General features: G+C 43.8%; 89 protein-coding genes, 1 tRNA gene, 1 rRNA gene and 1 other RNA gene (1 of these 92 running past the window's edge). 91 read left to right on the top strand and 1 reads right to left on the bottom strand.

Annotated features, from left to right (window positions below; translation table 11 throughout):
* The first annotated feature begins 7 nt into the window (after positions 1-7).
* The 36 genes from rrf to AC0MXB_RS14460 all read left to right on the top strand — a co-directional run bounded on the left by rrf (position 8) and on the right by AC0MXB_RS14460 (position 36,158).
* A 5S ribosomal RNA gene (gene rrf, locus AC0MXB_RS14635) occupies positions 8-124 on the top strand.
* A gap of 3 nt (positions 125-127) precedes the next feature.
* A tRNA-Asn gene (locus tag AC0MXB_RS14630) sits at positions 128-203 on the top strand.
* 195 nt (positions 204-398) lie between these two features.
* Entirely contained in the window at positions 399-647 is a 249-nt protein-coding gene (locus AC0MXB_RS14625) for a (2Fe-2S) ferredoxin domain-containing protein (RefSeq protein WP_474040453.1), read from the top strand.
* Entirely contained in the window at positions 644-2,341 is a 1,698-nt protein-coding gene (locus AC0MXB_RS14620) for a [Fe-Fe] hydrogenase large subunit C-terminal domain-containing protein (RefSeq protein WP_474040452.1), read from the top strand. Before AC0MXB_RS14625 ends, AC0MXB_RS14620 begins: the two co-directional genes overlap by 4 nt.
* Positions 2,341-3,504, top strand: a complete 1,164-nt coding sequence (locus tag AC0MXB_RS14615) for a SpoIIE family protein phosphatase (RefSeq protein WP_474040451.1) — start codon at positions 2,341-2,343, stop codon at positions 3,502-3,504. Before AC0MXB_RS14620 ends, AC0MXB_RS14615 begins: the two co-directional genes overlap by 1 nt.
* A 30-nt stretch (positions 3,505-3,534) precedes the next feature.
* Positions 3,535-3,792, top strand: a complete 258-nt coding sequence (locus AC0MXB_RS14610; protein WP_474040450.1) for an NADH-quinone oxidoreductase subunit NuoE family protein — start codon at positions 3,535-3,537, stop codon at positions 3,790-3,792.
* Positions 3,793-3,805: 13 nt separating this feature from the next.
* Positions 3,806-5,302: a 4Fe-4S dicluster domain-containing protein gene (locus tag AC0MXB_RS14605; RefSeq protein ID WP_474040449.1), complete on the top strand. Its 1,497-nt coding sequence runs from the start codon at positions 3,806-3,808 to the stop codon at positions 5,300-5,302.
* Between the two features lie 219 nt (positions 5,303-5,521).
* On the top strand, positions 5,522-6,262 hold the full coding sequence (locus AC0MXB_RS14600) for a YebC/PmpR family DNA-binding transcriptional regulator (protein ID WP_474040448.1): 741 nt from the start codon (positions 5,522-5,524) through the stop codon (positions 6,260-6,262).
* An 87-nt stretch (positions 6,263-6,349) separates the two neighbouring features.
* Positions 6,350-6,922, top strand: coding sequence for a BofC C-terminal domain-containing protein (locus tag AC0MXB_RS14595; RefSeq protein ID WP_474040447.1), 573 nt, complete (start codon positions 6,350-6,352; stop codon positions 6,920-6,922).
* A gap of 105 nt (positions 6,923-7,027) precedes the next feature.
* Positions 7,028-7,525, top strand: a complete 498-nt coding sequence (gene ruvC, locus AC0MXB_RS14590; protein ID WP_474040446.1) for a crossover junction endodeoxyribonuclease RuvC — start codon at positions 7,028-7,030, stop codon at positions 7,523-7,525.
* Positions 7,522-8,118, top strand: a complete 597-nt coding sequence (gene ruvA, locus AC0MXB_RS14585; protein WP_474040445.1) for a Holliday junction branch migration protein RuvA — start codon at positions 7,522-7,524, stop codon at positions 8,116-8,118. Before ruvC ends, ruvA begins: the two co-directional genes overlap by 4 nt.
* 2 nt (positions 8,119-8,120) lie before the next feature.
* Entirely contained in the window at positions 8,121-9,143 is a 1,023-nt protein-coding gene (ruvB, locus tag AC0MXB_RS14580) for a Holliday junction branch migration DNA helicase RuvB (RefSeq protein ID WP_474040444.1), read from the top strand.
* Positions 9,144-9,156: 13 nt separating this feature from the next.
* A complete protein-coding gene (locus AC0MXB_RS14575; protein WP_474040443.1) occupies positions 9,157-9,720 on the top strand; it encodes an epoxyqueuosine reductase QueH in 564 nt (187 codons plus the stop codon).
* Complete coding sequence (locus AC0MXB_RS14570; protein WP_474040442.1) at positions 9,717-9,947, top strand: DUF2905 domain-containing protein; 231 nt, start codon at positions 9,717-9,719, stop codon at positions 9,945-9,947. Before AC0MXB_RS14575 ends, AC0MXB_RS14570 begins: the two co-directional genes overlap by 4 nt.
* A gap of 10 nt (positions 9,948-9,957) precedes the next feature.
* Positions 9,958-11,322, top strand: coding sequence for a SpoIID/LytB domain-containing protein (locus tag AC0MXB_RS14565; RefSeq protein WP_474040441.1), 1,365 nt, complete (start codon positions 9,958-9,960; stop codon positions 11,320-11,322).
* A 14-nt stretch (positions 11,323-11,336) separates the two neighbouring features.
* On the top strand, positions 11,337-12,356 hold the full coding sequence (queA, locus tag AC0MXB_RS14560) for a tRNA preQ1(34) S-adenosylmethionine ribosyltransferase-isomerase QueA (RefSeq protein WP_474040440.1): 1,020 nt from the start codon (positions 11,337-11,339) through the stop codon (positions 12,354-12,356).
* Positions 12,357-12,374: 18 nt separating this feature from the next.
* On the top strand, positions 12,375-13,487 hold the full coding sequence (tgt, locus tag AC0MXB_RS14555) for a tRNA guanosine(34) transglycosylase Tgt (RefSeq protein WP_474040439.1): 1,113 nt from the start codon (positions 12,375-12,377) through the stop codon (positions 13,485-13,487).
* Positions 13,488-13,549: 62 nt separating this feature from the next.
* On the top strand, positions 13,550-13,843 hold the full coding sequence (gene yajC, locus AC0MXB_RS14550; protein WP_474040438.1) for a preprotein translocase subunit YajC: 294 nt from the start codon (positions 13,550-13,552) through the stop codon (positions 13,841-13,843).
* A complete protein-coding gene (locus tag AC0MXB_RS14545; RefSeq protein WP_474040437.1) occupies positions 13,840-14,409 on the top strand; it encodes a 5-formyltetrahydrofolate cyclo-ligase in 570 nt (189 codons plus the stop codon). The genes yajC and AC0MXB_RS14545 overlap by 4 nt, the downstream gene beginning before the upstream one ends.
* A gap of 97 nt (positions 14,410-14,506) precedes the next feature.
* Complete coding sequence (locus AC0MXB_RS14540) at positions 14,507-15,211, top strand: PP2C family protein-serine/threonine phosphatase (RefSeq protein ID WP_474040436.1); 705 nt, start codon at positions 14,507-14,509, stop codon at positions 15,209-15,211.
* A 22-nt stretch (positions 15,212-15,233) separates the two neighbouring features.
* On the top strand, positions 15,234-15,584 hold the full coding sequence (locus AC0MXB_RS14535) for a hypothetical protein (RefSeq protein ID WP_474040435.1): 351 nt from the start codon (positions 15,234-15,236) through the stop codon (positions 15,582-15,584).
* 101 nt (positions 15,585-15,685) lie between these two features.
* The gene (gene secD, locus AC0MXB_RS14530; RefSeq protein WP_474040434.1) at positions 15,686-16,873 is read left to right on the top strand and encodes a protein translocase subunit SecD; all 1,188 of its coding nucleotides are present in this window, start codon (positions 15,686-15,688) and stop codon (positions 16,871-16,873) included.
* A gap of 11 nt (positions 16,874-16,884) precedes the next feature.
* Positions 16,885-17,790: a protein translocase subunit SecF gene (secF, locus tag AC0MXB_RS14525; RefSeq protein ID WP_474040433.1), complete on the top strand. Its 906-nt coding sequence runs from the start codon at positions 16,885-16,887 to the stop codon at positions 17,788-17,790.
* Between the two features lie 173 nt (positions 17,791-17,963).
* The gene (locus AC0MXB_RS14520) at positions 17,964-20,147 is read left to right on the top strand and encodes a bifunctional diguanylate cyclase/phosphodiesterase (protein WP_474040432.1); all 2,184 of its coding nucleotides are present in this window, start codon (positions 17,964-17,966) and stop codon (positions 20,145-20,147) included.
* Between the two features lie 148 nt (positions 20,148-20,295).
* Complete coding sequence (gene recJ / locus AC0MXB_RS14515; protein WP_474040431.1) at positions 20,296-23,898, top strand: single-stranded-DNA-specific exonuclease RecJ; 3,603 nt, start codon at positions 20,296-20,298, stop codon at positions 23,896-23,898.
* The gene (locus AC0MXB_RS14510; protein WP_474040430.1) at positions 23,888-24,400 is read left to right on the top strand and encodes an adenine phosphoribosyltransferase; all 513 of its coding nucleotides are present in this window, start codon (positions 23,888-23,890) and stop codon (positions 24,398-24,400) included. Before recJ ends, AC0MXB_RS14510 begins: the two co-directional genes overlap by 11 nt.
* 23 nt (positions 24,401-24,423) lie before the next feature.
* Positions 24,424-26,631, top strand: coding sequence for a RelA/SpoT family protein (locus tag AC0MXB_RS14505; protein WP_474040429.1), 2,208 nt, complete (start codon positions 24,424-24,426; stop codon positions 26,629-26,631).
* The gene (gene dtd / locus AC0MXB_RS14500) at positions 26,628-27,077 is read left to right on the top strand and encodes a D-aminoacyl-tRNA deacylase (protein WP_474040428.1); all 450 of its coding nucleotides are present in this window, start codon (positions 26,628-26,630) and stop codon (positions 27,075-27,077) included. The genes AC0MXB_RS14505 and dtd overlap by 4 nt, the downstream gene beginning before the upstream one ends.
* A 5-nt stretch (positions 27,078-27,082) precedes the next feature.
* Positions 27,083-27,712: an MBL fold metallo-hydrolase gene (locus tag AC0MXB_RS14495; protein ID WP_474040427.1), complete on the top strand. Its 630-nt coding sequence runs from the start codon at positions 27,083-27,085 to the stop codon at positions 27,710-27,712.
* A 12-nt stretch (positions 27,713-27,724) separates the two neighbouring features.
* Positions 27,725-28,756 carry an AI-2E family transporter gene (locus AC0MXB_RS14490; RefSeq protein ID WP_474040426.1) on the top strand — a complete coding sequence of 344 codons (1,032 nt, stop codon included), beginning with the start codon at positions 27,725-27,727 and terminating at the stop codon, positions 28,754-28,756.
* 4 nt (positions 28,757-28,760) lie between these two features.
* Positions 28,761-29,201 carry a Fur family transcriptional regulator gene (locus tag AC0MXB_RS14485; protein ID WP_474040425.1) on the top strand — a complete coding sequence of 147 codons (441 nt, stop codon included), beginning with the start codon at positions 28,761-28,763 and terminating at the stop codon, positions 29,199-29,201.
* Positions 29,198-30,712 (top strand): coproporphyrinogen dehydrogenase HemZ, encoded by a 1,515-nt coding sequence (hemZ, locus tag AC0MXB_RS14480; RefSeq protein ID WP_474040424.1) that lies wholly within the window; start codon positions 29,198-29,200, stop codon positions 30,710-30,712. The genes AC0MXB_RS14485 and hemZ overlap by 4 nt, the downstream gene beginning before the upstream one ends.
* Complete coding sequence (hisS, locus tag AC0MXB_RS14475; RefSeq protein ID WP_474040423.1) at positions 30,706-31,971, top strand: histidine--tRNA ligase; 1,266 nt, start codon at positions 30,706-30,708, stop codon at positions 31,969-31,971. The genes hemZ and hisS overlap by 7 nt, the downstream gene beginning before the upstream one ends.
* A gap of 2 nt (positions 31,972-31,973) precedes the next feature.
* Positions 31,974-33,776: an aspartate--tRNA ligase gene (gene aspS / locus AC0MXB_RS14470; RefSeq protein WP_474040421.1), complete on the top strand. Its 1,803-nt coding sequence runs from the start codon at positions 31,974-31,976 to the stop codon at positions 33,774-33,776.
* A 66-nt stretch (positions 33,777-33,842) separates the two neighbouring features.
* Positions 33,843-34,019: non-coding RNA, 6S RNA (ssrS, locus tag AC0MXB_RS14465), on the top strand.
* Between the two features lie 156 nt (positions 34,020-34,175).
* A complete protein-coding gene (locus tag AC0MXB_RS14460) occupies positions 34,176-36,158 on the top strand; it encodes a methyl-accepting chemotaxis protein (protein WP_474040420.1) in 1,983 nt (660 codons plus the stop codon).
* 114 nt (positions 36,159-36,272) lie between these two features.
* Here AC0MXB_RS14460 and AC0MXB_RS14455 read toward each other — a convergent pair whose 3' ends face one another.
* The gene (locus AC0MXB_RS14455) at positions 36,273-37,097 is read right to left on the bottom strand and encodes a nitroreductase family protein (RefSeq protein WP_474040419.1); all 825 of its coding nucleotides are present in this window, start codon (positions 37,095-37,097) and stop codon (positions 36,273-36,275) included.
* Positions 37,098-37,305: 208 nt separating this feature from the next.
* Between AC0MXB_RS14455 and AC0MXB_RS14450 the strand changes: the two genes are divergently transcribed.
* The 55 genes from AC0MXB_RS14450 to AC0MXB_RS14180 all read left to right on the top strand — a co-directional run.
* Positions 37,306-38,085, top strand: coding sequence for an ABC transporter permease (locus tag AC0MXB_RS14450; protein ID WP_474040417.1), 780 nt, complete (start codon positions 37,306-37,308; stop codon positions 38,083-38,085).
* Positions 38,072-38,806 (top strand): ABC transporter ATP-binding protein, encoded by a 735-nt coding sequence (locus AC0MXB_RS14445; protein ID WP_474040416.1) that lies wholly within the window; start codon positions 38,072-38,074, stop codon positions 38,804-38,806. The genes AC0MXB_RS14450 and AC0MXB_RS14445 overlap by 14 nt, the downstream gene beginning before the upstream one ends.
* Positions 38,807-38,846: 40 nt before the next feature.
* Entirely contained in the window at positions 38,847-39,812 is a 966-nt protein-coding gene (locus AC0MXB_RS14440; protein WP_474040414.1) for an NrtA/SsuA/CpmA family ABC transporter substrate-binding protein, read from the top strand.
* 34 nt (positions 39,813-39,846) lie between these two features.
* The gene (locus AC0MXB_RS14435) at positions 39,847-41,166 is read left to right on the top strand and encodes a replication-associated recombination protein A (protein WP_474040413.1); all 1,320 of its coding nucleotides are present in this window, start codon (positions 39,847-39,849) and stop codon (positions 41,164-41,166) included.
* 95 nt (positions 41,167-41,261) lie between these two features.
* Positions 41,262-41,708 carry an RrF2 family transcriptional regulator gene (locus AC0MXB_RS14430; protein ID WP_474040412.1) on the top strand — a complete coding sequence of 149 codons (447 nt, stop codon included), beginning with the start codon at positions 41,262-41,264 and terminating at the stop codon, positions 41,706-41,708.
* The gene (nifS, locus tag AC0MXB_RS14425; RefSeq protein ID WP_474040411.1) at positions 41,705-42,910 is read left to right on the top strand and encodes a cysteine desulfurase NifS; all 1,206 of its coding nucleotides are present in this window, start codon (positions 41,705-41,707) and stop codon (positions 42,908-42,910) included. Before AC0MXB_RS14430 ends, nifS begins: the two co-directional genes overlap by 4 nt.
* Positions 42,911-42,928: 18 nt before the next feature.
* On the top strand, positions 42,929-43,300 hold the full coding sequence (nifU, locus tag AC0MXB_RS14420; protein ID WP_474040410.1) for a Fe-S cluster assembly scaffold protein NifU: 372 nt from the start codon (positions 42,929-42,931) through the stop codon (positions 43,298-43,300).
* A gap of 8 nt (positions 43,301-43,308) precedes the next feature.
* Positions 43,309-44,412: a tRNA 2-thiouridine(34) synthase MnmA gene (gene mnmA / locus AC0MXB_RS14415; protein WP_474040409.1), complete on the top strand. Its 1,104-nt coding sequence runs from the start codon at positions 43,309-43,311 to the stop codon at positions 44,410-44,412.
* 83 nt (positions 44,413-44,495) lie between these two features.
* Entirely contained in the window at positions 44,496-44,660 is a 165-nt protein-coding gene (locus AC0MXB_RS14410; protein WP_474040408.1) for a hypothetical protein, read from the top strand.
* Between the two features lie 11 nt (positions 44,661-44,671).
* Positions 44,672-44,863, top strand: coding sequence for a hypothetical protein (locus AC0MXB_RS14405; RefSeq protein WP_474040407.1), 192 nt, complete (start codon positions 44,672-44,674; stop codon positions 44,861-44,863).
* Between the two features lie 63 nt (positions 44,864-44,926).
* Positions 44,927-45,901, top strand: coding sequence for an AI-2E family transporter (locus AC0MXB_RS14400; RefSeq protein ID WP_474040406.1), 975 nt, complete (start codon positions 44,927-44,929; stop codon positions 45,899-45,901).
* 100 nt (positions 45,902-46,001) lie between these two features.
* On the top strand, positions 46,002-48,620 hold the full coding sequence (gene alaS, locus AC0MXB_RS14395) for an alanine--tRNA ligase (RefSeq protein WP_474040405.1): 2,619 nt from the start codon (positions 46,002-46,004) through the stop codon (positions 48,618-48,620).
* Between the two features lie 138 nt (positions 48,621-48,758).
* On the top strand, positions 48,759-49,016 hold the full coding sequence (locus AC0MXB_RS14390) for an IreB family regulatory phosphoprotein (protein WP_474040404.1): 258 nt from the start codon (positions 48,759-48,761) through the stop codon (positions 49,014-49,016).
* Between the two features lie 26 nt (positions 49,017-49,042).
* Positions 49,043-49,459 carry a Holliday junction resolvase RuvX gene (gene ruvX, locus AC0MXB_RS14385; protein WP_474040403.1) on the top strand — a complete coding sequence of 139 codons (417 nt, stop codon included), beginning with the start codon at positions 49,043-49,045 and terminating at the stop codon, positions 49,457-49,459.
* A 69-nt stretch (positions 49,460-49,528) separates the two neighbouring features.
* Entirely contained in the window at positions 49,529-49,861 is a 333-nt protein-coding gene (locus AC0MXB_RS14380; protein ID WP_474040402.1) for a DUF1292 domain-containing protein, read from the top strand.
* 111 nt (positions 49,862-49,972) lie between these two features.
* Positions 49,973-51,061, top strand: coding sequence for an endolytic transglycosylase MltG (gene mltG, locus AC0MXB_RS14375; protein WP_474040401.1), 1,089 nt, complete (start codon positions 49,973-49,975; stop codon positions 51,059-51,061).
* Complete coding sequence (locus AC0MXB_RS14370; RefSeq protein ID WP_474040400.1) at positions 51,058-51,702, top strand: O-methyltransferase; 645 nt, start codon at positions 51,058-51,060, stop codon at positions 51,700-51,702. Before mltG ends, AC0MXB_RS14370 begins: the two co-directional genes overlap by 4 nt.
* Entirely contained in the window at positions 51,695-52,924 is a 1,230-nt protein-coding gene (locus tag AC0MXB_RS14365; RefSeq protein ID WP_474040399.1) for a peptidase U32 family protein, read from the top strand. The genes AC0MXB_RS14370 and AC0MXB_RS14365 overlap by 8 nt, the downstream gene beginning before the upstream one ends.
* Complete coding sequence (locus tag AC0MXB_RS14360) at positions 52,917-53,117, top strand: DUF4911 domain-containing protein (RefSeq protein WP_474040398.1); 201 nt, start codon at positions 52,917-52,919, stop codon at positions 53,115-53,117. The genes AC0MXB_RS14365 and AC0MXB_RS14360 overlap by 8 nt, the downstream gene beginning before the upstream one ends.
* 41 nt (positions 53,118-53,158) lie before the next feature.
* Entirely contained in the window at positions 53,159-54,784 is a 1,626-nt protein-coding gene (locus AC0MXB_RS14355) for a peptidoglycan D,D-transpeptidase FtsI family protein (RefSeq protein ID WP_474040397.1), read from the top strand.
* A 96-nt stretch (positions 54,785-54,880) separates the two neighbouring features.
* Positions 54,881-55,951, top strand: a complete 1,071-nt coding sequence (locus AC0MXB_RS14350; protein ID WP_474040396.1) for a M24 family metallopeptidase — start codon at positions 54,881-54,883, stop codon at positions 55,949-55,951.
* A gap of 10 nt (positions 55,952-55,961) precedes the next feature.
* Complete coding sequence (gene efp, locus AC0MXB_RS14345) at positions 55,962-56,516, top strand: elongation factor P (protein ID WP_474040395.1); 555 nt, start codon at positions 55,962-55,964, stop codon at positions 56,514-56,516.
* Positions 56,517-56,609: 93 nt separating this feature from the next.
* A complete protein-coding gene (locus tag AC0MXB_RS14340; RefSeq protein WP_474040394.1) occupies positions 56,610-56,912 on the top strand; it encodes a CD1247 N-terminal domain-containing protein in 303 nt (100 codons plus the stop codon).
* A 164-nt stretch (positions 56,913-57,076) separates the two neighbouring features.
* Positions 57,077-58,060 carry a stage III sporulation protein AA gene (gene spoIIIAA, locus AC0MXB_RS14335; RefSeq protein ID WP_474040393.1) on the top strand — a complete coding sequence of 328 codons (984 nt, stop codon included), beginning with the start codon at positions 57,077-57,079 and terminating at the stop codon, positions 58,058-58,060.
* Between the two features lie 12 nt (positions 58,061-58,072).
* Positions 58,073-58,594 carry a hypothetical protein gene (locus tag AC0MXB_RS14330; RefSeq protein ID WP_474040392.1) on the top strand — a complete coding sequence of 174 codons (522 nt, stop codon included), beginning with the start codon at positions 58,073-58,075 and terminating at the stop codon, positions 58,592-58,594.
* Between the two features lie 12 nt (positions 58,595-58,606).
* Positions 58,607-58,804 carry a stage III sporulation protein AC gene (gene spoIIIAC, locus AC0MXB_RS14325; RefSeq protein ID WP_474040391.1) on the top strand — a complete coding sequence of 66 codons (198 nt, stop codon included), beginning with the start codon at positions 58,607-58,609 and terminating at the stop codon, positions 58,802-58,804.
* Positions 58,805-58,815: 11 nt separating this feature from the next.
* Positions 58,816-59,202, top strand: coding sequence for a stage III sporulation protein AD (spoIIIAD, locus tag AC0MXB_RS14320; protein WP_474040390.1), 387 nt, complete (start codon positions 58,816-58,818; stop codon positions 59,200-59,202).
* A 6-nt stretch (positions 59,203-59,208) separates the two neighbouring features.
* Positions 59,209-60,381, top strand: a complete 1,173-nt coding sequence (gene spoIIIAE, locus AC0MXB_RS14315) for a stage III sporulation protein AE (RefSeq protein WP_474040389.1) — start codon at positions 59,209-59,211, stop codon at positions 60,379-60,381.
* Between the two features lie 12 nt (positions 60,382-60,393).
* Positions 60,394-60,948 (top strand): stage III sporulation protein AF, encoded by a 555-nt coding sequence (gene spoIIIAF / locus AC0MXB_RS14310; protein ID WP_474040388.1) that lies wholly within the window; start codon positions 60,394-60,396, stop codon positions 60,946-60,948.
* 24 nt (positions 60,949-60,972) lie between these two features.
* Positions 60,973-61,563, top strand: coding sequence for a hypothetical protein (locus AC0MXB_RS14305; protein ID WP_474040387.1), 591 nt, complete (start codon positions 60,973-60,975; stop codon positions 61,561-61,563).
* Positions 61,564-61,572: 9 nt separating this feature from the next.
* On the top strand, positions 61,573-62,097 hold the full coding sequence (locus AC0MXB_RS14300; RefSeq protein WP_474040386.1) for a SpoIIIAH-like family protein: 525 nt from the start codon (positions 61,573-61,575) through the stop codon (positions 62,095-62,097).
* Between the two features lie 174 nt (positions 62,098-62,271).
* A complete protein-coding gene (locus AC0MXB_RS14295) occupies positions 62,272-62,670 on the top strand; it encodes an Asp23/Gls24 family envelope stress response protein (RefSeq protein WP_474040385.1) in 399 nt (132 codons plus the stop codon).
* A 15-nt stretch (positions 62,671-62,685) separates the two neighbouring features.
* Positions 62,686-63,228 carry an alkaline shock response membrane anchor protein AmaP gene (gene amaP / locus AC0MXB_RS14290; protein WP_474040384.1) on the top strand — a complete coding sequence of 181 codons (543 nt, stop codon included), beginning with the start codon at positions 62,686-62,688 and terminating at the stop codon, positions 63,226-63,228.
* A gap of 11 nt (positions 63,229-63,239) precedes the next feature.
* Positions 63,240-63,467 carry a DUF2273 domain-containing protein gene (locus AC0MXB_RS14285; RefSeq protein ID WP_474040383.1) on the top strand — a complete coding sequence of 76 codons (228 nt, stop codon included), beginning with the start codon at positions 63,240-63,242 and terminating at the stop codon, positions 63,465-63,467.
* 15 nt (positions 63,468-63,482) lie between these two features.
* A complete protein-coding gene (nusB, locus tag AC0MXB_RS14280) occupies positions 63,483-63,893 on the top strand; it encodes a transcription antitermination factor NusB (RefSeq protein ID WP_474040382.1) in 411 nt (136 codons plus the stop codon).
* The gene (locus tag AC0MXB_RS14275; RefSeq protein ID WP_474040381.1) at positions 63,890-64,852 is read left to right on the top strand and encodes a Kae1-like domain-containing protein; all 963 of its coding nucleotides are present in this window, start codon (positions 63,890-63,892) and stop codon (positions 64,850-64,852) included. Before nusB ends, AC0MXB_RS14275 begins: the two co-directional genes overlap by 4 nt.
* Positions 64,853-64,895: 43 nt before the next feature.
* Complete coding sequence (locus AC0MXB_RS14270; protein ID WP_474040380.1) at positions 64,896-65,027, top strand: hypothetical protein; 132 nt, start codon at positions 64,896-64,898, stop codon at positions 65,025-65,027.
* Positions 65,028-65,179: 152 nt separating this feature from the next.
* On the top strand, positions 65,180-66,397 hold the full coding sequence (gene xseA / locus AC0MXB_RS14265) for an exodeoxyribonuclease VII large subunit (protein WP_474040379.1): 1,218 nt from the start codon (positions 65,180-65,182) through the stop codon (positions 66,395-66,397).
* Entirely contained in the window at positions 66,384-66,647 is a 264-nt protein-coding gene (gene xseB, locus AC0MXB_RS14260; RefSeq protein ID WP_474040378.1) for an exodeoxyribonuclease VII small subunit, read from the top strand. The genes xseA and xseB overlap by 14 nt, the downstream gene beginning before the upstream one ends.
* Positions 66,647-67,525: a polyprenyl synthetase family protein gene (locus tag AC0MXB_RS14255; protein ID WP_474040465.1), complete on the top strand. Its 879-nt coding sequence runs from the start codon at positions 66,647-66,649 to the stop codon at positions 67,523-67,525. Before xseB ends, AC0MXB_RS14255 begins: the two co-directional genes overlap by 1 nt.
* Before the next feature lie 13 nt (positions 67,526-67,538).
* Entirely contained in the window at positions 67,539-67,997 is a 459-nt protein-coding gene (locus tag AC0MXB_RS14250) for a divergent PAP2 family protein (RefSeq protein ID WP_474040377.1), read from the top strand.
* A 41-nt stretch (positions 67,998-68,038) separates the two neighbouring features.
* Entirely contained in the window at positions 68,039-69,925 is a 1,887-nt protein-coding gene (gene dxs, locus AC0MXB_RS14245) for a 1-deoxy-D-xylulose-5-phosphate synthase (protein ID WP_474040376.1), read from the top strand.
* Positions 69,925-70,764 (top strand): TlyA family RNA methyltransferase, encoded by an 840-nt coding sequence (locus AC0MXB_RS14240; RefSeq protein WP_474040375.1) that lies wholly within the window; start codon positions 69,925-69,927, stop codon positions 70,762-70,764. The genes dxs and AC0MXB_RS14240 overlap by 1 nt, the downstream gene beginning before the upstream one ends.
* On the top strand, positions 70,758-71,618 hold the full coding sequence (locus AC0MXB_RS14235; protein WP_474040374.1) for an NAD(+)/NADH kinase: 861 nt from the start codon (positions 70,758-70,760) through the stop codon (positions 71,616-71,618). The genes AC0MXB_RS14240 and AC0MXB_RS14235 overlap by 7 nt, the downstream gene beginning before the upstream one ends.
* The gene (mnmM, locus tag AC0MXB_RS14230) at positions 71,608-72,201 is read left to right on the top strand and encodes a tRNA 5-(aminomethyl)-2-thiouridylate-methyltransferase MnmM (protein ID WP_474040373.1); all 594 of its coding nucleotides are present in this window, start codon (positions 71,608-71,610) and stop codon (positions 72,199-72,201) included. Before AC0MXB_RS14235 ends, mnmM begins: the two co-directional genes overlap by 11 nt.
* Positions 72,173-72,628, top strand: coding sequence for an arginine repressor (gene argR / locus AC0MXB_RS14225; protein ID WP_474040372.1), 456 nt, complete (start codon positions 72,173-72,175; stop codon positions 72,626-72,628). The genes mnmM and argR overlap by 29 nt, the downstream gene beginning before the upstream one ends.
* A gap of 37 nt (positions 72,629-72,665) precedes the next feature.
* Complete coding sequence (recN, locus tag AC0MXB_RS14220) at positions 72,666-74,381, top strand: DNA repair protein RecN (protein ID WP_474040371.1); 1,716 nt, start codon at positions 72,666-72,668, stop codon at positions 74,379-74,381.
* Positions 74,382-74,486: 105 nt separating this feature from the next.
* Complete coding sequence (gene spoIVB / locus AC0MXB_RS14215; protein WP_474040370.1) at positions 74,487-75,983, top strand: SpoIVB peptidase; 1,497 nt, start codon at positions 74,487-74,489, stop codon at positions 75,981-75,983.
* Between the two features lie 19 nt (positions 75,984-76,002).
* On the top strand, positions 76,003-76,773 hold the full coding sequence (spo0A, locus tag AC0MXB_RS14210; RefSeq protein WP_474040369.1) for a sporulation transcription factor Spo0A: 771 nt from the start codon (positions 76,003-76,005) through the stop codon (positions 76,771-76,773).
* A gap of 87 nt (positions 76,774-76,860) precedes the next feature.
* Positions 76,861-77,394, top strand: coding sequence for an NUDIX domain-containing protein (locus tag AC0MXB_RS14205; RefSeq protein WP_474040368.1), 534 nt, complete (start codon positions 76,861-76,863; stop codon positions 77,392-77,394).
* The gene (locus AC0MXB_RS14200; protein WP_474040367.1) at positions 77,391-78,593 is read left to right on the top strand and encodes a TIGR00375 family protein; all 1,203 of its coding nucleotides are present in this window, start codon (positions 77,391-77,393) and stop codon (positions 78,591-78,593) included. Before AC0MXB_RS14205 ends, AC0MXB_RS14200 begins: the two co-directional genes overlap by 4 nt.
* A 70-nt stretch (positions 78,594-78,663) precedes the next feature.
* A complete protein-coding gene (gene spoIIM / locus AC0MXB_RS14195; protein WP_474040366.1) occupies positions 78,664-79,308 on the top strand; it encodes a stage II sporulation protein M in 645 nt (214 codons plus the stop codon).
* Between the two features lie 111 nt (positions 79,309-79,419).
* Entirely contained in the window at positions 79,420-79,617 is a 198-nt protein-coding gene (locus tag AC0MXB_RS14190) for a hypothetical protein (RefSeq protein ID WP_474040365.1), read from the top strand.
* Between the two features lie 120 nt (positions 79,618-79,737).
* The gene (xerD, locus tag AC0MXB_RS14185) at positions 79,738-80,628 is read left to right on the top strand and encodes a site-specific tyrosine recombinase XerD (protein ID WP_474040364.1); all 891 of its coding nucleotides are present in this window, start codon (positions 79,738-79,740) and stop codon (positions 80,626-80,628) included.
* A 17-nt stretch (positions 80,629-80,645) separates the two neighbouring features.
* A protein-coding gene (locus AC0MXB_RS14180; protein ID WP_474040363.1) for a phosphopentomutase crosses the window boundary here: on the top strand, positions 80,646-81,208 show its start. It continues 625 nt past the right edge of the window; only the first 563 of its 1,188 coding nucleotides appear in the window; its start codon is at positions 80,646-80,648; the stop codon falls past the right edge of the window.

Genomic DNA, 81,208 nt, shown 5'->3' with positions numbered 1-81,208 from the left:
CATAAGATTCAGTGACGATAGCTATGGGGTTCCACCTGTTCCCATCCCGAACACAGAAGTTAAGCCCATATACGTCGAAAGTACTTGGCTGGCGACGGCCTGGGAGGATAGATAGTTGCTGATTTATTCCTTGATAGCTCAGTTGGTAGAGCAATCGGCTGTTAACCGATCGGTCGTAGGTTCGAGTCCTACTCAAGGAGCCAAATTTCCAAGATCAACTGTGATACGCAGTTGATCTTTTTTTGTAAAATAAGTCTTACTTTTGTCCTTAAATACAAGACCTAAAATGCTAGGCTGACTTCTTAGAAATACTTGTTGCTTAAATTTTTCTTTTTATGTACAATAGGTATGAAAAGAAGCAAAGAGTGAAATTATTCACGTTTGCTGGAGGGAGTATTATGGTTCGAGTCGAGATTTGTATTGGCAGTGCCTGCCATTTAAGGGGAGCCAATAAAGTGCTGCAAGCCTTAAAGAACTTGATGGAGAAACATGGTATTGCACATGAAGTAGATGTGAGAGGACACTTTTGCGAAGGACGTTGTACGGAAGGCGTTATACTAAAGATTAACGGAGAATTAATTACTAATGTGAGACCTGATAAGGTACAGCAATTGTTTCATGAAAAGATTCTCGGAGGTGCAAAATGACTCTGATAACAACAGAGCAGGTCAATTGTCAGGATTGCCATCGGTGTGTTCGTTCTTGCCCGGTTAAAGCGATTGGAATTGAAAAGAGTCATGCAAAAGTTTGGGATGAACGATGTATTTCCTGTGGACGCTGTGTTGTAGAATGTCCACAACAAGCCAAACAGGTAGAAAATCAGGTTGATGCTATAAAAAAAGCGTTGTACAACGGTGAGTATATGGTTCTCTCCTTAGCACCTTCTTTTGTGGCTGCATTTCCTGAATACTCATTGGAACAGTTGCTCTTGCGCCTTCATGCTCTAGGGTTTAGTGTGATTGAGGAAGCTTCTATTGGGGCCGAAATTGTATCAAACCACTATAGTAAACTATTAGAAAAGGCTACAAAACCGGTTATTTCAGCTTGTTGTCCAGTGATTGTGAATATGATTACCCATTATCATCCTTCACTAGTAGACTGTCTGGCTCCGGTTGTTTCCCCTATGGTTGCCCATGGGCTGCTTTTACAACAAAAATATGGACCTAAGGCACAGATTGTCTTTGCAGGTCCCTGTATTGCTAAATTGGAGGAACAAAAGGAGAGTAAGGCCATTCACTATGCTCTTACGTTTGTCCAACTGAAAGAATGGCTTTCAGAAGTAAAAGCAGGTGCTTTATTTTCCGATAAACCAGTCGAGTTGAATGGGCTTGCTTACGAAAAGGCGCGTTATTTTCCTTTATCAGGCGGTATTTTAAAATCTTTCCTTACTCACGATGAAATGGATTTAGAAATCCTCTCGATAGATGGAGTGCAGCAGTGTAGTGAAGCTTTTAAAGCGATGGAGGCAGGCGAAATTGCGCCGCGCTTTGTCGAAGCGCTTGCCTGTCGCGGCGGTTGTATTAATGGTCCAGCCAGTGGTACTACCCTTAGTCTTGCTGCGCGAAAAGCACGGGTAGTTGAATATGCGAAAAAAGGATCTAGGCAGCATATTATTTATGAAGAACAGCTCTATGATTTTACAAGAAAGCATGAAGCAAGGCCGATTATTCAGAAAATGCCCGATTCTTATGAGATCAAGAAAATTTTGCAGCAAACAGGTAAATATTCGCGGCGTGATGAAAAAAACTGTGGCGCTTGTGGCTATAATTCCTGTCGTGATAAAGCGATTGCTGTGTATCAAGGAATGGCTGAAGTGGAAATGTGTGTGCCCTATATGCGAGCTAAGGCCGAGTCTTTCGCCAATATTATTGTAGACAATTCACTTCATGGCATTTTAGTCATGAATGAGAACTGTGTTTTACAACAATGGAATCCTGCGGCGGAAGAATTATTTGGCACCTTGATTCCTCTAGCCGTTGGGTTGAATCTTGCCACTGTGATGGATTGTAGTGCTTTCCAGGAAGCTTGGCATACGGCAAATAAGATCATGGCAAGACGGATTGAGTACGCTCATTTGGCTCTTGTAACGGAACAGATGATTTTACCTGTACCCAAACATGGTCTAATTATTGCTATCATCAGCGATGTTTCCGTAGCGGAACGAAAACAACAAGAATTGGCTGATTTACGAGAAGATACAGTACAAAAAGCAAGTGAGATTATTAAAAAACAGATGCATGTCGCCCAAGAAATTGCCGGACTGTTGGGCGAAACCACAGCAGAAACCAAGGGAGCTTTACTGGAGTTGATCGATGTGTTAAAAGCGAAGGGGGAAAGGTAATGCAGTCCCTTTATGCTGAAGTCGCTGTTCATCAGTTAGCGAAAGAAGGCGAAGAACTTTGCGGCGACCGCGTGGAGATTGTACGGACGCCAGACTCGACGATTATCGTTTTATCGGATGGATTGGGAAGTGGGGTCAAGGCTAATATTTTGGCAACGATGACCACAAAAATTGCTGCTTCCTTGTTAAAGCGGGGCATTGCGTTAGATGAAGTTGTCGATACCATAACGGAAACTTTACCTGTTTGTAAAGTCCGAAAAATTGCTTATTCTACGCTGCATATTATTGAGATTCACGCCAGCGGTGAGACGACGGTTATTGAATTTGACTCGCCACCGACTTTTTTGGTTCGTGGGCGCCATGTCTTACCTTTTCCTACTAAAGAAAGAAGCGTCGGGAATAAAACGATTAAGATAGGCCAGATGCTTTTGACGGAGACGGATGCACTTTTAGTCGTTAGCGATGGTGTTATCCATGCTGGTATTGGGGGACTATTAAGTCTTGGCTGGGGCTGGCAGGGCGTTTGCGACTATGTAAAAGAGCGATTGCAGGAAGATACAGTAGGCGAAGCGGAGCAGTTAACGGCAGAAAGAATCAGTCAATTTGTTATTGATGCCTGCGATGGTTACTATTTAGGTAAACCTGGCGATGATACGACTGTAGTTACAGCTAAGTTACGCTATCCTAGAGAGCTTGTTTTATTCACAGGACCGCCTGCCCGAGAACAGGATGATGAAAAGACGGTACAACGCTTTTTACGCCTGCCTGGCAAAAAAGTGATTTCTGGCGGGACAACGGCAAATATTTTTAGCCGCATTACTTGTCGTCCACTTTCTGTTGATCTTAATTACTATGATTCGGAAGTGCCACCAATTTGTTATATTTCAGATATTGATCTTGTGACAGAAGGTGTGTTAACCTTAAACAGGGTTGTAGAAAAGTTGGCAACAGGTCGTCGTCAGCGGGGAAAAGACGGAGCGACTTTACTTGCCAATCTGCTTTGGGAAGCTGATACAATTACGATTTTAGCAGGAAAAGCAGTAAATCCAGCCCACCAGAACCCGAACTTTCCCGGACATATTCATATTAAAAGTCAAGTTGTAGAAAAGTTAATTGAACAATTAAAAGCAATGGGAAAGCATGTGGTTGTGGAATGGTTGTAAAAGTATTTAATAAGGTAGGAGATGACAAGTATGGCCGATAATAATAAAGTATTGATAGAGATTTGTCTCGGGACTTCTTGCCACCTGTTAGGTGCCGAAGATGTATTGGATGCAGTAAAACGATTGCCCCCAGAAAAACAGGAAAAGATTCAATTGGAAGCTGTAACCTGCTTAAAGAATTGTGGCAAAGGGCCAAATGTAAAAGTCAATGGATTGCTTTTATCTGATGTTACGCCAGAAAAACTTCTTGGTGTAATTGAAGAACATATAAATAAATTAGGGGTCTAAGAGGAGGAGCAGAATGGCTCAAGTAACTGAAGTTGGAAAGATTAGAAGAAAGGTTTTTGCAGAAATTGCAAAATTAACCTATGAAGGAACTCTTTCCGAAAAGGTAGATGAAATTATTCAAACTGTAGTAACCGAAGATGGTCCGCGCTATCGTTGCTGTGTTCATAAAGAACGGGCTGTGTTGGCTGATCGTATAAAAATAGCTTTAAGTCAGCCTCAAGATGTGGATTTACATGAAGCGGCAAAACACGCTTTGGCCGGTGAAATGGCTGATCTGCCGATTGTGAATGTTATGCCAGAAGCTTGTGATGGCTGCCCCATAGATAAATTTATTGTTACTGACGCTTGTCGCAATTGCGTTGCTCATAACTGCATTAACAGCTGTCCTAAAAATGCGATTATGGTTGTGCAAAATAGAGCATACATTGACAAAACGAAGTGTGTTGAATGTGGTATGTGCAAACGCTCTTGCCAGTATGGTGCGATTATTGAAATCAGTCGTCCTTGCGAACGCGCTTGCGATATTAAGGCGATTAAAGCAGGACACGATCGGAAAGCGGTGATTGATTCCGAGAAATGTGTTAGTTGCGGTGCATGCAAAATAGCTTGTCCTTTTGGCGCTATTTCGGATCGTTCGATGATTGTTCAAGTGATTGAAAAAATGAAAACGCATAAGGTTGTAGCGATGCTTGCACCCGCTTTTATCGGCCAATTTGGTCCGAAAGTGCGGACCGGGCAAGTCATTGAAGCAATGAAGCAACTCGGCTTTGCTGAAGTTTATGAAGCATCCTTCGGCGCGGATATTGTAGCAATTGAAGAAACGAAAGAGTTTCTTGCTGTGAAAGATGAACAACCATTCCTAACGACATCATGCTGCCCTGCTTTTGCGGGAATGGTCAAAAAACATATGCCTGATATTGCGAGCAATGTTTCGACAACAGTATCGCCAATGGTTGCGACTGGTCGGGTAATTAAACATGCTGAACCTGATACCATGGTCGTCTTTGTGGGCCCTTGTATTGCGAAAAAGGGCGAAGGCCTTGCAAACAGCGAATATATTGATTTTGTTCTGACCTTTGAAGAAGCTGCGGCTATGATGGTTGGTAAAGGCATTAATGTAGCGGAAATGACTGATAGCGAGTACGTGTCGATGGCGTCGCGCGATGGCAATGTTTTTGCTCGGGCTGGCGGAGTTATGCAGGCTGTATTAGGAACTGTCGGTGAACTCGCGCCGGAAACGGAAGTAAAAGGACAGCGCAGTGAAGGTTTAGGCGAGTGCAAAATGACGCTCTTAAAAATGAAAACTGGCAAGCTAGAAGCGAATTTCTTTGAAGGAATGGCTTGTTTAGGCGGCTGCGTTGGCGGTCCAGGAACTTTAGCAGATCTTCGCGTAACGACTAAGTTAGTTGATAATTATGCGGCTACATCACCTTTAAAGGTTTCACCGGAAAATCAAAAAGCCGTTGATGAAATTGAAAAATCAATCAGTTTCCACCATCACCACGAGTAACTGTTCACTCTAGTATCTTTGCGGGGAGATTTGTCTATCAGGCAAGTCTCCCTTTTCTTTTAAGGGTAAATTGACAAAGCGGCGGGAAAACCTGTATACTATTTCTTAGACGTTCGAAAATGTGAACCGAGATAAATAAAGTGTAAGTAAATGATCAGGCGGCTTTAGATAGCACGTTTAAAGTTGCCTGCTTAACCATGTCTGAGAGGAGATTTATGCATGTCAGGACATTCTAAATGGGCTAATATTAAACACAAAAAGGGAAGAATGGATGCTCTTCGCGGCAAAGTCACGACGAAGATTAGTCGGGAGATTACCGTAGCAGTACGTATGGGTGGAGCTGATCCTACCGGAAATATGCGTTTAAAACTTGTACTGCAAAAGGCGAAAGCAAATAATATTCCGAAAGAAAATATTCAAAGAGCAATCCAAAAAGGGCAAGGCGGTTTAGATGGCGCCAATTATGAAGAAATCGTATATGAAGGCTATGGCCCTGGCGGCGTAGCTGTTATGATTGAGATTGTAACTGATAATCGGAACCGTACAGCGGCTGATATTCGTCACATTTTTTCCAAGAATGGCGGGAATCTAGGCGAAGGCGGCTGTGTTGCCTGGATGTTTAAGCAAAAAGGACTATTTGTAATTGATGCAGCTGGAAAAAGTGAAGAAGATTTAATGATGCTGGTACTTGACGCTGGTGCGGAAGATATAAAAACAGAAGACGAATCGTTTGAAATTATTACAACGCCAGAAGATTTTGAAGCCGTTCAAAAGGTTTTGGAAGAGAATCAAATTGAATGTGAAGCAGCGGAAATCGCCATGATTCCAGAAACGACAGTGGATTTGCCGGAAGACGACGCAACGAAAATGATGCGGTTGCTTGAAGTTCTGGAAGAACATGATGATGTGCAAAATGTATATTCAAACTTTAATATGCCTGATGATGAGGATGAAGAATAAAGTTTTGCCAGATTTTTTCAGTCTATGTATAAAACAGTAAAAATATGGTTATGACTAAGGCAACACAAAACAGAAGGAGTGTTTTTGATGTTGCCTTTTTTTCAGTCTCCTAAGCGAAGGTTCTATTTAGGCTTGAGTCTGCTTATTTTTAGTTTTATACTGGCTTTTTCTTTATATATATTTCCACTTTGGCAAAGAGAACAGCAAGATCTTTTCTTTTTGCAGACTGTAAAGCAAGACGGTAAGATCAAGGTTACGGAGAATACGGAGATTACTCAGACCATTCATTATACAAAATGCGGCGATGAGGAAGTATTTCGTACAACACCGACAGAAAATCTATTGGGAATGAATTATGAGCAAATTGCAAAGATGTATCCGAATTGGACTATTGAGCAATTTGACAGTGATAAAATTATGCTGAGCCTAACGGTAGATAGTTACTGCCGAGAACATGCCAACAATATGTTTATTGGCTTAAATGGGGAGTATGTCGCTGTTTTTTATGGAAAACCCGGCGATAAAGCGATTGTAAAAGAAACGACAAAGATTGCTGCAAGCTCTCTTATGCCGCAAGATGTTGCAGAACTGCAGCAAGGCATTGTTGTACAGACGCGGGAAGAATTGATGCGAACATTAGAAGGGCTTCAATCGCGCTGAGTCAATCGGCAGAAACGGGTTATGGCAACCCGTTTTTTTCTTTTGGAGGAGCTGTTAGCGGCTTTGTCGAATATATTTTCGCAGGAAAGGGGCGAATGGTAAGAAATGATTACACTTGGCATTGACCCCGGGACCGCTATTTGCGGCTATGGGATTATCGAAATGGTTGGAAATCGCTATAAGGCGATTGCTTATGGCGCAATCCAGACAAGCCCCAAACTAGAACAAGCAGAGCGATTGAAGATTATTTATCATGATTTACAGGAAATTATCCAGACCTACCAGCCTGAGTGTATGGGCGTGGAAATGCTCTTTTTTAATAAAAATGTGACAACGGCCATTACCGTAGGTCAGGCACGGGGCGTTGTTCTGTTAAGTGCGGCACAGCAGAATCTTTCTATTTGCGAATATACGCCGTTGCAAGTAAAACAATCTGTAGTAGGTTATGGCAAAGCGACGAAAGAACAAGTTATTTATATGACGCAAAAATTATTGAATCTGCCGAAAAAGCCACATCCTGATGATGTGGCCGATGCTTTGGCTATTGCGATTTGCACGGCTAATTGTCAAAGCAGCCGCGGCGTATGGGAGAAGCTGTTATGATCGGGTATTTGAAGGGACAGATTTCACATTTATTTACGGACTATTGTTTTATCGATGTGCAAGGGGTAGGGTATCGAGTTTTTATTCCCTTATCAACAAGGCAGAAGCTGTCGGTAGGACTTACCGCTACGCTGTTCACTTCGTTGCAAGTCAGGGAAGATGCTATGTTGCTCTACGGCTTTTTTACACAATCTGAGTATGATTTGTTTCTTCACTTGACGTCTGTTTCTGGTATTGGTCCCAAAGTGGCGCTTAGTGTTTTATCGGTGATGAAACCAGAGGAAGTTCAAGCTGCCATTAGCCAGAAAAATATAGCTTTGCTTACTAAAATTCCCGGAATCGGTAAAAAGACGGCAGAGCGGCTGATCCTAGAATTGAAAGATAAATTAGGCGCTTTAGAAACGGATGAAGAATTATTAGCTGCTGGCGATGAATTGACCGATCGTGATGCCTACAGCGAAGCGTTGGCAGCGTTGGCCGTTCTTGGTTATAGTCATAGTGAAAGTATGGCTGCCTTGAAAAAAATCGCGCCTAAAGGCCTCCCTGTAGGGGAAATGATTAAAGAAGCATTGAAGGAACTTTCCAGGAGGTAACTATGGAAGAACGTATGCTAGGCGGCGGTGAACAGGAAACTGATAAATGGCAATATAGTTTACGACCGCGTCGCTTGCAGGAATATATTGGACAAGAACAAGTAAAACAGAATTTAGAAATCTTTATACAGGCAGCGAAAACACGTCAGGAAGCGCTTGACCATGTATTGCTTTACGGTCCGCCGGGGCTTGGTAAAACGACACTGGCCAATATTATAGCCAATGAAATGGAAGTCAGCGTCAGAGTGACTTCCGGACCAGCTATTGAACGGCCTGGCGATCTTGCGGCGATTCTAACAAATCTTAGTGAAAATGATGTATTGTTTATTGATGAGATTCATCGTCTTTCCCACTCGGTCGAAGAAATACTCTATTCTGCTATGGAAGATTTTGCCCTTGATATTATCATTGGTAAAGGTCCTAGCGCTAGATCTATTCGTTTGGATTTACCGCCCTTTACCCTGGTAGGAGCTACGACAAGAGCGGGCGCTCTAGCTTCGCCGCTTCGCGATCGTTTCGGCGTAGTGTGCCGCCTTGAATACTATAAGGAAGCAGAACTGACTTATATTGTGGAAAGAGCTTCAGAAGTCCTGGGAATTGGTATAGACAAGCAAGGCGCCGTAGAAATTGCCCGTCGTTCGCGCGGCACGCCTCGTGTTGCCAATCGGCTGTTAAAGCGGGTAAGAGATTTTGCCCAAGTCACTGCTGATGGCGTGATTACCGTAGAAGTTGCTGACTTGGCGTTGCAGCGCTTGGAAGTCGATTCATTAGGTCTTGACAAAACGGACCGGAAAATGCTGCTCACGATTATTGAAAAATTTGGCGGCGGACCTGTAGGTCTTGACACGTTAGCTGCTTCGATTAGTGAAGAGACGGAAACGATTGAAGATGTTTACGAACCTTATTTGATGCAAATCGGTTTTTTAAATCGTACGCCGCGCGGACGAATTGTGACAGGCGCTGCTTATGAGCATCTGAAGATAGCGAGACCTACGGAAGATGCTAAGAAGATTAATTTATGGTAAGAGGTGACTGAGTTTGAAAGTACTGCTTCATATTTGCTGCGGTCCTTGCTCTATTTATCCGATACATTTTTTACGAGAGCTTGATGAGTTTATTACCGATCAGGCCGATGTAACAGGCTATTTTTATAATCCCAACATACATCCCTATAAAGAATTCAAACGGCGGCTTACTACAGCTCGCGAATATTTGCAGAAAATTAAGCTGAATTTTATCGTTGACGATACTTATGATTTGCCCTTATTTTTGACAGGCGCGCTTACGGCTGAACCAAGTCGTTGCCATTTCTGCTATGAAATGCGTCTTAGAAAAGCGGCACAAGTCGCGAAGGAAAAAGGGTTTGACGCCTTCACTACATCGCTTCTTGTGAGTCCATTTCAAAAGCACGAATTAATTAAAGAAATCGGTGAAAGAATTGCCGAAGAAGAAGGCCTTTTGTTTCACTATATTGACTTTCGACCTGGCTGGGATGAGGGGGTTGCTGAGAGTCTGGAGTTAGAGCTTTATCGTCAGCCATACTGCGGCTGCATTTTTAGCGAACAGGAGCGTTATCAAAAAAAGAAGAAGGTGAAAGCATGAGCGGCGCCGATTTTTCCTCTATTGGAAAAATGCTGATGGTGGCGGGCTTTGTCATGCTTGTGATTGGCGCTATTCTTACTTTTGGCGGAAAATTTTTGCCGCTGGGGCGTCTGCCTGGCGATATACTAATTCAAAAGGAAAATTCGAGTTTCTTTTTTCCCATTACTACATCAATTGTGCTAAGTATAGTATTGACGGTAATTTTAAATTTGCTGTCAAAAAGGTGAGGATGGTTCGATGAAGCAATATATTTTCTGTCTCGTCACGTTTGTTTTGCTTTTAGGCTGGATCTGTCCTCAGCAGGCTGTTGCAGCAAAAGGTACGGAAGAAAGTGAAATACCTGCAATTCGCGTGGGAATTTGGTCAAATCAACCTAACTTATTAGTCAATACAGATACGGATTTTAACATTATTGATGCCGATACGGCCCAACGATTAGGACGTTACGGCTCTGGGGACCGAGTTGCTATTGGTATCAAGGACGGGGTAATTACTCTAAATGGAGTCAAGGTCAAGGCAACTAGTTTGGCAATTACTGTCGATGAAGACGCCACGAAACATCCGATCGAAGTGAATCGTAAAAAATATCGCGGTACAATGGAGTTTCATCGAACCCATAATAAATCTGGTTTGACGGCAGTGAATACCTTGTCAGTGGAAGAGTATCTTTACGGTGTTGTTCCCAAAGAAATTTCACCGGAATGGAATCGCGAGGTTTTAAAAGCCCAAGCTGTTGCCGCAAGAACGTATGCCATGGCTAATATGCGTAAGTTTGCCAGTGATGGCTATGATGTTTGTCCGACAACAGAATGTCAAGTCTATGCCGGTTTAAATAGTGAAGCCGTTCAGACGAATCAAGCCGTTGATGAAACAGCCGGTCTCGTTCTTACGTATCAAGGAAACCCAATTTCGGCTGTTTTTCATTCGAGTTCCGGCGGACGTACGGAAGATAGTGAAGCCGTGTGGGGAACTGTTACGCCTTACTTAAAGAGTGTCATCGATTATGATCAAAAATCGCCGAATTATTCTTGGGAAAAGCGGTTTACGGCAGCACAAGTCGATACAGCCTTGAAACGGGGCGGTTGTCAAATTGGTCATATTCAAGCTTTTGAGTTGTCAATTTTGAAAGAGAAAGCGAAGAGTTCAGTTGGAGAAACCGCTGTTGATAGAGGTATATCAGGACGGTTGAAAGATTTACGATTGATCGGTTCAGCTGGTTCATTAGAGCTTAGCGGCAATAAGTTTCGTTCGCTGTTAAATTTGCCAAGCACGCTGTTTGATATTCAGATCATGGTAGCGAGTCCTGAAAAACTGGAATTTGATATTTCCGGCGATTATGGTTCGGCAACGAAAGAAGTTCCGGCGAAACTACCGATGTTTCCGCAACGAAAAAATCCTGGCGATGGCGAGAATATTCGTCGGCTGTTGAATGATCCGAAAGAAGTGATTGTAATTCGCGGCTACGGCTATGGTCATGGACTTGGCTTATCACAATGGGGGGCTAAAGCTATGGCCGATAAAGCCCCTGTAAGCGATTCTTTTTATTTTCGTCAAATCCTCAAGCATTACTATCAAGGGGTAGAGATTACTAAGTTTTATTAAAAGGAGACTTTTTCGTGCAGTTATCAGATTTTGATTACGATTTGCCGCTTGAATTGATTGCTCAGCATCCTGTGGAGCCGCGTGATGCATCGCGGCTTTTGGTATTAGACCGAGCGAAGCGCTCGTTAGAGCATAGTCAGTTTGCTGCTTTGCCGCAATATTTTAAATCAGGTGATGTTTTAGTATTTAATGATACGAAAGTTATGCCAGCAAGACTTATGGGTACTAAAGAAGCTACTGGCGCGCATATTGAAGTATTGCTGTTAAAGCGGTGTAGCGGTGATGAATGGGAAGTTCTAGTGAAACCTGGCAAAAAGGCAAAGCCTGGCACGAAGATTGTTTTTAGCGATGAGCTTTGCTGCGAAGTACTTGAAACCACCGATTTTGGCGGACGTATCGTTCGGTTTGAATATCAAGGAATTTTTGAAGAAATTCTTGATCGCTTAGGGGAAATGCCTCTTCCTCCTTATATTACGGAACGGCTGTCTGATAAAAACAGATATCAAACCGTATATGCCAAGCAGGAAGGTTCGGCTGCGGCGCCGACAGCGGGGCTTCATTTTACGCCCGCTTTGCTCCAACAGCTCCAACAGCAGGGCGTGGAATGCCTTTTTGTGACCCTCCATGTGGGGTTAGGGACATTTCGACCTGTTAATGTAACCGAAGTAACAGAACATAAAATGCATAGTGAATATTACTCAATTACTGAAGAGACTGCTGCTAAGCTGAACCAAGCGAAAGCAGCAGGGCGGCGCGTGTTTGCTGTAGGTACAACAGCTGTTCGTACCTTAGAAACAGCAGCTAAAGATAAAAGGATTACAGCAGGATCTGGCTGGACTGATATTTTTATTTATCCTGGTTATGAATATCAAATGATTGACGGTCTGATTACGAATTTTCATTTGCCAAAATCCACGTTGCTGATGCTTGTGAGTGCCTTAGCAGACCGGGATTTTATTATCGCAGCTTACAAGGAAGCTGTAAAAGAGCGGTATCGTTTTTTTAGCTTTGGCGATGCTATGCTGATTCTTTAAAAAGAGAGGAACAATGAAATGCCAGCAGTAACTTATGAGTTAATTAAAGAGTGCTCGAAGACCGGCGCTAGAGCGGGGAAAATTCATACGCCCCACGGAACTTTTGATACACCAATTTTTATGCCTGTCGGTACGCAGGCTACGGTAAAAAGCATGTCGCCGGAAGAACTGAAGGATATGGGCGCAGGGATTATTTTAAGCAACACCTATCATTTGTTTTTGCGTCCTGGTCACGACCTTGTTGCTGAGGCCGGCGGACTGCATAAGTTCATGAATTGGGATCGCGGTATTTTAACTGACAGTGGCGGTTTCCAGGTATTTAGTTTAGGCGCTTTACGTAAAATTACGGAAGAGGGCGTTCAATTTCGTTCGCATATTGATGGTTCCAAGCGCTTTTTGTCGCCAGAGGTAGCGACCGAAGTTCAGCAAGCCTTAGGTTCTGATATTATTATGGCTTTTGATGAATGTGTGCCTTATCCGGCAGATTTTGCTTATGCAAAAGCTTCCACTGAACGAACAACTCGCTGGGCGAAACGCTGTAAAGAAGCGCTCCACCGCGAGGATCAGTCTTTATTTGGTATTGTTCAAGGCGGTATGTATAAGGAGCTACGTAAACAAAGCGCCGAAGAATTAGTTGAACTTGATTTTCCCGGCTACGCTCTCGGTGGTCTCAGTGTAGGCGAACCAAAAAGTATGATGTATGAATTGCTTGAATATACAACGCCTTTTTTACCGAAGCATAAACCTCGCTATCTTATGGGCGTGGGAACGCCGGATTGTTTAGTAGAAGGCGTTATGTACGGAATAGATATGTTTGATTGCGTATTTCCAACTCGCGTCGCGCGAAATGGTACGGCTATGACTTGGACAGGGCGGCTTGTTGTAAAAAATGCGGAATATGCCCGCGACTTCCGCCCTATTGATGAACATTGCGGCTGTTATGCCTGCCGTAACTTCTCTCGTGCGTATATTCGCCATTTGTTAAAGACTGATGAGATTTTTGGGCTTCGCCTTACTACGACGCATAATCTTTATTTTTTAATTGACTTTATGCGGCAAATGCGTCAGGCAATTATTGAAGACCGTTTTGTTGCCTTTCGCGATCACTTTTGGCAGATTTATCAAGCCTAATAGAGGAGATTTTAAGACTTTGTGGAACCTTATTAAAGGAATTGATACGAAGAATAGGGGAGGTGGAACTTTTGTCAGAAGAAATTCAACAGATGGTGCTGCAATTTTGGCCCATTGTGCTGATGGTTGTTATTTTTTATTTTCTACTCTATCGTCCACAGCAGAAAGAACAAAAGAAGCGTGCTGAAATGCTTGATTCGTTGAAAAAAGGCGATCGCATTATTACCAGTGGCGGTTTATATGGCACGATTACCGGTTTTACTGATAAGAAAATTACAATCAAGATTGCTGAAAGAGTAGAAGTAGATATTACCCGTGCTGCCGTTGCTGGTATGCAAACAGACGAGAAAAAATGATGCTGGATAAACGTACGCTTCGTAAAAATTTATTGCAAATACGCAGAAATATTTCACCAGAGCAACGCATTTCTGTCAGTCAATCGATCCAACAGACTCTTTTGGAGTGGCCTGTTTTTCAGCAAGCTTCCGTTATTATGGCTTATATGGCCATGAAAGACGAGGTTTTGCTGAAAGGCGTGATTGACGCTGCTTGGCAGCAAGGCAAATGTGTGGCTGTTCCGAAAATGACAGCAGAATCTGGTGTAATGGAAGCAATTTCTATCCAGATGGATACAAAGTGGCAAAGCGCCGCTTTTCATATAGCCGAACCAGTGTCCGGCCGTTTGCTTGATCCGAAAGCAATTGATTTAATTTTGCTCTCTGGTGTAGCTTTTGACCGTAAGGGAAATAGACTGGGAATGGGCGGCGGTTATTATGACCGGTTTTTAAAACGCGCTGATAGAGCGGTGACTGTAGCTGTAACTTTTGACAGTCAGCTCGTTGCGACAATTCCGGTAGAATCATACGACCATTCCGTCGACTATATTGCAACTGAGACAGGACTTTTTTCTTGTAAACTTTAATGGACGGTGAAAGGCAAAATGTAGTATATACTATATTTTGCCTTTGTCTATCTGCGCAAAGCGAGGCAGGAAATGAGCCGATGAGGAGAGATTAGGCGTGGAAGTAAGGATTGGCGTTGCCAGAACCAATAAATATGCCAATAGCGAATGTGGCGACAGTGTCGAGACGGTAGAGCGGCCCCGCGGCGGCATTAGTGTGATTTTGGCTGATGGACAAGGAAGTGGCAAACCAGCTAAGATTACAAGCAGTTTAGTCGTGAATAAGGCGTCGTCACTCATAGCTGATGGTGCGCGCGATGGTGCTGTGGCCCGGTCTGTTCATGATTTTCTTTATGCAGTAAAAGATGGCAAGGTTTCGTCTACTTTAACGATTTTGTCAGCTGACTTAGAAAGTCAAACGGTTGTTTTTTGCCGCAATTCTAACTGCCCTGTTTTAGTTAAGGCCGACTATGGTATTGACGTGTATGATCAAGATATTCCTTCGATCGGCGTCCATAAACGGATGAAGCCGCTAGTGCATGAAATGCCCTTGTCTGTGGGAATGATTTTACTATCTTATAGTGACGGAATTCAGGCAGCTGGACGTAAGCGGGGGAAAACTTTTGATATTGGCTATATTTTGCGTTTGCTAGCGGATTGTGGCGCGCAAGATGTGGATTTTATTGCGCAAAATATTTTAGAGTATGCCTTGGATCTAGATGATTACCGACCTGGTGATGACATGACTGTAGCAGTTCTTGGCTTGTCAGATGAGGAATCAGGTCATTTGATTCGACGAATGAATATTGTCTACCCTTATTAACAACTATAGAGGAGTGAAAGCTATGCGAATTGCCGTGACAGGTGTGTGTGCTTCCGGTAAAACCACGCTAGTAAATTCCCTGAGAAATCATGCGGTAGAAGCTTATAATATTGCCCAGGAACATTCTAATATACAAACTTTGTGGCAAAAGAAAAATCCCGATATTTTGGTTATGCTTGATGCCACGCTTCCTTCAATTCGCCGTCGCCGCAAAGTTGCTTGGGGACAGGAACGACTCATTGTACAAAAGCAGCGTTTGGCCCATGCACGACAGCATGTTGATTTATTTATCCAGACCGATGCGTTAACGAAAGAAGGCGTGGCCAAGTTAGTGCTTATTTTCTTACAACACTTTAAACGAGTGAAGGCCTAAAAATTTCCAATGGTTGACAGGTACAGGACGGGAAAGATATAATTAATTTTATGCGATAACAGAATAGATTGGGGGAAACTTACTTGCGGTGGGGTCATTTTATGAAATTTTCAATTGCGTCTCTCGCTATTGTACTTGTGTTTGCCTTCTTTATTAAGCCTTTGGCTTTTTCGATTAAACAAGGCCTTGATTTACAGGGCGGGACGCATGTAGTTCTGGAGGCAGAGGACACACCAGAGGCGCAGGTTAATGAAGATGCCATGCAGCGTGTGGTAAAAATCATTGAGCGTCGTATTAATGAATTAGGTCTTACCGAACCGATTATTCAACGACAGGGAGAACGGCGCGTCATAGTAGAACTTCCTGGCGTTAAAGATCCGGAAAAAGCCATTGAACTTTTAGGCAAGACGGCTTTGATGGAGTTTCAAGATGAAAGCGGTACGACTGTGTTGACAGGAAAAGATTTAAAAGACGCTAAGGCTGAAATTGATCAGCAAAAGCGAAATCTTGTCGCTATTGAGTTTACTGATGAAGGAACAAAAGCCTTTGGTGACTTGACGGCAAAAAATGTGGGTAAGCATATTTCTATTTTATTAGATAAACAAGTGCTAACAAGCCCTGTTGTTAATGAACCGATTCCTGGCGGCAAGGCAATTATTACTGGTAACAGATCCATTGAAGAAGCGCAAAACCTGGCAATTTTGCTTCGTTCTGGTTCATTGCCTGTAAAAATGGATATTATGGAAGTACGGACAGTCGGTCCGACTTTAGGGCAGGATTCCAAAGATAAAAGTATTATTGCATTTGGGATTGGTATCGCTGCTATCGTTTTATTTATGATTCTTTTCTATCGTTTATCAGGTGTTGTAGCCAACATTGCCTTAATGATGTATGTCATTTTGCTGCTGTTTGGTCTTAAAATGCTCAATGCAACATTAACTTTGCCAGGTATTGCTGGTGTTATTCTGTCAATCGGCATGGCTGTTGATGCCAATGTATTGATTTTTGAACGGTTTAAAGAAGAAATCCGCGAAGGAAAAACACTAAGAACGGCCATGGATCTTGGGTTTCATCACGCCTTTGCGACGATTCTGGATTCTCACATGACGACACTTGTCTCCGCGATTGTGCTCTTTTTCTTTGGCACAGGAACTGTTAAAGGTTTTGCTGTTACCTTAGGGCTTGGCATTATTTTAAGCCTCTTTACAGCCGTTACGGCTTCACAGTTCTTACTGCGCTGGCTCATGAATGCCAATTTGATTAAAAATAGCAAAGTCTTTGGGGCGTAAGGGGTGAGAAGATGAAATTCAACATCATTGCAAAACGGTATTGGTGGTTTGCCTTATCGGCAATCATTATGATTCCAGGTATTATTTCCATGGCTTTGCAGGGCTTCAACCTAGGAATTGATTTCACTGGCGGAACTTTAATTGATGTGCGTTTTGCCAAACCGGTGACTGTGCAGGAAGTTCGCGATGCTTTGCAGGACTATCAACTGCAGCATAGTACGATTCAGCTTTCCTCTTCCGAGCAGGTAGAAGCGGCGCCGAATGTAATGATTCGTACGCATGTGCTTACTGATGAAGAGCGGCGCGATGTGCTCGCTGGCTTAGGCGAAAAAATCGGTCCCTATGAACTATTGCGTAGTGAAAAAGTAGGGGCAACGATTGGAGCAGAACTGATTCAACAGGCAATTTTAGCTTTGGTGATTGCTTCTGTGCTCATTATTGCCTATATTGCCTATCGGTTTGAATTTAAGTTTGCTGTATCAGCCGTTGCGGCCATGCTTCACGATATTTTGATTGTTTTAGGTGTTTTTTCTTTACTGCATAAAGAAGTCGATGCGTCTTTTGTCGCAGCGATTCTTACGATAGTTGGTTATTCGATTAATGATACGATTGTTATTTTTGACCGGATTCGGGAAAATTTGAAGACGCATCGTAAAAGTGAAAGTTTTCAAGATCTCGTCAATCGCAGTATCTGGCAATGTATGACTCGGTCTATTTACACTGTCGTAACAGTTCTTTTTGCTACTGCAGCTCTGTTTCTCTTCGGTGGCGAAAGTACCAAGAATTTTTCGTTGGCTCTGTTGATCGGCTTCTTAAGCGGTGCCTATTCATCGATCTTTAATGCTAGTCCGATCTGGGTTACCTGGAAAGAATATGCTGATAAAAAACGTTTAGCGGCCCGACAGGCTAAATCATAAATTTACAACGATTTTGCCTAAAACACTCTCTGACAATACAGCAGAGAGTGTTTTTTAATCCATTTGTCCTATTTTTGCCGAAAAAAATAAATTCTTCATTTTGTGGCAGGATTTAGAAAGTTTTTCGACAATATGTATTAGGAGGCAATTGCAGTAGAGGTGACAGAATAAAAATGGATAGGATGTTTTGTATAAAGCAGGCAGAGTGTTGTAGTCAGCCGCCTAGTATTTCGAATGAATTGAAGGCAAAGGCGTTGTTATATGCAAATCCTGATTTAATTATTCGTATAGATATAAAAGGCGTACTTTTAGAAATTATCGAGCCGAAAGGCTGGATCCCTTTTGATATAAAAAAATTAAGACAAAGTCGATCGATTCAAGAGTTTATGCCGCAGGAAACGGCTGAGGAAATTCTCACAGCAGCTCACAAGGCGATTCACAGTAACCAAATTGAGACTTTTGAATATGATATTTTAGTCGGGGATGCCCAAAGAAGTCGTGAGTGTCGTGTGGTACGGCTAAACGATGCAGAAGTTATGATTATTATCCGCGATATTACTGAACGGAAAAATATGGAGTCCATTTTACGGCATATTGTTGAGGGTGTTTCGCATGCCACAGGCATGGAGTTTTTTACTTCTTTAGCGAAATATATTGCAAGTTATTTTCATGTACAGGCTGTAATCGTAGGAGAATATGAAGTAGCAACAAAAAATCTACGAGTTTTGGCGCAAGTGCAAGAAGATGAGTTATTTTCTGAAAATTGCTGCTTTAGTATAATGGACTGTGTTCTTGGCGATGTTGTCAAAGGGCGCGATATACTTATAAAAGAGATTAACTCTGAGGAATATCCTTTAGATCCCTATTTGCGGCAGTTATCTGGCGGTTGTTTTGTCGGTATACCGCTCTGTGATTCTTGCCAGCAGGTCATTGGCATGATTGCTATTTTTGATTCTAAACCGCTGGAGCATCCAGATTTTGTGGCTAATTTGATTAAAATATTTGCGCTTAGGGCAGCTTCTGAATTGGAACGTCTTAAGACGGAGAAAAGTAATCAGGCGAAGTGGTTGCTTGATGAGTTAACTCAGCTTCCAAATAAGCGAGCGTTATTAACGGATATGGCGGGTTTACTCGTATCACCTAGTGCTCAAGCTGGCATTACGTCTTGCTTATTTATAAATCTGGATCGTTTTCGCCTGATTAACGATGTGCTCGGCCATGAAAAGGGTGATGCGTTAATTCAAGTTCTAGCTTGTCGCTTATCCCATTTAACAGATCGTCACGGCGGCTTGATAGCACGTTTTGGCAGTGATGAATTTGTCTTTATTTTAACTGGGAAATCTAATCGGGCGGAGATTGAAGATTATGCGGTGCGGTTATTGCAAGTTATTCGTGAGCCTATTCTAATGGATGGGGAAGAATATAGCGTAAGCGGTAGCGTCGGAATCAGTATTTACCCGCAAGATGGTGAAACAAGTCAGCAACTCTTGCAAAATGCCGATGTAGCTATGCATTTAGCGAAAAACAGCGGTCGCAATACTTATCAATTTTATCATGATACGCTCCATCAGGTTGTTTCGCATAAGCTTGGTTTAGAAAATCGGCTACGTCAGGCTTTACAGGAAAATCAGTTTATGCTTCAATATCAGCCGCAGTTCTCGATTGATACAGGAAAGATTGTCGGTATGGAAGCTTTGGTGCGTTGGCAAAGTCCTGATTACGGTCTAATTTCACCAGCGGAGTTTATTCCCTTAGCGGAAGAAACGGGCTTGATTGTACCTTTAGGCAAGTGGATTCTCTATGAAGCCTGCCGCCAGAATCGAATATGGCAAGATGCCGGTTATGATAAACTGCCTGTAGCTGTGAATATTTCACCAATTCAATTTCGTGATCCCAATTTTATTAACACAGTAAGAGATACTTTATTTCTTACGGGGCTTGAAGGCCGCTGGTTGGAAATTGAATTTACGGAAGGCCTGACAATGGATAAAAGTGAGCTCGTCTTATCTCATATGAAGGCGCTTCATAACATGGGCGTGGCCATGTCGATTGATGATTTTGGCACAGGCTACTCTTCGCTAAGCTATCTAAAATCTTTCCCAATTCAATCCTTAAAGATTGACCGTAGTTTTGTGGAAGGCATGACGTTAGATCAAAGTGACGCAGCCATTATTAACGCAATTATTGCTATGGGAAAAAGCTTAAATCTGTCGCTAGTTGCAGAAGGGATTGAGACAGAAGAACAGCTTGATCTGCTTAGAGGACAGCAGTGTCAAAAGGCGCAGGGGTTTTTATTTAGCAAACCCTTATCACCGCGAGACTTTGAAAAGTTTATTTTGCAAGGACTTTCCCAATAAGCAAACTGTACTTGTTAGACGCCGGAGTTTTTCTCCGGCGTCTTTTTAAAAGATTTTTTTTGTTAAAAGGATTCTATCGGTTTATTCGAGAATTATATTCATTTAGGCAAATTTTCATTTGAATATAGGAATAAGTGAAGGTTGTTTTATGGTAAAAGGGAAAAAAGTTTGGTGCTTAACTAGGACTGACGACGCTCTTTGCGATCGTTTAGCGCAAGAATTTAATATTACAAAAACAGTCAGCCGCCTGCTTGTCAGCCGCGGTTATCAGAGTGCTGATGAGATCAGGCGGTTTTTATTTGATAATGAGGCGCAGCTCTTTGATCCTTATCTGTTAAATGATATGGAAAAAGTCGTGATGCGTCTTTCTCATGCAAAGCAAATGAATGAGCCTGTTTGCATTTATGGTGACTATGATGTTGACGGAATTACGGCTGCATCATTGTTGTTAAAAGTGCTGCGTCAAAGCGGCCTAACGGCAGAAGTCTATATTCCTGACAGAAAAAGCGAAGGCTATGGTTTGCATAGTGAGGCCTTGCAACGAATTTATGAACAAGGCTATCGTCTGCTCATTACGGTTGATTGCGGCATTAGCGCACACCAGGAAGTGGCTGCTACTCCTGCTGATTTTGATATTGTGATTACAGATCACCATGAGCCTAGTGAAACATTGCCACCTGCGTTTGCGATACTAAATCCCAAACGACGTGATTCAACGTATCCAGAGAAGATTCTTTCGGGCGTTGGTGTGGTTTTTAAGCTTTGTCAGGCTTTGTGGCCGCGTCTGCTGCCGGAGAGAGAACCTAGTGAACTGTTTCGATATTGCGACTTAGTAGCTCTAGGAACGGTGGCTGACATTGTACCGCTCACTGGCGAGAATCGGATTTTAGTAAAACGGGGACTGCAGCAGATTCGTGAAGCGCCCTCTTTAGGGATACAGGCTCTTTTGGCAGTTAGCCAAACAAAAGGTGATATTGATGCAGGAACGATCGGATTCCGTCTAGCACCTCGCTTAAATGCTGGCGGACGAATGGCTCACGCCGCCCAGGGCGTTGTTTTGCTTACAAGTGAAATCGAAGCTGAGACGACGAAAATTGCCGCCGAGTTAGATGCCGAAAATCGTTATCGACAAGCAGTGGAAAAGGAAATTTTGATTGAGGCTGAAGCAATTATTGCGCGATGGGATATAGAACAGGAAAAAGTTCTTGTTGTTGCTGGTGAAGGCTGGCACCCTGGCGTGATCGGCATCGTAGCTTCTCGCCTCGTAGAGCGCTACTGGCGCCCTGTTATTGTGATTTCTTTGCAGGACGGCATTGGTAAAGGATCTTGCCGTAGTATTCCGTCCTTCAATATGTATGAGGCACTCCAGTCTCTGTCATCAGGGACCTTGATTCAGTTTGGCGGCCATCATCAAGCGGCTGGGCTTACTGTTTTGGCTGAACAAATTTCGACGTTACGAACTGAACTGCAAGACTATGCCAGTAAAACCTTAACACCGAAAGATTATGAGCCAATTTTGACACTGGATGTTGCCGTGGAACTAGCTCATATAGATGAAGCCTTTTTAGGACAATTAGCCTTACTAGCGCCTTATGGCGAAGGGAATAGACAGCCGCGCTTTCTTTGCAGAAACGTTAAAATAGAAGAGATTCGCGCAATGGGGAAAGCAAAAGACCATCTTCGTCTGGTTATTTCCCAGGAAAAAGTTTTTAAAACAGTCATCGCTTTTGGTTGTGGCGAGTGGGCCTCAATGCTTTCTTTAGGAGAAACGGTTGATTTAGCTTTTTACCCTGAATATAATGAGTTTAATGGCAAAATTTCGATTCAATTGAAAGCTTATGATATAAAAAGTGCGCCTAAGGATGAATTAGCGGCTTTATACTGCTGTGATCAAGAGGCGGACAAAGGCTGGTCTGGTTGTATTGATGCTGATTTTTTCTATACCAAAATAGTTGGCGTTACCTTTGAAAACCGGCAAGAGCGAATTCACTCGCTGCAAGAAGGCGAGGCGCTTGTTCTACTCAGAGAACCGACGAATCCGTATGATGCGAATGCCATTCAGGTACAGACGGAGCAAAAAGAGGTTCTAGGCTATTTGAATGCCGCTTTGGCCGCTGTTCTCGCTCCGTTCATGTCAGCCATTTCATACGAGGCACAGGTAGCTTCCATAAGTGGCAAAGACCAAAAAAATTGGGGAGTAAATATAGCGGTTTGGTCGAAACGATCAGGACAGTCGCTTCCAGCTTTAACGAAGCTTAAGCCCAAAGACATCGATGAAAGTATTAGGCAGTTGCTGTTAGGTGAACGTCACTATCGTCCTAGTCAGCAGCAAACACTTGATTTATTAAAGCAGGGACGTAGTTGTTTGACTATTATGGGGACAGGCCGAGGAAAATCGGCTATTTTTCAATCTTTTGCCGCTCAAATAGCGATGCGCCATAATCAGATGACAATTGTTTTGTATCCCTTGCGAGCACTAGTGAATGATCAGTTTCTTTTAACACAGGCCAAATTCAGTCAACTCGGGCTTACTGTATGTCGCGGAACTGGCGCTCTAGCCGCTCAAGAAAAAGCCGAACTGCTTAAGGCTTTGGACGATGGTCTCGTAGATGTTTTGTTAGCAACACCGGAGTTTGTGGCGGCTCATTTGACCTTATTGCAAAAACAAAAAGATAGAATTGCCTTTTTGGTTATTGATGAATGTCATCATATGGTGCTAAGCGGGAAAAAAATGCGTCCCGTTTATCAACGCATTGCCGAGTTACGCAATCGCTTAGGTAAGCCGCTAACGCTTGCAGTTACAGCTACGGCTGACGATACTGTCGCTAAAACAGTTTCGCAAGAGCTAGAACTTGAGGCTCAGGTGATTGACCCGGCGGTGCGAGAAAATTTACAGCTTTTAGATAGAAGAAGTTTCGGTGATAAACTATCCTATAGCAAAGCTATTGTGGGGACTGGTGAAAAAACTTTAATCTATGTGAATAGTCGCAGTCAAGCGCTTAATTTAGCGAATGATCTTAGACGCGCTTTTCCTTTACTCGAAGATCAAATTGGCTATTATCATGGCGGTATATCGCTCTTGTGGCGCAATAAAGTGGAAGAATGGTTTCGTGGCGATAAACTGACTACTGTTGTTGCGACAAGCGCTTTCGGCGAAGGAATTGATATTCCCGATATTCGTCATGTTATTTTATACCATGCGCCGTTTCATCTTACTGCATTTAATCAACAATGCGGTCGAGGCGGTCGCGACGGTAAGCTAGCTGAAATTCATTTGCTGTTTGGTGATAAAGATATTTCTTTGAATCGACTATTGTTGGAAGCTGAGGCGCCAAGCCGCAATATGGTTGCTTGGGTATATCAGGCATTGCGCCGTTTAGCCGACGAGAAAGGCGCTTTAAGTTCTTTAAATCAGGAAATTGCCGAGTATATCGAACATTTCTTTGGTCATAAAATAAACGATAATGCTGTCGGCGGCTCGATTAGGATTCTTGAGGAGCTTAGCTTACTGCAGCGTGAAAAAAAAGGCCGGACGCGGCTTCTTACTTTGGCGCCGACACCTGCCAACAAGCTTGACATTGGCCAATCGCCTTATTATAGTGAAGGGTTACGGGAAAAAGAACTCTTTGAACAATTTGCTGCCTATATTATGACTGAGCCGATCGAAACACTGTTAGGACGCATCAATCAGCCAATTTATCCAACTGATTATAAAAATGATAATAAAGGGGTTTTCGTGAATGAATTTTAAAGAAACAATCCGTGTAATTGAAAATTTTCCCGAGCCAGGAATTAGTTTTAAAGATATTACAACACTACTGCAAAAAGGGCCGGCTTTTCATGACGCCATTGCGACAATTGCTGAGCATTTTGCTAGTGAACAGATTGATCTTGTCGTTGGTCCGGAAGCCAGAGGCTTTGTGATTGGAGCGCCTGTAGCTTATGCCTTGAAGGCTGGATTTATACCAGTTCGTAAACCAGGTAAGCTGCCAGCACCGACTTTGAAATTTTCTTATGATCTTGAATATGGCAAAGATTGCTTGGAAATTCATCAAGATGCTGTACAAAAAGGTCAGAGAGTGATTATTATAGACGATCTTTTGGCGACAGGCGGTACAACCTTAGCTACAATTGATTTGATTGAGAAACTAGGTGGCATTGTCGTTGGAATTGGTTACTTAATTGAACTGCAAGAGCTTAAAGGACGAGAAAAATTAGGTAATTATCCAATATTTACTTTGATTCAATACTAATAAGCGAAGGGGGGCGCTGAGCCATGGGTGGAGATAAGAACACTCAAATTGACGAACTGTTAAAACAAATTTTAGCGAATCAGCCGGACTCACAAAAGCCCCTGATTGAAAAAGCCTTTCATGTGGCAGTGACAGCTCATACGGGGCAGAAGCGGGCTTCTGGCGAAGAATATATTATTCACCCCCTTGGCGTTGCTAAAATACTAGCGGAATTGCAAATTGATGCGGTTACAATCAGTGCCTCTTTGCTGCATGACGTAGTAGAAGATACAGCCATCACCTTAGCGGAAATTGAAAAGGATTTTGGCCGTGAAGTGGCTTTTCTTGTTGATGGTGTTACGAAGCTAAGCCGGATGGAGTATAAATCAAAAGAAGAGCAGCAACTTGAAAACTATCGCAAGATGTTTTTAGCCATGGCAAAAGATATACGGGTCGTGCTGATTAAGCTGGCTGACCGGCTTCATAATATGAGAACATTGAAACATGTGCCGCCAGAAAAACAGCAGCGAATTGCCAGTGAGACTATGGAGATTTTTGCTCCCTTGGCTCATCGACTAGGCATGTCGAATGTGAAATGGGAATTGGAAGATTTAGCTTTTCGTTATTTGGAAGAAGAAAAGTATTATGAGCTTGTCGAGAAAGTTAAGCAAAAACGGCAGGAACGGGAAGCTTTTATCAACGAAGCCGTTGAAATTTTAAAACAACGTCTTGACTCAGTGGGAATAAAAGGCGAGATTCAAGGAAGGCCAAAACATTTTTACAGTATCTATAAAAAAATGCAAAAAAGTCATAAAGATTTAAGCGAAATCTATGATTTGTCGGCTATCCGTATTCTCGTTGATACAGTAAAAGATTGTTATGGTGCACTGGGGATGGTGCACACACTTTGGAAGCCGCTGCCTAATCGCTTTAAAGATTATATTGCTATGCCGAAAAGCAATATGTATCAGTCGCTTCATACAACCGTTATTGGCGTTAAAGGACAGCCGCTGGAAATTCAAATTCGTACCGCCGAAATGCATCGTACCTCGGAATATGGTATTGCGGCTCATTGGCGTTATAAAGAAGGCGGTAAAAATGGCAGCAAGGATTTCGACCAGAAACTGTCCTGGTTGCGTCAGCTTTTAGAGTGGCAGCAAGAAATTCGCGATCCCCGTGAATTTGTGGAAACCTTGAAACTAGATGTTTTTGCTGATGAGGTTTTTGTTTTTACGCCTAAAGGTGATGTGGTTGATTTGCCAGCTGGATCTGTTCCGATTGATTTTGCCTATCGAATTCACACGGATGTAGGACATCGCTGTACTGGAGCGCGCGTAAATGGCAAAATTGTTCCGCTGGAATATACGTTAAGCAATGGGGATATTGTAGAGATCATTACGACGAAGCAGGGAAATGGTCCTAGCCGTGATTGGCTCAATATTGTCGGCGCTTCGGAAACGCGTAATAAAATTCGTCAGTGGTTTAAAAAAGAAAAACGCGAAGAAAATGTTGCTAAAGGTCGCGAGTTATTAGAAAAAGAAATTAAAAAATTAGGTTATGATGTGAAGGTTCTTGGCAAAAATGAACGAATTTTTGAAGTTGCCAAGAAAATGAATCTGGGAAGTGAAGATGAACTCTTAGCATCCTTGGGATATGGCGGTCATACGGTTCATGCGATTATGACCAAGCTTGTAGAAATTTATAAAAAAGAGCAAAAACAGTCCAGTCCGCCTGATATGAAACAAATGCTTGCTGAGCTCAAGCCAAAACGGCCGAAGAACAAAAGCAGTCACGGTGTGCTGGTTAAAGGCGAGTCTGGTCTTTTAGTAAGATTGGCTCGTTGCTGCAACCCTGTGCCTGGTGATGCAATAGTTGGTTTTATTACTCGCGGTCGCGGTGTTTCGGTTCATCGCGCCGACTGTATCAATATTTTGCATAATCGGGAAGAATATGAAAGAGTCATTGAAGTAGACTGGGATGTAAGTGGCGACCAAGTATATCCTGTGACGGTTGAGGTGACAGGATCGGATCGTCCCGGGTTGTTATCAGATATTATTATTCTATCAGCCGAAAACAAACTAAATATTAGTACAGTCAATGCCAGAGTACAAAATAATAAAGTGGCTGTAATTACTTTATCCTTTAATTTGAAAAATGTAAGTCAACTAGAATTAATTATGACCAAAATTCGTCGGGTGAAAGATGTTTATTCGGTGCATCGGCCTACCCAGGGGGCGGGAGGAAGCGCATGAGAGCGGTTGTACAACTTGTTGATCAAGCAAAAGTAGATGTAGCAGGCGAAACGGTTGGCCAAATTGCGCAAGGGTTGCTATTGTTTTTGGGCGTTACGGCTGACGATACGCCGGAAGATGCGCTTTATTTAACAGAAAAAGTATTGAATCTGCGTATTTTTCCTGACGAAGCAGGCAAGATGAATTTATCACTCCTGGATATAAGCGGTGAGCTCCTAGTCGTATCGCAGTTTACGCTTTACGGTGACTGTCGTAAAGGACGACGTCCTAGTTTTGATAAGGCGGCGGCGCCGCTCTTGGCGAATGAACTTTATGAGCATTTTATTTCTCTGTGCCGTGAACGAGGCGTAGTTGTTGCTACTGGCGTGTTTCAAGCTGAAATGCAGGTGAGTTTGCTCAATCATGGACCAGTTACGCTACTTCTGGATAGTAAAAAAACATTTTAAGAGAGGTGCTGGCGTTGAAAATTGTTAAATTAGAAGTAGGAAATCTTGGAACGAATTGTTTTATTGTCTATGATGAAACATCGCGGTTAGCGGCAGTCGTTGATCCCGGCGGTAGCGCTGATGAAATCTTACGGTTCATTGCGCGTGAATCACTGCAGGTAGAAAAGATTCTTTTGACTCATGGTCATGCCGATCATATTATGGCTGTCGACAAAGTGAAGGCAGCTACAGGTGCGAAGCTTTATGTTCATGAAGCCGATGCTCCCATGCTTGCTAGCGCTTCGCTGAATTTATCCGGCTTTATGGGGCAAGGTTTCACTGTGAGTGAACCTGATTTTTTCTTGCGAGATGGTGAAACGGTTTCGGTTGGATCTATTGTATTTCAGGTACTGCATACTCCTGGTCATACGCCAGGCGGTGTTTGTTTTGTGGCTGAGGAAATTGCCATTTGTGGTGATACGCTGTTTGCGGAATCAATCGGCCGAACTGATTTTCCCGGCGGATCCTATAAGCAGTTGATTGAAAGCATTAAAACGAAACTACTTTGTTTGCCGGATCAGTATAAAGTATTGCCTGGCCATGGGCCTGATACGACAATTGGTTGGGAGCGAGAAAGAAATCCATTTATTCAATAGGGAGGCCTTCGCATGTCTGTATCAAGGCTAGACCTAGTCCGCAGTTTATTTTTATTCGTTTTGCTTTATGTGTTTTATGAAGCGTCAGACGTACTGTGGCCGCTGTTGCTTGCCTTTGTATTTTCGTTTATTTTGAATCCCTTAGTAAATTTTCTTTGCCATAAAGTCTTCTTCGAGCGGTTTCTCTTGCCGCGGGCGGTGGCGGTAGTTATCGTTATGATTGCTGCTTTTACGCTGGTAGGCGGCGTTATGTCTGTCATTTTCCTACCGTTCGTTGATGAATTCAATAAGTTTATGGTGAATTTACCGACTATTGTTGATAAATTTCATATTCTATCGCTAGCGATTGGCGAAAAGGCTAACACGATTGAACTTCCTAGCAATATTCGTTCCATTTTGGATCAAGGTATGTCTAGTGTAACATCCTTTTCCATTGATTTTGTAAAACGGATGGCTATGGCCTTTTTTAGCGTGGCATCGCGGGCAATTGCTCTCGTTGTAACACCTGTTCTCATTTATTATTTTTTAAAAGATGGTCAAAAAATGAAAGAGGATTTCATTCAATTTTTTTCTTTGAGCCATCAAGCGAAGACGCGAGCAATTTTAGAAGAAATGGCTCTCACTATGAGCGCTTATTTACGGGGGCAGCTGTTGATTAGTCTCATTATGGGGCTGATGGTTTTTTGTGGGCTTTTTTTTCTAAAAGTTGATTATCCCATGGTGATTGCTTTGCTGGCTTTTCTTACGGAGACGGTTCCCATTATCGGACCGATTCTCGGAGCGATACCAGCTTTGGCGCTTGCTTATCTAACAGCGCCAGAACTAGCCGCCAAAGTTTTAGTGTTTTATATTATCGTCCATCAAATTGATAATCATATTATTGTGCCAAATATTATGGGTCACACGATTGCGCTGCATCCGGTAATTGTGATTATGAGCGTGATTATTGGCGGGCAAATGTTTGGAATTGTAGGAATGATGCTGGCTGTTCCTGTGGCCGCATTGCTTCGCGTATTTATTAAGCATTTACATATTGTGGGGTGAGGCCATGACAATGACAATGGCAGAAATCAAACAAAAATTATATGACAATCACAGCAAGTTAACACCGCAGCGCAAGATTATTCTACAGGCTTTTCTTGATCATCCTGAAGAACATTTAAGCGCCGAAGATGTGCATCAAATTGTGAAGCCTCAGGCAGCTGAACTGGGGGTTGCCACAGTTTATCGTACTTTAGAACTTCTTAGTGAGATTAAGGTATTAAAGAAAATGGAGTTTGGCGATGGGCGCAATCGTTATGAAATTCAAAAAGATGATGAGCCCCATCATCATCATCATTTGATCTGTCTTTCTTGCGGTAAAGTAAAAGAATTTGAAGATGATCTGCTGGAATCACTGGAAACAGCGATTGCGAGAAAAAGCAATTTTACGATTGTGGATCATCAATTGAAATTTTACGGCTATTGTCAGGAGTGTACTAAAAAGTGACAACTTATTTTCTGTCCGATTCTTCGCCGGGTGCTCAGGCAACGCAAGAGGTTATGGCGCTTTTCGGTTTCTACCCGGTTGAAGAAAGTGCAGCTGATCTAATCATTGCGCATCAAATCAAAGACGGAGTGATACCGGAAATTACTACAGTTCTTATTGGCTATAAAAACGGCGAGCGGCGGCAAGAATCTTGTCAGGAATCCGGCGAGATCGTAGGAAGCCGTAAGGGAGTAGAGCGAGCGATTCGTCTTTGTGTATATCGTCTGCTTACCAACTGGACAGGGCAAGATCCTTCTCCTTGGGGAATCTTGCGTGGTGTTCGGCCGACTAAAATTGTTCGTTTGCTTGCTAGTGCCGGTCATAATTTTGCTGAAATTCAAGCTATATTAGAACAACGTTTTCACGTACACAGCAGCGAAGCTGCTTTAGTTACAGAAATTGCTTTTCGGCAGCAGCCAATTCTTCAGGAAAATAATTCCCGTAAAATAAGCCTATACCTTGGAATTCCGTTCTGCCCGTCGCGTTGTTTTTATTGTTCTTTTCCTGGCAGCGTTCTGCCAGAATCGGCAAAAGTAAAAACTTTCCTGCAAGCGCTTCAGGCCGATATGGATGATGCAGCAGAAGTGATTGATCGGTATCAATTAGAAGTAGATACGATTTACCTCGGCGGCGGTACGCCGACGAGCCTTGCTGCAAGTGATTTAGGCGCTTTGCTTACGAGAATTTCTGATCGCTTCATGCAAAAAGACACGCGAGAATTTACGGTAGAAGCAGGACGTCCTGATTCACTTGATGCAGCGAAAATTGCCGCCATCGCTTGTACTAAGGTCACTCGTGTCAGTGTGAATCCGCAGACTATGCAGGAAAAAACTTTAAAACGGATTGGACGAAATCATACAGTTCAGGCTATAATAGACATATTCATGAAATTTCGTCAGACAAGCTGTCTGATCAATATGGATCTGATTGCCGGCTTGCCAGGTGAATCGGTTGCTGATATGGAAAATACGCTGGAACAAATCATGGCGCTTGCTCCGGATAATCTCACTGTACACACATTAGCAGTGAAGAAGGGCGCTTTGCTCAAAGAGCGCCTAGACGCAGATGAGCAGGCGGTGCGGGCAGCTCTGCCTGATGACACTGTAGTAAGAGCGCAAGTGGCAAAAGCCGCACAAACCGCGGCAAAGCTGGGCATGGTTCCTTATTATCTATATAGGCAGAAATATATGGCGGCGCAGCTTCATAACGTGGGCTATGCGAAAGAAAACGCCTTTTGTCGTTATAATATACAAATGATGGAGCAGCAGCAGACCATTATTGGAATTGGACCAGGCGCGGCGACGAAGGCGGTGGAAAGAGAAACTTTTCGCCTGAATAGTTTTTATCATCCCAAAGATGTGAGAACTTATGAGCAGTCTTTGCCTATGTATTTGACAAAGCGGCGGCAGCTGTTAGACGATTTATATGAGGGCAGGCTATTCGCTGGATCAAAGGGGGAACCATCATGTTGACAACAAGGCCGCGAGGCACCAATGACATTTTGCCAGGCACCAGTGCCAATTGGCAGTATGTAGAAGAAATAGCTAGAGCGATCTGTCATAGTTTTGGCTATAAGGAGCTGCGTACGCCGATTTTTGAACATACGGAGCTCTTTTTGCGGGGCATTGGTGAGACCACGGATGTTGTTTCGAAAGAAATGTATACTTTTATTGACAGGGGCGACAGAAGCATTACGCTGCGACCGGAAAATACGGCGGCGGCTGTGCGTTCTTATTTAGAAAACAAACTTTATGCGGAAACCGTACCAAGTAAACTTTTTTATATTGGTCCCATGTTTCGTTATGATCGACCGCAGGCCGGACGACTGCGGCAGTTTCATCAGTTTGGTATTGAGGCAATTGGCGCGGCAGGTCCGCTCGTTGATGCTGAAATTATTGCCTTGGCGGTACAATTTTTCCGTAGGCTAGGACTGGATGATCTGTCTTTGTATATTAATTCTGTAGGTTGCCCTGAGTGTCGTCCGCGTTACAAAGAAAAGCTGCAGGAATTTTTACGGGATAAAGTAGCTGATTTGTGTGAAGATTGCCAAAGTCGATTCGAACGCAATCCCTTGCGAATTTTAGATTGCAAAAACGCCAAATGCGCTGCTCTGTCGCAGGGAGCGCCAGAAGTGGCTGACTGTCTTTGCGACAGCTGCCATGATCATTTTGAGGGTTTAAAAGCGTTCTTAGATAGTGCTGGTATTGCTTATACTTTAAATCCGCGTTTAGTGCGGGGGCTTGATTATTACACGAAGACGGCGTTTGAAATTCAGTATGCTCCGCTTGGCGCACAGAGCGCAGTTTGCGGCGGCGGTCGTTATGACGGTCTTGTGGCAGAATGCGGCGGCGAATCGACGCCTGGTATTGGCTTAGCGATCGGTTTGGAACGTGTGCTGTTAGCTTTAGAAAAGCAGCAGCTTTTGCCAGGCCAAACTGAAAAAGTGGATGTCTATGTCGTTGCTTTAGGGACGGCGGCGCAGCAAAGCGCTTTTAAATTGGCTTTAGAATTGCGTGCTGCCGGTCTTTCTGTAGAAATTGATACGATGAATCGCAGTATGAAGGCGCAAATGAAGCAGGCTAATAAATTTGCTGCTTCCTATGTTGTAATTCTTGGTGAGGATGAATTAAAATCAGGCCAAGCTGTGCTTCGTAATATGCAGTCAAGCGAGCAAAAGCAAATTGCAATAAATGAAGCTTGTCAATTGATTCAAGCTGAGATGGAGGAATAAAAATGGATACATTACAGGGTTTAAAACGCAGTCATGCCTGTACGCAGGTCACGAAAGCTGATGAAGGCAAAGAAGTCGTATTATGCGGCTGGGTGTCGCGTCGCCGCGACCATGGCGGCTTGATTTTTGTAGATTTACGTGATCGTTCCGGCATTGTTCAGGTCGTTTTTTCGCCGGATCATAACCAAGAAGCTTTTACGAAAGCAGAAACGGTTCGTAATGAATATGTTCTTGCTGTGCGTGGCGTAGTTCGTTTGCGTGACGATGCTACAGTCAATACAAATTTGGCGACAGGTGCAGTCGAAGTGTATGGCGAGGAACTGCGTATTTTGAATGCTGCAGCTACACCGCCTTTTTATATTCAAGATCAAATCGATGTCGATGAAAATCTTCGTCTCAAATATCGCTATCTTGATTTGCGTCGTCCGGAAATGCAAAAAAATCTCATGCTCCGTCACCGTGTGACGAAAAGTATGCGCGATTTTTTTGATGCGAAAGATTTTGTGGAAATTGAAACTCCGATGCTGGCTAAAAGTACGCCTGAAGGCGCTCGTGATTATCTTGTGCCAAGTCGTGTTAATCCAGGAAAATTCTATGCGTTGCCACAGTCCCCTCAGACTTTCAAGCAACTTTTAATGGTTGCTGGTATGGAACGGTATTTTCAGATTGTCCGTTGTTTCCGCGACGAAGATCTTCGTGCCGACAGACAGCCTGAATTTACGCAGCTTGATATTGAAATGTCTTTTATTGATCGTGATGAAATTTTGGCAATTATGGAAGAAATGGTTGCAAAACTCTTTAAAGAAGCGATTGGCGCTGACGTTGCCTATCCTTTTGCCCGCTTGACCTATGAAGAGGCCATGAATCGTTATGGCAGCGATAAGCCTGATACACGCTTCGGCATGGAGCTTGTCGATCTGTCCGAAACGATCAAGGGATCTAATTTCAAGGTTTTTGAAAATATTTTGGCTGATGGCGGCCAAGTGAAAGCGATTACCGTAAAAGGCCATGCCGCAATCCCGCGTCGTGAACTCGACGGTCTCGTAGACTATGTAGCAATTTATGGCGCCAAGGGACTTGCTTGGATGTGCTGTAATGAAGACGGTATAAAATCACCAATTGCTAAGTTCTTCTCAGAAGAGATGCTTGCGGCCATTCAACAAACCGCTCAAGCTGAAACTGGCGATTTGATTCTTTTTGTAGCAGATAAACCGGCTGTTGTTGCGGCCGCTCTAGGCCAATTGCGTCTGGAAATGGCTCGCCGTCTTGACCTGATTGATCCGAATAAACTCAATTTCCTTTGGGTTGTTGATTTCCCGATGTTTGAATATGATGAAGAAGAAAAACGTTATGTAGCGATGCATCATCCATTCACTTCGCCGCGGGATGAAGATATTCAATATTTGACGACAGATCCTAGTAAAGTGAAAGCAAAAGCTTATGATATGGTTTTAAATGGCACGGAAATCGGCGGCGGCAGTATTCGTATTTATAACCGCGATTTACAAGAAAAAACCTTTGAAGCGATCGGCTTTACCAAAGAAGCTGCCTATGATAAATTCGGCTTCCTCCTTGACGCTTTCGAATATGGCACACCGCCCCATGGTGGTATTGCTTTTGGTTTGGATCGTCTTGTTATGATTATGGCCAAACGAGCTTCCATTCGTGATGTTATTGCTTTCCCCAAAACGCAAAGTGCCATTGATCCAATGACACAAGCGCCGTCAGAAGTTGCTGAAAAACAATTAAAAGAGCTTTCCATTCGTACGAGCGTACTGAAAAAGAAAGCTACGCCGCAGGAATAAACTTCCACGGCGGTAAGCTTGCAATTTGCTGTAGATTCTGATAATATTAAGACAATGTAACAATAAAGTTTCCTGCTGTGTGCGTTTGTTGCTGGTGTTTTGAGCCAACACAGTTACATTGGGAATTGCGCTCTTGCTGCAGCGTAGATGCCTTGCTTGCAAGGACCTATCAACCAGAAAGGCCTTTACCCACCTGCCTAGGGCAGGTTCAAAACATTGGTTATACGGCACAGCGGGGTAAAAAGCAACCTCTTTATGGTGATTTATCACCACAAAGAGGTTGCTTTTATTTGTCTTCGATTGACGTTATGTGGAAATTCATGTAAACTTAAGGTGAGTAATTAGAAAATTTGTATTTTACTGAATAGACCTAGCGATGGAGAAAAGAGGTAGAAGCGAATGTTGAAAATGAATAGTATTAAGGCTAAGCTTTCTCTAGTCATGTTGCTCATTATGATTGTCTCTCTTTGTACTTTAGGCGGAATTAATTATTGGAATGCCCGTAAGATCGTGATTGAAGATGCCGAAAGTAATTTACAGACTTTGGCTCTGAATTATTCGGACAAGCTGGGGTTCTGGGTGGAAAAACGTAAAGCTGAAATGACGATGCTGGCGAATAGCCCAATTCTTGTAGCAGGCAATAAAGAAGAAATTATTCGCTATATGCAAAGTGAAAGCAAGCGCAATCCTGCTTACTCCCGGTTTCTAGTAGCCGATCTAAATGGGAATACTTATTATAGCAATGGGGCTGTGGCCAATATTGGCGATCGGGATTATTTTAAACAGTCAAAGGCAGGAAAGACCGTAATTTCTGATCCTGTTGTTTCGAAAGTAGATGGTAAGCTAGTGGCTGTTGTCAGCACTCCGATTATGAAAAATGGTGCTGTTGTGGCTGTTATGGGCGGTACGCTTTCAATGGATGAAGTTTCAGCGATTATTACAGCGATTAAAGTAGGCGATTCCGGCTATGCCTACTTAAAGCAAAACGACGGATTTACTATAGCTCATCCTGATCCGAATACCATATTGAAAAATAATCCGTTGACAGAGGCTGGCACTGATCCATCCTTAAAAGCAATGACCGAAAAAATGGTGCGTGGAGAAACCGGGCTTGATCAATATGTTTATAAAGGCGAGAAAAAATATGTTGCTTATGCGCCTGTACCAGAAACAACTTGGAGTTTAGCTGTGAATGCTCCTGTCAGTGAGGTTACGGGAAAAGTTATTTCGCTCATGTGGACATCGCTGTTTATTGTTCTGCTTTGTTTAGTTATAGTAGCTGTTTTAGTTCATTTATTTGCTAAAAAAGTGGCAGCGCCGATTGAATCTTTAACTGGTTTTGCCCAATCCATTGCGCAAGGCGATTTGACAAAAAACGATTTAGCCGTACAGTCTGATGATGAAATTGGTCGGCTTGGTCTTTCTTTTCAGGCTATGGCGCAGAATCTGCGGCATTTGATCAAGCAGGTCAGTGGATCGGCCGAGCAAGTATCGCTTTCGGCGCAAGACTTAACTACGAGCTCAGAGCAGTCGGCCGCAGCCGTAAATCAAGTAGCAACGTCGATTTCCGATGTTGCACAAGGGGCGCAGCATCAGCTTATGGCAGTGGCTAAAGCAATGAATGCGGTTGAAAAAATGTCTGGTGGTATTGATGTTATCGCAAGTGATGCGGGAAATGTAGCCGAGGAAGCGTTGCGTACGGCCTCCATGGCTAAAGAAGGCAGCTCTTCTGCCGAAAAGGCTATCATGCAGATGAACAAAATCGAACAGATTGTGGCTGCGTTGGCAGAAGTCATTGATAAGTTGGGAAGTAACTCCAAAGTTATCGGTCAAATTGTTGATACGATTTCCGGGATAGCCGGACAAACGAACTTACTAGCGCTCAATGCCGCCATTGAAGCGGCTCGAGCTGGCGATCAAGGCCGCGGTTTTGCCGTAGTTGCCGAAGAAGTTAGAAAACTGGCTGAGCAGTCGCAAGAATCGGCGAAACAAATTGCCGATCTGATCGGCGAAATTCAGCTTGATACAGATAAAGCTGTTGTCGCTATGCAGCAAGGAAGCGGCGAGGTTCGATTAGGTGCTGATTTAGTTGGCGCAAGCGGATCTGTATTTCAAAATATTGCCGAACAAATTGACCAATCGGCGAAACAGGCCGCTTCCATTTCGGAAACGATACAGGCTATGGCCAGTGGGAGTCGTGAGATTGTCGCTTCCGTGAAGGAAATTGATGAACTTAGTAAACTGGCTTCAGGCCGCGCTCAAACTGTTTCAGCGACTACGGAGGAACAATCAGCGTTTATGGAAGAAATTGCTGCCGCCAGTCAAAAATTAGTGACCATGTCAGGCGATTTAGAAGAAGCGGTTCGGAAATTCCGAGTTTAAAAGATCTTAACAAGCAAAAATCCCTGGACATTTGGTCCGGGGATTTTTTTGTAGGGGATGGGCTGTGTTTTTAGCAAGAATGCTTCGTGTAGCCATTTTTTCTTTATGCAATTACTATTCTTGCCAAAAGGTTACGTCAAGGGGATTACGGTCCACAAGTCGTTTATAACTATATTGCGGATAGCCTGCCATAATGGCGCCTGTAACAACTACGCCTGCAGGCAGGTGCAAGAGTGAGAGCAGAGGGGGGGATTCGGCGCTAGCGCAGGCTTCGAAAAAGCCGGCCCAACAACTGCCCAAGCCAAGCGTTGGCGCATAAAGTTCGGCATAGGCGAGTGAGAAGTGCGTGTTGTCACGACCACGAGCTGCATGAACTTTTTTAGCCATTGCAACAATTAGACAAGGGGCATTGCGCAAAATGACATCTTGTTTTGTAGTGCGATACGTTTTTACGGTTCCTTTAAAGTAAGATGCCCAGGCTGTATTTGCCGCAATTTCCTCTTCCATCCAGGTGATAACTGCTTCTGTGATTTGTGCTAGAACTTCTTTTTTATCAATGACAAGATAGGAAACGCCTTGCGCATTACTACCTGTTGGCGCTAAGCGGGCGGCATCAAGCAGTTCTAATAGTTGGCTTCTATCAACTTTTTTTTCTTGGTAACAGCGGATTGAGCGGCGGCTGCGTAAAAATTGCTTGGCAGTGGCTGCTGCTACGCTATGCGATTTCTCAATAAACGGCTGTTTTTCTAGCGGTGCATGACGGTGGTTTAACGCGCTAGTTGGGCAGACGGCGCTGCAGTGCCCGCAGGCGATGCAACGCCTGCTCACAGCGTGAGGGCCGTCTTCTTTCGTAACGGCAATAACCGACGTGGGACAGACAGCAGCGCAGGCGCCGCAACGAATACACTTTTCCTGGTCAATCGTAAACAATTTTAACATGATAAAATCCTTTCTTTGCAATACGTCTATAAAGAATGAAATGAGTAATTGCGTTTAAGTGATTTTTAAATTATATTATTTGATTTTATCAAGGTCAATTTATTTTTGTCAACAGAGGCTTTGCTCAACACTTGACAAAAAAGGTGAGAATTTATACCCTAATAGGTGAGAATGATTCTAAATTAGCCATAAAAGGGGAATCTTAGTTATGGGAGGAAATTCACATTTTTTACGCGGCGCTTCTTTGCCTCTCAGCCTCTTCTTATTGTGGCTTGTTGGTGATCAGCTGGCTTGGTGGCCCCTGTATGTTGTTCCCTCGCCTCAGGCTGTAGGCTCTGCTTTTTTTTCTTTGTGGGCGAGCGGCGATCTAATGAAGCATATTACGGTTAGTTTTTTTCGGGTTTTTGCTGGTTTTATGTTGGCTTTTACGGGAGCTATTTCTTTAGCTGTCTTACTGGCTTTGAAACCAATCTGGCGTTCTTATACGACGGCTTTGCTCGAATTTATCCGCCATGTCCCGCCACTGGCGGCGCTGCCTATGCTAATTTTGTGGTTTGGTATTGGCGAAATGCCGAAAATTCTTATTGTGATCCTGGCTACCTTTTTTCCAATTTTTTTAAATACGCTACAAGGCTTTTTACAATGTGATCCTAAGCTGCAAGAAGTGGGGAGAACCTATCAATTCAATGAGTGGGAGTGCTTTTACCATATTACTTTGCCAGCGGCTTTGCCAGCGATTTTACTAGGAATGCAGTTAGGACTGGGGTATAGCTGGCGCGCTTTAATCGGGGCGGAACTCATTGCGGCCTCGTCGGGAATCGGCTATTTAATTTTGGATGCAGAACAACTGGCTAGACCGGACATTGTCGTGATCGGCATTGTGACAATCGGCTTGATTGGGTCACTCATTGACTGGATTTTCTTTTATATAACAAGAAAGCTGATACCCTGGGCGCAAGGAGGCGAAAGCGACTATGGCCGACGTTAGGGCGCAAAATTTAACGAAAAGGTATTGTCTGGGTGAAACTGATTTTTGGGCCTTGCAGGAGGTGTCTTTTTTTCTGCCTGATCACAGCTTTACTGTAATTGTTGGCGAGAGTGGTTGTGGTAAAACCACCTTGCTTCGCTTGCTAGGTGGCTTGGAGGCAGCCACAGCAGGCACGATTCAATTATCAGGACAGGTGGCGGAAGTCAGCCAGGAAAAAGTTGGTCTTGTTTTTCAAGAACCTCGTCTTATGCCTTGGCTTACAGTACGGCAAAATATGGCGTTTCCTTTGGTAAAACGCTTAGAAAAAAATTTAATTACAGCAAGAGTGAATCATTATTTGCAAAAACTAGGACTAGAACGTTTTGCTGAGTCGCTGCCACGGCAGCTTTCCGGCGGCATGGCGCAGCGCGTGGCCCTTGGCCGAACACTATGCTATGATCCTGATATTATTTTACTAGATGAACCATTTGGGGCCTTAGACTATTTTACGAGGCAACGGCTGCAGCAGGATATGGTAGAACTTTTTTTAGAACAGCCGAAGACTATTGTATTTGTAACACACGATGTAGCCGAAGCCGTTACATTAGGCCAGAAAATCCTTGTTATGGCCCAAGGAAAGATCAAAGCCGAGATCGCTGTTCCTTTGCCCTATCAGCGCGATCCGCGGGCGATGGCCTTTTTTGCGAAACAAAATGAAGTATTAGAAGCCTTGCAAGGCTAAATAATTACGCTATGTATTTTCTATTACAGGGGGAGTTATTATGAAACGAAATAAGTTATTTTTGGCTGTAAGCGTCTGCTTACTTTCTTTTTCTTTATTGCTTGGAGGCTGCGCTAGTAAACAGCCTCAGGCAGCAAAACCGGAAGCAATTCACATTACCTACGTTAAAGCGCCGTTGAATGTTCCGTCCATTGTGGAAAAGAAACTAGGTTTGTTTGAAAAGGAGTTTGGTAAAGATTCAATTAAAGTGGATTTTCCTGAAATTACGGTAGGACCAAAACAAATTGAGGCACTGGCGGCTGGCTCAGTTGATTTTGCCCATTGTCTTGGCGGTACAACGGCTTTGATGGCCGCGGCTAATGGCGTGGATTTAAAAATCATTGGTATTTATAGCCGCGCGCCTAAAGCGTTCGTAATCCTTGTAAAAGATCCTTCGATCCAAACGATCGCCGATTTAAAAGGGAAAAAGGTAGCTGGACCGAAGGGGACGGTGTTGCATCAGCTGCTGTTGACTGCTTTAGCGAAGGAAAATCTTACCGCTCAAGATGTTTCTTTTGTACCGCTTGATATTCCTGGCAGTGTAGCGGCTTTACTTGGCGGCAATGTCGATGTGGCGCTGGCAGCAGGACCTGATGTATTAAAAGCGCAGCAAGCGGGAGCGAGAATCCTGACCAATGGCGACGGACTAGTAGAAGCAACGATTGTTACGGCGGTACGCGGCGAGTTTTTACGGCAGCATCCTGATCTGGTAAAACGGTTTATGCAGATTCATAAAGAAAGTCTGGCCTACTTGAAAAGCTCTGAAGACAAAGCGCTCCAGCTAACCGCTGAGGAAACGGGCCTGTCGCTTACAGCAGTGCAGCAGATGTATCCTTGGTATGACTTTGATCCATCCGTTAAAGCTTCCGACATAACGGAGCTGGAAAAAACGCAGGATTTTTTAATGAAAAATGGGATGATGACGAAGAAGGTAAATCTTGCTGATTTGATTGTCAGCGTAGAATAACCGAGGAGTAAACGGAAAGGCAGGGGGATTGTCGATGGATTTATTTGAGGCAAGCCACAGCGCCAGTTTAACGGCACCTTTGGCCGAGCGAATGCGGCCGCGGGATTTTGCCGAGTTTTTTGGGCAAGGCGATATCATTGGGCAAGGCAAGTTTTTGCGGCGGATGATTGAAAATGACAAAATGACATCGCTGATTTTATTCGGACCGCCAGGAACAGGCAAGACAACACTAGCTCGTTTGATTGCAAAAAAAACCGAAGCTTATTTTGAAAGCATGAATGCCGTTGCCTCTGGCGTTGCCGATTTAAGAAAGCTTGTGGAGCAAGCGAAAGATCGGCAAAAATACTATGGACAGGCAACCGTGTTGTTTATTGATGAAATTCATCGTTTTAATAAAAGTCAGCAAGATGCTTTGCTCCCCTATGTGGAGAACGGTACGGTTACACTGATTGGCGCGACAACCGAAAATCCTTACTTTGAAATTAATTCGCCCTTGTTATCGCGTACCCGCATCGTTAGACTTCAGTCGTTAGGTCAATCGGATATTATACAGATTTTAAAAGCGGCGCTACATGACAGCGAGCGGGGGATTGGCGCTTTAGCGCTCCAGTCTGATGAAGCAACGCTAGCGGCTTTAGCTGATTTTGCCGCAGGTGACGCTAGAGTTGCCCTAAATCTATTAGAACAGGCGTCAATGCTGCTGGAAGATAGCGCACAAAATACGATTACGTTAGATGTACTTGCTGCTGCCGCTGGCGTCCCTATGCAGCGCTATGATAAGAAAGGCGATTATCACTATGATGTAATTTCGGCCTTCATAAAAAGCATTCGCGGCAGCGATGTTGATGCGGCCCTGCATTATCTTGCCAGGATGCTTGAAAGCGGCGAAGATGTAAAGTTTATTGCTAGGCGGATTGTCATTGCTGCATCAGAAGATGTTGGTAACGCCGACCCGCAAGCCTTAATTTTGGCCATGTCCTGCGCCAGCGCCGTACAGTTTGTCGGTTTGCCTGAAGCCAGAATTATCTTATCACAGGCTGTCTGTTATTTAGCGACAGCGCCAAAAAGTAACGCCGCCTATGTGGCTATTGACCAAGCTTTGGCTGATGTAAGAAAGGAGCGTAATTTAGCTGTGCCGCTTCATTTACGCGACAGCCATTACAGCGGTGCGAAAAAAATGGGTCATGGTATTGATTACCAGTATCCCCATAATGATCCGTCAGGTTTTGTGGCGCAGCAGTATCTGCCAGACAAGCTGAAAGACCAGGTATATTATCGTCCAAGCGCACACGGATATGAAGGAAGGCTGAAAGACAGCGTCTGGTATAAAATGATTGCAAAAGATCCAAAATAGCGGGGGAATAAACCTTTTGACAGTCTGGGGCAGATTTGCTATATTATAATCAAGAATTCCTATAGGTTTACTAGGAATTCGCGGGAGAGATAAAAATGAAGATATCAACAAAAGGTAGATATGGCGTGACTGCTATGGTTGATCTAGCACTTCATTATGGCGATGGACCACAGGCTTTGAAAATGGTAGCACAGCGCCAAGGAATTTCAGAAAATTATCTGGAGCAGCTTATTAGTGTTTTACGAAAGAGCGGCTATGTAAAAAGCATTCGGGGTGCTCAAGGCGGTTATGTATTAACAAAGAGCCCGGAAGAGGTTTCTGTTGGCGATATTATTCGCTTAATGGAAGGACCGATTGCGCCAGTTGATTGTTTAATTTCTGACGATGGCTCCGGACAAAATGATTATTGCGAAAAGGCCGGTAATTGCGTAACTCAGGGCGTATGGGCCAAGGTAAGAGACAGTATTACGAATGTTCTTGACTCCATTAGCCTAGCCGACTTATGTCGCGATGAAAAACTTGAGGAGATGAAAAGTCGATGAAACGTATTTATTTTGATCATTCGGCAACAACGCCGGTAGATCCTGATGTAGCGAAACTGGCTTTCGAATATATGACGAAGGACTTTGGTAACCCGTCTAGCGTCCATTGGTTTGGTCGGGAAGCGAAAAAAGCGGTGGAAACAGGACGGGAACAGGTAGCCGCTTTGCTGAATGCTGAGCCGAATGAAATCTTTTTCACCAGCGGTGGTACGGAAAGCGATAATTTGGCATTGAAAGGTGTTGCTTTTGCCAATAAAAATAAAGGCAACCATATTATAACAACGCAGATTGAACATCATGCCATTTTGCATACGTGTGAGTATTTAGAAAAACACGGTTTTACCGTGACCTATCTGCCTGTCGACGAAAATGCCATGGTTCGGTTGGACGATTTAAAGGCGGCCATTACGGATCAGACGATACTCATTAGTATCATGTTTGCCAATAATGAGGTTGGCACGATTCAGCCTATTGCGGAAATAGGTCAAATTGCTAAAGAAAAAGGAATTTATTTTCATACGGATGCCGTGCAAGCTACAGGCAGCATCCCGATTGATGTAAAAGCCTTAAATATTGATCTTTTAAGTTTGTCAGGTCATAAACTTTATGGACCGAAAGGAATCGGTGCTCTCTATATTCGCCGTGGTGTGAAGATTCAATCGGTTCAACATGGTGGCGCTCATGAACGAAACATGCGAGCTGGTACGGAAAATGTGCCAGGTATAGCTGGTCTTGGTCTTGCCGCTGAAATTGCCAATCGTCACATGGCGGAAAAACAAGATTACTTGATACAGCTTAGAACAAGACTGATCGACGGCGTTATGGCTGCGATTCCTCATGTAAAGCTTAACGGACATCCGACGCAACGTCTTCCAGGCAATGTGAATTTGAGCTTTGCTTATATCGAAGGTGAATCGCTGCTGCTGAATCTCGACTTAAAGGGAATTGCTGCTTCCAGCGGTTCGGCCTGCACTTCAGGTTCGTTAGATCCTTCTCATGTGCTGTTGGCGATGGGGCTTAATCACGAAACGGCTCATGGTTCTTTACGAATCAGCCTTGGTCGTGAAAATACCATGGAAGATATTGAATATGCGCTGGAAGTATTACCGCCCATATTAGAGAGACTGCGTAGCATGTCGCCGCTCTACGAAAAATCTTCGCAACAAGCTGCGAATCCTTGTGCAGCTTGTCATAAACAATAGGAAGCAGAGGGCTTAAATATGTATACAGATAAAGTGATGGATCATTTTACGAATCCCCGCAATGTTGGCGAAATACCGGAAGCAGACGGCATTGGTGAAGTGGGCAATGCCAAATGTGGCGATATTATGCGGATTTATCTCAAAGTAGAAGATGATATTATTCAAGATGTGAAGTTTAAAACCTTTGGCTGTGGTGCCGCTATTGCGACAAGCAGTATGGTGACTGAAATGGTGAAAGGCAAGACGCTTGATGAGGCGCTTAAAATTTCTAATGATGCTGTAGCTGCTGCGCTTGATGGACTGCCGCCAGCAAAGATGCACTGTTCGAATTTGGCTGCTGATGCACTTCATGAAGCCATTAAAGATTATATTGAGAAAAAAGGAAAGTGATATCAGCCATGGCCCAAAAACCACGTGTGGTTGTAGCCATGAGCGGAGGGGTGGACAGTTCACTAACTGCCGCCCTTCTTTTGCAACAAGGCTATGACGTAATTGGTATGACAATGCAGATTTGGGAAAACGACGAACGGGAGGATAATCCTGACAGCCGTGGTTGTTGCTCTTTGACAGCTGTGGGCGACGCTCGCCGCGTAGCTGATAAGCTAGGTATTCCTTACTATGTCGTAAATTTCCGCGAGATGTTTCAAAAAACCGTTGTGGATTATTTTATTCGTGAATATGGCGATGGCAAAACGCCCAACCCTTGTATTGCCTGCAATCGTTACGTAAAATTCGAAGGTCTTTTACATAAAGCGCAAGAGGTGGGGGCGGAGTATTTAGCAACAGGTCATTATGCTCGGATCGCTTTCGATCAAGGACGGAATCGTTATGTATTGCAGAAAGGGATTGATACAAGCAAAGATCAGTCTTATGCGCTATATCACTTAAATCAGCACACATTAGCGCATTTTTTAATGCCCCTTGGCGAATATACGAAAGTGCAAACGCGAGAAATGGCACGAGAAATTGGTCTTGCTGTAGCTGATAAGCCTGACAGTCAAGAAATTTGTTTTGTGCCTGATGACGACTACAAACGCTTTCTAGAAGATCGGGCTCCAGGTTTACTTAAGCCAGGTAATTTTGTAAATCTACAAGGTGAAATTATTGGACGTCACCAAGGATTGCCGCTTTATACGGTAGGACAGCGCAAAGGACTAGGCATTGCTGCGGGTCGTCCCTTGTACGTAGTGGCGCTCGACTATGAACGCAATGAAGTAATCTTAGGAGAAAATCAAGATGTTTTTGCTAGTGCTTTTGTAGCGCATGATTTAAACTGGATTACTTTAGATCGGTTGGAAGCGCCTTTTTCTGCGCAAGTTAAAATTCGCTATGGGGCGAAAGAAAGCACGGCATTCATTGAACCCTTGGGCGAGGATAAAGTTCTTGTTACCTTTAAAGAACCACAGCGCGCGATTACGCCTGGTCAGTCAGCTGTTTTTTACGAACAAGACACCGTGATTGGCGGCGGTATTATTGAAAAAGTAAAAAAAGATGAAAGATAGCTAAATAAAAGGGGCATAATAACGGTACCGACTGCAAAGAACGGTACCGTTATTTTATTGCAGGTCGGCGGAGGTTGATGCAAGTGGAACGTTGTCCGGCCTGCGGCAAAAAGGCTATTGGCAAGGTGGGCGTAGATCAGTACTATTGTTGGGAATGTTGTGTAGAATTTGTCTTTCAAGACGACCATTATGAAATTTTCACCATTGATGACGATGGCGCATTAGTTGCGCAAACGACAGAAGGGTAGGGGGATTTTATATGCGTAACAATTTTTGGCAGGGGTTGCTGCTAGGCGGTTTGGCCGCTACCGTTCTTGCCGCGTTGACAAGTCCGTGGCAGGAGCACCATAGAAAGCCGCTTGTTGAACGAGGCGTAGAGGCTGTGAAAGGAACAGCCAATGAGCTGGCTCGCAAAGCTGTCAGAACAAGACGTCGTATTATGCGACCGTAGCTAGGAGGGATTCATCTGCTTACAAGACGAATCTTGCGTTGGGGTGCAGCAGGCGGTGCGATTTTGGCTGTCTGCTTTTTTTTATGGCTGCTGCGGGCGGCGCTGTATCCTTTTGTCGGGGCCTTGTTTATTGCCTATTTTTTAGAACCCCTGATTCGCTATGGAGAAAGGAAAGGCTGTTCGCGACTTACTGCTTTAATCATCGTATATTTTTTGCTTTTTTTCGGCGGATTTTTTTTTATTCGCCTGATTTTACCACTTTTGTTTCGCGAAACAAGAGCTTTTTTCGAGCAATTGCCATCGATGCTGCAACAAGGGCAAAATTTTCTTGTTTCCCTTGACAATCAGTATGATATGGTGCAAATTCCTTGGGCGATGCGAGAAGAAATCGATAGCTATATTGAACAGCTAGGCAATGAAATCAGGGGAAGTCTGGCCGCTGTTATTGCTTTGTTTATTGCATTTTTTCGCCATAGCTTAGATATTATTATTAGTCCGGTGCTAGCTTTTTATTTTTTATATGATTGGCCCAAGTTTAAGCGACAAGGTTTCATTCTTATTCCCCAAGATAAGCATCCTTTATTGCGCTCCCTGGTGAAAGATGTGCAGCAGGTCATCAAGGGCATTATCTGTGGACAAATTATCATCGCAGTACTTGTAGGTGTTTTAGTTACCATTGGACTTACTTTGCTAGAACTCCCCTTTGCTTTGCTTTGCGGCGTTATAGCGGGGTTTCTTGACGTCATTCCCTATTTCGGCGCTCTACTAGGCGCTGTACCTGCTGTAACGCTGGCTTTACTTTACTCCACTTCATTAGCATTTAAAGTAGCTTTGCTGTTTCTGCTCATTCATCAAATTGAGGGCAGCATCATCGGCCCCAAAATATTGGGCGATTCTATGGGATTTCATCCGTTAGTCGTAATATTTCTGCTGCTAGCTGGCGGTGAACTATACGGTGTCGTCGGCATGCTTTTTGCTGTACCCGTTGCGGCGCTGCTTCGGGTCTTTCTAATTCATGGATTCCAGGTTTTTCGCTAGGTTGAAGGCTCTAGAAGCAAGCGAAACCCCGCCCCTAAAGATTGACATAGAAAGCTAAATTATGTATAATTCCATAAGATGAGATAGGAGAAAGTAGAGGTTGATGATAGTGACGGGGAACGAGCTTCGCAGGAAGTTTCTAGATTTTTTTAAGAGCAAAGAACATTTAATTTTAAATAGTTATCCCTTAATTCCGGAAAATGATCCGACTTTACTTTTAATTGGTGCGGGAATGGCTCCCTTTAAACCTTTTTTTACTGGAAAAATGAAGCCCCCTCATCCACGTATTTCTACCTGCCAAAAATGTGTTCGTACTGGCGATATTGAAAATGTTGGACGTACGGCTAGACATCAGACATTTTTTGAAATGCTTGGCAATTTTTCTTTTGGCGATTATTTCAAAAAAGAAGCAGTTGCTTGGGCGTGGGAGTTTTTGACGAAAGAGCTTGGATTGCCTGCTGATAAATTATGGGTAACTATCCATACGGAAGACGACGAAGCTTTTGAAATTTGGACAAAAGATATTTCTTTTCCAGCGGAACGGATTGTTCGTATGGAAGATAATTTTTGGGAAATTGGGCCAGGACCTTGTGGTCCCTGTTCAGAAATTTATATTGATTTAGGTGAGGAACGCGGTTGCGGCAGCGATACTTGCGCTGTAGGTTGCGATTGTGATCGCTACCTGGAAATTTGGAATCTCGTATTTACTCAGTATGATCGTGATGAAGCAGGCAATTATACGCCACTGGCGAAAAAGAATATCGATACTGGCGCTGGCTTAGAACGGATTGCTTCTGTATTGCAAAATAAGCCAAGCAACTTTGAAACAGATTTGCTGTTTCCCATTATTGACCATGTTATGAAAATTAGTACCGTTAAATATGGCGAAAGTGCTGCTCACGACGTATCTTTGAAGGTTATTGCTGATCATGCTCGCAGTATGACGATTATGGTTGCTGACGGGATCATGCCTTCCAATGAGGGACGCGGTTATGTACTTCGTCGCATTTTGCGCCGTGCTGTGCGTCATGCCCGCCTGCTCGGTATTCATGAGCCATTTTTGGCGAAAAGCGTAGATGTAGTAATGGAAATCTTTAAAGAAGCTTTCCCTGATTTGAAAGAGAAAGAACAATATATTAAACGGATTATTGAACTGGAAGAAAAACGGTTTGATGAAACGTTGCAGCAAGGTACGGAATTACTCAATCGCGAAATTGCCGAACGGAAAGAACAGGGTAAAACAGTTCTTGACGGCGCTACGGCGTTCAAACTGTATGACACCTTTGGCTTCCCTTGGGAGTTAACGGAAGAAATATTAGCGGAAGAAGGTTTCACGCTTGATAAAGCCGCTTTTGACGCTGCCATGAAAGAACAGCGGGAGCGGGCTAGAGCGGCTCGCCAGGAATCGGAAGAAAAAGTAGTGATTCCAGATTTGTCTGGCTTAGTCAGTGCAGCGTTGGCGCAAGACGAAGCTGCTAAAATGAGTGATATTGTATTGCTCTTTAAAGATGGTAAGGTCGTCGATCGCGTCCACGACGGCGAAGATGCAGCGGTTATTTTAGCGGTTACGCCTTTTTACGCCGAAGGCGGCGGACAAGTCGGCGATACAGGATTCCTTACGGTTCCTACAGGTCGTATTGCTGTGACAAATACGAAAAAATTACCTGACGGTACAGTGTATCATCTGGGTCATGTTGTGGAAGGAACGATTGAAAAGGGTCAGGTAGCTGAGCTGAATGTCGATCAAGGAAAACATAGCGCCTGTGCGCGGAACCATACGGCAACGCATTTGCTGCAGGCAGCTTTGCGGTCTGTCTTGGGTTCTCATGTCAATCAGTCCGGTTCGTTTGTTTCAGCCGATCGGCTGCGCTTTGACTTTTCCCACTTTTCACCAGTAACGCCCGAAGAAATTACAGCGATTGAAATGCAGGTTAATGAAGCGATTTTGACTGACTATGCTGTAACGAAAGCGGAAATGCCCATAGAAGAAGCGAAAAAGCTTGGCGCTACGGCACTGTTTGGTGAAAAATATGGCGATCAGGTTCGCGTGGTTACTGTTGAACCGATTAGTCGGGAGCTGTGCGGCGGCAGTCATGTCGATCATACTGCACAAATTGGTCTTTTTAGAATTTTATCGGAAGCTGGTATTGGTTCCGGTTTGCGGCGGATTGAAGCGATTACCGGCCAAGCGGCCCTTGATTTTGTAAATCAAGAGCGCAAAGCACTAACGGAAGCTGCCCAGGCGCTTAAGACACGGCCAGAAGAAGTCAATAATAAGTTACATCAACTGCTTTCTCATGTAAAAGAACTTGAGGCGGAACTGAATGCTGCTCAGAAAAAGTTGGCTGGTTCGGTCGTAGAAGATTTGATGGCTGGGCTGCAACGGCAAGGGGAAGCGGAAATTGTTGTTCACTCTGTAGTCGCTAAAGATATGGACGAGCTTCGTTCTATGGCTGATTTAGTGAAAGATCGTATCAAAGCAGGTGTTGTTGTTCTTGGCGCTGTTAATGGTGAGAAAGTGAATTTTGTTGCCATGACGAAAGGTGCAATAAAAGGACTTCATGCAGGCAATATTGTTAAAGAAGCGGCTAAAATTGCTGGCGGCGGCGGCGGCGGCCGTCCTGATATGGCGCAGGCTGGTGGCAAACTTCCCGAGAAAATCGCGGAAGCGTTGGCAAAAGCGAATGCGGTTATTATTGACCAGCTTGCTAAAGCGTAAATCGAAGAGGAGCAGAATCAGTATCTGCTCCTTTTTTTTATTTCGCTAGACTTTTCGAAGAAATAACAGGAAAACCTTTCCTATTTAGCGAATAAGATAAGAGAATCAGAGAATACTAGCTTGTGAGGAGGCTGCTCTATGAATAAAGTATCAGATCAGACGATGATGTTTCAGGTAGAAGCAGAAGAGAAAAATGCGGCCGCTGTCATTATTACGACCGTATATCAAGCCTTAAAGGAAAAAGGCTATAATCCGATTAATCAACTTGTCGGCTATCTGATCTCCGGCGATCCCACTTATATTACTAGCTATAATAATGCTCGCGGCTTAATTCGCCAGTTGGAGCGGGACGAACTTTTAGAAGAATTGGTAAGAGCCTACCTGAAGGAAGAATAAAGATAGGCCAAAGAGTAGGAGAAAGTATGAAGAAATTAGGACTTGATGTAGGCGATCGTACGATTGGCGTAGCCGTAAGTGACGGCTTAGCTCTAACGGCGCAAGGCGTCGAAGTAATTCGCCGCAAATCCTTGGAAATTGACTTGAAGCGGTTGGCCGAACTTGTAGCTGAGTATGAAGTTGACACCTTTGTAGTAGGGTGGCCGAAAAATATGAATGGCACGGAAGGGCCGCGTTGTCAATTTGTTGAAGAATTTAACAAGGAATTAACAAAGCATTTTCCGCTCCAAAAAGTAGTCTTATGGGACGAACGCCTTTCGACAGTAGCTGCCACAAAATCCTTGATTGCCGCTGATGTCAGCCGAGCCAAACGGAAAAAAGTCATTGATAAAATGGCTGCTGTTTTTATTTTGCAAGGTTATTTAGACAGTTTGGGAAGGTAGTTTCTGCCTTGACAGGGTGTTTTTTCTAAGATAAAATTACATTACATTTGAATGAAAGAGGTGATCCTCGTGGCTGATTTTGAAAAAGAAGACATGGAAGATCTAGAAGAAGAATTAGTAGTTGTTATGACAGATGAAGAAGGCAACGAATTCTATTATCGTGAAGATATGATTATTCCTGTAGGAGAAAAACGGTATGCTATATTAGTACCGATTGAAATTGAAGAAGATTGCGGTTGCGGTGAAGATGGTTGCGACTGCGCTGAAGCCGATGTGTTTATTGCCAGAATTGATATAGATGAAACAGGCGAAGAAGTTTATGTGGATCCAACGGATGAAGAATTTGAAGAAGTCCGTGCCGCTTACGAACAGTTAGTAGAAGATGAGGACGACGCCGAATAATCTACAGAATAAGTTAAGGAGCCGTAAGGCTCCTTTTTTCTGTTGAAATATAGGAATCTGTGCTATAATAAGAAAGCTAAAATCGCTTTTTGGTTAATACGAGGTGATGTAATGAACCCCTTTGATAAGCAGAAATTCAACAAATATAAGCTGCGGTTAGACGAGTATAAAAAACAAGCTAATCCTTATTTGGCGCAAAGTTCCTATTTACAGAAAAAATGGGTGATTCCCTTTCTCGTAGGAATCTTTTTACTAGGCGTCGTTTTTTATGGCTTTACGGCTTCACAGGTGACAGCCAATCAAAAAGATGAAGTTACAGTGCAGGTAACAGATGGCATGACTGCTGATAAAATCGGACAAATTCTTGAACAAAAGGGCTTATTTCCAAGTGCGACCGTGTTTCGTGTTTATGCGAAAATTTATGGTTTAGAAAATTCCCTGCAAGCTGGCGATTATGTTTTTACAAAAGATATGTCTATAGGTAAAATTGTGTCGATGTTGTCTAAAGGTGATACAGCTTACCAGAAGTTGACCATACCGGAAGGCTATACTGTGGAGCAAATCGCGCAATTGCTTGATAAAAACAAGATTGCCGACGGCAATGTGTTTAAAAAGCTAGCGAAAGAGTATATTCCCTTTCCTTTTGTCGCACCATCGCCGGTTGCGGCTTATAAGGCGGAAGGCTATTTGTTTCCTGATACGTATCGGTTGCCCCGTAAAGTGACGGAAAAGCAACTCTTGGAAATGCTAGCAGGCCAGTTTGGTCAACAATTCACGCCAGAAATGCAAGCAAGGGCGAGGGATATGGGTCTTTCGATTCGCGATGTAGTGATATTAGCTTCTTTAGTAGAAAAAGAAGCGGCGAAAGAAGCCGATCGGCCAGTGATTGCTGGCGTCTTTTTAAATCGTCTAAAACAGAGTATGCCACTACAGTCTTGTGCCACGATTCAATATATTTTAGGCTATCCTAAAGCGGAGCTTTCTGTACAAGATACGGAAATTCCTTCGCCTTATAATACCTATCTGCACCAAGGACTGCCGCCAGGACCGATTGCCAATCCCGGGATTGCTTCGATTCAGGCCGTGCTTCATCCTGCAGCTACGGACTATTTATACTTTGTCGCTGACCGAGACGGATTTCACCATTTCAGCCGGACCTATGAAGAGCATTTAGCAATGATTGCTAAGGTGCAGCCATGAAACATTCTCATTTATTAACGGAACTGGAGGCCTATGCGGCGCTGCAGCATGTGCCGATTATTCAACAGGCCGGAAGTCAAGTTTTGTTGGATGCAGTACGCCAAAAACAACCGCTGCGAGTTTTGGAGATTGGTACGGCCATTGGGTATTCCACTTTGTTGATTGCCCAAGAAATGGCGGCAGGCGGTACGATTACGACGATTGATATTGATGCAGATAGACAAGCGAAGGCTAGAGATGTGATCGGACAAGCTAACCTTGCTGTTACTGTTGAATTTGTATACGGTGATGCTCTGCCACTGATAGAAAAACTTACAGGACCCTTTGACTTTGTGTTTATTGATGCGGCAAAAGGCCATTATGTCCATTATCTGCAGGCGTTGCTGACAGGCAAGTTGGCAGCAGATGCACTTATTGTCGCCGACAATGTGTTGTTTCGCGGCTATGTAATGGGACAGGAAGCGCCGCCGCGACGCTTTCGCACGATTGTAAAGCGGTTGAAAGCCTATCTAGAGCTTGTTTCGAATCCGGAACTGTTTACCACGGAGATTTTTCCTGATGGCGACGGGTTAGCTGTTTCTCGATTTTTGGGAAGCGGAACAGGCCTTGGTAGTGAGAGAAAAGGAGATATACATGAATAAACCGGAACTTTTAGCTCCTGTAGGGAGCTTTGAAAAATTAGTTATGGCTTTAGCTTACGGCGCTGATGCTGTTTATTTTGGCGGCAAGTCTTTCGGCCTGAGAGCTTTTAGCGGCAATTTTACGGAAGATGAAATGAAAGAGGCAGTAGCCTATACCCATAAACTAGGTAAAAAAGCTTATGTGACAGTCAATATTTTTCCTCATAATGATGATTTAGACGATTTGCCAGACTATATTCGCTTTTTAGCCTCGATTCAAGTTGATGCTGTTCTTGTAGCTGATTTAGGCGTGTATCGAATTGTACGCGACACAGCGCCTGATTTGCCCATTCATGTCAGTACGCAGGCCAATAATACGAATTGGTCTTCGGTGAAAATGTGGGAAGAACTGGGCGTCTCTCGTGTTGTTTTGGCGCGGGAACTTTCTTTGCAGGAGATTCGTGATATTCGCGCTAAGGTGCAAGTAGAACTAGAAACTTTTGTTCATGGCGCTATGTGTATTTCCTATTCGGGACGTTGTCTGTTAAGTAATTACTTTTCTGGTCGTGATTCAAATCGGGGCGCCTGTGTGCAGTCTTGTCGCTGGAAATATGCTCTTATGGAAGAAAAACGTCCTGGCGAATACTACCCGGTTATGGAAGATGAACGGGGAACCTATATTTTCAACTCAAAAGATTTATGTTTGTTAGAGTTTTTGCCGGACTTGCTGCAAGCTGGTATTTCTAGTTTGAAGATTGAAGGCCGCATGAAAAGCGTTCACTATGTGGCGACTGTGATTAAAGTATACCGTGAGGCGATTGACAGTTACTTTGAAAATCCAGCGGCCTTTGTAATTCGACCGCAGTGGCTGGAAGAATTGCAGAAGGTTTCCCATCGGGAATATACAACTGGTTTTTATTTTAACAAAACAAGTGAACAGGACCAAATTTACGGTACGAGCAGCTATAGCCAGACCCATGATTTTATCGGACTTGTAAAAAGTTACGATCCAGTCACGAAACTAGCTGTAGTCGAGCAGCGTAACAATATGAAGGTTGGCGAAGAAATTGAAATTGCCCAGCCTGTTGGTCCAGCCTTTACGCAGACAATTACTGCGATGTATGATGATACGGGAGCGGAAATTTTAGTAGCGCCTCATCCACAGCAGATTATCACGATGCCGATGAGTCAGCCTGTTAGTCCTCTGGCCATGCTACGGCGGCAGGTGAAGCAAGATGTTTGAAACTATTTTTGCCCAAGTCGATAAACATGATATTAATTATGTGAATCGGCTTCTTGAGGGGTATGAAAACCTTGGCGTACTGACTACCGTTGACAATCAGACTGGTCTTGTTATGATTCGAGTTACGCCTGATACGTATCAGACCGTAATGGATATTTTACTGACAATGCCTGTGGCTATTCAAATTGTATAAATGAGTTGAGAAAATTGCCATACTATCACTGAGGTGACAGTATGGCAATTATTGCAAAACGGCTGAGAAAAATTACTATTTTACTCGGTATCCTAGTCGGTCTACTCATGCTTCGGCTAGGCTATCTGCAACTTTATGAAGGGAAAAGCTTGGCTCTAGCTGGGCTTCATGGGCGCGTACAGGAAATTTCAGCTGAGACAAAGCGCGGGGATTTTTTCGATCGACATCATGAAAAATTAACGAGTAGTACTGTTGCTTATGAACTATTTCTGTTTCCGGCGGAAATGCCGGATCAACAAACGATTCGGGAGAAGTTGACCGGTATTATACCAGAACAAGCGGTTGCCGTGATTCTGCGGTTAGCCTTAGCTAAGCAGCCACAGCGATCTCATATTTTTGTCAGTGAAGCAACTAGCCAGTTTTTAAATAAAGAGTGCCCTATACCTGGTCTTATTGCCGTGAGAGTACCGCTTCGCTACGAATCGAACCAGCCTGCCGCCCATGTGATTGGCTATGTGGATCAAGCAAATCATGGGATTACCGGTTTAGAAGCTCGTTATGATTTGCTGCTCACAAGCTCTGAGGAACGTTATGTAGCGGCAATGCTTGATGGTGAAGAAAATTTGATTCCTGGTCTTGGCTACAAAGAGGTAAACGGCGGGGAAGCGAAGGCGTCAGAAATAGTTCTTACGCTAGATAAAAATTTGCAGCGAAAGCTAGAAGTTTTGGCTGATCAGCGAATAAAGCGGGGAGCGCTGATTGTCATGGAAGCAAAGACAGGGGAAATTTTAGCGCTTGTTTCGCGACCCAATTTTTCGCCCGCCCAAGTGGCGCGTTCGTTTCAAGAACCCTATTCGCCACTGGTAAACAGGGCTATTACGGCTTATCAGCCGGGATCTGTATTTAAACTTGTCGTAGCGGCGGCCGCTTTAGATTTAGGTATCGTTACACCAGAAACGGTTTTTTATGATGCTGGATATATTGATGTTGATAAGCTGCGATTTTTTGGTTGGGACTATAAACAAGGGCCGCGCGGTAAAATATCATTTCAAGACGCTTTGGCTTTTTCAAGCAATCCTGTTTTCATTGAAGTCGGACAAAAAATAGGCGCAGCAAAATTGTTGACTTATGCTGATAAACTAGGTTTTGGTCATAAAACGAGTTTGTCTTTGCCTGATGAAGATGCAGGGCATTTGCCACCAGTCGATCAGGTTTTTCCCGGCGATCTTGCCAATTTGTCGATTGGGCAGGGGAGCTGTGAGGTAACGCCGCTGCAGTTGGCGTCGCTTGTTGGTACGATTGTCAATGATGGAGTTTTGGTAGAGCCAAAGCTGGTTGAGGAAAGATCTGCTGACAGCAGCAAACAGCTGCTTCAGGTTCTTACCGCAAGGCAACTGCGTGAGATGATGGCGGCTGTTACTTCCTACGGTACTGGGCAGGAAGCTGCTATTTCTGGTTATGGCGCCGCTGGAAAAACTGGTTCGGCCGAAACGGGGCGCGCCGATTCAGGCGGTAAGGGCATCAATCATGCGTGGTTTGCCGGTTATACCCCTCGCGACAATCCGCAATATGTCATTGTAGTTTTTGTCGAAGAGGGACATTCGGGCGGCGAAGTAGCTGCGCCTTTATTTGGTGCAGTGGCTCGTGAAGTTATGCAGCAGAAGTGACAAGAATATTCTGGCCAAATAGAGCGATCTATGCTAAAATATAAAGGCTAATATACTCGATTGCCTCGTAAAAAGGCCCTAAGGAGATGGCAGCCCATGCAAGGGCGATTGCAAAAATGTCGGTATTTATTGCAAAAAATTTCAGCGCAAGCTGTAATTGTAACAAAAGGGAAAAATAGTCAATATCTTAGCGGATTTACCGGATCCTCTGGTGTCTTGCTCATTACGAATACCGAACAAGTGCTATTTACTGATTTTCGCTATGTCGAGCAAGCCAAAGCCCAAGCGTCTGATTTTACGGTGATACGTCATGGAACGGATTTGTTTAGTGATATAGCCGTATGGCTGCAGGACCATCCATTGGAAGTTATTGCCTATGAAGCAGATCAGCTCACAGTAGATACTTATGAAAAACTGCAGAAAACTTTGCAGGGCAAAACCTTGCTGGCGACAAAGCTTGATGAACTCCGGCAAATCAAAGATGATGAGGAATTAGCTTACATAGACAAGGCAGTTCAAATTGCCGATCAGGCTTTTAACCAGTTGCTTACCTTGCTTCGTCCTGGTATGACCGAGCTTGAGGCGGCAGCGCAGCTTGAATATGCTATGAGAAAACTAGGTTCTGAAAAAACTTCTTTTGATACAATTGTTGCCTCAGGCGAGCGTGGTGCTTTACCGCATGGACAAGCGTCGCTAAAAATGCTTTCGCCAGGAGAACTCATTACCTTTGATTTCGGCGCGGTCTATAAAGGATACTGCTCTGATATGACTCGTACGGTTGCTTTAGGCAAAGCCAGTGAGAAACAGCGCGCCGTTTACGATACAGTACTGAAAGCTCAGCTGGCTGCTTTGCAAGAGATTCAGGCAGGCAGGGTATGTTCTGAAATTGATAAAGTTGCGCGGGATGTAATTGCTGCTGCTGGCTATGGCGATTATTTCGGTCATGGTTTAGGACATTCTGTTGGTCTTGCCATTCATGAGGAGCCACGTCTATCGCCTACTTGTCAGGACGTTTTAGCTGAACAGATGACGATGACAGTGGAGCCTGGTATTTATATCCCTGGATTTGGTGGTGTAAGAATAGAGGATTTAGTGGTTGTGTCTGCTTCTGGTTGTCGCATCCTGACTCAAAGCACCAAAGAACTTATAGAATTAAAGTGTAATTAGGAGGGTATTCATGATTTCGTCAAACGATTTTCGCACTGGAACAACAATTGAAATCGATAATGCTGTTTGGCAGGTTGTTGATTTCCAGCATGTAAAACCAGGTAAAGGGGCCGCTTTTGTGCGGGCTAAATTGAAAAATGTAAAAACAGGCGCCGTAGTAGAACGGACATTTAATGCCGGTGAAAAATTGCCGAAAGCTCATGTAGAACGTCGCGATATGCAGTATCTTTATGAGAGCGATGGCTATGTAATGATGGATAATGAAACATTTGATCAAGTTACACTTACTGAAGAGCAACTTGGCGATGGCAAGAACTTCTTAAAAGAAAATATGAATATTGGCGTAAACTTTTTCCAAGGCAATGTAATCGGTGTAGATCTGCCTAACGCCGTAGAACTAGAAGTTGTTGAAACAGACCCTGGTATTCGTGGCGATACGGCTACAGGCGGCAACAAACCAGCAAAACTGGAAACTGGCTATGTCGTAAAAGTTCCTTTGTTTATTAACATCGGCGATGTACTACGTGTTGATACGCGTACCGGTGATTATATTGAACGGGCTTAAATAAAACAAAAAACCTCCTTTGTTCATGTTTTTTGCTTCTTTGGGGATACTACCTCTTAGACGTCTTACATGGAGTAAAAGGAGGTTTTTTATTTGTCATCAGCTGTTAAAGAAAAAGTCGCCTATTTGCAGGGATTGAAGAAGGGCTTAAATGTAAATGACGCTTCGGCGGAAGGAAAGCTGCTCATTCATGTGATTGATGCGCTTGATACATTTGCGGGAGAAATTGAGGGATTGTCTCTGTCGCAAGAAGAACTGGGAGAGTATGTTGAAACGATCGACGATGATCTCAGTGATTTAGAAGAAGAAGTTTATGTAGATACCTTAGATGATGATTATATGGAAGTAGAATGTCCTGAGTATCATGATCATGATATAAGTCATCCTGGTTTATAATTTTATGAGTCAATTTTTCCTTATGTGAATAAAGATTCCTCTGTAAAAACTGCTGCAAAAAGAGTTTTTCTAACTTAGAAAAATTCTTTTTGCAGCAGTTTTATTTTGCTATCATAAATAACTAGTCTTGTTTATATCTATGTAAAGAGAAGGAGGACAGGATCATGGAAGAAATGCGTTGGCAGACGATTTGGTCTTTTCTCGTACCGCGAATCCGTTCTGCCTGTGAGCTACTTGATCAAACGTTTCTTTTCTTGTTGACAGAAATTCGGCTGCGCGTTGGTTGGGCGCCGCTGTTAGTAACTAGTAAAGACGATGAGTGGCTGCGTGACAGCAGTGGCAATGTGCTGGAGCCGCTTTCAGCCGAAGAAATTCAGCAGATGCTTTATGTAATGAGCCAACATTCGCTCTATGCTTTTTCGGAGCAATTAAAAGAAGGTTTTATTACGATTCACGGCGGCCATCGGATTGGCCTAGCCGGACAAGTTGTCGTAAGAGAAAAGACGATAGCCGCACTTACCGCTATCAGTTCACTAAACATTCGTCTTTGTCGGGAAGTCCTTGGCTGCGCTGATGCGGTTATGCCCTATTTGTTTTGCCCGGATCATTTTCTCTGTAACACTCTCATTATATCACCGCCGCGTTGTGGTAAAACAACGCTATTGCGTGACATTGCCAGGCAGCTTAGTTGCGGTTTACCAGAGCTTTCACAGCAAGGGAGACAAGTCGGGCTTGTTGACGAACGATCAGAAATTGCCGCCTGTCGCGACGGAATTCCGACGGTAGATCTTGGTCCTCGGTTAGATGTTCTTGACGCTTGCCCCAAAGCGCAGGGGATGCTTATGCTGATTCGTTCGATGGCGCCTGATGTAATCATTACGGATGAACTTGGTCGGGCGGAAGACGCTCAGGCGATTGCAGAAGCAATTCATGCCGGTGTAGCTTTGATTGCTAGCGTTCATGGCCGCACGGTTGATGAGGTTCGGCAGCGGCCTTATATTGGAAGACTAATTGAAGAACGATATTTTTCTCGGTATATTTTGCTAGGAAATACGCCTACTCCAGGCACTATTTTACAAATTGTGGAGGCCGAGACGGGCCAAGCGCTTTATCCGATGCGTAAAAGCAGTTTTAGTGATTGTTCATAGGGAGATGAGTTTATGGTATTAAAAGTCGCAGGCTGTTTGATGATTTTATTAGCAGGGACTTTGCAAGGGTTTTACTATGCCAAGCGGTTTCAAAAGCGCGTTGTTGAGCTACAAGATTTAATTTTGGCGCTTACTTCGCTGGCTTCTTATATTGAGCATCTAGCCATGCCCTTGACATCCGCACTGAAATTTAGTGTGGAAGGTCTTCATGGCGCCGTTTATGACCTGTTTGTATTTACGGCCGGACAAATGAAAACAAAACCAGATCTTTCTTGGCAGCAAGCTTTGGCTACTGCTTGGGAGCAGAGCCGAAACCAGCTTTCATTGGCAGAGCCGGAACGGCATATTTTATTTGCGTTGGCGGCCAATTTGCCTGTATTAAACCCGAATGGCTATAGCGCCTTATTTCAAACGACGCAGGAACAGCTACGAGAAATTGAAAAGCAGGCTCTGGTGGAAAGAGAAAAAAATGTGAAACTTTTTCGGTATTTAGGATTTTGCGGCAGTTTAACTGTAGTCATTTTACTTTTATAGGAGGGACGGTTTATGGGACTCGAAATGCTGTTTAAAATTGCTGGCGTAGGAATTTTAGTATCTGTATTTCATACCGCGCTTAAGCAGGCTGGGAAAGAAGATATGGCTCATTTATGCACTTTGGCCGGATTTGCGCTCGTTTTACTCTGGGTTGTTCAATTGCTTGGTAAATTATTTTTTACGGTACAAGATGTTTTTAAGCTCATGTAGGGGGAAGCCTCATGGATATTGTGCAGATTGTAGCCATCGGATTTATTGCAACGCTACTCAGCCTGCTAATCAAAGGTGATAGACCGGAATTTGCCCTGCAACTTAGTTTGGCCCTGACAGCGCTGATTTTTTTATTTGTGCTTGGTAAACTGAGCGTCATTCTAAATGTATTTCAGGATTTAGCTCATCGGGCCAATTTAGATCCCTTATATCTTGGACTCATTTTAAAAATTATTGGAATTGCTTATATTACAGAATTTGGCGCGCAGATATGCCGTGACGCCAATGAGGGCGCTATTGCGGGGAAAATTGAATTTGCTGGCAAAGTTCTCGTTATGGTTATGGCCGTGCCAGTTTTGGCTTTAGTGTTAGATACCATTACGAAGCTGTTACCTTGAGGTGAAATGATGAAACGTGTCATAAGCATTTTTCTCTTTTTAGGATTTTTTCTTTTGCCCGGCGTAGGAGCAGCACAGAGTGAAAAAGATGCTGAAGCACTGACAGCGCCTTTATTTGAAACGTTATCACTAGATACAGTCAATCAATTTGTCCGAGAAATGAACGGGGATTTTCAGGGGAAAGTTCCGGAATTGACAGCCGCGTCAGTTATGGAGTTTTCTTTGAAGGGATTTGCTGGCGGATCTTTTGATTTCGGTCGATTTATCATGGAAAAACTGACAGTAGAAGGGAAAAAAAATCTGCTACTACTAGGGAAAATACTTGTTCTCGCTGTATTTTGCGCTCTCTTACAAAATATCGAAAATTCTTTTGAACGGTCAGGAATTAGCCTTCTTTGCCAAAGCCTTTGTTTTGCTTTCTTAAGTGTAATGGCGCTTCATATTTTTTACGAGGTCGTGCTGACAGCTGGTCAGACCGTAGATCGTATGGTGGGATTTATGGAAGCGTTGCTGCCTGTCTTGCTTTCGCTGCTTACTGCCGTAGGCGCTTTTACATCAGCAGCACTTTTTACGCCCCTCATGCTCTTTATTGTAAATGCTACGAGTTCAGTGGTAAAAGATGTCGTACTGCCGCTATTAATCTTTTCTACTGTACTGGAATGCGTCAATTATCTAGCGGGAAAATATCGACTGGTACAATTGGCTTCGCTACTAAAACAGGGAGCTTTAGTTATTCTTGGCTTACTGCTTATTGTGTTTATTGGTTTTGTTACGGTACAGGGAGCCGCTGGCGGCGTGGCTGATAGCGTGAGTCTCAGAACCGCTAAATTTGCCGCAGGAACTTTTATTCCGGTAGTGGGTAAGATGTTTGCTGACACAGTAGAGGTTGTAATGAGCGCGTCTTTGTTGCTAAAAAACGGGGTCGGAATTTTTGGCCTTTTCGTTATTTTCCTGCTATGTCTGTTACCCTTGTTAAAGCTTCTCTCTTTAATCATTACAATTAAGTTGGCAGGTGCTTTAGTAGAGCCGCTAGGCGATGCAAAACTGGCAGCCTGTTTGCAAGGAATCGGGAATAACTTATTACTGATTTTTGGCGCAGTCCTTGCGGTGACATTAATGTTTTTTTTGGTCATTACTATGTTGATTGGTGTGGGAAATTTAGCCCTTTTGTGGCATTAGGAGCGACATTTTATGATAACTGCAGCAAGCGCTTGGCTGAAAACTATTGTTTGTATCTTGCTTTTTTCCGCTTTTTTGGAATTGTTACTGCCAAGTAGTCAAATGCGCCGCTTTACCCAGGTTGTTGTTGGGCTGTTCATTATGCTGGCACTGTTGCAACCTGTCCTTACCTTTTTTGATCCTAAAATGCTGCCAACGTTAGAACAAAAGCTAAGTGAATCTTACGAGAGCTCGCGTAGTGGTGCTAAGAATGGCAACAATAACAGCCAAACGTTTAACGACGACAAGATCGCCAAACAAATTCGGGCAGCGTTGCTGTTACTTGATGGTGTGGGAGATGTTCAGGTAACCGTGACGCTTGCCACGGACAAAGACGGAGCTTCCCTCACTAAGTTGGGCGGTGTGCATGTGCGAGTCATCAGTTCTTATAAGCAAGGAATCGAGCCTGTTGTGATTCCCGCAGTAAATCCGGCGCGAAAAGAAATTTCGCCGGAACTGAAAGAAAAGATGGTCGCGATGATTTCTCAGCTTTATCAGGTTGCCCCAGAAAAAATTATTGTAGAATAAACAAATCAAAAAGGAGGGATCTTGGTGCAACAGCAATTATCGGAAGTTTTTGCTAGGTCGGGATTAAAAAAAGCGATTCTCTACCTGCAACATAACAGCAAGATTTTTATTTTGGCTTTAGCTGGGTTTATGCTGATTGGCGTAAGTAGTTTTTGGGAGAATCCCGTCAAAACAGATGTCACTACGAAAGATATGAAATTACCATCTGTAGTGGAAAAAACGCAAGAGGAAGTTTTAGAAGCGAAGTTGGCCAATCTTTTATCACAGGTGAAAGGCGCTGGTTCGGTAACGGTACAGGTCACGCTGGCAGCTGGCGCTAGTACGGAGTTTGCCAAAAATGCAACGACCGAGAGCCGCACAATCCAGGAAAAAGATCCATCAGGGGGCGTGCGCACCACAACGGAAAATAAGAAAAACGAACAAGTTCTGCTAGCTAAAGAAAATGGGATTGATAAACCTGTGATTGTAAATGAGACGAAACCGGTAGTGAAAGGCGTTCTAGTGATTGCCGAAGGCGCGGGCGACTCTAGTGTCAAGGCTAACTTGACGAAAGCCGTGGAAACAGGGCTCGGAATTGCAGCTTATCGGGTTACTGTATTACCCCAGAGAAGGTGAGGGAAAAGTATGGTTATGACAATAGGCCGTAAAAAAACTTTTCTAGTATTCGTTTGTTTCGTGATGCTAGGCGTCGCTTTTTGGGGCGTTAAGGTATATCGAGAAGATAGCAGCAAGCAAGCAGAAATGCAGCTGAATGCGCTTCCTGTCAGTCAAAATCATAGTGAGGCGTTGCAAATAGCGGCAAGTCCTGATTTTTTTGTGGAGTATCGCCTAGAACGAGAAAAAGTGCGCAGTGAAAAAGCTGAGGTCCTTAGAGAGATTATCCGCAATTCACCGACAGAAGAAGCGCGCAGTCATGCGCAAGATTCTGTGCTTCGTTTAATGCAGGATAAGCAGAAAGAATTGGAAATGGAAAATCTCATTAAATCAAAAGGCTTTTATGATGCACTTGTTTTTATTCGCGAAGAATCGGTTAGTGCGGTAGTGAAGAGCGCTAGTCTGTCGCGAGACGATGTATTGCAAATTGCTGATATTATTCATCGCGTAGCCAACGTGAAAGCAGAGGAGATTACAATTAGTGCAAAACCGTAAGAGAAGCTCTCATGTAAAAAGAGGAATACTAGAAATAAAAGAGAATTTTTTTAGAGGGAAAGAAATAGTAAAATGATAATGTCTCTGGTATAATATGATAGTTAGTAACCGACCTTATAGGTAAGAATAAAAGCGAAATAGAGAGTGGTTTGCTTATATTGGAGGGGTTTCTTCTTGGAAGAAAGCAAAAAGGATGGAACAGCGCGGGGCGATGTAGGATCGATTCGTATTGCTGATGAAGTCGTCGGTATTGTAGCTGGTATGGCTGCTACGGAAGTTGCCGGAGTAGCTGGCATGAGTGGCGGACTTGTAGGCGGGATTGCTGAAATGCTCGGAAAGAAGAATTTATCTAAGGGCGTTAAAGTAGAAGTCGGCGAGAAAGAAGCGGCTGTTGATCTCTATGTGATAGTGGAGTATGGCGCGAGAATTCCTGATGTAGCGTTAAAAGTGCAAGAAAATGTAAAACGGGCCATTGAATCCATGACCGGTCTTGATGTAGTGGAAGTTAATATTCACGTGCAGGGCGTCGGCTTTAGCTCCGATATAAAAGAGGAAGATATTCGCGTTCGCTAAAGGAAAGGGGTCGCTATGGGAATTGTCGATCGGATCATTATTACTCTTTATACACTATTATTGGCTTTCTTAGCTGCTGCGGTTGTGTTATTGGCCGTGGATCTTCTTCCTGTTGAGATTGTGTGGACAAGCATTCATTATATACATGGAAGGTGGGAAGCAGGGCTTATTGGCGTCCTGCTGCTTTTAGTGAGTTTAAGACTATTTCTGGCTGGGCTTCGTTCCAGTAAAAAATATCATGAAACCATTGTTCATCACGGTGAGCGCGGCGATATTTTAATTACGCTTGATGCTGTAGAAAACCTTGTGGAAAAAACGGCCCGTCATACGCGCGGCGTACGGTCTGTTAAGGTAAAAGTGCGGAAAAATGCTGAAGTCCTGCAAGTTACCGTGAAAGCAGTGATTAGTCCTGAAAGCCATGTGCCTACTGTGGGCGCAGAAATGCAAAAACGCATTGACGACTATATTAAAAACACAGTAGGTGTGGAGTTATCCCATGTAGAGGTTTTGGTTGAAAATATTTCGAATGATTTTAAAGCCAGACAGCGTGTGGAATAGGAGGGCAATTGATGAATCGTGAATTGATTGAGGCAATTTGGGAGCACCATAGCGGAAAAATTGTCGGGGCTTTGAGCGGTTTTCTCATTGCTACTTTTATTTTGTTTTTTGGATTTTTCCATACTTTGTTTGTGCTTTTTTGTATTGGAATTGGTTATTTTATTGGTAAACGAATTGATGAGAAAGAAGATATTATGGATATCTTGGAACGCTTTTTGCCGCCAGGGTATCATCGTTAAGGAAAGAGGTTGATTATGAGTCGTAGAATAGCAAGAGAATTGGCGTTACAAGCTTTATTCCATTTGGATTTTAATAAAAGCACGGTAGATGCTGCCTTAGATAGTGTTTGTGAAGAACGAGAAGAGCTTTCAAAAAGCGCCCGTGATTATGCGAAGCTGTTGCTGATCGGAACGAGTGAGCGGCAGGATGAGATTGATCAAATTATTACTGCCATTTCTAAAGAATGGAAAGTAGAGCGTATGGCGGGAATTGACCGGAATATTGTTAGGATGGCAATTTATGAACTGCAGTTTGCGAAAGAAAAGCTTTCGGCTGGCGTAATTATTAATGAAGCAATCGAATTGGCAAAATGTTACGGAACGGATCAATCAGGACGTTTTGTCAATGGAATTCTTGGATCGCTCGTAAAAGAACAACAGTCATGAGACTCTTTTTGGGCCTTGATACAAGCTGTTATACTACGTCAGCAGCTGTATTTAATGAGGCAGGGCGTTTTCTTGGCGCTAGTCGCAAACTGCTTACGGTCCCTGCGGGGAAACGCGGGTTGTCTCAGTCAGAAATGGTCTTTCAGCATACGAGAAATTTACCGGTGGTGTTAAAGTCCGCGTTACAATCGCTGTCAGAAACAGATTGGGCGGCTGTGGCCGCTTCGATTGCGCCTCGTCCTGTAGCGGATTCTTATATGCCGGCTTTTTTAGTTGGCAAGGGGATGGGGGAAGCGATCGCTTTAAGTCACGAAGTTCCTTTTTATGGGCTAAGTCATCAGGAAAATCACATTTATGCCGGGCTCGTTTCAGCCGAAGGCTTGACGGAAAGAGCCTTTTTAGCAGTACACGCATCAGGTGGCACAACAGATATTCTCAAAGTTGTGCGCCCAACTAAGGCTTCGATGAGTATAGAACAATTAAACTCAACTCTAGATATTTCGGCAGGACAGTTTATTGACCGAATTGGCGTAAAGCTAGGACTTGCTTTTCCGGCTGGACCGCATCTGGAAGCATTGGCTAAAACCAGTGAGCTTTCGGGGGGGCAAGAGAATTTACCTATTGTTTGTCGACCGAATGGTGTCAGTTTTGCCGGACCGGAAACGGCTTTGACCAAATGGATTCAGGCGGGACGAAATTCTTCTGATATAGCTGCAGCAGCTCAGTGGATTGTTGCTAGGACGCTAGGCAGAATGATTGAACGAGAAGCGCTAGCGACAGGTCTGCAAGATGTGTTACTCGTAGGCGGTGTTATGTCCAATCAGTTTATTCGTTCTTACATAGAAGGCTTTTTGATGAAGCGGCGACTTTCACTTAGACTGTTTTTTGCAAAACCGGAGTTTAGCTCTGATCACGCTTTGGGAGCTGCTTTCTTTGCATCGCTTAGACACTCTTTATAATACTTTGGCATAAGCTAGAGTAAAAAGAGTGGAGGGCTTGGCTATGCTCTTACACATCCTTTTTGGCGCTGCTATCGGTATGTTAATCGGCCATTTAATTCCGCCAGGCTACTTTTTTTGGTTTCTCGTTGGTGCTGCGGCTGGCTTTTTCGTACAACGTTATTGGCGCCGATAAATCAGATTCATTGCTTTTGCTCTTTTGGAGCAAAAGTTTTTTTATGGATTTCTTTTGACTAGCTTTAGGGAAACGTTTACAATAGGGTAGAAAAGCAGACTATAATAGTCTTTTATAGATGATTCCAGGAGTTTTTAAAGCGAGGTTCTGTTATGAGTGTTTTATCAGTTACGGAAGCAACGCGTTATATGAAACAGCTATTTGAGTCAGACAAGCTGCTTAGCGCTTTATGGGTGCAGGGAGAAATCTCGAACTTTAAGCAGCATACATCGGGCCATTGCTACTTTACTTTGAAGGATTCTCAGGCAACGCTTCGTTCTGTTATGTTTCGGGGGCGTGCTCAATTTTTAAAGTTCCGACCCAAAGATGGAATGAAAGTTATCGCTTGCGGCCGTATTTCCTTATATGAACGGGATGGGCAGTATCAGCTTTATGTGGATCAACTTGTGCCGGAAGGGATTGGCGAGCTTAGCTTAGCTTATGAACAGCTTAAGGAGAAGTTAGAACAGGAAGGGCTTTTTCGTCCGGAGATAAAGCAAAAATTACCCTTTTTACCTAAGGCTGTTGGTATTATTACGTCGAAAACGGGTGCGGCGCTGCGCGATATTATTTCGGTAAGTAAGCGTCGTTATCCGGCGGTGTCTTTAGTTCTTTATCCTGTAGCTGTACAGGGGACTGAGGCTGCCGGACAGATTGCCACTGCTCTTGCCAGGATGAATGACTATGGTAAGGTCGATGTGATCATCGTAGGGCGCGGCGGCGGTTCCCTAGAAGAGCTGTGGGCTTTTAATGAAGAGATTGTTGTTAGGGCAATTAGCGAATCGAAAATACCAGTTATTTCTGCTGTTGGCCATCAGACTGATTATACGCTCGCTGATTTTGCTGCGGACTGCCGGGCTGCTACGCCTTCCCAGGCCGCAGAACTCGCTGTGCCTGATGTCAATGATTTGCTCAGACACTTGCGTTCTCAGCAGGAACGACTGGCCGTGGCTGTACGTGGCCGTATTTCTTTCGGCCGTCTCCGCTTGGAGGCTGCCGCAAATGCTCGGATCATGCGTCATCCTTATGATTTGATTGTGCCATATCAACAACTTCTTGATACGTATCGACAGAATTTGCTGGGCTCGGCTGGGAAAAAACAGGAAGAAAGTAGGCTGCGATTTGTTCATTTAGCCGAGAAGCTGGCGTTACTAAATCCGCTGTCGGTGTTAGGGCGCGGCTATAGTATTTTGCGTCGCGCTGACGGTACTGTGATCAGACGGTCTGATCAGGTTCATGCTGATGAAACGATTCAGGCAGCGCTGTTTTCGGGAACTCTAGAGCTTAAGGTATTATCTGCAAAGGGGGAGACGCCAAGTGAGTCGAAATAGCAAGGTGTTGCCGAAGGATGAGACGATACACTTTGAAGCAGCAATGGAACAACTCGAGAAAATTGTGAAGGAATTAGAACAAGGCGAGTTACCCTTAGAAGAGTCTTTAGCGGCTTTTGCTGAGGGAATGAATTTATCGGAGATTTGTTTGGCAAAACTAAATCAAGCAGAGAAAACGCTTGATAAAATTCTTTCTAGCCGCGACGGTGTGGTAAAGGAAAAACAGTTGTCCCTGTTGGAGGATGAATGATGCTAAAAGATTATTTGAAAGAGCAAGCGCAGTTTATTGATCAAGAGTTGCAAAGTGTTGTACCGGCGCTTTCGGCAGCGGATGCAAAATTATCGGAAGCGATGCGTTATAGTCTTCACGCTGGCGGCAAGCGACTGCGGCCGATTTTACTTATGGCAGCGGCGGAAGCTGTGGGGGGCGACGGAAGGGATTTTGCCAAGGTCGCCTGTGGGCTAGAAATGATTCATACTTATTCTCTCATTCACGATGACCTGCCAGTCATGGATAATGATGATTATCGGCGCGGCAAGCTTACGAATCATAAAGTGTTTGGTGATGCCATTGCTTTACTGGCTGGCGATGCGCTACTAACGGAAGCCTTTGCTGTTATTTTATCGCAGCCAAAAGCAGATCCTGCTGTACTGTGTCAGGTAGCCAGAGAAATCGCGCAAGCGGCTGGTCCAGCGGGGATGGTAGGCGGTCAAGTGGTTGATCTTTTATCAGAAAACAAACAAATTGATAGTGAAACTTTAAAATATATGCATAGACAGAAAACAGGCGCTCTGTTTCGGGCGGCAGTCCGTAGTGGCGCACTGTTGGCTGGAGCGAGTCCAGAGCAGTTAGCGTCGTTGACCGATTATGCCGCTCATTTCGGTTTGGCTTTCCAAATTACTGATGACATTTTAGATGTTGTCGGTACGACCGAAAAAATCGGTAAGCCTGTAGGCAGTGATGAACGGAATCATAAATCAACGTATGTAACGCTATATACGCTTGAAGGCGCTAGAAAAATGGCGCAAGGCTGTGTCATAGCGGCAGACCAGGCGCTTGCTTCCTTTGGATCTAAAGCACAGAATCTTTCGCAGCTTGTCCAGTATTTAGTTGCGCGCGAAAGTTAAGGAGGGGTAGAGTGTGGGGGAATTTATGGCCTTAATCGGTCTGAATGTAACCTTGATGACAGCGCTGACTTCTTGGTTTGTGGCGCAAGTACTCAAAACCATTACTTTTGCCTGGAAAGATAAAGAGTTTAATGCACGACGTATGGTTGGCGCTGGTGGAATGCCCAGTTCCCATACATCACTTGTTGTTTCACTGGCGGCAGCTGTCGGGTTTCATGACGGTTGGGAGTCGCCGCTATTTGCGGTTACGGTCGTATTAGCTTCCATTGTTATGTATGATGCAGCTGGCGTACGGCGGGCTGCGGGGAAACAAGCTAAAGTAATTAATGAACTTGTCAGAGAAATGAAGGTTGAGCATACGATTCGGGAAAATCGCTTAAAAGAGCTGCTCGGCCATACACCGCTTGAAGTTTTTGCCGGAGCTTTACTTGGTTTTGGTATTGCCTACGGATTTCACAAACTCTATTTATAAGCTGACTGAGGTTAGCTGCTGATTGAAAGAGGGGAAAAAGGTTGAACCGAATTTTAGAGACGATCAACCAGCCACAGGATATAAAAAAGTTATCTTTCGCTGAAATTGAACTGCTCGCGAAGGAAATTCGTACATTGCTTGTCACGACGATTGCCGAGACGGGCGGCCATTTGGCGCCTAATTTAGGGGTTGTCGAGCTGACTTTAGCGCTTCATAAAGTATATAATAGTCCCGACGATAAAATTGTCTGGGATGTGGGGCATCAGAGCTATGTCCATAAAATTCTCACAGGGCGAAAGGAAGCCTTTACAACACTAAGGACTTACGGCGGTATGAGCGGGTTTCCTAAGCGTTCTGAAAGCAATCACGATATTTACGGAACGGGTCATTCCAGTACGTCTATATCAGCTGCGCTGGGAATTGCTTTGGCCCGCGATTTAAAAGCAGAGAAAAACTCTGTAGTTGCTGTGATTGGCGATGGTTCGCTTACGGGCGGTATGGCCTATGAGGCAATTAATAATGCCGGAAATTCCAAAACGTCACTTACTGTAATCCTAAATGATAATGAAATGTCTATAGCCAAAAATGTCGGAGCAATGTCAGACTATCTTACGGGGCTTCGCTCGATGCCGGCCTATGCTAAAGTGAAGCATGATGTAGAATCGCTTTTGCGGGCAATCCCGTCGATTGGTGATAAGGTGGCTAACACGGTGGAACGGGTGAAGGACAGTGTAAAATATCTTGTCGTTCCTGGCATGTGGTTTGAAGAGCTGGGCTTTACCTATATGGGACCGATTGACGGTCATAATTTTCACTCACTTGTGGAGACTTTCCAGCAAAGTAAAAAGATCAAAGGTCCTGTGCTGATTCATGTACTGACACAAAAAGGTAAAGGCTATTTACCAGCTGAAACAAGCCCTGACAAATTTCATGGCGTAGGGCCTTTTTCTGTTGCTACAGGCGAAATACAATCAAAGCCAGGGCCGAAAAGCTATACAAGTGTTTTTGGCGATACGCTGATTGAGCTAGCGGAAAAAGATCCGTCCATTGTGGCAATTACGGCAGCTATGCCGGAAGGAACGGGACTTCGGAAATTCAGCAGTCGCTTTCCTACAAGGTTTTTCGATGTGGGAATTGCCGAACAGCATGCTTTGACACTAGCTGGCGGTATGGCTACAGAAGGCTTGAAGCCTGTTGTGGCGCTTTATTCGACTTTTTTACAGCGTGGTTACGATCAAGTACTGCACGATCTTTGTTTGCAGAATCTGCCTGTTGTTTTGGCGATTGATCGCGCTGGCCTTGTCGGCGAAGATGGTCCAACTCACCATGGCACGTTTGATCTGTCTTTTTTGCGCCATATGCCCAATATAACGATCATGGCGCCAAAAGATGAGAATGAGCTACGGCATATGTTAAAGACCGCTTTTGAACTCAAGGGGCCTGTAGCGATCCGTTATCCTCGCGGCGCTGGTGTTGGCGCTGCCATGACCGAAGAAGTGCATAGTCTGGAAACAGCCTGTGCGGAAGAATTAAAAATAGGGACACAGGTGGCTTTTTTAACGGTAGGAACGATGGTTAAGCCTTGTCTAGAAGCGGCTGAAATCTTGGCAAAGCAGGAGATTAGCGCTTCTGTGGTGAATATGCGGTTTATTAAACCTCTTGATTATAAAGCAATTCGAAAAGCGGCGCGTGAAGTCGGCTTGATTGTTACTGTTGAAGAAAATGTTTTGTCAGGTGGCTTTGGATCAGCTGTTCTCGAGTATATCAACGAAGAGCAGTTCCAATGGACCAAGGTTTTGCGAATTGGCCTGCCTGATCAGTTCATTGAGCATGGCGCTCGCAGTATCTTGTTGGCAAAATACGGTCTCGACAGTGAGAGCATTGCGGCTACGGTACGAGCTTATTTGGGAAAACAGGGTGTGAAGTAATGGCAAAAGAACGTCTTGATCAATTGTTAGTCAAAAAAGGTCTTGTGGCAAGCCGCGAACGAGCTCGCAGCGCGATCATGGCTGGAAAGGTTTTCGTCGCTGGACAGAAAATTGATAAGGCCGGAACGTTAATAGCGCCGGAAGCGGCGATTGAATTAAAAGGGCATGATATTCCTTTTGTGAGCCGCGGCGGCTTAAAGTTAGCTAAGGCAGTCCAGTTTTTCTCGCTGTCGTTGGCGGGGAAAACGATGATTGATATTGGCGCTTCGACGGGCGGCTTTACGGATTGTGCATTGCAGCAAGGCGCTCGCAAGGTTTTCGCCATTGATGTAGGCTATGGTCAGCTAGCTTGGTCGCTACGGACTGACGAACGCGTGGTTAATATGGAACGGACGAATATCCGTCATGTAACGCCAGACCAGATTGGCGAATCAATTGATTTCATTTCCATTGATGTTGCTTTTATTTCACTTGATAAAGTGCTGCCTGTGGCTAAGGAGCTGCTTAGCGAAGGCGGTGAACTTGTAGCGCTAATTAAGCCTCAATTTGAAGCAGGCCGGGAGAAGGTGGGCAAGAAAGGCGTTGTGCGTGACCCGCTTGTTCATATTGAAGTAATTGCAAAAATTATCAATTTGGCAGATCATCTAGAATTTATAATTGCCGGACTTACTTTTTCGCCCATTAAGGGACCTGAGGGCAATATTGAATATCTGCTTTATCTAAAAAAACAGACAGATAAGTCAGTTGACGAAATGGTTTTTGATCAGAGTCGTATTGAAGGTCTTGTGGCGGAGGCTCATGGAAATCTTACGGAACGAACGGAGGAGGCGCCTTGCTGACACTTGGTTTATTTCCTAATATAAAAAAGGCGCAGGCTGAAGCAGTTGCCGCAAGGATTGCTGCGTATCTGAAGGAACGATCGATTCGTGTTGTTGTTCCAGCTGAAGCTGGAGAAATCATGGATTTTCCTACCCTAAACTGCAGCCCTGTAGGTTTAAAGGACGTTGATATTGTTCTGACCTTAGGCGGCGACGGAACGTTCATGAATGTTGCTAGAACGATTGCGCCGCAAAAAATACCTGTTTGTGGTGTGAATTTGGGAAAACTTGGTTTTTTAACCGAAGTAGAACTCAATGAAGTAGAAGCGGCTTTGGAGTCTTTACTATCAGGGCAATATCGCGTCGAAGAGCGACTGATGCTGCAAGCTGCGGTAGAAAATAAGTCAGGCTGCAGCCAAGCGATCGCCTTAAATGATATTGTTGTAACGAAAAGCGGCTATTCGCGGATCATTCGCTTGAACTTGTTTGTAAATGATGTCTATACGGCTACTTATCCGGCGGATGGCTTGATTATTTCTACGCCAACAGGAGCGACAGCCTATTCACTTTCCGCTGGCGGACCTTTTGTGGAGCCAAATTTAAATATTATGGTCATTACGCCGATTTGCTCTCATACGTTGTATTCCCGCTCATTAATTGTGTCAGGTGACGATGTGATTCGAATTTCTCTGGAAGAAACAAGCGCTGATGTTGTACTTAGCGCCGATGGACAGAATTTGTTTCCGCTAGAGGGAAATTCGCAGGTAGTGATCCGTCGGGCTGATGATCAAGCGCGCTTTATTCGCTTTCATGATAAGAGTTATTTTGATATTTTACGAAACAAGTTATGTCGAGGCGATAGTTGTGATTCGTAATGCCGTGATGTTTGTTCAGCACATATTAAAGGAAAGAGTAGCAGCAGCTACTTGCCTCGTTGATGCGACCTGCGGCAACGGTTGGGATACCTTGTTTTTAGCGCAGCATTCGCCTGATACAGCTAAAATTTATGCTTTTGATATTCAAGCGCAAGCAGTTAGTGCTACGAAGGAACGACTGATAGCAGCAGGTCTTGATCATAAGGTTACTATTTTACTGGATAGCCATGAAAGAATTGACCAGTATGTAGAGTCTATTGATATCGCTTTGTTTAATCTTGGTTATTTGCCGAAAGGCGGTCATGAACTTACTACCAAGGCAGCAACTACGTTACAGGCAGTAGAAAGAATTTTACCGTTGCTGCAGCCTGGCGGAATGATTGCACTTGTAGCGTATCCCGGCCATGAAGAAGGCCAAAATGAAGCAATAGCGCTAAAAGAATTTTTAAGTTCTTTGCCGCAGACAGATTATTATACCGGTATTTGGCAGATGCTGAATCAGATTCATCAACCGCCATTACTATATTTAGTTGAAAAAACAAGGAGTGAACGTTGTGAAAGGGTTGCGACACGCGAAGATTAAAGATATCGTTGACCGTCACATCATTGAAACGCAGGAGGACCTGGCGGAAGCCCTAAAACGTGATGGGATTGAAGTCACCCAGGCTACTGTGTCTCGCGACATCAAAGAATTAATGCTAATTAAAGTGCCTACAGGCGACGGCCATTATCGCTACGCCTTTCCGGCTGAACAGAATACTCCTTTTTCCCAGTCTCGCATGGCTAGGGTGTTTCAAGATTCTATTACATCCATTGATTTTAGCGAAAACATTATTGTGCTGCGGACTATGCCTGGAACGGCTCAATCTGTCGCCTACAATATCGACTATGTTCGCTGGCCGGAAGTCCTAGGGACTGTAGCTGGCGATGATACGATTTTTGTCATTGTAAAGCCCAAAGATGCTGTCGAAAAGGTAATCGCGAAATTTGAAGCCTTTCGTCGGGGTTAGAAGTTGCAGCACCTTGCTTAGGTAAGGGAGGAGAACCATGCTAAAGTCCTTAAGTGTAACGAACTTTGCTTTGATTGAACAGGCGGTTATTGAGTTTTCTGCCGGTCTGAATGTGTTGACAGGCGAAACTGGCGCTGGAAAATCGATTTTGATCGATGCTTTTAATATTGTTCTCGGAGCGCGTGCGTCTACCGAATTTATTCGCTATGGTACTGATTTTTTTCGTGTAGAAGCTTTATTTTTTATGGATCAATCTTTGCCAGAATTAGAAAATTTATTACAAGAACAAGGCCTTGATTGGAATGAAGGCACTTTGATTCTGACTCGGCGACTTAATCAGGCAGGAAAAAATGTAATTACTTTGAATAATTCTCACATTACGCTTCAGCTTCTGAAAAAAATTGGCGCTATTCTTGTTGATATGCATGGTCAACATGAAAATCAGGCGTTATTAAAGCCGGAAAAATATATTGAAATTCTTGATGAATCGAGTAAGGAAATTCGTCAAGCCTTGCCGTTATATCAAGAAATCTATCAGGCATGGCAGGCAAAAAAGAAGGAAATCGCTGCAATTAAGATGCAGTCGCGGCAAAGAGAGCAGCGCTTTGATATGCTTTCTTGGCAGCTTAAAGAAATTCAGGGCGCTAAGCTTGTTGGCGGCGAGGAAGAAACGCTAGAAAAAGAAATTTCTCGGTTAGCCAATATGGAGAAGATTTCACAAGCGGCTGTTAGCGCTTACTCGTTGTTGCAGCAAGATCAAGCGAAACGGCCAGCTTTGACTCCAGCCCTGACGGAGCTGAAAAAGCACCTGGAATTTTTAAGCCGTTACGATGAAGCCTTCCAAGAGAAAAGTGCTGCCATTGCCGACATGGTTTATCAGTTAGAAGAAGTTGCTTTTAAGTTGCGCGATTACCAGGAGTCCTTTGAATTTAGCCCCAAGCGCCTTGATGAATTACAAAGCCGCATGGATTTACTTTATAAGCTGAAGAAGAAGTATGGCGCTACAGTAGACGAAGTTATAGCCTATGGCGAAAAGATTGCATCAGAGTTAGATTATATGGAAAACTTTGATGAACATATTGAAAAACTCGCTAAAGAGTTGCAAAACCTAGAGGGAAAATTAGCGCAGCAGGCTGATGGTTTACAGCAGCTACGTTTGGTCGCCGCGACAGAGCTTAGCGAAAATATAACGGAGCATTTACAGAGTTTGAGTATGCCTGACGGACTTTTTTTAGCGGAAGTTACCGAAATGGCTGATTTTACACCTACAGGTAAAAATGAAGTTGTATTTCTCTTTTCAGCCAATCGCGGCGAAATACCGATGCCGCTCTTTAAAGTAGCTTCAGGCGGCGAACTTTCGCGGCTGGCTTTAGCCATTAAGACGGTTTCTGCGCGACGCGATAAAGTGCCGACGATGGTTTTTGATGAAGTGGACAGTGGGATTGGCGGTCAGACCGGACAAGCTGTAGCGGAAAAAATTGCGCAGATTGCTACCTATAAACAGGTGCTATGTATTACTCATTTGCCGCAAATTGCCGCTGTAGCGGATGAACAGTTATTTATTGAAAAAAATGTAGAACAAGACAGGACGGTTACATCGATTCGTTTGCTTGATGAACCATCTAGAATATTAGAATTAAGTCGTATGCTCGTCGGGACGGAGCTTACCGAATCAGCCATGGATAATGCTAGGCAAATGCTGCAGCGAGCAAAACGAAAAAAGGAAAATTTACTTGCTAAAACGCAACCATAATGGTTTGCGTTTTTTTTATGGCAATACCCTCCGGAATATTCTCAATCTTTTTCGGGCATGTTTTAAACATGACCTTTTAAAAGATTTTGTGAGGGAGGGGGGCCATTGTCGAAAAATTCCTTTCGGGTGTTTATGGCTTGCTTGTGTATTTTTTTTATTTGTCTTGTCTGCGTTTCATCACCTTTTCAAACTCTCTATAAATTGCCGCAAGATATTCATATTCTACAAGGGGAAGAGACTTCTTTTACCGTTTTTTTTCCTTTGTCTGTTGTTGTCGCCCCACAGGAAAATCGCGAACAGAGTATTATTGTAAAAGATAATATGAATACTACGTCTGATAGTTGGTCTCATCCTGTGCGCCTAAAAACTGTTTCGCTAGGTACGACGACAATCCAGTTTAATTTATTTGGCTTGATTCCAGTGCGCACCGTGCATGTCGATGTACTGCCTACCTTAAAATTGGTGCCTGGCGGGCATTCTATCGGTGTTGTGCTTCATTCACAGGGCGTGATTGTAGTCGGCTATTCGCCCATTTTAGGCGAGGAAGAAAAAGCTTTAAATCCGGCGCGAGAAGCAGGCTTGTTAGTTGGTGACGTAGTGTTAGCTGTCAATGGAACGCCGATCGAAAGTGATACACAGTTATCTGAAATGATTGATCGCGCTGGCAAAGAAAAAATTTTACTCGATTTATTGGTTAAACGCGGCGAAACAAAGTTGTCTCTGGCCATGCGACCGCTGTTTTGTTCGGAAACGCAACGCTATCGTCTCGGGCTATTTGTGCGCGACAGTGCGGCCGGCGTCGGTACTTTGACTTATTATGACCCAGAGTCTAAAATATATGGCGCTTTAGGCCATGTAATTACCGATAGTGATACAAATCAGGCGATTGATTGTGAGCAGGGGAAAATTGTTTCTGCCGTAGTTTCCGGAATTCAGCAAGGAAAACGGGGACAGCCAGGCGAAAAAATCGGCGTTTTTCTGGAAGAAAATAAATTGCTTGGCGATATTCAAAAGAATACTAATTTTGGTATTAGCGGTGAATTGGCCGAACCACTAGACAATGATCTGTATACGGAAGCTTTACCTGTAGCATCCATGAATCAGGTTCAAACAGGGCCTGCTGAAATTTTAACTGTTGTTGACGGACAAACGATTGAACGGTTTTCTATTGAAATTCAAAAAGTCAATCTGCAAGAAGTGCCTGAAGGAAAAGGTCTGGTGATTCAAATTACTGATCCGAGGCTTTTAGCAAAGACCGGTGGGATAGTACAGGGAATGAGCGGTAGCCCCATTATTCAGCAAGGCAAGCTAGTTGGTGCTGTAACTCATGTGTTTGTCCATGACCCAACGAAGGGATATGGATGCTTTATTGACTGGATGCTTATGGAAAGCGGGATCTTGCCGAAGCAAAAAGAGAGAGCAGTGAGTCAACTCTTTACAAGAGTTTCTCACTGCTCTCTTTTCTATCGACCTATTTTAGTGTACAATGAGAGCAAAAGATCAAATAATGTCCCTAATATATCATTTTCTAGTAAATGTGTATTTTTTTTCCAATTTAGGAAGGGAATTGCTTTCGCTTGTCGAATCGATCTTATAGATTAATATTCAGGGAGGCTGTACCATGATCAAAGAATCCATCAAAGTAGCGATTGCCGATGATAATCGGGAGTTTGCCGGTATTATGGAAGAATTTTTGCAGAATCAGGCGGATATTGAATTGGTAGGCGTAGCCTACAATGGTGAAGAAATTTTAAAGGTAATTGATGAACAGAGTCCTGATGTGGTTATTCTTGATATTATTATGCCTCATCTTGACGGAATTGGTGTGTTAGAACAATTAAATTCCCGCGGGGGAAAACGGCCTAAAATCATTATGTTGACAGCTTTCGGACAGGAAGGGATTACCCAGCGCGTTGTTGAACTTGGCGCTGACTATTATGTACTCAAGCCGTTTAATATGGACGTACTCGTCAGCCGTATTCGCCAGCTGGCGACAACGTTGACTTCGCAGCGTCCAGTGGTAGCTCAGGCCATTAAAGCTCGACCGATTGATGTGGAAGTAACGAACATTATTCGTGAAATTGGAATTCCGGCTCACATTAAAGGCTATCAGTATCTACGTGATGCTATTATGATGATCATTAATGAAATGGAGTTGCTTGGCGCTGTGACCAAGGTGCTCTATCCGATGATTGCCGAAAAGTATTCGACAACGCCGTCGCGTGTAGAAAGAGCGATTCGTCATGCCATTGAAGTAGCATGGAGCCGCGGTAATATTGATATGATTAACCGCTTGTTTGGCTATACCGTAAAATTGGAAAAAGGCAAGCCAACCAATTCTGAATTTATGGCGATGATTGCTGACAAACTAAGAATGGAAATGCGAGCTTAAAAGTAAACTTATAAAGCTACATAAAAGAGTCGAAAAAAGCCGTGAATGTTCACGGCTTTTTCTGCGATTTACTATGAGGTGATTAGGATGGAATTAAAAGAAACAATGCTTTTGAGTGAACAGGTTTTTTCTGGATCGATTATTACGGTTTGTCAGGATCAGATCGAATTACCAAATGGACGCAAGACAAAACGCGACGTAGTGCTTCATCCTGGCGCCGCGGCGATTGTGCCAGTTACGAAAGCAGGGAAGCTGGTACTAGTGCGCCAGTACCGCTATCCAGTACAGACTGTATTATTAGAAATTCCAGCAGGTAAGTTAGATCAAGGGGAAAGCCCGGAAGTTTGTGCGCGGCGAGAATTGGAAGAAGAAACAGGTTTTCAAGCGGGAACTTTAACAAAGTTGACAGCGATCTATACAGCACCGGGTTTTTCCAATGAAATCATTCATATTTATTTAGCTCAGGAATTGATGAAGACCAAGCAGCAGCTTGACAGTGATGAATTTTTAAATGTAGAGGAATATTCGCGCGAACAAGTACAGGCAATGATTCGTTCCGGCGAAATTTGTGATGCAAAAAGCATTACAGGAATTATGCTAGCGGAAAGCTTATTGCGATGAGACAGTTTCAGGCTGATTTTCATATCCATGTTGGGATGAGTGAAAGCGGACGCTGGATTAAGATTCCAACGTCCGCGAAATTGACTGTTCGCAATATTTTAGAGGAAGCAGCGTACAAGGGAATTGATTTTCTCGGTATTATTGATGCCCTGTCGCCGCTGGTTCAGTCAGATTTAGCCTGTCTGGAAGCGGAAGGGCTGCTAACGCCTTTAGCGGCAGGCGGGTATATCTATCAAGGGAAAAAAAATCCCGTTTATCTGATTCTTGGAGCTGAAGTAGAAACGACAGAAGTCGGCGGCGGTGTCTGTCATACGCTGTTATATTTACCGGATCGTATGGCTATTGCGGCGCTGACGAAGCATTTAAGCGCTTTTATAAAAAATGTGAATATGAGCTCGCAAAATGCTCATATGACCCTTGGACGGCTAGTGGATCTTGCGTCAGAGCATGAAGCGATCATTGTTCCTGCTCATATTTTCACGCCCTTTAAGAGCTTGTATGGGGCGACAGCAAGCCGAATGGAAAAGATCCTTACAGATACACAGCGTAGTAAAATTGCTGGTGCTGAAATCGGGTTGAGTGCTGATAGCCTGTTGGCTGATTGTATTGGCGAGTTAGCTGATTTTACACTGTTAAGTAATTCTGATGCCCATTCACTTGACCGGATTGGTCGGGAAAGTAATACGATTTTGTTAGCTGAGCCTAGTTTTTCGGAATATAAAAAATTATTACTCCGTCACGATGGCCGCAGAATTTTAAAAAATTACGGTTTGGATCCAAGACTTGGTAAATATCACAAGACACATTGTTTAGACTGTGGCAATCATGAAACGTTTATAAGTCTTGCAGCAAACAAGTTTGCCTGTGGGCGTTGCCAAAGCCTGAAAGTGGTGCGAGGCGTTTTTGATCGGATTCAGCAAATCGCTGATTACAGTAAGCCGCGTCATCCTGATCATCGACCTCCTTATCATTATCAACTTCCGCTTAACTTTTTGCCCGGAATCGGCGCTAAGACAGCGAAAAAGCTGCGAGATTCTTTTGTTTCAGAATTTTATATCTTACATGAAGCTTCCTATGAAGAACTGAGCTCAGTAGTAAAAGACAAAGTAGCAACGATCATTTTAGGGGCTAGGGAAGGTTCGTTGGCGATTAATGCTGGCGGCGGTGGATTTTATGGTAAGGTTATTAGTGATTCTTAAAAGAAAAGTCTAAGAGCTCCTTCTTTTGCATACACTGAAACGAGTGATAGCAAAAGAGGTGGGGCGGGACATGCTCAAAAGCTTGCAATACAGCATTCGGATGTTTTTACGAAACCATATCGTAGCCTTTTTCTTTATGGTTTTATTTTTTTCTGTGGGAATTGTCGTAGGGGCTCTTGCGGTAAAAGTATTGCCTGATGAACAGAAAATCGAACTAGCCGGTTATTTGCACCTCTTTTTTTCTGGGCTATCGCAAGGCACAGAAGTGAATAAACTGGAGCTTTTTGGCAGTGCCCTATGGAATCAAAGTAAAGTCGTCTTATTTATGTGGATTCTGGGCTTTACCATAGTGGGAATCCCTTTTGTGATTTTTCTTGTATTTACGCGAGGGTTTATTATTGGTTTTACTGTGGGCTTTTTAGTGAATGAGTATGTAATGCGCGGCCTGCTGTTTGCTTTTGCCGCTGTCATTCCCCATAGCATTTTTTCGGTTCCTGCTGTACTAGTGGCAGGCGTAGCTGCGGCAAGCTTTTCCTGGATGCTTTTGAAGCGGCGCGGTAAAGGCAAACGCGGTATTGTGGCGGAAGCGGTCAGTTACAGCTTTATTTGTTTTGTCATGCTGTGCTTGATGATAACAGCAGCCGCGGTAGAAGTTTATATTTCACCTGTATTTATGAAACTTGCTGCTGGCTTTTTAGTCGGTCATACACCTTAAGGGGCTATCGCTGTTCGAAGCGAGGGTCCCTTTTTCGCGCATAAAGGTAAGTAGCAGTGAATAGATATATAACAGGCATTATGTAAAAATTGCCGGAAAAGAGGAACAGACATGAGAAAGTTAAGCAAAATTTCTTGCTTGGTCTTGATACTTTTTCTTGGTTTCGTGCTGGCTTTTTTGCTGTTTACTTTTTGGCACAGCCGTGTTCCCAGCAGCACGATACCGGATCGGCCCATTCAGGAAAAGCCCTTGCGTGTTCATGCCTTGTCCGCAGTTTTTGCCGACAGTTTACAAAAGAGCGAAAAATAATTCTTTATCCGACAGGAAAAGAAAGGAATCCCTTATTGCGGCGTGGAATAAACAACCAATAATGAAGCCTGAAACAGGCGTCAAGCGGTAGGCTAAATACGGGCAGAAAAAAGGGTGATCATGATGGATAGTTATGTTAATTCGTTCATTAACTACCTTGCCGTTGAGCGAGGCCTGGCTCCTAATACCTTAGAATCCTATGGACGAGACTTACGGCAATTTCAAAGCTATTTACAGTCTAGTGACATGGATATGGTGAAAGACTCTGATCGGACAATTATCATGGGTTATTTGCAAAGCCTACAAGGAAAGGGGCGGGCTGTTTCCACTATTTCACGTAATTTAGCTGCCATAAAATCATTTTATCAATATCTGCTTAGAGAACATTATGTGGAAAAAGATCCTGCCGCAACGTTAGAAGCACCGAAACTAGAGAAAAAACTACCGAAAATTCTAACGATCAAAGAAGTGGAAGAGCTGCTTCGACAGCCCAATTCTTTTTTGCCAGCAGGAATGCGCGATAAGGCCATGCTAGAACTGCTCTACGCAACAGGTATTCGTGTTTCTGAACTTATCTCTTTAAATATATCTGATGTGAATTTGGACATGGGCTATATTAAATGTTTTGGCACCGGCGCGAAAGAAAGAATTGTTCCGCTGGGATCCATTGCTGCGAAGGCGGTTCAGGAGTATATCCAAAAAGGAAGACTCAAGCTTGTTCGCAGCTATGAAGAACCTGCCTTGTTTGTAAATCACCATGGCAAACGGTTAACTCGCCAGGGTTTTTGGAAGATTATAAAAAAATATGCGCAAGAGGCTCATATCTTAAAAGATATTACGCCTCATACACTACGACACTCTTTTGCGACTCATTTATTGGAAAATGGCGCCGATCTGCGTAGTGTACAGGAAATGCTTGGTCACGCCGATATTTCGACAACGCAGATTTATACGCATGTTACGAAAAATCATTTAAAAGAAGTTTACGATAAGACGCATCCAAGGGCATAGACTAAAGGGGGGCTTTCATGAAATTTGAACGAATCATTACAATTGTTCTTGATAGTGTTGGAATCGGAGCAGCGCCCGATGCGGCTCGTTTTGGCGACCAAGAAGCACATACGTTAGGTCATATAGCTCGCTCAACTGGCGGGCTAATTTTACCGACATTAGAACGTCTCGGGCTTGGTTGTATTGTGGCATTAGAAGGCGTAGCTCCTGAACAAGAGCCCTTAGCCAGTTATGGAAAAATGCAGGAGATCTCGCGTGGGAAAGATACAACAAGCGGACATTGGGAACTCATGGGATGCCCCGTACAAAAAGAATTTCCCGTGTATCCTGATGGCTTCCCGGCAGAGATGATTGCTGCTATTGAAGCACTTATTGGTCGGAAAATTCTTGGGAATAAAGCGGCTTCAGGTACGGAAATTATTGCCGAACTTGGGGAAGCGCATATGAAAACAGGGTTTCCCATAATTTATACATCTGCCGATAGCGTGTTGCAAATCGCTGCTCATGAGTCGGTGATTCCCCTTGAGGAGCTTTACGAATTTTGCCACAAAATTCGAACTGAAATTTGTGTAGGTAAGAA

It is taken from the genome of Pelorhabdus sp. sgz311001 (assembly GCF_055901755.1).
Note: the sequence above shows the minus strand (reverse complement) of the source record. Positions and strands in the feature narration are given on the sequence as shown.

Coding starts and splice junctions, on each gene's coding strand:
- AC0MXB_RS14625 (WP_474040453.1), top strand. CDS start 399: ATGGTTCGAGTCGAGATTTGTATTGGCAGTGCCTGCCATTTAAGGGGA.
- AC0MXB_RS14620 (WP_474040452.1), top strand. CDS start 644: ATGACTCTGATAACAACAGAGCAGGTCAATTGTCAGGATTGCCATCGG.
- AC0MXB_RS14615 (WP_474040451.1), top strand. CDS start 2,341: ATGCAGTCCCTTTATGCTGAAGTCGCTGTTCATCAGTTAGCGAAAGAA.
- AC0MXB_RS14610 (WP_474040450.1), top strand. CDS start 3,535: ATGGCCGATAATAATAAAGTATTGATAGAGATTTGTCTCGGGACTTCT.
- AC0MXB_RS14605 (WP_474040449.1), top strand. CDS start 3,806: ATGGCTCAAGTAACTGAAGTTGGAAAGATTAGAAGAAAGGTTTTTGCA.
- AC0MXB_RS14600 (WP_474040448.1), top strand. CDS start 5,522: ATGTCAGGACATTCTAAATGGGCTAATATTAAACACAAAAAGGGAAGA.
- AC0MXB_RS14595 (WP_474040447.1), top strand. CDS start 6,350: ATGTTGCCTTTTTTTCAGTCTCCTAAGCGAAGGTTCTATTTAGGCTTG.
- ruvC (WP_474040446.1), top strand. CDS start 7,028: ATGATTACACTTGGCATTGACCCCGGGACCGCTATTTGCGGCTATGGG.
- ruvA (WP_474040445.1), top strand. CDS start 7,522: ATGATCGGGTATTTGAAGGGACAGATTTCACATTTATTTACGGACTAT.
- ruvB (WP_474040444.1), top strand. CDS start 8,121: ATGGAAGAACGTATGCTAGGCGGCGGTGAACAGGAAACTGATAAATGG.
- AC0MXB_RS14570 (WP_474040442.1), top strand. CDS start 9,717: ATGAGCGGCGCCGATTTTTCCTCTATTGGAAAAATGCTGATGGTGGCG.
- AC0MXB_RS14565 (WP_474040441.1), top strand. CDS start 9,958: ATGAAGCAATATATTTTCTGTCTCGTCACGTTTGTTTTGCTTTTAGGC.
- tgt (WP_474040439.1), top strand. CDS start 12,375: ATGCCAGCAGTAACTTATGAGTTAATTAAAGAGTGCTCGAAGACCGGC.
- AC0MXB_RS14545 (WP_474040437.1), top strand. CDS start 13,840: ATGATGCTGGATAAACGTACGCTTCGTAAAAATTTATTGCAAATACGC.
- AC0MXB_RS14535 (WP_474040435.1), top strand. CDS start 15,234: ATGCGAATTGCCGTGACAGGTGTGTGTGCTTCCGGTAAAACCACGCTA.
- secD (WP_474040434.1), top strand. CDS start 15,686: ATGAAATTTTCAATTGCGTCTCTCGCTATTGTACTTGTGTTTGCCTTC.
- secF (WP_474040433.1), top strand. CDS start 16,885: ATGAAATTCAACATCATTGCAAAACGGTATTGGTGGTTTGCCTTATCG.
- AC0MXB_RS14520 (WP_474040432.1), top strand. CDS start 17,964: ATGGATAGGATGTTTTGTATAAAGCAGGCAGAGTGTTGTAGTCAGCCG.
- recJ (WP_474040431.1), top strand. CDS start 20,296: ATGGTAAAAGGGAAAAAAGTTTGGTGCTTAACTAGGACTGACGACGCT.
- AC0MXB_RS14510 (WP_474040430.1), top strand. CDS start 23,888: ATGAATTTTAAAGAAACAATCCGTGTAATTGAAAATTTTCCCGAGCCA.
- AC0MXB_RS14505 (WP_474040429.1), top strand. CDS start 24,424: ATGGGTGGAGATAAGAACACTCAAATTGACGAACTGTTAAAACAAATT.
- dtd (WP_474040428.1), top strand. CDS start 26,628: ATGAGAGCGGTTGTACAACTTGTTGATCAAGCAAAAGTAGATGTAGCA.
- AC0MXB_RS14490 (WP_474040426.1), top strand. CDS start 27,725: ATGTCTGTATCAAGGCTAGACCTAGTCCGCAGTTTATTTTTATTCGTT.
- AC0MXB_RS14485 (WP_474040425.1), top strand. CDS start 28,761: ATGACAATGACAATGGCAGAAATCAAACAAAAATTATATGACAATCAC.
- hisS (WP_474040423.1), top strand. CDS start 30,706: ATGTTGACAACAAGGCCGCGAGGCACCAATGACATTTTGCCAGGCACC.
- aspS (WP_474040421.1), top strand. CDS start 31,974: ATGGATACATTACAGGGTTTAAAACGCAGTCATGCCTGTACGCAGGTC.
- AC0MXB_RS14460 (WP_474040420.1), top strand. CDS start 34,176: ATGTTGAAAATGAATAGTATTAAGGCTAAGCTTTCTCTAGTCATGTTG.
- AC0MXB_RS14455 (WP_474040419.1), bottom strand. CDS start 37,097: ATGTTAAAATTGTTTACGATTGACCAGGAAAAGTGTATTCGTTGCGGC.
- AC0MXB_RS14450 (WP_474040417.1), top strand. CDS start 37,306: ATGGGAGGAAATTCACATTTTTTACGCGGCGCTTCTTTGCCTCTCAGC.
- AC0MXB_RS14445 (WP_474040416.1), top strand. CDS start 38,072: ATGGCCGACGTTAGGGCGCAAAATTTAACGAAAAGGTATTGTCTGGGT.
- AC0MXB_RS14440 (WP_474040414.1), top strand. CDS start 38,847: ATGAAACGAAATAAGTTATTTTTGGCTGTAAGCGTCTGCTTACTTTCT.
- AC0MXB_RS14435 (WP_474040413.1), top strand. CDS start 39,847: ATGGATTTATTTGAGGCAAGCCACAGCGCCAGTTTAACGGCACCTTTG.
- AC0MXB_RS14430 (WP_474040412.1), top strand. CDS start 41,262: ATGAAGATATCAACAAAAGGTAGATATGGCGTGACTGCTATGGTTGAT.
- nifS (WP_474040411.1), top strand. CDS start 41,705: ATGAAACGTATTTATTTTGATCATTCGGCAACAACGCCGGTAGATCCT.
- nifU (WP_474040410.1), top strand. CDS start 42,929: ATGTATACAGATAAAGTGATGGATCATTTTACGAATCCCCGCAATGTT.
- mnmA (WP_474040409.1), top strand. CDS start 43,309: ATGGCCCAAAAACCACGTGTGGTTGTAGCCATGAGCGGAGGGGTGGAC.
- AC0MXB_RS14405 (WP_474040407.1), top strand. CDS start 44,672: ATGCGTAACAATTTTTGGCAGGGGTTGCTGCTAGGCGGTTTGGCCGCT.
- AC0MXB_RS14390 (WP_474040404.1), top strand. CDS start 48,759: ATGAATAAAGTATCAGATCAGACGATGATGTTTCAGGTAGAAGCAGAA.
- ruvX (WP_474040403.1), top strand. CDS start 49,043: ATGAAGAAATTAGGACTTGATGTAGGCGATCGTACGATTGGCGTAGCC.
- mltG (WP_474040401.1), top strand. CDS start 49,973: ATGAACCCCTTTGATAAGCAGAAATTCAACAAATATAAGCTGCGGTTA.
- AC0MXB_RS14370 (WP_474040400.1), top strand. CDS start 51,058: ATGAAACATTCTCATTTATTAACGGAACTGGAGGCCTATGCGGCGCTG.
- AC0MXB_RS14365 (WP_474040399.1), top strand. CDS start 51,695: ATGAATAAACCGGAACTTTTAGCTCCTGTAGGGAGCTTTGAAAAATTA.
- AC0MXB_RS14360 (WP_474040398.1), top strand. CDS start 52,917: ATGTTTGAAACTATTTTTGCCCAAGTCGATAAACATGATATTAATTAT.
- AC0MXB_RS14355 (WP_474040397.1), top strand. CDS start 53,159: ATGGCAATTATTGCAAAACGGCTGAGAAAAATTACTATTTTACTCGGT.
- AC0MXB_RS14350 (WP_474040396.1), top strand. CDS start 54,881: ATGCAAGGGCGATTGCAAAAATGTCGGTATTTATTGCAAAAAATTTCA.
- efp (WP_474040395.1), top strand. CDS start 55,962: ATGATTTCGTCAAACGATTTTCGCACTGGAACAACAATTGAAATCGAT.
- spoIIIAA (WP_474040393.1), top strand. CDS start 57,077: ATGGAAGAAATGCGTTGGCAGACGATTTGGTCTTTTCTCGTACCGCGA.
- AC0MXB_RS14330 (WP_474040392.1), top strand. CDS start 58,073: ATGGTATTAAAAGTCGCAGGCTGTTTGATGATTTTATTAGCAGGGACT.
- spoIIIAC (WP_474040391.1), top strand. CDS start 58,607: ATGGGACTCGAAATGCTGTTTAAAATTGCTGGCGTAGGAATTTTAGTA.
- spoIIIAD (WP_474040390.1), top strand. CDS start 58,816: ATGGATATTGTGCAGATTGTAGCCATCGGATTTATTGCAACGCTACTC.
- spoIIIAE (WP_474040389.1), top strand. CDS start 59,209: ATGATGAAACGTGTCATAAGCATTTTTCTCTTTTTAGGATTTTTTCTT.
- spoIIIAF (WP_474040388.1), top strand. CDS start 60,394: ATGATAACTGCAGCAAGCGCTTGGCTGAAAACTATTGTTTGTATCTTG.
- AC0MXB_RS14300 (WP_474040386.1), top strand. CDS start 61,573: ATGGTTATGACAATAGGCCGTAAAAAAACTTTTCTAGTATTCGTTTGT.
- amaP (WP_474040384.1), top strand. CDS start 62,686: ATGGGAATTGTCGATCGGATCATTATTACTCTTTATACACTATTATTG.
- AC0MXB_RS14285 (WP_474040383.1), top strand. CDS start 63,240: ATGAATCGTGAATTGATTGAGGCAATTTGGGAGCACCATAGCGGAAAA.
- nusB (WP_474040382.1), top strand. CDS start 63,483: ATGAGTCGTAGAATAGCAAGAGAATTGGCGTTACAAGCTTTATTCCAT.
- AC0MXB_RS14275 (WP_474040381.1), top strand. CDS start 63,890: ATGAGACTCTTTTTGGGCCTTGATACAAGCTGTTATACTACGTCAGCA.
- AC0MXB_RS14270 (WP_474040380.1), top strand. CDS start 64,896: ATGCTCTTACACATCCTTTTTGGCGCTGCTATCGGTATGTTAATCGGC.
- xseA (WP_474040379.1), top strand. CDS start 65,180: ATGAGTGTTTTATCAGTTACGGAAGCAACGCGTTATATGAAACAGCTA.
- AC0MXB_RS14255 (WP_474040465.1), top strand. CDS start 66,647: ATGCTAAAAGATTATTTGAAAGAGCAAGCGCAGTTTATTGATCAAGAG.
- AC0MXB_RS14240 (WP_474040375.1), top strand. CDS start 69,925: ATGGCAAAAGAACGTCTTGATCAATTGTTAGTCAAAAAAGGTCTTGTG.
- recN (WP_474040371.1), top strand. CDS start 72,666: ATGCTAAAGTCCTTAAGTGTAACGAACTTTGCTTTGATTGAACAGGCG.
- spo0A (WP_474040369.1), top strand. CDS start 76,003: ATGATCAAAGAATCCATCAAAGTAGCGATTGCCGATGATAATCGGGAG.
- AC0MXB_RS14205 (WP_474040368.1), top strand. CDS start 76,861: ATGGAATTAAAAGAAACAATGCTTTTGAGTGAACAGGTTTTTTCTGGA.
- AC0MXB_RS14200 (WP_474040367.1), top strand. CDS start 77,391: ATGAGACAGTTTCAGGCTGATTTTCATATCCATGTTGGGATGAGTGAA.
- spoIIM (WP_474040366.1), top strand. CDS start 78,664: ATGCTCAAAAGCTTGCAATACAGCATTCGGATGTTTTTACGAAACCAT.
- AC0MXB_RS14190 (WP_474040365.1), top strand. CDS start 79,420: ATGAGAAAGTTAAGCAAAATTTCTTGCTTGGTCTTGATACTTTTTCTT.
- xerD (WP_474040364.1), top strand. CDS start 79,738: ATGATGGATAGTTATGTTAATTCGTTCATTAACTACCTTGCCGTTGAG.